The 111,942-nt window shown below is 71.5% G+C and carries 109 protein-coding genes, 1 tRNA gene and 2 pseudogenes (1 of these 112 only partly in view); 60 read left to right on the top strand and 52 right to left on the bottom strand.

Going from position 1 to position 111,942, the window contains the following annotated elements:
• From ACFZA0_RS06260 to ACFZA0_RS06200, 13 genes are all read left to right on the top strand, one after another.
• Positions 1-1,940: the 3' portion of a hypothetical protein gene (locus ACFZA0_RS06260; protein WP_391012201.1), read on the top strand. It extends 3,010 nt beyond the left edge of the window; only the last 1,940 of its 4,950 coding nucleotides appear in the window; its start codon lies beyond the left edge, outside the window; it ends in the stop codon at positions 1,938-1,940.
• Between the two features lie 10 nt (positions 1,941-1,950).
• Positions 1,951-4,179 carry a hypothetical protein gene (locus tag ACFZA0_RS06255; protein ID WP_391012198.1) on the top strand — a complete coding sequence of 743 codons (2,229 nt, stop codon included), beginning with the start codon at positions 1,951-1,953 and terminating at the stop codon, positions 4,177-4,179.
• Between the two features lie 2 nt (positions 4,180-4,181).
• Positions 4,182-5,279, top strand: coding sequence for a DUF5047 domain-containing protein (locus ACFZA0_RS06250; RefSeq protein WP_391012196.1), 1,098 nt, complete (start codon positions 4,182-4,184; stop codon positions 5,277-5,279).
• A complete protein-coding gene (locus ACFZA0_RS06245; RefSeq protein ID WP_391012194.1) occupies positions 5,276-5,941 on the top strand; it encodes a hypothetical protein in 666 nt (221 codons plus the stop codon). Before ACFZA0_RS06250 ends, ACFZA0_RS06245 begins: the two co-directional genes overlap by 4 nt.
• Before the next feature lie 10 nt (positions 5,942-5,951).
• Positions 5,952-6,236, top strand: coding sequence for a hypothetical protein (locus ACFZA0_RS06240; protein ID WP_391012190.1), 285 nt, complete (start codon positions 5,952-5,954; stop codon positions 6,234-6,236).
• Positions 6,237-6,406: 170 nt separating this feature from the next.
• Positions 6,407-6,823, top strand: a complete 417-nt coding sequence (locus tag ACFZA0_RS06235) for a hypothetical protein (RefSeq protein ID WP_391012187.1) — start codon at positions 6,407-6,409, stop codon at positions 6,821-6,823.
• Between the two features lie 65 nt (positions 6,824-6,888).
• The gene (locus ACFZA0_RS06230; RefSeq protein WP_391012185.1) at positions 6,889-7,767 is read left to right on the top strand and encodes a hypothetical protein; all 879 of its coding nucleotides are present in this window, start codon (positions 6,889-6,891) and stop codon (positions 7,765-7,767) included.
• 2 nt (positions 7,768-7,769) lie between these two features.
• Positions 7,770-8,036, top strand: coding sequence for a hypothetical protein (locus ACFZA0_RS06225; protein ID WP_391012183.1), 267 nt, complete (start codon positions 7,770-7,772; stop codon positions 8,034-8,036).
• Complete coding sequence (locus tag ACFZA0_RS06220; protein ID WP_391012180.1) at positions 8,037-8,459, top strand: hypothetical protein; 423 nt, start codon at positions 8,037-8,039, stop codon at positions 8,457-8,459.
• The gene (locus ACFZA0_RS06215; RefSeq protein ID WP_391012177.1) at positions 8,449-8,811 is read left to right on the top strand and encodes a hypothetical protein; all 363 of its coding nucleotides are present in this window, start codon (positions 8,449-8,451) and stop codon (positions 8,809-8,811) included. Before ACFZA0_RS06220 ends, ACFZA0_RS06215 begins: the two co-directional genes overlap by 11 nt.
• Positions 8,812-8,824: 13 nt before the next feature.
• Entirely contained in the window at positions 8,825-8,980 is a 156-nt protein-coding gene (locus ACFZA0_RS06210; protein WP_391012175.1) for a hypothetical protein, read from the top strand.
• Between the two features lie 200 nt (positions 8,981-9,180).
• Positions 9,181-9,259: transfer RNA gene (locus ACFZA0_RS06205), tRNA-Ser, on the top strand.
• 103 nt (positions 9,260-9,362) lie between these two features.
• Entirely contained in the window at positions 9,363-10,982 is a 1,620-nt protein-coding gene (locus ACFZA0_RS06200) for a TROVE domain-containing protein (RefSeq protein WP_391012172.1), read from the top strand.
• 184 nt (positions 10,983-11,166) lie between these two features.
• On the opposite strand, the gene ACFZA0_RS06195 is transcribed toward ACFZA0_RS06200, so the two are convergent.
• The 3 genes from ACFZA0_RS06195 to ACFZA0_RS06185 are packed head-to-tail and all read right to left on the bottom strand — an operon-like array spanning position 11,167 to position 12,022.
• A complete protein-coding gene (locus ACFZA0_RS06195) occupies positions 11,167-11,415 on the bottom strand; it encodes a hypothetical protein (RefSeq protein WP_391012169.1) in 249 nt (82 codons plus the stop codon).
• 2 nt (positions 11,416-11,417) lie between these two features.
• Positions 11,418-11,732, bottom strand: coding sequence for a hypothetical protein (locus tag ACFZA0_RS06190; RefSeq protein WP_391012166.1), 315 nt, complete (start codon positions 11,730-11,732; stop codon positions 11,418-11,420).
• On the bottom strand, positions 11,729-12,022 hold the full coding sequence (locus ACFZA0_RS06185) for a hypothetical protein (protein WP_391012163.1): 294 nt from the start codon (positions 12,020-12,022) through the stop codon (positions 11,729-11,731). Before ACFZA0_RS06185 ends, ACFZA0_RS06190 begins: the two co-directional genes overlap by 4 nt.
• Positions 12,023-12,179: 157 nt before the next feature.
• On the opposite strand from ACFZA0_RS06185, the gene ACFZA0_RS06180 reads away from it, so the two are divergent.
• The 4 genes and pseudogenes from ACFZA0_RS06180 (at position 12,180) to ACFZA0_RS06165 (ending at position 14,031) form a co-directional block, all read left to right on the top strand.
• Positions 12,180-13,259 carry a hypothetical protein gene (locus tag ACFZA0_RS06180; RefSeq protein WP_391012161.1) on the top strand — a complete coding sequence of 360 codons (1,080 nt, stop codon included), beginning with the start codon at positions 12,180-12,182 and terminating at the stop codon, positions 13,257-13,259.
• Positions 13,172-13,570, top strand: a pseudogene (locus ACFZA0_RS06175) (endonuclease domain-containing protein); the annotation flags it as partial. The gene ACFZA0_RS06180 and the pseudogene ACFZA0_RS06175, both read left to right, overlap by 88 nt.
• A 60-nt stretch (positions 13,571-13,630) precedes the next feature.
• Entirely contained in the window at positions 13,631-13,792 is a 162-nt protein-coding gene (locus tag ACFZA0_RS06170; RefSeq protein ID WP_391013573.1) for a hypothetical protein, read from the top strand.
• A complete protein-coding gene (locus ACFZA0_RS06165) occupies positions 13,789-14,031 on the top strand; it encodes a hypothetical protein (RefSeq protein WP_391012158.1) in 243 nt (80 codons plus the stop codon). Before ACFZA0_RS06170 ends, ACFZA0_RS06165 begins: the two co-directional genes overlap by 4 nt.
• Before the next feature lie 6 nt (positions 14,032-14,037).
• On the opposite strand, the gene ACFZA0_RS06160 is transcribed toward ACFZA0_RS06165, so the two are convergent.
• Together ACFZA0_RS06160 and ACFZA0_RS06155 are read right to left on the bottom strand one after the other, a co-directional pair.
• Positions 14,038-14,490: a hypothetical protein gene (locus ACFZA0_RS06160; protein WP_391012155.1), complete on the bottom strand. Its 453-nt coding sequence runs from the start codon at positions 14,488-14,490 to the stop codon at positions 14,038-14,040.
• 28 nt (positions 14,491-14,518) lie between these two features.
• Positions 14,519-14,704: a hypothetical protein gene (locus tag ACFZA0_RS06155; protein ID WP_391012152.1), complete on the bottom strand. Its 186-nt coding sequence runs from the start codon at positions 14,702-14,704 to the stop codon at positions 14,519-14,521.
• 122 nt (positions 14,705-14,826) lie between these two features.
• Between ACFZA0_RS06155 and ACFZA0_RS06150 the strand changes: the two genes are divergently transcribed.
• Positions 14,827-15,489, top strand: a complete 663-nt coding sequence (locus tag ACFZA0_RS06150; RefSeq protein WP_391012150.1) for a DUF1524 domain-containing protein — start codon at positions 14,827-14,829, stop codon at positions 15,487-15,489.
• Positions 15,490-15,511: 22 nt separating this feature from the next.
• Here ACFZA0_RS06150 and ACFZA0_RS06145 read toward each other — a convergent pair whose 3' ends face one another.
• Entirely contained in the window at positions 15,512-16,132 is a 621-nt protein-coding gene (locus ACFZA0_RS06145; RefSeq protein ID WP_391012146.1) for a hypothetical protein, read from the bottom strand.
• 163 nt (positions 16,133-16,295) lie between these two features.
• On the opposite strand from ACFZA0_RS06145, the gene ACFZA0_RS06140 reads away from it, so the two are divergent.
• From ACFZA0_RS06140 to ACFZA0_RS06130, 3 genes are all read left to right on the top strand, one after another.
• Positions 16,296-16,511: a hypothetical protein gene (locus ACFZA0_RS06140; RefSeq protein ID WP_391012143.1), complete on the top strand. Its 216-nt coding sequence runs from the start codon at positions 16,296-16,298 to the stop codon at positions 16,509-16,511.
• A 180-nt stretch (positions 16,512-16,691) separates the two neighbouring features.
• Positions 16,692-17,117 carry a DUF6221 family protein gene (locus ACFZA0_RS06135; RefSeq protein ID WP_391012140.1) on the top strand — a complete coding sequence of 142 codons (426 nt, stop codon included), beginning with the start codon at positions 16,692-16,694 and terminating at the stop codon, positions 17,115-17,117.
• Between the two features lie 73 nt (positions 17,118-17,190).
• The gene (locus ACFZA0_RS06130; protein WP_391012137.1) at positions 17,191-17,427 is read left to right on the top strand and encodes a hypothetical protein; all 237 of its coding nucleotides are present in this window, start codon (positions 17,191-17,193) and stop codon (positions 17,425-17,427) included.
• Between the two features lie 4 nt (positions 17,428-17,431).
• Here the strand turns inward: ACFZA0_RS06130 and ACFZA0_RS06125 are convergent, their stop codons facing one another.
• The 4 genes from ACFZA0_RS06125 to ACFZA0_RS06110 form a co-directional block, all read right to left on the bottom strand.
• Positions 17,432-17,614 carry a hypothetical protein gene (locus ACFZA0_RS06125; protein ID WP_391012134.1) on the bottom strand — a complete coding sequence of 61 codons (183 nt, stop codon included), beginning with the start codon at positions 17,612-17,614 and terminating at the stop codon, positions 17,432-17,434.
• A gap of 33 nt (positions 17,615-17,647) precedes the next feature.
• The gene (locus tag ACFZA0_RS06120; protein WP_391012131.1) at positions 17,648-17,896 is read right to left on the bottom strand and encodes a GntR family transcriptional regulator; all 249 of its coding nucleotides are present in this window, start codon (positions 17,894-17,896) and stop codon (positions 17,648-17,650) included.
• Positions 17,897-18,275: 379 nt separating this feature from the next.
• A complete protein-coding gene (locus ACFZA0_RS06115) occupies positions 18,276-18,419 on the bottom strand; it encodes a hypothetical protein (protein WP_391012128.1) in 144 nt (47 codons plus the stop codon).
• 102 nt (positions 18,420-18,521) lie between these two features.
• A complete protein-coding gene (locus tag ACFZA0_RS06110) occupies positions 18,522-18,767 on the bottom strand; it encodes a helix-turn-helix domain-containing protein (protein ID WP_391012125.1) in 246 nt (81 codons plus the stop codon).
• A 269-nt stretch (positions 18,768-19,036) separates the two neighbouring features.
• Here ACFZA0_RS06110 and ACFZA0_RS06105 point away from each other — a divergent pair, with 269 nt between their 5' ends.
• Together ACFZA0_RS06105 and ACFZA0_RS06100 are read left to right on the top strand one after the other, a co-directional pair.
• On the top strand, positions 19,037-19,273 hold the full coding sequence (locus ACFZA0_RS06105) for a hypothetical protein (protein WP_391012122.1): 237 nt from the start codon (positions 19,037-19,039) through the stop codon (positions 19,271-19,273).
• A 504-nt stretch (positions 19,274-19,777) separates the two neighbouring features.
• Complete coding sequence (locus ACFZA0_RS06100) at positions 19,778-20,659, top strand: oxidoreductase (RefSeq protein WP_391012119.1); 882 nt, start codon at positions 19,778-19,780, stop codon at positions 20,657-20,659.
• Positions 20,660-20,935: 276 nt separating this feature from the next.
• Here ACFZA0_RS06100 and ACFZA0_RS06095 read toward each other — a convergent pair whose 3' ends face one another.
• On the bottom strand, positions 20,936-21,694 hold the full coding sequence (locus ACFZA0_RS06095; RefSeq protein ID WP_391012116.1) for an FCD domain-containing protein: 759 nt from the start codon (positions 21,692-21,694) through the stop codon (positions 20,936-20,938).
• Between the two features lie 141 nt (positions 21,695-21,835).
• On the opposite strand from ACFZA0_RS06095, the gene ACFZA0_RS06090 reads away from it, so the two are divergent.
• The 6 genes from ACFZA0_RS06090 (at position 21,836) to ACFZA0_RS06065 (ending at position 27,569) form a co-directional block, all read left to right on the top strand.
• The gene (locus ACFZA0_RS06090; protein ID WP_391012113.1) at positions 21,836-23,281 is read left to right on the top strand and encodes a sialate:H+ symport family MFS transporter; all 1,446 of its coding nucleotides are present in this window, start codon (positions 21,836-21,838) and stop codon (positions 23,279-23,281) included.
• On the top strand, positions 23,281-24,201 hold the full coding sequence (locus tag ACFZA0_RS06085; RefSeq protein WP_391012110.1) for a dihydrodipicolinate synthase family protein: 921 nt from the start codon (positions 23,281-23,283) through the stop codon (positions 24,199-24,201). The genes ACFZA0_RS06090 and ACFZA0_RS06085 overlap by 1 nt, the downstream gene beginning before the upstream one ends.
• A 249-nt stretch (positions 24,202-24,450) precedes the next feature.
• Entirely contained in the window at positions 24,451-25,164 is a 714-nt protein-coding gene (locus ACFZA0_RS06080) for a GntR family transcriptional regulator (protein ID WP_391012107.1), read from the top strand.
• 1 nt (position 25,165) lies between these two features.
• Positions 25,166-25,999, top strand: a complete 834-nt coding sequence (locus tag ACFZA0_RS06075) for a sterol desaturase family protein (protein WP_391012104.1) — start codon at positions 25,166-25,168, stop codon at positions 25,997-25,999.
• Complete coding sequence (locus tag ACFZA0_RS06070) at positions 25,996-26,646, top strand: lysoplasmalogenase family protein (protein ID WP_391012101.1); 651 nt, start codon at positions 25,996-25,998, stop codon at positions 26,644-26,646. The genes ACFZA0_RS06075 and ACFZA0_RS06070 overlap by 4 nt, the downstream gene beginning before the upstream one ends.
• 122 nt (positions 26,647-26,768) lie before the next feature.
• Positions 26,769-27,569, top strand: coding sequence for an alpha/beta fold hydrolase (locus ACFZA0_RS06065; RefSeq protein ID WP_391012097.1), 801 nt, complete (start codon positions 26,769-26,771; stop codon positions 27,567-27,569).
• Positions 27,570-27,732: 163 nt separating this feature from the next.
• On the opposite strand, the gene ACFZA0_RS06060 is transcribed toward ACFZA0_RS06065, so the two are convergent.
• Positions 27,733-28,944 carry an MFS transporter gene (locus ACFZA0_RS06060; RefSeq protein WP_391012094.1) on the bottom strand — a complete coding sequence of 404 codons (1,212 nt, stop codon included), beginning with the start codon at positions 28,942-28,944 and terminating at the stop codon, positions 27,733-27,735.
• A gap of 209 nt (positions 28,945-29,153) precedes the next feature.
• Here ACFZA0_RS06060 and ACFZA0_RS06055 point away from each other — a divergent pair, with 209 nt between their 5' ends.
• The gene (locus ACFZA0_RS06055) at positions 29,154-29,723 is read left to right on the top strand and encodes a TetR/AcrR family transcriptional regulator C-terminal ligand-binding domain-containing protein (protein ID WP_391012091.1); all 570 of its coding nucleotides are present in this window, start codon (positions 29,154-29,156) and stop codon (positions 29,721-29,723) included.
• Between the two features lie 146 nt (positions 29,724-29,869).
• On the opposite strand, the gene ACFZA0_RS06050 is transcribed toward ACFZA0_RS06055, so the two are convergent.
• Positions 29,870-30,460, bottom strand: coding sequence for a TetR family transcriptional regulator C-terminal domain-containing protein (locus tag ACFZA0_RS06050; protein WP_391012088.1), 591 nt, complete (start codon positions 30,458-30,460; stop codon positions 29,870-29,872).
• Positions 30,461-30,526: 66 nt separating this feature from the next.
• Between ACFZA0_RS06050 and ACFZA0_RS06045 the strand changes: the two genes are divergently transcribed.
• The gene (locus ACFZA0_RS06045) at positions 30,527-31,582 is read left to right on the top strand and encodes an NAD(P)-binding domain-containing protein (RefSeq protein ID WP_391012085.1); all 1,056 of its coding nucleotides are present in this window, start codon (positions 30,527-30,529) and stop codon (positions 31,580-31,582) included.
• A gap of 54 nt (positions 31,583-31,636) precedes the next feature.
• Here the strand turns inward: ACFZA0_RS06045 and ACFZA0_RS06040 are convergent, their stop codons facing one another.
• On the bottom strand, positions 31,637-31,939 hold the full coding sequence (locus ACFZA0_RS06040) for a helix-turn-helix domain-containing protein (protein ID WP_391012082.1): 303 nt from the start codon (positions 31,937-31,939) through the stop codon (positions 31,637-31,639).
• Positions 31,940-32,005: 66 nt separating this feature from the next.
• On the opposite strand from ACFZA0_RS06040, the gene map reads away from it, so the two are divergent.
• From map to ACFZA0_RS06020, 4 genes and pseudogenes are all read left to right on the top strand, one after another.
• Positions 32,006-32,776 carry a type I methionyl aminopeptidase gene (gene map, locus ACFZA0_RS06035; RefSeq protein ID WP_391012079.1) on the top strand — a complete coding sequence of 257 codons (771 nt, stop codon included), beginning with the start codon at positions 32,006-32,008 and terminating at the stop codon, positions 32,774-32,776.
• Positions 32,777-33,059: 283 nt separating this feature from the next.
• Complete coding sequence (locus ACFZA0_RS06030; protein WP_391012076.1) at positions 33,060-33,368, top strand: hypothetical protein; 309 nt, start codon at positions 33,060-33,062, stop codon at positions 33,366-33,368.
• Between the two features lie 251 nt (positions 33,369-33,619).
• A pseudogene (locus tag ACFZA0_RS06025) lies at positions 33,620-35,060 on the top strand (SWIM zinc finger family protein).
• A complete protein-coding gene (locus tag ACFZA0_RS06020) occupies positions 35,057-37,693 on the top strand; it encodes a DUF6493 family protein (protein WP_391012074.1) in 2,637 nt (878 codons plus the stop codon). Before ACFZA0_RS06025 ends, ACFZA0_RS06020 begins: the two are co-directional and overlap by 4 nt.
• Before the next feature lie 72 nt (positions 37,694-37,765).
• On the opposite strand, the gene ACFZA0_RS06015 is transcribed toward ACFZA0_RS06020, so the two are convergent.
• The gene (locus tag ACFZA0_RS06015) at positions 37,766-38,866 is read right to left on the bottom strand and encodes a hypothetical protein (RefSeq protein WP_391012071.1); all 1,101 of its coding nucleotides are present in this window, start codon (positions 38,864-38,866) and stop codon (positions 37,766-37,768) included.
• 270 nt (positions 38,867-39,136) lie between these two features.
• Between ACFZA0_RS06015 and ACFZA0_RS06010 the strand changes: the two genes are divergently transcribed.
• On the top strand, positions 39,137-39,904 hold the full coding sequence (locus tag ACFZA0_RS06010) for a DUF1275 family protein (RefSeq protein WP_391012068.1): 768 nt from the start codon (positions 39,137-39,139) through the stop codon (positions 39,902-39,904).
• Positions 39,901-41,085: an alcohol dehydrogenase catalytic domain-containing protein gene (locus tag ACFZA0_RS06005; RefSeq protein WP_391012065.1), complete on the top strand. Its 1,185-nt coding sequence runs from the start codon at positions 39,901-39,903 to the stop codon at positions 41,083-41,085. The genes ACFZA0_RS06010 and ACFZA0_RS06005 overlap by 4 nt, the downstream gene beginning before the upstream one ends.
• 173 nt (positions 41,086-41,258) lie before the next feature.
• On the opposite strand, the gene ACFZA0_RS06000 is transcribed toward ACFZA0_RS06005, so the two are convergent.
• Positions 41,259-43,577, bottom strand: coding sequence for an MFS transporter (locus tag ACFZA0_RS06000; RefSeq protein ID WP_391012061.1), 2,319 nt, complete (start codon positions 43,575-43,577; stop codon positions 41,259-41,261).
• 169 nt (positions 43,578-43,746) lie between these two features.
• Positions 43,747-44,280 (bottom strand): ferritin-like domain-containing protein, encoded by a 534-nt coding sequence (locus ACFZA0_RS05995; RefSeq protein WP_391012058.1) that lies wholly within the window; start codon positions 44,278-44,280, stop codon positions 43,747-43,749.
• 229 nt (positions 44,281-44,509) lie between these two features.
• Here ACFZA0_RS05995 and ACFZA0_RS05990 point away from each other — a divergent pair, with 229 nt between their 5' ends.
• The 3 genes from ACFZA0_RS05990 to ACFZA0_RS05980 all read left to right on the top strand — a co-directional run bounded on the left by ACFZA0_RS05990 (position 44,510) and on the right by ACFZA0_RS05980 (position 46,177).
• Positions 44,510-44,770, top strand: a complete 261-nt coding sequence (locus tag ACFZA0_RS05990; RefSeq protein ID WP_391012055.1) for a hypothetical protein — start codon at positions 44,510-44,512, stop codon at positions 44,768-44,770.
• 85 nt (positions 44,771-44,855) lie between these two features.
• The gene (locus ACFZA0_RS05985; RefSeq protein WP_391012052.1) at positions 44,856-45,206 is read left to right on the top strand and encodes a hypothetical protein; all 351 of its coding nucleotides are present in this window, start codon (positions 44,856-44,858) and stop codon (positions 45,204-45,206) included.
• Positions 45,207-45,280: 74 nt separating this feature from the next.
• Entirely contained in the window at positions 45,281-46,177 is an 897-nt protein-coding gene (locus tag ACFZA0_RS05980) for a methyltransferase domain-containing protein (RefSeq protein WP_391012049.1), read from the top strand.
• Between the two features lie 41 nt (positions 46,178-46,218).
• Here ACFZA0_RS05980 and ACFZA0_RS05975 read toward each other — a convergent pair whose 3' ends face one another.
• Positions 46,219-47,070 (bottom strand): helix-turn-helix domain-containing protein, encoded by an 852-nt coding sequence (locus ACFZA0_RS05975; RefSeq protein WP_391012046.1) that lies wholly within the window; start codon positions 47,068-47,070, stop codon positions 46,219-46,221.
• A gap of 140 nt (positions 47,071-47,210) precedes the next feature.
• On the opposite strand from ACFZA0_RS05975, the gene ACFZA0_RS05970 reads away from it, so the two are divergent.
• The 3 genes from ACFZA0_RS05970 (at position 47,211) to ACFZA0_RS05960 (ending at position 51,119) form a co-directional block, all read left to right on the top strand.
• A complete protein-coding gene (locus ACFZA0_RS05970) occupies positions 47,211-47,990 on the top strand; it encodes an NAD(P)H-dependent oxidoreductase (protein WP_391012043.1) in 780 nt (259 codons plus the stop codon).
• Positions 47,991-48,228: 238 nt separating this feature from the next.
• Positions 48,229-49,701 carry a glycoside hydrolase family 47 protein gene (locus ACFZA0_RS05965; protein WP_391012041.1) on the top strand — a complete coding sequence of 491 codons (1,473 nt, stop codon included), beginning with the start codon at positions 48,229-48,231 and terminating at the stop codon, positions 49,699-49,701.
• A 440-nt stretch (positions 49,702-50,141) separates the two neighbouring features.
• Positions 50,142-51,119: an SMP-30/gluconolactonase/LRE family protein gene (locus tag ACFZA0_RS05960; RefSeq protein WP_391012038.1), complete on the top strand. Its 978-nt coding sequence runs from the start codon at positions 50,142-50,144 to the stop codon at positions 51,117-51,119.
• A 103-nt stretch (positions 51,120-51,222) separates the two neighbouring features.
• Here ACFZA0_RS05960 and ACFZA0_RS05955 read toward each other — a convergent pair whose 3' ends face one another.
• Positions 51,223-51,969: a methyltransferase gene (locus tag ACFZA0_RS05955; RefSeq protein ID WP_391012036.1), complete on the bottom strand. Its 747-nt coding sequence runs from the start codon at positions 51,967-51,969 to the stop codon at positions 51,223-51,225.
• A 146-nt stretch (positions 51,970-52,115) separates the two neighbouring features.
• On the opposite strand from ACFZA0_RS05955, the gene ACFZA0_RS05950 reads away from it, so the two are divergent.
• A complete protein-coding gene (locus tag ACFZA0_RS05950; protein WP_391012033.1) occupies positions 52,116-52,865 on the top strand; it encodes a VOC family protein in 750 nt (249 codons plus the stop codon).
• A gap of 224 nt (positions 52,866-53,089) precedes the next feature.
• Here ACFZA0_RS05950 and ACFZA0_RS05945 read toward each other — a convergent pair whose 3' ends face one another.
• The 7 genes from ACFZA0_RS05945 to ACFZA0_RS05915 form a co-directional block, all read right to left on the bottom strand.
• Positions 53,090-55,204, bottom strand: coding sequence for a molybdopterin cofactor-binding domain-containing protein (locus ACFZA0_RS05945; RefSeq protein WP_391012030.1), 2,115 nt, complete (start codon positions 55,202-55,204; stop codon positions 53,090-53,092).
• Positions 55,201-56,205: an FAD binding domain-containing protein gene (locus ACFZA0_RS05940; protein WP_391012027.1), complete on the bottom strand. Its 1,005-nt coding sequence runs from the start codon at positions 56,203-56,205 to the stop codon at positions 55,201-55,203. Before ACFZA0_RS05940 ends, ACFZA0_RS05945 begins: the two co-directional genes overlap by 4 nt.
• Positions 56,202-56,771: a 2Fe-2S iron-sulfur cluster-binding protein gene (locus tag ACFZA0_RS05935; protein WP_391012024.1), complete on the bottom strand. Its 570-nt coding sequence runs from the start codon at positions 56,769-56,771 to the stop codon at positions 56,202-56,204. The genes ACFZA0_RS05940 and ACFZA0_RS05935 overlap by 4 nt, the downstream gene beginning before the upstream one ends.
• Before the next feature lie 102 nt (positions 56,772-56,873).
• Positions 56,874-57,335, bottom strand: a complete 462-nt coding sequence (locus ACFZA0_RS05930) for a MaoC/PaaZ C-terminal domain-containing protein (protein WP_391012021.1) — start codon at positions 57,333-57,335, stop codon at positions 56,874-56,876.
• Between the two features lie 12 nt (positions 57,336-57,347).
• On the bottom strand, positions 57,348-58,832 hold the full coding sequence (locus tag ACFZA0_RS05925; protein WP_391012019.1) for a long-chain-fatty-acid--CoA ligase: 1,485 nt from the start codon (positions 58,830-58,832) through the stop codon (positions 57,348-57,350).
• Positions 58,833-58,927: 95 nt separating this feature from the next.
• Positions 58,928-59,833: an amidohydrolase family protein gene (locus ACFZA0_RS05920; protein WP_391012016.1), complete on the bottom strand. Its 906-nt coding sequence runs from the start codon at positions 59,831-59,833 to the stop codon at positions 58,928-58,930.
• 1 nt (position 59,834) lies between these two features.
• Positions 59,835-60,758 carry an SDR family NAD(P)-dependent oxidoreductase gene (locus ACFZA0_RS05915; protein ID WP_391012013.1) on the bottom strand — a complete coding sequence of 308 codons (924 nt, stop codon included), beginning with the start codon at positions 60,756-60,758 and terminating at the stop codon, positions 59,835-59,837.
• Positions 60,759-60,952: 194 nt separating this feature from the next.
• Between ACFZA0_RS05915 and ACFZA0_RS05910 the strand changes: the two genes are divergently transcribed.
• Complete coding sequence (locus ACFZA0_RS05910; RefSeq protein ID WP_391012010.1) at positions 60,953-61,408, top strand: MarR family transcriptional regulator; 456 nt, start codon at positions 60,953-60,955, stop codon at positions 61,406-61,408.
• Between the two features lie 53 nt (positions 61,409-61,461).
• Here the strand turns inward: ACFZA0_RS05910 and ACFZA0_RS05905 are convergent, their stop codons facing one another.
• From ACFZA0_RS05905 to ACFZA0_RS05875, 7 genes are all read right to left on the bottom strand, one after another.
• Positions 61,462-61,926: a DUF3237 family protein gene (locus tag ACFZA0_RS05905; protein ID WP_391012007.1), complete on the bottom strand. Its 465-nt coding sequence runs from the start codon at positions 61,924-61,926 to the stop codon at positions 61,462-61,464.
• Between the two features lie 64 nt (positions 61,927-61,990).
• A complete protein-coding gene (locus ACFZA0_RS05900; RefSeq protein ID WP_391012005.1) occupies positions 61,991-62,809 on the bottom strand; it encodes an ATP-binding cassette domain-containing protein in 819 nt (272 codons plus the stop codon).
• Positions 62,806-63,846, bottom strand: coding sequence for an oligopeptide/dipeptide ABC transporter ATP-binding protein (locus tag ACFZA0_RS05895; protein WP_391012002.1), 1,041 nt, complete (start codon positions 63,844-63,846; stop codon positions 62,806-62,808). Before ACFZA0_RS05895 ends, ACFZA0_RS05900 begins: the two co-directional genes overlap by 4 nt.
• Positions 63,843-64,718: an ABC transporter permease subunit gene (locus ACFZA0_RS05890; RefSeq protein ID WP_391011999.1), complete on the bottom strand. Its 876-nt coding sequence runs from the start codon at positions 64,716-64,718 to the stop codon at positions 63,843-63,845. The genes ACFZA0_RS05895 and ACFZA0_RS05890 overlap by 4 nt, the downstream gene beginning before the upstream one ends.
• Positions 64,715-65,704 (bottom strand): ABC transporter permease subunit, encoded by a 990-nt coding sequence (locus ACFZA0_RS05885; RefSeq protein WP_391011996.1) that lies wholly within the window; start codon positions 65,702-65,704, stop codon positions 64,715-64,717. The genes ACFZA0_RS05890 and ACFZA0_RS05885 overlap by 4 nt, the downstream gene beginning before the upstream one ends.
• On the bottom strand, positions 65,662-67,320 hold the full coding sequence (locus tag ACFZA0_RS05880; RefSeq protein WP_391011993.1) for an ABC transporter substrate-binding protein: 1,659 nt from the start codon (positions 67,318-67,320) through the stop codon (positions 65,662-65,664). The genes ACFZA0_RS05885 and ACFZA0_RS05880 overlap by 43 nt, the downstream gene beginning before the upstream one ends.
• Before the next feature lie 125 nt (positions 67,321-67,445).
• A complete protein-coding gene (locus tag ACFZA0_RS05875; protein WP_391011990.1) occupies positions 67,446-69,170 on the bottom strand; it encodes a CocE/NonD family hydrolase in 1,725 nt (574 codons plus the stop codon).
• Positions 69,171-69,277: 107 nt separating this feature from the next.
• On the opposite strand from ACFZA0_RS05875, the gene ACFZA0_RS05870 reads away from it, so the two are divergent.
• Positions 69,278-69,877 carry a TetR family transcriptional regulator gene (locus tag ACFZA0_RS05870; protein WP_391011987.1) on the top strand — a complete coding sequence of 200 codons (600 nt, stop codon included), beginning with the start codon at positions 69,278-69,280 and terminating at the stop codon, positions 69,875-69,877.
• 301 nt (positions 69,878-70,178) lie between these two features.
• Entirely contained in the window at positions 70,179-71,651 is a 1,473-nt protein-coding gene (locus tag ACFZA0_RS05865; protein WP_391011984.1) for an amidase, read from the top strand.
• Positions 71,652-71,751: 100 nt separating this feature from the next.
• Here ACFZA0_RS05865 and ACFZA0_RS05860 read toward each other — a convergent pair whose 3' ends face one another.
• From ACFZA0_RS05860 to ACFZA0_RS05850, 3 genes are all read right to left on the bottom strand, one after another.
• On the bottom strand, positions 71,752-72,309 hold the full coding sequence (locus ACFZA0_RS05860; protein WP_391011982.1) for a DUF3291 domain-containing protein: 558 nt from the start codon (positions 72,307-72,309) through the stop codon (positions 71,752-71,754).
• A gap of 296 nt (positions 72,310-72,605) precedes the next feature.
• Entirely contained in the window at positions 72,606-74,873 is a 2,268-nt protein-coding gene (locus tag ACFZA0_RS05855) for an N-acetylmuramoyl-L-alanine amidase (RefSeq protein ID WP_391011979.1), read from the bottom strand.
• Between the two features lie 292 nt (positions 74,874-75,165).
• Complete coding sequence (locus ACFZA0_RS05850) at positions 75,166-75,900, bottom strand: TetR/AcrR family transcriptional regulator C-terminal domain-containing protein (RefSeq protein ID WP_391011976.1); 735 nt, start codon at positions 75,898-75,900, stop codon at positions 75,166-75,168.
• Between the two features lie 359 nt (positions 75,901-76,259).
• On the opposite strand from ACFZA0_RS05850, the gene ACFZA0_RS05845 reads away from it, so the two are divergent.
• Together ACFZA0_RS05845 and ACFZA0_RS05840 are read left to right on the top strand one after the other, a co-directional pair.
• Complete coding sequence (locus ACFZA0_RS05845) at positions 76,260-77,774, top strand: amino acid permease (protein WP_391011973.1); 1,515 nt, start codon at positions 76,260-76,262, stop codon at positions 77,772-77,774.
• A gap of 191 nt (positions 77,775-77,965) precedes the next feature.
• Positions 77,966-79,612 (top strand): amidohydrolase family protein, encoded by a 1,647-nt coding sequence (locus ACFZA0_RS05840; protein ID WP_391011970.1) that lies wholly within the window; start codon positions 77,966-77,968, stop codon positions 79,610-79,612.
• A 109-nt stretch (positions 79,613-79,721) separates the two neighbouring features.
• Here ACFZA0_RS05840 and ACFZA0_RS05835 read toward each other — a convergent pair whose 3' ends face one another.
• A complete protein-coding gene (locus tag ACFZA0_RS05835; protein ID WP_391011968.1) occupies positions 79,722-80,603 on the bottom strand; it encodes an alpha/beta fold hydrolase in 882 nt (293 codons plus the stop codon).
• Positions 80,604-80,797: 194 nt separating this feature from the next.
• On the opposite strand from ACFZA0_RS05835, the gene ACFZA0_RS05830 reads away from it, so the two are divergent.
• Positions 80,798-82,849 (top strand): BTAD domain-containing putative transcriptional regulator, encoded by a 2,052-nt coding sequence (locus ACFZA0_RS05830; RefSeq protein WP_391011965.1) that lies wholly within the window; start codon positions 80,798-80,800, stop codon positions 82,847-82,849.
• 177 nt (positions 82,850-83,026) lie between these two features.
• Here the strand turns inward: ACFZA0_RS05830 and ACFZA0_RS05825 are convergent, their stop codons facing one another.
• Complete coding sequence (locus tag ACFZA0_RS05825) at positions 83,027-83,686, bottom strand: GPP34 family phosphoprotein (protein ID WP_391011963.1); 660 nt, start codon at positions 83,684-83,686, stop codon at positions 83,027-83,029.
• A 329-nt stretch (positions 83,687-84,015) separates the two neighbouring features.
• Between ACFZA0_RS05825 and ACFZA0_RS05820 the strand changes: the two genes are divergently transcribed.
• Complete coding sequence (locus tag ACFZA0_RS05820; protein WP_391011960.1) at positions 84,016-84,570, top strand: molybdenum cofactor biosysynthesis protein; 555 nt, start codon at positions 84,016-84,018, stop codon at positions 84,568-84,570.
• A gap of 219 nt (positions 84,571-84,789) precedes the next feature.
• Here the strand turns inward: ACFZA0_RS05820 and ACFZA0_RS05815 are convergent, their stop codons facing one another.
• Positions 84,790-86,976: an MMPL family transporter gene (locus ACFZA0_RS05815; RefSeq protein WP_391011958.1), complete on the bottom strand. Its 2,187-nt coding sequence runs from the start codon at positions 86,974-86,976 to the stop codon at positions 84,790-84,792.
• 131 nt (positions 86,977-87,107) lie between these two features.
• Here ACFZA0_RS05815 and ACFZA0_RS05810 point away from each other — a divergent pair, with 131 nt between their 5' ends.
• The 4 genes from ACFZA0_RS05810 to ACFZA0_RS05795 all read left to right on the top strand — a co-directional run bounded on the left by ACFZA0_RS05810 (position 87,108) and on the right by ACFZA0_RS05795 (position 91,843).
• Positions 87,108-87,698 (top strand): TetR family transcriptional regulator, encoded by a 591-nt coding sequence (locus ACFZA0_RS05810; RefSeq protein WP_391011955.1) that lies wholly within the window; start codon positions 87,108-87,110, stop codon positions 87,696-87,698.
• A 264-nt stretch (positions 87,699-87,962) separates the two neighbouring features.
• Entirely contained in the window at positions 87,963-88,916 is a 954-nt protein-coding gene (locus ACFZA0_RS05805; RefSeq protein ID WP_391013519.1) for a fatty acid desaturase, read from the top strand.
• A 203-nt stretch (positions 88,917-89,119) separates the two neighbouring features.
• Complete coding sequence (locus tag ACFZA0_RS05800) at positions 89,120-90,910, top strand: SpoIIE family protein phosphatase (RefSeq protein ID WP_391011952.1); 1,791 nt, start codon at positions 89,120-89,122, stop codon at positions 90,908-90,910.
• 246 nt (positions 90,911-91,156) lie between these two features.
• Complete coding sequence (locus ACFZA0_RS05795) at positions 91,157-91,843, top strand: SDR family oxidoreductase (RefSeq protein ID WP_391011949.1); 687 nt, start codon at positions 91,157-91,159, stop codon at positions 91,841-91,843.
• Positions 91,844-91,846: 3 nt separating this feature from the next.
• Here the strand turns inward: ACFZA0_RS05795 and ACFZA0_RS05790 are convergent, their stop codons facing one another.
• Both ACFZA0_RS05790 and asnB read right to left on the bottom strand, forming a co-directional pair.
• A complete protein-coding gene (locus ACFZA0_RS05790) occupies positions 91,847-92,752 on the bottom strand; it encodes a helix-turn-helix domain-containing protein (protein WP_391011947.1) in 906 nt (301 codons plus the stop codon).
• Between the two features lie 102 nt (positions 92,753-92,854).
• Complete coding sequence (asnB, locus tag ACFZA0_RS05785; protein WP_391011944.1) at positions 92,855-94,699, bottom strand: asparagine synthase (glutamine-hydrolyzing); 1,845 nt, start codon at positions 94,697-94,699, stop codon at positions 92,855-92,857.
• A 620-nt stretch (positions 94,700-95,319) separates the two neighbouring features.
• Between asnB and ACFZA0_RS05780 the strand changes: the two genes are divergently transcribed.
• Positions 95,320-95,859 carry a helix-turn-helix domain-containing protein gene (locus ACFZA0_RS05780; RefSeq protein ID WP_391011941.1) on the top strand — a complete coding sequence of 180 codons (540 nt, stop codon included), beginning with the start codon at positions 95,320-95,322 and terminating at the stop codon, positions 95,857-95,859.
• Positions 95,856-97,151 (top strand): MFS transporter, encoded by a 1,296-nt coding sequence (locus ACFZA0_RS05775; RefSeq protein WP_391011938.1) that lies wholly within the window; start codon positions 95,856-95,858, stop codon positions 97,149-97,151. The genes ACFZA0_RS05780 and ACFZA0_RS05775 overlap by 4 nt, the downstream gene beginning before the upstream one ends.
• A gap of 69 nt (positions 97,152-97,220) precedes the next feature.
• Here the strand turns inward: ACFZA0_RS05775 and ACFZA0_RS05770 are convergent, their stop codons facing one another.
• The 3 genes from ACFZA0_RS05770 to ACFZA0_RS05760 all read right to left on the bottom strand — a co-directional run bounded on the left by ACFZA0_RS05770 (position 97,221) and on the right by ACFZA0_RS05760 (position 98,998).
• The gene (locus tag ACFZA0_RS05770; protein ID WP_391011935.1) at positions 97,221-97,655 is read right to left on the bottom strand and encodes a hypothetical protein; all 435 of its coding nucleotides are present in this window, start codon (positions 97,653-97,655) and stop codon (positions 97,221-97,223) included.
• Between the two features lie 24 nt (positions 97,656-97,679).
• On the bottom strand, positions 97,680-98,336 hold the full coding sequence (locus ACFZA0_RS05765; RefSeq protein WP_391011932.1) for a methyltransferase domain-containing protein: 657 nt from the start codon (positions 98,334-98,336) through the stop codon (positions 97,680-97,682).
• 119 nt (positions 98,337-98,455) lie between these two features.
• Positions 98,456-98,998 carry a helix-turn-helix transcriptional regulator gene (locus tag ACFZA0_RS05760; protein WP_391011929.1) on the bottom strand — a complete coding sequence of 181 codons (543 nt, stop codon included), beginning with the start codon at positions 98,996-98,998 and terminating at the stop codon, positions 98,456-98,458.
• A 76-nt stretch (positions 98,999-99,074) separates the two neighbouring features.
• Here ACFZA0_RS05760 and ACFZA0_RS05755 point away from each other — a divergent pair, with 76 nt between their 5' ends.
• The gene (locus ACFZA0_RS05755) at positions 99,075-99,542 is read left to right on the top strand and encodes a hypothetical protein (RefSeq protein WP_391011927.1); all 468 of its coding nucleotides are present in this window, start codon (positions 99,075-99,077) and stop codon (positions 99,540-99,542) included.
• A 102-nt stretch (positions 99,543-99,644) separates the two neighbouring features.
• On the opposite strand, the gene ACFZA0_RS05750 is transcribed toward ACFZA0_RS05755, so the two are convergent.
• Positions 99,645-100,709: a flippase-like domain-containing protein gene (locus tag ACFZA0_RS05750; RefSeq protein WP_391011924.1), complete on the bottom strand. Its 1,065-nt coding sequence runs from the start codon at positions 100,707-100,709 to the stop codon at positions 99,645-99,647.
• Positions 100,710-101,473: 764 nt separating this feature from the next.
• Complete coding sequence (locus ACFZA0_RS05745; RefSeq protein ID WP_391011921.1) at positions 101,474-102,007, bottom strand: GNAT family N-acetyltransferase; 534 nt, start codon at positions 102,005-102,007, stop codon at positions 101,474-101,476.
• Between the two features lie 350 nt (positions 102,008-102,357).
• On the opposite strand from ACFZA0_RS05745, the gene ACFZA0_RS05740 reads away from it, so the two are divergent.
• Positions 102,358-103,056, top strand: coding sequence for an FCD domain-containing protein (locus ACFZA0_RS05740; protein ID WP_391011918.1), 699 nt, complete (start codon positions 102,358-102,360; stop codon positions 103,054-103,056).
• Positions 103,057-103,306: 250 nt separating this feature from the next.
• On the opposite strand, the gene ACFZA0_RS05735 is transcribed toward ACFZA0_RS05740, so the two are convergent.
• The 6 genes from ACFZA0_RS05735 to ACFZA0_RS05710 all read right to left on the bottom strand — a co-directional run bounded on the left by ACFZA0_RS05735 (position 103,307) and on the right by ACFZA0_RS05710 (position 109,946).
• Positions 103,307-104,461 (bottom strand): ATP-binding cassette domain-containing protein, encoded by a 1,155-nt coding sequence (locus tag ACFZA0_RS05735; protein WP_391011915.1) that lies wholly within the window; start codon positions 104,459-104,461, stop codon positions 103,307-103,309.
• Between the two features lie 6 nt (positions 104,462-104,467).
• Positions 104,468-106,246, bottom strand: a complete 1,779-nt coding sequence (locus tag ACFZA0_RS05730) for an ABC transporter permease subunit (RefSeq protein ID WP_391011912.1) — start codon at positions 106,244-106,246, stop codon at positions 104,468-104,470.
• 82 nt (positions 106,247-106,328) lie between these two features.
• Positions 106,329-107,417, bottom strand: a complete 1,089-nt coding sequence (locus tag ACFZA0_RS05725) for an extracellular solute-binding protein (RefSeq protein ID WP_391011909.1) — start codon at positions 107,415-107,417, stop codon at positions 106,329-106,331.
• 9 nt (positions 107,418-107,426) lie between these two features.
• Positions 107,427-108,308 (bottom strand): amidohydrolase family protein, encoded by an 882-nt coding sequence (locus ACFZA0_RS05720; protein ID WP_391011906.1) that lies wholly within the window; start codon positions 108,306-108,308, stop codon positions 107,427-107,429.
• Between the two features lie 188 nt (positions 108,309-108,496).
• Entirely contained in the window at positions 108,497-108,724 is a 228-nt protein-coding gene (locus tag ACFZA0_RS05715) for a hypothetical protein (protein WP_391011903.1), read from the bottom strand.
• A gap of 352 nt (positions 108,725-109,076) precedes the next feature.
• A complete protein-coding gene (locus tag ACFZA0_RS05710) occupies positions 109,077-109,946 on the bottom strand; it encodes a hypothetical protein (RefSeq protein ID WP_391011900.1) in 870 nt (289 codons plus the stop codon).
• A 1,235-nt stretch (positions 109,947-111,181) separates the two neighbouring features.
• Between ACFZA0_RS05710 and ACFZA0_RS05705 the strand changes: the two genes are divergently transcribed.
• The gene (locus tag ACFZA0_RS05705; protein ID WP_391011897.1) at positions 111,182-111,856 is read left to right on the top strand and encodes an SRPBCC domain-containing protein; all 675 of its coding nucleotides are present in this window, start codon (positions 111,182-111,184) and stop codon (positions 111,854-111,856) included.
• Positions 111,857-111,942: the final 86 nt, after the last annotated feature.

The following is a 111,942-nucleotide window of genomic DNA, read 5'->3' as shown; positions in this document are numbered from 1 at the left end:
TTCTGAAGCCTGTGTTCGCCGGGATCTGGACGGCTCTCAAGGGCGTTGGTGCGGCGGCGTTGTGGCTGTGGACGAATGCCGTCGGCCCGGCCTTCGGGTTCATCGTTGCCGCTTTCAGGGTCTGGTGGACGGCCGTCAAGGTGTACCTGACGGTTGCCGGTGTCCTCTTCTACGCCTTGGGTGCTGCAGCGTTGTGGCTGTGGGATCACGCGATCAGCCCGATGATCGGGTGGGTTATCGCCGGGTTCAAGCTGTGGTGGACTGCCATCAGGGTTCAGTTCAACCTCTTCACGGCTGGGTTGAAAGCGATTGGTGACGCCGCGAAGGGCTTGTGGACGAAGTACATCCACCCGGCGATCAGTTGGATCGCCGACGGGTTCAAAGCCCTCTACGCGGTCACGCTAAAGCCATTGTTCGGGCACATATCTGACGGCCTGAGGGTTGTCGGAGACTGGTTCAAAAAGCTGTGGAAGAGCTACGTCTCCCCGGCAATGTCCGGCATCAAGTCGGCGATGTCGACGGCCTACGACCACAGCATCAAGCCGCTGATCACGAACTTCAAGACGATTATCGGCAGCCTCGGGAAGTCGTTCGCTGACGCGGTCGCCGCCATCAAGCGCCAATGGGACAAGATAAAGGCAATCTCCAAGGCGCCCATCGCGTTCGTCGTCAACACCGTCTACAACAAGGGCCTTGTCGGCGTCTGGAACAAGATTGCCAGCGCATTTGGTGCACCGAAGCTGACGAAGTACTCGTTCGCTGAGGGCGGCGTCATGCCCGGGTACACGCCGGGCAAGGATGTGCACCAGTTCGTGTCCCCGACCGGGGGAGCACTGGAGCTGTCGGGCGGCGAGTCGTTCTTCCGGCCGGAGTTCACACGCGGTGTCGGTAGCGGCTTCGTCAGCACGATGAACTCGATCGCGAAGTCCAAGGGGGCGCAGGGCGTCAAGGCGGCCCTGGCGCCCGTCCTCGGCGGCAGCGCCCCGATGCCCACGGACCGCTCGCTGAGGTACGCCAATGGCGGTGTCTATCCGGTGCAGCGGTTCGCGGACGGCGGCATCTTCGGATGGATCAAGTCCGCCGGGTCGGCACTGAAGGGCGCCGGCTCGGCCGCCTGGACCAAGGTCAAGGAAGGGGCGTCGTGGCTGAAGGACAGCCTCGCCGCCTCCGCCAAGGCCGGTGTCAACGCAGTGGTCAAACCGCTGATGTCGCGATTCCCGGGCATGGACACCAAGCTCGGCCAGATGATCAGCAAGGTCCCTGACAAGATCATCGACACGTTGTTCAGCTACAGCAAGAAGGCCGACGACAAGGGAGCCGGCGGACTCGGCGGACCCCGCATCGCAGCAGGCCTCAAGTGGGCGAAGACCCAGGCCGGCAAGCCATACCAGTGGGCGGGCAACGGCAACCCCAGCTGGGACTGCAGCGGATTTATGTCCGCCATTGAGTCCGTCATCCGAGGTCAGAAGCCCCACCGTCGCTGGGCGACCGGCGCCTTCTCGGGGAAGACGGCGCCCCCGGGCTGGGTCTACCACGGCGACTCCGCATTCAAGATCGGCATCACCAACGCCGGTGTCGGGCACACCGCTGGCACGATCGCCAAGACGAACGTCGAGTCCCGCGGCGGCGACGGTCTCGTCGTCGGCCCACGTGCCCGCGGCTACAACAACCCGCTGTTCACGTCCTGGTACGGGTTCCAGCCCGGCAAGTACGACGACGGCGGTTGGCTCCAGCCCGGCCAACTCGGCATCAACCAGCTGTCGAAGCCCGAGGCCGTGCTCACCCCGTCGCAGTGGGATGCCCTGACTACCAGGGGCGGCGGCGACCCAACACCGGTCGTTGTCGAGGTCCACACCCGCGACCAGGCGCTCGCCGGCTTCATCGACGTCCGCGTCCAGGACAGCCAGCAACACCTGGTGCAGGTACTCACCGCCAGCTGAGGAGGTCATCTTGGCGATCCCGGGAAACCTCCTCAGCTCGGCCACCGAGTCCATGGACCCGAACGTCGCAGGCTGGACCGCGAAGACAAACTGCACGCTGACGAGGGGAGGCGGCGGCCGGAACGGGGACGGCTGCCTCAACGTCAAAGCCACGGCGGCGGGGGAGACACAGACCCGCACGGTCTCGTCCTACCCGGTCACCGCCGGCACCCTCTATCTGACCTTCGCAGACTCTTCATCGACGTCTGCCCCGGAACGCATCGGGATCCGCTGGCTCAACGCGGCAGGTACCGAGCTGTCCATCACCTGGTCGCTCACCACACTCTCAGCCCTGTCGAGCTGGCACCGTGTCAGCGTCGCCGGGACCGCACCCGCCGGGGCGACGCAGGCGCAGGTCATCCTCTCCTCGACAGAAGCGGCGGCAGCAAGCCACTTCTGGGAAAACGTCTACCTCGGCCTCCCGATCCGCACAGCGGGCAACCTTCTTCCGTACACGACGGAGAGCACGGAGGTCGACACCAGCGGCTGGACGGCAGGCGTCAACACAACGCTGTCCCGCACAGTTCCCGCACTGACCTGGACTGTCGACTGGTACCTCGGTGGCGGCCACATGCTCACCGCCACCGCTGCCGCGGCAGGCGCCCTGTCGGCGGTCACCGTCGAGCAGCCGACCGTCACACCAGGAACCGAGTACCTCGCGTTCGCCTACCTGCAGCCGCCCACCCTGTCAGCGACGACGTGGATTGAGCTGCGGTACTACGACGCCAACGGCAACCAGATCGCGTCGGCACGCGGGACGCTCGCGCAGCCGGCGACGGCCGTCTACCGGCAGCGCGTATCGGCTGTCGCCCCTGTGGGTGCGGCACGGTGCGCGGTTGCGGTCGGCGTCGACAACGCTGCGGCCGGGCAGGTGCTACGGGTCGAGACGGTCGTCGTCCTCGTCGCACCGAAACTCCAAACCGGGTCGGTCGTCACCTACACCGACAGCACGTTCGAGCAGGGAGTCGGCTCTTGGGTCGTCACCTCCGGTGTGGCGACCCTTGCCCGCACCACACCGTGGGGGGCCGCCGCCTACGACGGCTCCTACGCCCTCGCCGTCACCTCGCCGACCGCAACCGCATCCACACTGCGATCCGGGATCTATGCCACCCCCGGAGCGGTGGGGCAGAACTGGCGAGCACAGATCATCACCCGCTCGACGGCGGGAACATGGGCGACCGTCGCGGTGCGGATCCGCTGGTACAACGCGGCCGGAACGGACCTCGGCGCCAGCACGGCCACCCCCTACGCCCTCCCGGGCAGCGGCTGGTACGCACTCTCCACGGACGTGACCGCGCCCGCCGGGACAGCACAGGCAGCTGTCGAGATCGTGGCAACGGCCAGCGCCACCAGCAGCGTCCTCCAGGTCGATGCGGTGGCCCTGTGGCAGGTATTGCCGCGCACCCAGGTCGACGCCGAATCCGCAGGCGGCTACATCACCCTGACCCTGCGCGAGCTGCCACTCGACGATGCGCTGACGGTATACCGCGAAGCGCAGGACGGCAGCCGCAGCCTCGTCCGTGGCGAAGACGGACTGATCAGCGGGCAGACCACCGACACCGACACCATCACCATCGAGGATCACGAGGCGCCCCTCAACACCCCGGTTCGCTACTACGTAGAGATGCTCGCCCCGGGCGATACGGTGCCGGCCACCCGGTACAGCGCATACGTGACGGTCATCCTCGCGGACGTCAACTTGGCCTGGATCAAGGATCCCGGCAATCCGCAACGAAACATGCAGGTCATGGTGGCAAAAGCCCCTGACTGGACGCGACCGGTCGAGCAAACCGTCTACGTGGTCCGGGGGCGGCGTAACAAGGTCGTTCTCAGCGGCGTCCGGCAGGGACTGGAAGGCGACCTCACGCTGTGGACCCGCACCGACCAGGAGCGGGCCTCGCTGCACCTGCTGCTCGACTCGGGCAACACCCTGCTCTGGCAGGCAGCACCCGGCATGGGCGTCGACGACCTGTACGTCAACGTCGCCGACATCACCGAGGCCCGAACCGGAGGACCCGCCCAAGACCTGTGGCGGGTCTGGACGCTGCCGCTCGTGCAGGCGGACATGCCTGCCACTGTCGGCGTGAACGGCGCGGCCGGCCGAACCTGGCAGGACGTCATAACCGAGTTCGCGACCTGGGCAGACGTCATGGCCACCTACGCCACGAACGAGGATCTGCTGCTCGACCGGCGGAGGTGACCTTGTACCCCGTTTCCGACCGGTTCCTGGCACGCCTCGCCGAATCCCACCAGGTAGCAACGCAGGTGCAGTTGTTCCTGACGGACGGCCGCGTCGTCGATCTTGCGCACACTGGTGGGAATGTCACGGTAGACCGGGCGCAGGCGATCCGCCGTACCTGCAGCATTACCGGTGCGGACCCGACGCTCATCCCGCGCACTCCCGCAGACCAGCTCGCTACCTATGGGGCCCGCATGCGAGTGGCCCGCGGCGTCACCTACGGCGACGGCACCCAGGAACTCGTGCCGTGCGGCCTGTTCCGCCTCGACAGCGTCGACGGCGACATCTCCGAAGGCCCGGTCACCCTCGCTGGGAAGGCCCTGGAGGTGATCGTCCAGGACGACAAGCCGACGTCCGCATACACGGTGACGGGCACGGTCGTCTCCGCCATCACCGCGATCATCCAGAGGTCCATACCGGACGCTGCCGTCGTCTCGGCGATCGTCGACCAGGCGATAGGCCGCACCACCTACGACGTGGAAGCTGACCTGTGGGCCGGCTGCCAGGACATCGCCGCCGCGGCGGGCGCCGAGGTGTACACCACCGCGGACGGCACCTTCACCATTGCGACCCTCCCGGACCTGCTGACCACCGACCCCGTATGGGCCGTCGAAGCCGTCGAGGGCGGCGTCTACATCTCCGGGAACAGGGCGATGACCAGCGAATCCGTCTACAACGGGGTGCTGGCGCGTGGGGAGAACACCGCCGACAACATTCCGCCCGTCTCTTACCTGGCGACGGACAACGACGCGGGCTCGCCCACGTACTGGGGTGGCCCGTTCGGCAGACGGCCCATGTTCTACAGCAGCAGCACGCTGACGACGACGTCTGCGTGCATGCAGGCCGCGACTCTCAAGCTTGCCCAGGCGAAGGCTCCCAACGCATCCGGGGATTTCAGCGCCCTGCCGAACCCGGCGCTCGAACCAGGTGACGTCATTCGCGTCGCTCACCCGGACGGCACTCGCGAGTTGCACCAGGTCGCCAGTTTCAGCGTGCCGCTCGACGTGTCCGGCGGTGGCGAGTTCGCGATCACCACCATCGCCGCGAAGGAGGATTCGTGACCGCCCACGCCGTCCACCGCGATCTCGCCTGGGCCCTCAAGAAACAAGCCCAACGCGCTGGGGAGCAGGCGCCGTCCGTGCGAGGTGCGGACTGGCGCCTCGCCACCGTCACCACGGTCGGCACCGACGGCACGGTCACCGCAGACGGCATCATCGTCCGACGGCTGGAGACGTATCCGTTTCCGCTTGTCGGGGACGTCATCGTCATCTCTCAGTCGTCTGCCGGGAACTGGGTCACCCTGGGCCGACTGGCCGGCGGCAACGCGATTACGGACTTCACGCCGACGGTGGGGTCCGCGCCGGGAACCGTGTGGTCTGTGCGTACCGGCTGGTACTACCGGACCGGGCAGATGGTCCACGTCTGCATCTACCTCGGGATCACCTCCGTCGGCACCGGCGGCACCAACATCGTCACCGTCGACATGCCGACGGACGTGTACCGCGGCACCCGGCAAGTCCTCCCCATGCACACCGAGTCGACCGGCCCGAACGGCTCCCACGTCGGCGACGGACAGGCCGTCTTCTTCACCTCCGGCACCGGCCCGACCTGCGACCGGCTGCGCACCAGCAGCAACGACGCGACCAACCGCGACTCGAACATGACGGCCGCCGACTTGATCGGCGGCACGATCACCATCCAGGGCTGGTACCGCGCAGCCTGAAAGGAGCCCCATGGCCCTCACGCCACCGGCCGACGGTACGGCCACCTATGCGGCGCCGGTCACCGTCAACTGGTTCGCCTACGACCTGCTTTCGACGCAGCTCACGATTCCGTCGGACCTCGCTGACGCGCTGACCGACGACGCCTTTGCCGCCCTGATCAATGTCGTCGACCAGGCCCTCGTCGCGAAGTACCCCACCCTGCGGATCACCCGCTACACGTCGTGGACGCACGGCGCGCCGAACGACTTCGACAGCACGGTCATCCAGGAAGCGACCGAGGGGGCAAGCGGCTGATGCCCACCACCGACTCCTACGGGCAGGGTGTGAGCGTCGCGGCGACGACGGACGCCCCAGACCCGACGAAATTCGCCGGTGACCTTGCTACGGGGATCATCCCCCGTGTGGTGATGAGGTTCGCCTCGGCGTCGGCCCGCGGTGCGACGCTCACCTCGCCAGAGGAAGGCATGGCGAGCTATCTCCTCGACACGAACTCGCTGGAGATCTACGACGGGTCGGCGTGGGTCACCCCGCAGCCGTCTCTGTCGAGCACCACTACTGGCCTGAGCATGGCGTCCGGCTTCGCCTTGCTGGACTTCTACGGCTACCGGCAGGGCCGCATGACGGTCCTCGACATCTACATCACCCGCTCCGGCGCCACCATCCAGGCCACCAACGCGAACATCCTCGACACCGTGGCCTGCACCGTTCCGGCCGGCTGGCGACCGACCCACGACACGATCACCGGATGTTTCGACACCGGCACCGTCCACGGGGGTTTCGTGATCGGTGTTGACGGCATCTGCACGCTCCGCACCTGCTCGGCCGACCTCGCATCCGGCGCCAACCTGCGGCTCCACATCGGTTTCCTCAAGACCACCTGACCCCTGCACCGCCCGCGCCGCGCCCCTGGTGGGCGCCTTTTTCATGCCCCGGAAAGGGGGATCGCATGGCGCTCACCGGACCACAGAAGTACCCGGGCGCGTCCACCGCCTACTGGTACGGCACCAAGTACCCGGGCTCGGCGATGGACTCCAACGTGATCGTCTGGCACAGCACCGAAGGAACGTCCCTGCCCGCCTACTCCGGCGGCAGCGAGGCCCCCAACTTCACCGCGAAGCCGGACTTCGCGGTGAAGAAGCTGGTCTGGCACCAGCACTTCGACTTCGACGTCTCTTCCCGCGCACTCGTCAACGCGGCCGGCGGGGTGCAGACGAACACCTTGAACGTCTGCCAGGTCGAGATCGTCGGCACCTGCGACCCGACCACCCACAAGAAGTGGGGGACGACGCCGCACCTGTACATGCCGGAGCTTCCCGACTGGGCGATCCGAGACCTCGCAGCCTTCGCGAAGTGGGCGCACACCAACCACGGCGTTCCGCTGACCAGCGGGGTCATCTTCAAGGCATACCCGGGCAGCTACGGCGCCTCCAACGGTGTCCGCATGACCGGCACCAAGTGGCAGTCCTACACCGGGCACTGCGGTCACCAGCACGTTCCCGAGAACCTCCACGGCGACCCCGGATTGCTACCGATCACCGCGATCCTCACAGCCGCTCAGAGCGGCACCACCAGCACTCAGACCGTGAAGGAGACCAGCGTGGCTGGCTTCGACCTCGACGACCTCAAGTTCCTCGCGACCAAGGACGGCGTCTTCACCGCGCCGACCGACGCTGCGGACTACGACCCGGACCCGGCCAAGCCCGGCCACTACTGGTCGCTCGGCACACACATCGCCGGCCTCACCGCCAAGGTTCGCGCCATGGAGAAGCGGCTCGCCGCCATGGACGCCAAGCTCGACGCCATCCTCGCCGCGAAGGAGTCCTGACCATGTCCGATCTCAACCTGCCCGACGCGAACTCGGCCGTTCACACCGCCACCGCATACGCGAGAGACCTCGCCGAGCGCACCATCGCAACCTTCGTCATCGCCGCGTGCGGCGTCGGCATCGCCGCCGGCCCCGCCGACATGTTCCACGCCTCTTTCTGGGAGACCATGGGCACCGCCGGGATCGCCGCGGCCGGCTCCCTGCTGAAGGGCTTCATAGCCCGCGCGTTCGGCAACAAGGACAGCGCCAGCATCGCCCCGGGGGTGTAGATGCCGTGCCGCCTGGCCCAAATCCTCGGCAGGCGTGGCGCTTTCCTCCTCGCCTTCGGGGGCCTGTGGGCGCTGTACGGCTTCGGGCAGCTGATGGAACCGCTGCCTGACACGCACGGAATCCGCACCCTCCTGCACCTCATGCCGCTCGACGCCTGGGCCTGGTGCTGGATTGTCTGCGGTCTTGTTGCTGTCACGGCCGCACCACAACCTCAAGGCCGCGACTGGTACGGATTCCCGGCGCTGCTGCTGGTCGTGGCGCCGTGGATGACCTCCTACCTGGTCAGCTGGTGGCCGCTTGGAGACAACCCGAGAGGGTGGGTAACGGCACTGATCTGGGTCGTCGCAGCAGTGCCGGTGATCGTGGCCGCCGGCTGGCCTGAGCCGCCGCGGGCGAAGAGAGTGAGCGGCAATGAACGCTGAGACGTGGACCGCCGTGTCGGGAGGGGTGGTGGCGCTGGCCTCGGCAGGCGTCACTGCCTGGGGCGCCAGATCAGCACGCCGCACCAAGCGGCAAGAGAACCGGGATGACTTCACCATCATCGTGAAGGAGCTCCGCACCGACCTGAAGTCCGTGAAGGACGAACTGGCGGTGCAGAAGGAGGAATCCTCCCGACAGCACGACCGGATCAGCGACCAGGATCTAGCGATCGGTTGGCTCCTCACCCGCGTCCGCGGCCTGGTCTCGTACATCCGGCAGGCGGGCTTGGAGCCCCCAGCGCCGGAGCCGATGTCGGATCGGGCCCGTCAGTACATCCATCACATCGACGTGTGAGAACTGGAGTCTGATGCCTGATCCGATCCCGGTGCAGCCGCGCCGTAGTGGTGGTGACGCTGATGCCGGCACCCTCGTCCGGCTGGGCGAACTCGACCCGCAGCCCGTCCCGTCGACGGACCCGTTCCTGGAACCGGCCTGGCCTCCTGACGAGCCGGCCGATGAGTGACGAAGCGCCCCGCCCTCCACCCGGAGGGCGGGGCGCTTCGCCGTGCACGGCGGGGAGTTGCGCATTTTGCTGGACAAGCAACATGGGTTGCTGGTTACACTCGGGCCACAACTTCATGCACCTCCCGGTGCGCAGGCCCGCGGCTACTTCTTCTGGTGAAAGCGCCGCACGCCGACTTTGATCTCGGGAGGCACAGCATCGGGGGTGCCCGGTGCGCAGGCGACGGATACTTCTCCTGCTAAGAGAGAGACGCGGGTTCGAATCCCGTCCAACGCCCCGAGCGTTGGTAGCTCAGCGGCCTAGAGCGCTTTGTCTCCGTCACCGACTCGATCTCGGGCACCCCACTGCTGACCTCCCCTCCACGCGAGGGGCTTCTTCGTTCATGGCGCGCTTCAACACCCGCGGAACCCGTCCCGCCGTCCACTCGCCCGTGACCACCACCGGGGAGCGAACCGTCACCCACGAGGGCGGAGCCGGCTACCTCCGCGACACCAAGTCCGAGCTCTTCCTCCTCGCCGTCTCCAACTTCGTTGGCCAGGACGCCTTCTACGAGAACGGCGGCGACCGCGATGACCGGTACACGCAGCTCGTGCGCACCCTCGCCGTCACCGACCCGGACTGGTGCAGCGACTTCCTCCGCTGGCTCCGCGGCGAAGGCAACATGCGCACCGCGGCTCTTGTCGGAGCCGCCGAGTTCGCCAAGGCCCGCCTCGACGCGGGCGTACCCGGGTACTCCAGGCAGGCCATCGACACGGTCCTCCAGCGCGCGGACGAGCCGGGGGAGATGCTCGGCTACTGGACCAGCAAGTACGGGCGGAAACTGCCGAAGCCGGTGAAGCGCGGCATCGCCGACGCCGCCCAACGGCTGTACACGGAGCGGGCGCTCCTCAAGTACGACACCGACTCCAAGGGTTACCGGTTCGGCGACGTCCTCAACCTCGTCCACGCCGCACCCGGCGACGACAAGCCATGGCAGGGCTACCTCTTCCAGCACGCCCTCGACCGCCGCCACGGCAACGACGACGAAATCCCCGAGCCTCTGGCCATGCTCCGCAAGCACGCCAACCTGATGCGCATGCCAGTCGAGCATCGGCGACTCTTCGTCGAGGGCAACACGGAGCGGATCGCGCAGGCGGGCATGACGTGGGAGGCCCTCGCCGGCTGGCTCCAGGGCCCGATGGACAAGGCTGCCTGGGAGGCGATCATCCCCTCCATGGGCTACATGGCGCTGCTGCGGAACCTCCGCAACTTCGACGAGGCTGGCGTCTCCGACGAGGTCGCCGCACAGGTCGCAGCCAAGCTCGCCGACCCCGAGCAGGTCGCCCGCTCCCGGCAACTGCCGATGCGGTTCTACTCCGCGTTCAACGCTGCACCCTCGCTGCGCTGGGGCCACGCCCTGGAGAAGGCGCTCACCGCATCCCTCTCCAACATCCCGAAGCTCAACGGTCTGACCCTCATCCTCGTCGACACGTCGTCCTCGATGGAGGACGCGTTCTCCCGGGACGGCAGCCTCATGCGCTGGGACGCCGCCGCCCTGTTCGGCATCGCACTCGGACGTGCCTGTCACCAGGCGAACGTCGTGTCCTTCTCCTCGGCCCGCACGTACTGGAACCAGCCCCCCGGCGCCAAGACGAAGACGTTCCCCCTCATCCCCGGCGGTTCCGTCCTCGGCGACGTGAAGAAGTGGCGGGACGGCGGCTGGTTCCTCGGCGGCGGCACCGACACCGCGATGGCGCTCCGGCAGGAGTACCGCGGCCACGACCGGGTCGTCATCGTCACCGACGAGCAGGCCGGCCACGACCACGCCGAGGTCGACCAGTCGATCCCACGGTCGACGCCGCTGTACACGTGGAACCTCGCCGGCTACCAGGCCGGGCACGCCCCATCCGGGAACGGACAGCGCCACACGTTCGGTGGGCTCACTGACCAGGCGTTCCGCATGGTCCCGCTCCTGGAATCGGGGCGCGACGGCGCCTGGCCGTGGGTGAGGGCGGGCTCGTGATTCACCTACACCGGTGGTCGAAGTGGCAGGACGGCATCGCCACTTACAACTCTCCCCTTCTCCGCCGACTCGGCGTCTGGACAGGGTGGATACAACAGCGCCGTTGCGTGAAGTGCGGCAAGCTCAAGGTCCGGCAGGTCGACTAGCAGGTCGGGCAGTCACAGTTCGCCAGCGCTGGGCGTCCTCACTCCTCGCTCGCGACGTGGATGTTGAGGCTGATGGCGTACACGCGTTCCTCCGGCTCGTGCGCGCGGAAGGCGTCGCGGAGGAAGGCGGTCGCCTCTTCCTTGTGGTCGAAGACGCCGTGGTGGTCGTGCCCTCGGTTCTCGCCCTTGTCTTGCAGGTAGTTGAGGGCCATGTCGCCCGCGTGCTCGGCGCTGTCGGCGATGGCGTAGATGGTGCCGCTGATGCGGTCCGAGTGAAAGATCGGCACGGTCAGTCCTCCTTCGCGTGGTACTTGCGCTTGTGCTTGGCAACGCTGGCTGGAGCCCCTCGGTAGCCAGGCTGAGTGACGCACTCGCCGCACTGGATCCAGTCGGTCTTCTCCACGGCGTCCCCGGTGACGGAGTGCTGGGGCCCGTAGCCGTGCGCGTGGAGGAAGTGCGGCACGCTGGCTTCGTACTTGAGAGCGATCAGTGCGGACTCGGCGATCTTGTCGTGCCCCTGGGCGAAGAACTTCCCGAGGCCGACCTCACGCCCGCAACCGCACCAGCAGTTACCGGTCGGGATCAGGCGGGGCTTGTCGCTCACTTGGCAGCCTCCAGAAAGGCGCCAATCGCGGCCACGACGTCGGAAATGGCCCGGTTGTACGCCTCGTCCTCCGGCGTACCGGTCGCGTCCTCCAAGTACTCGCCGCGCGCGACCTCGATGGCCGCGTTGAGCACGTCACGGCGGTGCTGCGGCAAGAGGACGTCTGCCAAGTGATCGGCGACGGCCGTTCGGGTCAAGGGTGCCAAGTGGAAGCGACCCCCCTGCAATTCTTCCAACGCGTCGTAGACGCGCCTCTCCTGTGTGCCGGGCTCCGGCTCGAATCGCGTCATGGATTCAAGGTAGCAAGTCAAGACTTTAAGTCAAGAGTTGAGGTCAAGGCGTGGGCGTTGCTAGCGCATAACGTCGGCTGAAGCGCAGCACGTCCGCGGAGGGTTCGAGAATGCTCTAACCCCGGATAACCTTCCTTATCAGCGGTAAGATTTGAGGGTGACCGAGACCTCAGAGGAGCCGATCAAAGCCGAACTCGTCGAGGGGGAGCACCTGCCGGCCCCCACCGAGCGTTCGTCGGCAACAACTATCCACACTGCACGCGATCACGAACTCTCCGACGACGCCCGCCAGGCGATCGAAGACTCGATCCCCGTCAACACGCAACGCGCATACAGTCGCCAGTGGGAGACCTTCGTCGACTGGTGCACCACAGATGGTCGAGTGCCGCTGCCCGCGACGGCGAAGACGCTCGCGCAGTACGTCCGCCATCTCACCACCACACCCTCCGCGCGCACCGGGCGTACACCCGCACCCTCGAGCGTTGAGCAGGCGATCGCGGTCATTCGGGCCGCGCACAAGGCGGCCGGCCATCGCGACCAGCCCGAGACCGCTCCAGCACTCCGCGTCCTCAAGGGCTATAAGAAGCAACGCTCCGAGGCGGGCACACGGAAGCGTAAGGCGCCCGCCATCAACCTGGCGAAGCTCCGGCTGCTCATCGACGACTGCGACTCGACCACACTGGCAGGCTTGCGTGATCGAGTGATCTTCATCCTTGGCTTCACGATGATGGCCCGACGCTCTGAACTCGCCGGCCTCTACCTCGAGGACGTGCGCGAGGACGAGGAGGGCGACTTGACGATCGTCATCCGCTCGAGCAAGACCGATCAGGAGGGCGACGGGGTCGACGTCATCGTTCCTCGAGGGGTCCACAACGAGACCGACCCCGTGCGCGTCGTCCGCGCCTACAGGACCGCCCTCGCCGAGCGAGGCGTCACAAGCGGTCGCCTATTGCGCGCCATCAATCAATGGGACCAGATCACTCGAGAGTCGATGTCCGGGGACGCGATCAACGAGATGGTGCAGCGGCGCGCAGCGCGCGTCCTCCCTGACGACGAGCTCATCTACACAGCTCACGGCTTTCGGGCGGGCGGCGCCGGCGAAGCGTACAAGAACAAGGCGCCACTGTCCGCAATCAGGACCCAGGGGCGATGGGCCGACGGCTCGCCCCAAGTCCTCGAGTACATCCGCGTAGTGGACGCCCGCGAAGAGAACCCGATGAGGGGAATCGGTCTGTGAGCGACAACTACGCTCAAGCCGCCACTGAGGTCCGGAGGCGGCAAGCCCTCGAGCGGAAGTGGCTCGGCATAGCGCTCGAGGGGCGACCGTCCTTCGCTCAGACGGAACGACTCGAGCGTGAGGGCATTCCCGCGTGCCATCGCTGGGAAGTGCCCAGAGGGCCAGCCCCAGATCATCTGACCTGTACGTCCGCTCTTCGCAAGTGGCAGGCTGGCTCGTGTGCCGTATGCAGCGCGTCTCGAGGACGGCTCCTCGTAGACCACTGCCATGTGACCGGGCTCGTCCGCGGACTGTTGTGCTCGAGCTGCAACACAGCGGAAGGCGTAGGCATCGCTCGAGTCTTCAGTGCCTACCGGAGCCGACCGCCAGCCGTGATGCTCGGACTCGAGGAGCAATACGGTTCGGTCTGGGACGGGTTCGCTCTGGCGGCGGGCAATCAGGGCGAGCGCAACGCCGCCCACGTCGACGCAGCCGAAGCCCTCTTCGGCGGCATCACCGGGAGGTTCCTATCCGCACCCGAGGAGGGGCAGTGACCTACGAGTTCCCGTTCGACGCGCAGACCCTCCCCTACTCGCCACCGAAGCCCTACGACGACGGTATCTTCCGGAAGTACCGCGAGAGGCCACCGGCGCAGATCCTCGGCATCCAGTTGTGCTACTACAGCCCGTGGAGCGGATGGGCGCAGCCACGAGGCGATGCTCCGCGCCAGCTCGACAACCATCCCGCCTACCAGTTGGCCGCCAGGCTGGGGGAGCGACTGCGGGTTGAGTAGCCCAACTCAGGGCACGATGAGAACTTCCGTCTCTGCGTGACCGTCCCAGGTCACGTAGAGCTGGGACGGCGCGACAACCTCGTAGTCCCCGGCGATCACGAAGGTGTGCGCCTCGCCGGGCTTGAGCGTCAGACCGTCAGGCCACCTCTGCACCGCACTGTTCGGCTCAGCGTTGATGATGCCGGACGCTGTCGCAGTCCCGTAGTTGCGCAGCCGGTATGCCTCTTGGCTGAGCGGTTCAAGACGCAGCTCGGCTCTCGGTCGGGCAGCCTCAAGGGCGGCATCCCGGCGCTCCTGAGCTTCCTGGCGCTGATCGGCCAGGGTCTGCTCGGCCGCTGTAGCGGAACGATCAGCCGCGTCGGCGCTCCGCTGACCGTCCTTCCGGGCGCGACGACTGATCTCTACGGCAATCAGTGCCACGACAAGGGCGGCCCACCCTGGTGCATCTCCCCAGTTCATGAGCGAACCTTAGGGGTGCTCCCGGACGTCACGTGCGCGGATTCGGGAGTTCGCCGGGGCTGACGGACACCAACTCGACGTCGGTCGCGCCGGCCTTCTCCAGTTCCTGCTTGCGTTCTTCGCCGCTGGGCTTGTCGTAGCTGACGGCGGATGCCCGGGGTGCGCCGTCGGGGTCGGTCCAGGTGAGGCCGTAGCTGATCATCGTGGTTGCCATGGAGTCATCTTCGCTGGTGGCACTGGCAACGGCCTGCCCGACGGTATGAGGAGTGGGTGCGCCCGGGTGACGCTCGGACGCTTCTGTCCGGCAGGCGGGTGCGGTGCCGGTATCAACGACCCATGATCAAGCTTGCTTTGCGCGCCGTCACGGCCGCCGCCTTCCTCGTGCTCCCTCTCGCTGGCCCGGCCGCCGCCCAGTCGCCAGCACGCTTGGCCCCCCTGTCGATGGGCGATGCCGTCAACCTCCTTCCGGCGGCTGCCGAGTCCCGAGACGGCTACCAGCGCACCAGCTTCAAGCACTGGGTCGACGCCGACCGCGACGGCTGCTCCACCAGGGCGGAGGTACTGATCGCCGAGTCCCGCACCGCACCCACCGTCGAGCCGGGCTGCAAGGTGACAGCGGGGGAGTGGTACTCCTACTACGACGGGCAGACCGTCACCGCACCGGCCGGCCTCGACATCGACCACATGGTTCCCCTCGCTGAAGCGTGGGACTCCGGCGCCTCCGCCTGGACCGCGGCCCGCCGTGAGGCCTACGCCAACGATCTCGACGCGGACCGCAGCCTCGTCGCCGTGACAGCCCGCACCAACCGCAGCAAAGCTGACAAGGACCCGTCGGAGTGGCTGCCGCCTCTGGCCGACGCCCGTTGCACCTACGCCGCGGACTGGGTCGCCACCAAACTGCGGTGGAACCTCACCGTTGATGATCAGGAGCGCGTGGCCCTTGCCGGGCTGGCCGGCGAGTGCGGTGAGCAGCAGGTGGAGTTCGAGCCCGCCCCGTGACCGGTGCGGGCTCGCGGCCCCTCTAGCTGAATCCGCCGCTGAAGTCCGAGTTGAGCTGGGCGGAGCAGATGTTGTACCCGCCGGACGCCTGCCCGCTCTTCGTCTTCCCGTCGATGGTGACAGAGCAGTGGACGGTCCCGCCGCCCTGGAGCTGGGCGGTGACCTGGTAGTACATGGCGTCGTCCTTGACGGACAGAGTCTTCTCCATGGGGAGGCCGGAGCCTTGGAGGTTGGTGCCGTCGCTGCCGTAGGTGATGTCGACGCCGGCCGGGGCTGAGCCCCACACCTTGAACACGGCTTTGCCGGCGGGTGCTTCGGCTTCTTCGGCAGCCTTGGTGGCTTTGGGCTTGACGGTCTTCGTCTTGGTGACGGTGACGGTCGGCGCGGGTTCCGCGGCGGCCTGGTCGGTCTTCGCCTTGGGGGTGGCGGTGACGGTGATGGTGGCGGCTGGCTTGGCGCTCGTGTTCTTGCCGTCGTCGCTGCTGTTGCCGGAGGTGCCGATACCGATGCCGACGAAGAAGAGCAGGGCCCCGATGGGGAGGACGATCCGCTTGCGCGCCCACTTCGGGTGGCCTCCGGTGGGGGCGGGCGGGGGTACGGGCGGCCCGAAGGGCTGTGGCGGTTGCGGCTGGTACTGGCTCATGTGTCCCCCTGTGTTGTACGTGGACCGTGAACCTATCGGCGGGGCGGCCCGGTTGGACCTCCTGGTGCGTGGAAGGTGACCAAGTTGTGACGGAACTATGAAGGTGTCAACAAGGGGCGGACGTCGTGGTGTTGCCGGGGCTGCCACCAGGGAGGATCGGCCGGTGACCCCAGACCGCTACCACCTCACCCTGATCGTTGACGGCCGCGAGGTACAGCACGGCTGGTGGGGGAGCGAGGCCACGGCCCGCGGCAAGTTCGCCCGCTGGGTCGGCCGGCACAGCGACCAGAAGGGCGCCCGCATCCTGCTCGTCGACACGGCCACGGGCGACGAGATTGCGGTGTGGCCCGACGATGCGGGTGACCGGGTGTCAGACTGAGAATGCCCCTCGTTGTCTCCCCCGTCGACGAGGGGCATCCTCGTGCCGCCGGACTGTCAGCGGTACCTCGTATCCTGGGCGGATCCGATTGCAGGACAACTAGCTGAGTCGGGTGCGCTGTTGCTGAGGCCCCGTCCGAGAGTGGAACCCCGGACGGGGCCGCAACGTTGGAGGGCGACGGTGGATGATCTGGTGGCGTGGCTCAGCGCGCAGATCGACGAGGACGAGCGGATCGCGCGGGCGGCGACGCCTGGTCCGTGGGTGTGGAGTCGGGAGTTTGTGACGCCACCCGGCTACCACCACCGGACTGTCGGCCCGCTGGAGCCGGGTGACTCCGCGCACATCGCTGCGCATGATCCGGCGCGGGTGCTGCGGGAGATCGCCGCCAAGCGGGCCGTGCTCGCGAGATACGTCAAGTCCGTCGACTCGGTACGCGAGCTGGACGCCCTCCGTGATCACCTTAAAGCGAAGGGCATGGATCTCTTCATGACGGATACCGAGCTGGGGAGCGTCATTCAGCAGCGTGACGCGTTACTCGGGGTGCTGCGCCTGCTAGCTCTGCCCTACGCGGACCGTCCCGGCTACCGCGACGAGTGGCGCCCGTAGCCACCCCGCCCGCTGCGCCCCCCTGCCTGTCGGGTCGGGGGCGCCGTCACGTCCGCCCGTAAGATCATCCGTCGTGGACATCCCTGATGAGCTGATCGACCTGGAATACACCGCCGAGACCGAGCGGGCAAAGTTGGCCGGCCTGGATGGTGAGGCGTACCAGGCACAGTGGGTGGCCTGGCGAGACGCGGCGACAGCCGCACTCGGGACGATCTCGAAGCACGCAGCCTCGGCGGGCGAAGACCGCTACAAGCTGGAGATGGCCGTCAAGAGGGCGGTCCGACACCAAGAGCAGGACCCGGCCGAGTAGCCGCTTACGCAGCCTTGGTGATCTCCCCACGTTCGGCCGCCACAGCGACCGTCCACTCCGTCACCAGAAGCGCATACTCGGTCCGTTGCTCGCTCGTCAGCCGCATCGACGGATGCGGCCACAGGGCACGGATCAGCGCATTCAGCACGGCAGACGGCCGCGCCGAAGGCGACGAACTGGGAGGCATGACCCGAATTCTACGGGCCAGGTCTGACAGAGGTCAGCCCTCCGCCGGCGGCTGCGGGAGTTCCGTGACGAAGGTGCCGATGCCTGGCTGCATCTCCGCCAGGCCCGCCTTCCGAAGCTCCGTCAACACGCGCTTCGCTGTGACGGGGCTGATCCCGAACTCGTCGCAGATGGCCGTGCCGGAGGGGAGCCGGCCGCCGGGCTCGTAGGTGCCGTCGAGGATTCGCTCGGACAGCACGGCGTACACCTGCCGCCACCTCGGCACATTCGGCTCCCACTTCATGATCCAAACCGTAGGTGGGCCTACCCGGACACGCGAGTCCAGACGACCTATCCGACCTATACCACCTATCCCGCAGGAGTAGCCTGCAATTGCAGGACCCCCGCGACCGCGCGAACGGCCCGGGGGCATGGCCGACGAACGGAGCGCGTCGACGTGGACGAGCCTACGGAACCGCCACCCCCATGCCTATGCGGCAGCACCGATCACGACCCTGTCCGTATCGGAGACCTGCTGACCGCCGACGGCCGTGCCGTCTCCGGGCTGTACATCTGCCCGGCGCAGTCGCCCGCCGGACTGAGCGGTGCACTGTGAACGCCGGCCGCCCACCCGTAGATCGTGAGGACGGGATGGCCGCTGAGTGCAAGCTCGGCGAACACGGCTACTGCTCCGGCAATGTCCCCCTTGCGAGGGCCGGCGGGGCCGGGCCGCGGCTGATGCTGGCGACGTGCTCCTGCTCCTGCCACCGCCGGAAGTAGCGGGCGGTGGGCTTCGGCGTGCGCACGATCTTGGGCCACAGCTGCACGTCGGGTAAGAGATTCACACCCCGCGCACGGAACTCGCTCACCTATATGCATGCTGCACGGTTACATAGCGACAGACTCTGCGCTTGACTGTTGACCCACCGTCAACGCCCGTGGCCAAGGAGGCGCCAGATGGGCATACCGATCACTCGCGCGACGCGGAGCAGCATGTCCAGGGAGGGGTTCACGGCCCCGGCTTCGATCTTCTGGTAGTTGCTGCGAGTTGTGGGGACGGCTAGGTAGACCTGCTCCTGTGTGAGGTTGCGGTCTAAGCGAGCCTCGCGGATTGAGGCTCCGACGCGGCGGCGCTCTTCTGGGAGCCAGTCGTCGTCGGGCAGGTCGTGAGGCACTCGACAAACGTTCTGACCTGCGTGATCATAAGTCAGCCCTCCCCCAGAGGGCTCTTTTTGATCTTCACGCCAAGCCGGTACCCGCGACTTCGATCACCAAGCCCTGCGGAAGTCATGGCATATGCCGCAGGGCTAGAGGTAATGTCCGGGACTCGAACGTCTGTTCACTCGAAAGGGTGAACAACCCTCACCAAGTGCATCCAGTTGTACAGGGCGGGGATCAGCACACCACCCCCCACACGCCCTGAACGCGCCAGCCAGGAGACGGCATGGACCAGCAGCAGATCCTCGACCTCTACGAGTGGGAGCCGGGCGTCTGCTTCCGTCACCCTGGCGACGGCGAAGTGCCAACAACGCACGTCGAAACGATTCGCCCAGCCGCCGGCGGCATCCAGGACGTCCGTGCCTGCCGAGACTGCGTGCTCGCAATGGAGGCGACTCGGGCAACGGCGGCGCAGCGCGAAGGACTGACCTACGCCCCCGGTGAACTGCGCCGCCGCACCTGACAGAGGGGTGCCGAAGGGTCCATTTTTGGGGAGTGGATGGGGAGTAAGCGAGATGTGGGGGCCAACCGGGGAGATCCAGAATGCTTGACTGGGTCTCCCTGTCGTCGACAACGCGCGGCTATGCGGGACTAAGAACGCCAAGCTCAGCGCCACTTTTGCGCTCCCGCTCCGAAAGCGTGCAGGCTGACGCTTCCCTTGCGGACTGATGAACCGAATTTTCCCAAGGGCATACCGGCCGCGGTTCCCGGCGGCCCGGCAGCTCACCGGCCGGCCGCGAGCACCACGGGCCGCGTCGGCGGCCGGGAGCCGCCGGTCCCGCCTCGGTCGCCGCGGCCCGGTGCGAGGCCGGGGAAGGCCCAGGGGTTTTGACCTTGGCGTCCGGGTCAACCCTGCATCCTGGGGGCGTACGGGCGATGTCCGCCGGGACACCGGCCCGTCGCCCAGGGGATCGCGGGAATCCGACCCCCGATCCGAACACCCAGAACCCGAAGGGCGCACCATCACATGACCGCTTCACCGCAGACCGGCCGCCCCGCCGCGGCGTCCGGGACCTTCCGTCTCGGCGGCGACCTCGAGATCAACCGGCTCGGCTACGGCACCATGCAGCTGCCCGGCCCCGGCATCTGGGGCGAGCCGAAGGACCGTGGCGAGGCGGTGCGGGTGCTCCGGCGTGCCGTCGAGCTCGGCGTGAACTTCTTCGACACCGCCGACAGCTACGGGCCCGACGTCGCCGAGCCCCTGCTGCGCGAGGCACTGCATCCCTACGGCGACGACGTCGTCATCGCCACGAAGGCCGGGCTCACGCGCCAGGGCCCCGACAAGTGGACGCCGGTGGGACGCCCCGCCTACCTCCGCCAGCAGGCCGAACTGAGCCTTCGCCGGCTCGGGGTCGACCGGATCGACCTCTTCCAGCTCCACCGCATCGACCCCGACACCCCGATGGAGGACCAGGTCGGTGAGCTGAAGAAGCTCCAGGACGAGGGGAAGATCCGGCACATCGGCCTCAGCGAGGTCACCGTCGCGCAGGCCGAGGCCGCCCGGGAGATCGCGCCGATCGTCTCCGTCCAGAACCTCTACAACCTCACGGACCGCTCCGCCGAGGAACTGCTCGACTGGTCGACGGAACAGGGCATCGGGTTCATCCCGTGGTTCCCGCTGGCCACCGGCAAGCTCTCGGGCGGGGGCAGCCCGCTGTCCGAGCTGGCGAAGCAGCACGACGCCAGCCCCGCGCAGCTTGCCCTCGCGTGGCTCCTGAAGCGTTCGCCGGTCATGCTCCCGATCCCCGGAACGTCGAGCGTCGCGCACCTGGAGGACAACCTGGCGGGCGCGCTGATCGAGCTCACGGACGAGGAGTTCGACGTGCTCTCGGAGGCCGGCGCCGCGTAGTCGGTCGAACGCCGGCGGGGCGTACGGCCCGCGGTTCCCCCGGCCCGGCCGTCGCCGCGGGCCGGGGAGCCGGAGCCGCGGAATGCCCCAACCGGTGTGCGGGGGACGGGAGATGACGGCCCGGGGGCGTCGAGGAGCCGGCGGTGAAGCTTTGCCGCGCCGGCCGAACGCGCGCGCCGGCCGAACGCGCGCCGCTCACCTCCCCGGCGCTCGGGACCGCTCGCGGCGGGGCCGCCCTGCACGGTGGCGCGGCCCCGCCGCCCCGGCCCGCCCGGCTCAGCCCGTGCCTGTCGCCGTGTCCCGCATCTGCGCGCCCCAGCGGTCGATGCGGGCGGTCACGTCCGCGAAGTGCTCGGCGATGGACGCGGCCGCGCGGTCGGGGTCCTTCGCGCGCAGGGCCGCCAGTACCTGGCCGTGTTGACGGACCACGTGTTCGTGATCGGTGCGCGGCTTGCCCACCTCGCCCTCCAACTGCCGGTACACGTCCCAGAAGAGGGCGATGAGCTGGAGCACGAGGGCGTTGCCGAGGGGTTCGTAGAGCAGCTCGTGGAAGCGCCGGTCGTGTCCGGCGCGGCCCGCGTCCCCGTCGGCGGCCAGCGCGTCGAGCTCGGCCTGGAGCAGGTCGATGTCGGCGGGGGTCAGGGCCAGGGCGGACTGCCGGATGAGCCCGCTCTCCAGCAGCGCCCGCACCTCGACGATGTCGCGCAGCACCCGAGGGTTCTGGCGCCGGACCGCGAGCCGGGTGTGGAAGAGCAGGCCGGGTGCCATCGCGCGCAGCTGCCCGGTGCCGACGTACGTGCCGTAGCCGTGCCGCACGTCCACGATGCCGAACGCCTGAAGGCTCTTGAGCGCCTCCCGCACCGAGTTCCGGCTGACGCCGAGGGTGCGCATGAGTTCCGGCTCGGCCGGCAGCGCGTCGCCGGGGCCGAGGTCCAGTTCGACGATCAGGTCGATGATCCGGTCCTGCACGGTGGGCCGCCGGACCGCGCCCGACTCCGGGACCACGGACACGGGGGGCTTGCGCTGAGCTGGCATGACGCCTACTGTACCGGCTCGTGTAGGACGTTGGACATCCTACGTCCTACATCTAGTCCTACCTGCTGCAATCGATCGTCACCCCGACCGCACCCGGCACACCTGCTCCCACCACACCTGCTCCCAAGGATGCGAGCCCGTATGAGCACCCCCTCGCAGGCGCCGCCGCTCCGCTGGCGCGCCGAACTGTCCGGACAGAACTGGAAGGCGTTCTCCGCCGCGTGGCTCGGCTACGCCATGGACGGCTTCGACTTCGTCCTGATCACCCTCGTCCTGACCGAGATCGCCGCGGACTTCCACCTCTCCTCGCTGACGGCCGCGACCCTCGTCTCCGCGGCGTTCGTCTCGCGCTGGTTCGGCGGCCTCGCCATCGGCGCGCTGGGGGACCGCCTGGGCCGCCGGCCCGCCATGGTGCTGAGCATCGCGCTGTACGCGGTGGGCTCGGTGCTGTGCGGCTTCTCCTGGGACTACTGGTCCCTGTTCGCGTTCCGCATGGTGGTCGGCCTCGGGATGGCCGGCGAGTACAGCGCCAGCGCCACCTACGTCATCGAGAGCTGGCCGCAGCGGATGCGCAACACCGCCAGCGGCATGCTGCTGTCCGGGTACCCGGTGGGCAGCGTGGTCGCCGCGGAGGTGTACCGCTGGGTGGTTCCGCACAGCAGTTGGCGGGTGCTCTTCTGGCTCGGCATCATCCCGGTCGTGCTCGCCGTCTACCTGCGCAGGCGGCTGCCGGAGGCCGACGAATGGCAGCGGGAACACGACAGCGGCGCACGGCCGGCCAACGCCACCCAGCTGCTCTTCGGCGGGCGGCGCAAGACGTGGAACCTGCCGGTGTGCGTGGTGGCCGCCCTCTCGCTGCTGGTGGTGCTGCGCGGACAGTCGCTCGCCGTCACCCTGCTCCTGGTCGCGGTCCTCGTCGCCTGCTTCGTCGCGTTGTCGGTGCAGTTCGCCGGGAGGCTGTGGCCGGTGGTGGTCGCCCTCATGGTCACCGTCTTCAGCGCGTTCCTCTACTCCTGGCCCCTCCAGTCGCTGCTGCCCACCTACCTGAAGACCGAGCTGCACTACGACCCGGCCCAGGTCTCCAACGTCCTGCTGTACGGGGGACTCGGCTACGCGGTCGGCTCGGTCGTCACCGGTTATCTGGGCGACCGGTTCGGCACCCGGCAGGCCTACGTGGGCATGCTGATCGTGTCCCTGGCGTTCGTCTACCCGGTCTTCGCGCTCGGCGGCGGACACCCGGTCGCGCTGTGGATCCTGATGTTCCTGCTGCTCGCGACCAGCCAGGGAGCCTCCGGCATCCTGCCGAAATACGTGTCCGAGCACTACCCGGTACGCCTGCGGGCCGCCGGTCTCGGCTTCAGCTACAACGTCGGCGCGCTGGGCGGCGCGGCGGCCCCGGTGCTCGGGGCCAAACTCGCCGAGCCGCTGAGCCTGGGCACGTCCATCGCGGTACTCGGCCTCGCCCTGACCGCGGTCGTCGTGCTGCTGGTCGGCTTCGACGTGCCCAACCGGATCCAGGCGGCCGCCGACCGCCGCCACCCCGAACCCGCAACACCGCTCGTCCCACCCACAACTGAGAAGGTCTGATGTTCCACGGAGTAGTTCCGCCCCTGTGCACCCCGCTCACCGAGAACGGGGAGGTGGACACCGCCTCGCTGGAACGCCTCACCGCCTTCCAGCTCGACGCCGGAGTGCACGGCCTGTTCGTCGGCGGTTCCACCGGCGAGATCTCCCAACTCACCGACGCCGCACGGGACACCGCGCTGCGCACCGTCGTCGCCACCGCGGCCGGACAGGTACCGGTGCTGGCCGGCGTCATCGACACCGGCACGCAGCGGGTGCTGGAGCACGCCCGCCGTGCCCAGGCCCTCGGCGCCGCCGCCGCGGTGGTCACCGCGCCGTTCTACGTCGGCGTCGGCGAGGCGGAGATGCGCGCCCACTACGAGGTGCTGCACGCCGCGCTCGACCTGCCGCTGGTCGCGTACGACATCCCGTCCAACGTCGGGCGCAAGCTGCCCTCCGGACTGCTTTCCGCCCTCGCCCAGGAGAAGGTGATCGTCGCCGTCAAGGACTCGTCCGGCGACCTGGAGGGGTTCCAGCGCGTGGTGGACGGCGCGGCGGGCAGCGGCGCCGCCTGCCTCACCGGCTCCGAGACGCTGGCGGACCTGGCGATGATGCGCGGCGCCGACGGCATCGTGCCGGGCCTGGGCAACGTCGACCCGCACGGTTACGTACGGCTCTACGAGGCGGCGCGCGCCGGGGACTTCATTGCCGCACGGGCCGAACAGCGGCGCCTGGCCGACCTGTTCGCCGCCATCGTCTCGGTGGCGGACGGCCGACGGGTGGGTCCGATCTCCGCGGCGCTCGGCGCCTTCAAGGCCGGCCTCGTGGCGCGCGGTGTGATCCGGCACGCGCGGACGGCGGCGCCGCTGCTGCCGTTGACGGAGGCGGAGACGCGGAAGGTTGCGGAGCGGGTCGCGGAAGCGGGCCTCGGACCGGTCGCCTGATCTCTCGACGTCCGCCATGCACCAGGGGATTCACGTGCGCGTGCCCCGGCCGACCCGTTCGGCCGGGGCGCACGTGAACCCGCCGGTGCGACAGAGGTTATTGCTCCCGCAGGGCGCCAAACGGAGTGTTGCAGAGCCCCGTTGGGACCCCTCGGTCTCAACGTCCCTTCCGTCTCTTCGGTGTTCGCCCGCACCGAATCTGGTCCAACCAGTTGACCAGTCGCCGTGAGGCGGTCCACCCTGATCGCCATGACTCAGCAACCCATCCGGCGGGAAGCGGTCTCCGACCAGCTCTTCGCCGTGCTGCGCGACAGGATTCTCGGCGGTGAACTCCCGCCCGGCTCACCGCTCACCGCCGAACGGGACCTGGCCGCCGAGTTCCAGGTGAACCGGCACGCCGTCCGCGAGGCCGTCAAACGGCTCCAACAGGCGCGGCTCGTGGAGGTCACCCACGGCGGCCGGACCGCCGTGCTCGACTGGCGGCGAACAGCCGGTCTGGAACTGGCGGTCGGCATCGCCGCGGCCGGCCACGGGCCCTCGACGGGGGACCTCTCCCGCGACGCGCTGGAGATGCGGGCCTGCATAGGCGCCGACGCGGCGCGGCTGTGCGCGGTCCGCTGCTCCGACCGGGAGGCCCTGGCGATCGCCGAGGCCGCCGACCGGTTCGCCGTGAGCGGGCCCGATCTCGACGAACTGCACACCGCCGACATCGCCTGGTGGCGGCTGATCGTGGAGGGCTCGGGGAACCTCGCCTACCTGCTCGCGTTCAACAGCCTGGTCGGCGGCGCCCTGCCCGTCGCCGACGTGCCCGACGATCTGCGGGCGGCCGAACTCCTCGACGTGGAGGCCCATGTGAGGCTCGCGGCACACATCACGGCGCGTGACGACGGCGCCGCCGAGCGGCTGGCCCGCGACCTGCTGTCCCGCAGCGTGCCCGCGACGCCCCGGAAGGCGGTGCGCTGAAGTGATCCCCGCAGTGATCTACGCGATACCCGCGTTCGTGCTCCTGGTCGTCGTCGAGGCGCTGTCGTACCGGTTCCTCCCGGACGACGAGGAGCGCGGCTACGAGATCCGCGACACCGTCACCAGCATGTCCATGGGCGCCGGAAGCCAGGTCGTGGGTCTGCCCTGGAAGGCGGTGACGGTCGTCCTGTACGCGGCGCTGTTCACCGTGGCGCCGTGGCATCTGTCCCCCTCGTCGGGATGGACGTGGGTGGCGCTGTTCTTCGCGGACGACCTCGCCTACTACGTCTTCCACCGTTCCCACCACCGGGTACGGGTGCTGTGGGCGAGCCACGTGGTCCACCACTCCAGCGTCCGCTTCAACCTCTCCACCGCGCTGCGGCAGAGCTGGACGCCCATGACGACGCTGCCGTTCTGGCTGCCGCTCGCCCTGCTCGGCATCCCGCCGTGGATGATCCTGCTCCAGCAGTCGTTCAGCCTGATCTACCAGTTCTTCCTGCACACCGAGCGGGTGGACAAGCTGTGGCGGCCGGTGGAGTGGGTCTTCAACACGCCCTCCCACCACCGCGTCCACCACGGCTCCAACAACGTGTACCTGGACCGCAATTACGCCGGCATCCTCATCGTCTGGGACCGCCTCTTCGGCACGTTCGAACCCGAGGGGGAGCGGGTGGTGTACGGGCTGACGAAGAACATCGCGACCTACAACCCGCTGCGGGTCGCCTTCCACGAGTACGCGGCGGCCTGGCGGGACGTGCGCGCGGCGCGGCGCTGGCGCGACCGTGTCGGCTACGTCTTCGGCCCGCCCGGCTGGTCGCCCGCGGCGGACAGGTGAGACGCCGGCCGCTGCTCGTTGCGTTCGTCCTGCTGGCCGTCCTCGACGTCGTCGCCGTGACGGCGGGGTGGCCGGCCCTGGAGTGGCTGACCAAACCGCTGCTGGCGCCGGTGCTCGCCGTGCACCTGTGGCGGCGGACCGGCACCCGCCACCGGCCCGTGCTGGCCGGCCTCGTCCTCGCGACCGCGGGTGACGTGGCGCTGCTGCTGCCCGGTGACGCGGCGTTCGCCTGCGGACTCGCCTTCTTCCTGGGCGCCCAACTGTGCTGGACGGCAGCGTTCTTGGCGGCGGGCGCACTGCGGTATCTGCGAACTCGCCGACCGCTGTGCGCCGTTCACCTCGTCGTGTGGGCGGCAGCCGTGGCCGCGCTGGTCCCGGCACTCGGCCCGGCGCTGGGTGTCGCGGCGGCCGTGTACGCCCTGGCGCTGCTCACGATGGCGCTGACGGCACGGGTGCGGGGGAGCGGAGCCGCGTGGGGCGGCGTGGTGTTCGTCGCCTCCGACCTCCTCGTCGGGCTGGGCGCTGCGGACCACGACTTCCTCGGTCGCGGCGCGCTGGTCATGGTGACGTACACGGCGGCACTGGCCCTGCTCGTCACCGCGTTCACGGGAGGGGCGACGCGGACCCTCCGACCGGGAAGCGCCTGACCGCCGGCACGGTGCACCGGTACGGCAGCCGCCGGAGGACGCGTCCCACCCTGCGTCCTGCGGCGGCGGGCTCCGCCTAATCTGGCGACGACCCCCTTGAACAGCGACGAAAGGTGCGACCAGTGGGCGAGTACGTGGAACTGCCGGGCGTCAGAACGTGGTACGACACCGACGGCCCCGACGACGCGGCGGAGACGCTGGTCCTCCTGCACGGCGGGTTCTGCACCAACGAGACGTGGGACGGGCAGCGGCCCGACTTCGCGGCGAAGTACCGCCTGTTCCTTCCGGAACGCCGGGCGCACGGCCGGACGCCCGACGTCGCCGGTCCGCTGAACTACCAGGACATGGCGAACGACACCGTCGACTTCCTGGAGTCGGTCGTCCGGGGCCCCGCGCACCTCGTCGGCTGGAGCGACGGTGGCATCGTGGCGCTGCTCGTCGCGATGGCCCGGCCCGACCTCGTACGGAAGGTCGTCGCGATCGGCGTCAACTACCGCCCCCTGCCCGACGTCGAGGCCAAGCCTGACGATGCCGACGAGTCGGCGTCGTCCGACGACTCCGAGCTCGACTTCCTCCAGGAGATCTACGAGGCGGTGTCGCCCGACGGGCCGGAGCACTGGCCCGTGGTCGTCGACAAGGTGCTCCACATGTTCGGCACCCAGCCCGACATCGCCCGCGAGGACCTGGGCCGGATCACCGCGCCGACCCTGGTCATGGCATCCGACGACGACCTGATGTCGCTGGAGCACACGATCGACCTCTACCGGGCGCTCCCCGACTCCGAACTGGCCATCGTCCCGGGCACCTCGCACACCCTTCCGCTGGAGAAGCCGGCCGTCGTCAACCGCACGATCCTCGACTTCCTGGGCGGCGAGCCGGTGAAGACGATCATGCCCGTCCGCCGCGCCTGGCAGGGGAGTTGACGGGGCCCGGCCGTCAGGGCTGACGGCACGGGAAAGGACTCCCGCGCGACGCTTGCGCGGGAGCCCTCCCGATTCCCGGGTGGCGGCGACGGTCGTGGTGGCCCGCGGTTCGCGGGCGGACTCGCGGCCCGGTCGCGTCGCCCGCGCCGACCCCCGGCACCGGCTACGCCTGCGGGCAGGTCTTCGCGCGGTTCTCCGGGACGGACGTGCGGCGCGAGTGCAGCCACTGGGCGATCAGGGCGAGCGCGGCGAGGACGGCGACCGCCGCGGCGTAGACGACGGACGTCTCGTGCAGGCCCGCGTGGGTGGCGGCGATCCCGGCGATGACGGCGGGCACGCTGAAGGAGACGTAGGAGATCACGAAGGCGACGGAGAACAGCTCGCCGCGTTCGGACGGTGCGGCTATCCGGGCCAGGGTGCCGAAGCTGGCGAGGGCGGAGGAGCCGAAGCCCACCCCCGCGACGACGGTTCCGAGAGCCGCCGTGAGCAGGGAGTCCTCCTCGACGCCGATCAGGGCGACGACGGTGCCGGCGAGCAGCAGGCTCGCACCGAGCGTGAGGGTGCGCGGGACCGGCCAGCCGCGCAGGGCGAGCGCGGTCAGGGAGGCCGGAGCGGTCAGCAGGGTGACCACCAGGCCGCCGACGACGTGACTGGACAGGCCGAACAGGCCGACGGCGACGGACGGTCCGAGCGAGAGGTAGAGGCCGCCGAGCGCCCAGCTCGCGACGAGGATCGGAACCAGCCGCAGCAGGTCCGCCCGCAGGTGCGGCGCGATCCGGAGGCGGGGCTGGAGCGAGCGGACGGCGCCGGGCCGCCGCAGCGACGTCTCGGGCAGCGCCAGGAGCACGGCCCCCGCCACGATCAGCACGGCGAGCAGCAGCACGTACACGAGCCGGGTCGGGTGCGGCCCGTACTGGACGAGGAAGCCGCAGCCCAGCGCGCCCAGACCCAGTCCGAACGTGGGCGCGGCGCCCGTGACGACGCCGGCGCGGTGCGGTGCGTGGGCGGGGTTCAGGTCGGCGAGGGCCGCGCCGAGGGCGGTCATCGCGGCGCCGGTGGCGACGCCCTGGACCAACCGCGCGGTCAGCAGCAGCGGGACGTTCCCGGCGGCGAGGAACAGCACCATCGACGCCGCTTCGAGGGCTATCGCGGACAGCAGCACGGGGCGGCGGCCGAGGTGGTCGGACAGGGCGCCGATGACCAGCAGGGCCGCGAGCATTCCGAGCACGTAGACGGCGAACACCGTGGTGAGGGTGGTCGCGGAGAAGTGCCACTGCTGCTGGTAGACGACGTAGAGGGGCGAGGGGGCGCTCGACGCCGCCATGAAGAGCACGAAGACGACCGCGAGGGCGGCGAAGGCCGTCGAGCGGCTCATCTCGCGTCGTCGTCCACCCCCGGACGAGGGGACGTCGGAGGGCGGAGAAGGGGGCGAGGTCCGGTTCGCGGACGGGCCGTTCTGAGGTCGCACGCTTTCGGGCCGGGCGTTTCTGGGCAGGGCGGAGGCGGACACGATCTCTCCAAACGCAGTAATCGATGCGTTAAGGACGCTACCACTAACGCAGCGATCGGTGCGATAATTTCCCCATGGTTGACGCTTCAGCTCAGGTACGTCCCGGTGGCCGCTCCGCGAAGGTGCGGGCGGCCGTGCATCACGCCGTCGCGGAACTCCTCGCCGAGGAACCCGCGGAGGCGCTGACGATCCCCTCCGTCGCCGCCCGCGCGGGAGTGCACGCCACCACCGTGTACCGCCGCTGGGGGTCGGTCGCCCAGCTCCTGAACGACGTCGCGACCAGCAGGTTCAGCGGCGACGTCGTCGTCCCCGACACGGGCACGCTGACCGGCGACCTGGAGCGGTGGCTCGCGGACGTCGCCACCGACCTGGCCGACCCCGACACCCTCGCCCTCATGCGCGCCACGATCGGCTCCGGCCCGGAGGGCGGCTGCGCCTGCATCGGCGACCGTCACGAGCAGCTCAGCGCCATCGTCGACCGCGAACGCTCCCGGGGCGGCCCGGCCCCCGAGGTCGAGAGCGCCGTCGACTTCCTGCTGGGCCCGCTGTACTACCGCGCGATCTTCAGTGCCGAGCCGGCGTCCAGCGACTGGGCCAGGGACCTGGTGGCCACGTTCCTGGCGGCGTCGCGGGCGTTGGCCTGAGCGACCGGTCGGCCGACGCGGGGCGGGGCCGCCGGCCGGCCGCCGCCACCGGTCGGGAGTCGCCACCGGTCGGGGGTCGTTGGCGGTCGGCGGTGTCACCGTGGGGGCGGGCGGCGCGGGCTGCGGCAGTGCCGCCGTACCGCGGTTCAGTGGGTGACCGCGGAATCGAGGAGGGGGCCGAGTTCCCGGACGACGGACTCCAGTGCGCGGACGTCGAGTTCGGCGCGGGCGGTCAGGATCGCCCCCTCCAGGGCGCTGACCATGAGGGTGGCGAGTCCGCGGGCGCGGTCCTCCGGCACGCCCATGTCCGTGAGGGCGCCGGACACCGCCGCGGTCCAGGCGGCGAGCGCGGACTTCGCCGCCTCGCGGGTCGAGGGCGTGGTGCCGGCGCAGTCCGCGGTGGCCGCGGCCACGGGGCAGCCGCCCGCGAATCCCACCGTGCGGTACTCGTCGGTCCACTGGCCCGCCATCGCGGCGAACAGGCCCGAGGGCGTCGGTACGGGCATCCCGTCGACGAAACGGGTGATGCGCCGGGCCGCGTAGTCGCCCGCCCAGGCCACCGCCTCGTTGACCAACTGCTCCTTGCCGCCCGGGAAGTAGTGCTGGAGCGAACCGCGCGGCGCACCCGCGAGGGCGGCCACCTCACGCATGCCGGCCGAGGTCACGCCCTCGCGCCGGATCAGCTGGGCCGCGCTGAAGACCATCCGCTCGCGGGGCCCTCGCCGGGACTCTGCCATGGCCGCTCTCCTTCCTCGTGTCGTCGCGCCGATCACTCTATGACCGCTGTCATAACGCTCGCTACTATGACGACCGTCATAGTCGATGGTGAGGGTCGGTGCGGCATGGGCAGGGGCAAGGGCGCGGGAGCGGAAACGGGCATGGCTGCCGGCGGCGCCGACGACGGCGATGGTGCCGTCGGTGCGGAGCGCGGCTCGGGGGCCGGCGGTGTCGGTTTCATCGGTCTGGGCGTCATGGGGCAGCCCATGGCGCTCAACCTCGTCCGGGCGGGAACGCCTCTGGTCGTGTTCAACCGGACCGCGGAGCGGTGCGCACCGCTGCGTGCCGCCGGGGCGGTGGTGGCGGAAAGCGCCGCGGACGTCTTCGCGCGCTCGGGGACCGTGTTCCTCATGCTGGCCGACGAGGCCGCGGTCGACGAGGTCCTGGGACGGGGGAGCCCGGACTTCGGTGCACGCGTCGCCGGGCGCACCGTCGTCCACATGGGCACGACCTCCCCCGAGTTCTCGGCGGGGCTGGGCGACGAGATCCGGGCGGCCGGGGGCGAGTATGTCGAGGCGCCCGTCTCGGGCTCCCGAGTCCCCGCGGAACAAGGGCAGTTGGTGGCCATGCTGGCCGGGGACGAGGCCGTGACGGCAGGGGTGCGTCCGCTGCTCGATCCGATGTGCGGCGCCACGTTCGCGTGCGGAGCGGTCCCGGGGGCGCTGCTGATGAAACTGGCGGTGAACCTGTTCCTGATCACCATGGTCACCGGTCTGACCGAGGCGTTCCACTTCGCCGACCGGCACGGACTCGACCACGACCTGCTGCACGAGGTGCTGGACGCCGGCCCGATGGCGAGCGCCGTCTCCAGGGTGAAGGCGCCGAAGCTCCGCTCCCGGGACTTCACCGCGCAGGCCAGCGCGACCGACGTCCTGAAGAACAACCGCCTGATCGCGGAGGCCGCGCGCTCGGCGGCGCTGGCGTCCCCGCTCCTCGACGTCTGCCACGCCCTCTACGGCGAGACGGTCGCCCAGGGGCACGGCGCCGAGGACATGGTCGCGGTGGTCCACGCCCTCGAATCCCGGACGGCGGCCGCTCGCGCCGACCGCGCCCCCGGGGCGGCGTGGGCGGTCACGGAGTAGGGGTTCGGCGGCTCGTGGCGGCCCGCTGCGCCCTGCCCGCTCCCGCGCGGACCGCTACGAGGCCAATTGCTCAAGTGCGTTGGAAACAGGGCTGGTTGGTCCTGTGGTGCGTTCGGGCCCGCTGATCTCGGCCCATACCGCGTCGAGCGAGAGGCCCAGAACGTCGGCGATCGCCGCGATGGTCGGGAAGGCGGGGGTGGCGACCCGGCCCGACTCGATCTTCCGGAGCGTCTCCGGTGAGACCTCCGCGGCGAGCGCGGTCTCAAGAATCGAGCGCGCCCCTCTGGCCCGGCGCAGGAGCGCGCCGAGGCGCTGTCCACGTTCGATGTCTGCGGGGGTGAGCGGCAACCTGACCATGCCCGGCATTCTAGTACCGGTATAGTTAGGCCGGTATAGTTATTGGTTGCGCGAGAAGGACGCCACATGATCGAGATCCTGAACCCCACCCTGCTGACCCGAGCGAAGGACACGGGCGCGCTGGTCGCCGAGATCCTCCAGGCGATGAAGGGCCGCAGCGCGGTCGGGACGAACCTTCTGGACATCGACCGGTGGACCAAGAACATGATCGTCGAGGCGGGCGCGACATCCTGCTACGTCGACTACGAACCCTCCTTCGGACGCGGCCCGTTCGGCCACTACATCTGCACGGCCGTCAACGACGCCGTGCTCCACGGGCGCCCGCACGACTACACGCTCGCCGACGGCGATCTGCTGACGCTCGACCTCGCCGTCTCCCGGGGCGGTGTCGCCGCCGACGCCGCCATCAGCTTCGTCGTGGGCGACACGAGGCCGCCGGAGAGCGTCGCGCTGATCAGTGCGACCGAGCGCGCGCTGGCCGCGGGAATCGCCGTGGCCGGGCCGGGGGCCCGCATCGGTGACATCTCGCACGCCATCGGCACGGTCCTCGGCGAGGCGGGATACCGGATCAACACGGAGTTCGGGGGACACGGCATCGGATCCACGATGCACCAGGACCCGCACGTCCCGAACACCGGTCGGCCGGGCCGCGGTTACAAGCTGCGCCCCGGGCTGCTGCTGGCGCTGGAGCCGTGGGTCATGGCGGACACCGCCGAACTGGTCACCGACACCGACGGGTGGACGCTCCGCAGCGCGACGGGCTGCCGGACCGCACACACCGAGCACACGATCGCCATCACCGACGACGGAGCCGAGATCCTGACTCTGGCGAGGTAGCCGAGGCGGCACCCCCGCCGGTCGGCGCGGCCGTGTCCGCCGGTGCGGCCGTGGGCGCCCGCGTGCGGACGGGCCGGCCGCGGCGCGCACGACGTGCGGGACGCGCGGCGGACCGCTCGTACCTGCGCCCCTCGACGGGTGAGCGCCGTGATCGGCAGTGGGCGGCCAACAAGTAGAGTGCCGTGTCGGTCATGGGGCCACGCCCGCCCACGCCCGTTGCCGGCGTGGGGAGTTGTGCGTCCGTCGCGATGCGGCGGCGGGCGGTCCGAGGGGGAGGGACAGGATGCATCCAGCAGTTGTCGAAAGCCGGTTCCGTGAACGCGCGGAGCGGCAACGCGCCTGGGGAGCAGGGCTGTTGACGGTCGCGGTGTTGTTGTGGGTCTACGCCGTCTGGCAGTTCTTCACCCCGCCGCACACCTACTACTGCAGTTCCACCTGTTCGGTGTCGTTCCCCCGCGACTGGCTCAAGCCCGTGGCGGCCCTCGCCGTCTCGACGCCCGTCGCCCTGGTCGGACTCGCGCTGTTCTCCCACGCCCGCCTCGTCCTCCAAGTGCTCGGCATGCGCAGGGAACTGGAGGAGGCCGGCGCCTGACCGCTCCCCGGCCTCGCCGCTCCGCCTCCGACTCCGCCTCGGTGGCCGTGGCTGTCGTGGAGGCTCGGGAGGGCGGCGGCCTGCGCGCGTTCCGGCGACCCCGAAGGGCCTCCCCGGTTGACGTCCGTCGCCGGAGAGGAACAGGCCGGTCGCCCTCCCGCGATGGCCGAAGTCCGTCGTCGGCGCCTCGCCGACTCGAACTCCGCGCCGTGCGAACGCCGTTGTCAGTGGCCCCTCGTAGCGTCTGCGCCATGACGCGAACCGCACACACCTTCGCCTACGCGGGGGCCTCGGCAATCACGGGCTCCGGCGCCGGACGCAGCCTCGGACTGGAGACCGCGGGTGGCCTGACCCCGGTCGGCGCCGAGGCGCATCCGCGCTTCTTCACCGGCTTCCTGAGCGAGCCGCAGGCAGCCGCCCGCGGCCTGCTCGCCGTAGCCGACGTGGCCGCCGCACGGTACTTCCTGCGGACCCGAGGGGCGTCCCTCGACCCGGTGGTCACGGCGAACGGCGACCGGTTGCGCTTCGAGTCGTTCTCCGGCTGCTGCGGGGTCTACGCCCGCCTCGACGTGCTGCCCGAAGGGCTCCAGGGGGCGGACACCGGCCACGGCACCACCAACGTCGACGTCAACAACCCGCTGCGCGAGGCGCTTTCGCGGCTTCCCGGCGGCGATCCGCTGCATCTGCGGGTGGGCCCCGACGAACTCGCGGTGACCACCCTCGACGGGCCGGTGGTCGAGAAGAAGGTGCCGCTGCCGGACCGCTGGCTGCGCGGCTTCGCCGAGTCCCAGGCCATCACCGCCGGCTTCGACCTCCGCGCGGAACTGACCGCCGCCGAAGCCGTCCGGTTCCTGCGCTCCCTCCCGCGCAGCCCCGCCGCCGGAGGCCGGGCCGGCGGCCCGCTGTGGCTGGTTCCGGCGGGGCGGACCCTGCGCCCCACCACCCGCCCTGCACCCGGAGCGATCTGCCTGCCCGGACCGGAGCGGCTCTCCGCCCTCCAGCGCGTCCTGCGCCGGGCCACCGCCCTGCGCGTCTACGGACCCGTGCACGACGGCGCCGCACCCACCGCCTCCGCCTGGGAGATCGCCCTGCCCGGCCTGCGGCTCACCCTGACCCTGTCCCCGGAGGCCGACCGCGGGTTCTCCGGCGAGGGCAGCGTGCTGGAGGCCCTCGCCACCGGTACGGCGGCCGACGACGCCGATCTGGTGTCCGTCCTGCTCGCCTGGGAACCGCGCATCGATCCCCGCCGACCTCGCCGAGCAGTCGGGTCTGTCCACCGAGCGGGTCCGGGCCGCCCTCACCCGTCTGGGCACCGCCGGCAAGGTCGGTTACGACCTCGCCGAGGCCGCCTACTTCCACCGCGAACTCCCTTACGACGCCCGGCGTGCCGAGCGTCACAACCCACGGCTGGTGGCAGCCCGCGCCCTGCTGGCGGAGGACGCCGTCACCTTCGACGGCCCGGCCGTCACCCACGTCGTCTCCGGCGAACGCCGCTACGTGGTCCGGGAGTCCGGGGGTGCCGTCAGCTGTACCTGCCAGTGGTGGGCCGACTACCGCGGCCGTCGCGGCCCCTGCAAGCACGCCCTCGCCACCCGCATGGCACGGCGCGGCACCTCGCCCGCCGCCGGCGCCCCGGCCGGGACACGCACCGCCCCGGCCGCCACCGCTGCCACCAACGGAGACGCACGATGACCAGCACGCCCGACATCCTCACCGCCGTCCGCGCCGGGCTCACCTCCCGGCTGCCCGCCCTGCTCGCGCCACTGGACCGGGCCCAACGGCGCGACCTGCTGGTCGAGTTGAAGGAACTGCGTGCCGAACTGCGAGGCTTCGGCTGGGACCGCCGGCAGGAACGCGAGCGGGTGAGCCCCGCCCTGCTCGTCGCGGGTGCCGCCTGCCAGACCGGTGCCGCCGCCGCTGCCTCCTGGATCGGCGGCCGTGACATGCGCCGCGGCCTGCGCACTCCCGAGCACGAACTGATGGGCGTGCTCGCGGACCGCGAGCCGCAATGGCTCGGCGACCTCGCCCACCGACTCGCGGCCCGCTCCTCCACCGCGCGGGAGGACTACCCGCTCATCCTCGAACTCGTCCGGTGGGCCGGCTGTCCCGTGCCGACCGATGACGGCTGCGTCGAAGGCTGGGCGGCGGCCGCGTGGTCCGCGAACGGCGAGCTCGCCGACGTGTTGCGCGGCGATCCGCACCTCGCGGCGTTCGCTCCGCGACTGTTCGAGACGCCGGAGCCGGTCGCGAGCCTCGTGTGGGCCAACATGAAGCACGAACGGCGCAGTTGGGCCGCCGCGCTCGCGGACCTCGCGGCCGAGGGGCGCCTCGACCGCGCCGTACTCCTGGACGCCTGCACGGCCCGTCTGCTGCGCGGCGGCACGGCCCCCCATCTGAAGCCGTACCTGGGTGTACTGGAAGCGCTGGCTCCCACGGCCGAGGAGGAGCGGGCGCGCGTCGCGGACTGGATCGCGCTCACCGCCGACGCCCCGTCCGCCGTCGCCGGTCACGCGCAGCAGGTCCTCGGCCGCCTGGCCGTCGCAGGACACGTCGCCCCCGCCCGGCTGGCGGAGATGTCCGCCGCGGTGTTCTTCCGTCCCGAGAAGAAACTCGTACGGGCCCAACTGGTGCTGCTCGGCAAGGTACTTGCCCGCGACCCCGCCGCTGCGTCCGAACTGCTCCCGGTGATCGGCGAGGCCTTCGGCCACACGGACACCGACATCCAGGAACGGGCCCTGAAACTGGCCGCCGCGCATCTCGGGGACGACGCCGTCCTCTGCGCCGAACTCGCCGACCACGCACACCTGTTGAGCCCGGTGCACCGGGCGCGTGCCGTGGCACTCCTCGGCGCCGACGCCGCGCCCGTGGAGGACACCGGCCCGTACGAGGAACTGCTGCCCCCGCCCGTGCCGCCCGTGCGGCTCGCCCCGGCCCCGGAGACGGTCGAGGAGACCGTGGAACTCGTCGCCGCGGTCGTCAACTCCCGCACCGAGTCCGTCGAGGAGTTCGAACGCGCCCTCGACGCGCTGGTCCGCCACGCCCACCGCGACCGCGCGGCCCTGGCCGCGGCCCTGCGCCCCGCCCTGGCGGACCGCTTCTGGCTCGACCCGGAACGCCGGCACTTCTACACCCACGAACTGTCGAACCTGGAACGCGTGGCAGCGGCCGTCCTGGACGTCCGGCCGTCCGGTCCGGAGCCGCGCCCGCTGCTGACCTGGCGCAGCGACTGCCACCACAGCGACGCCTTCGCCGCCCGACACGCCCGGCTGGCCGAGGCCGCCCGCGGCATCACGACCGAGCCGCTGCCCTTCCTGCTCGCCACCCCCACGTGGACCAACGGCACCCTGGAGCCGCACGACCTCGTCCTCCGTCTCGCCGAGTACGCCCGTCTCGGTGCCACCCCCGGCCCCGTCGACTTCGCGCAGGCCCTGCTGCGGGTGCGCCGCGACGCCTCCGTACGGCCGCGGGCCACCGAGCTGGGCACGCCCGAGGGGCGGCGCCTCGCGAGCTGGCTCGGCGAGGCAGGCCGGCCCGCGACCGTCACCCGCCATGTCGCCCCGGCCGACCACCACCGGTACGTCGGCACCCCCGACCGGCACCTTCTGGACACGGGTGAGCGGTCCGTCCTCGTGACGGAGTTCCCCGCCGGGTTTCGCGAGCTCGGGAAGGCGCGGAGCGTGACCCGCCGCTGCTGGGACGGAGGGTCCCCCGAGACCTTGATCGCGCTGCTGCCCGAGGACCGCGACACCCTGGCCGCCTGGTCGCTGCCCGGCGTCACCGCCTGCGCCCTCGACGACGAGCGCGGCGGTACCGACATCCTGCCCGGACTCGCCGCCGCCGGATCGCGGGGCCCTGCCGGACCCGCGCTCCACCTCGCGATCGCCACGGGCCTCGGCGCCCGGCACGCCGAGGACCGGCTGCCTTCGGTCGACGCGCTCCTCACCCTCGCGGGCCGCGGCGAGCTGGACACCGCACGCCTCGGCGTGGACCTCACCGAGCTGCTGGCACTGGAGACGGTCAAGCCCGTCCGGCTCGCCGACGCCCTGCGCACCGCCGCCGCGACCGGTGCGCACGCCACCACGTGGGCCGTCCTCGCCGGAGTCCTGCCCGCCCTGCTCACCGGCGCCACGGATCCGCGCGGCACGGGGGAGTTGCTGGAGATCGCCGCCGAGTGCGCCGAGCAGTCCCGGGCCGTCGCCGAGCCCCCCGCGGGTCTCGACGCGACGGCGGCCCGTCCGGGCCGCTCCCGGTTGGCCACCCAGGCGGCCCGGCTGCGCGACGCCCTGCACCGGAACCGGGAGGAGACGGCCGTACCCGTTGGGTGAGGCTCCCACCGGGACCGTACGAGGCGGCCGTGACCACGGCCGCCTCGCACGTCTCGTACGCCTCCCCGCCTGTCAGGCCGTCGGCGCGTACGCCTGCTTCACCGCGCAGGTCCATACCACCGGACGCGCGTCTCCGGCGGCGTCCACGGCGTTCCCGCCGACCGAACCGTTGTCCGAGGCCGCGTAGGCGTGCGACGCGCCGTCCGGTGTCAGGCGGGGCAGGGCGAGAGCCGCGCCCGTGCCGGGCCAGACCTCTGCCTGGTCGGCGGGGAGGGGCCCACCGTCCAGGAACTGCGCGTAGCCGACGGCCAGTTGCGTGTGCGGACTGGTCGCCGTGAAACGGCCCGCGTTGAATCCCGCCAGGCTCGCCACCTGCGCCGGGTCCCCGTACTCCGGCGGATCCCAGTGGACGGCGTCGTTCTCCACGCTGCTGAGCAGGGCACCGACGACGCGCCCGTGGTCGTCGAGCACCGGCCGGTCCCATGCCTGGAGCCACGGCCCGACGGACGGCCCGAGGACCTTCGGGGGAGCGTCCACCGACTCCCACAGGAGCACGACCTCGAGGTAGTCCTCCAGACCGTCGCTCCAGATCCTGCCGTTCGCCACGACGGAACCCGCGTCGTTGACGGACGTGGCGTCCAGGACGGACAGGCCGTCGGCGACCGGCAAGGTGGTGACGAGGCGGCCCTTGCGCCAGACCGCGCCACCCTGCCCACCTGTGATCGTGCCCACGATCCGTCCGTGATCGTTGACGTCGTTGGCCTTGCCGGACACCCCGCCCGTCGGGAGGAGCGTGGCGGCGGACGCTCCGGCCCGGTAGCTGAACGGCGTGCTGTTCAGCGCACTTCCGCCCGAGGTGAACCAACCCACCATCAGGCCATGGCGGTTGACCGCCGCCACCTGTCCACCGTCGAACCCGGCCGGCACCGGCACCTTGTGCACCCGTTTCCCGGTCCAGTACACCGGCCGTTGCCCGGAGACGCCCACGGCGAGACCACTCGCGTTGATGTCCTCGACGGTGCCGGTGCTGTCCTGCGCCGCCGTCCGCAGGGTCAGCACGCGCGGGTTGTCGCAGCCGCCGTCGCCGGCGGCGGCACTCGCGGTGCCGGCGGTCGACGTCAGCGCCATCATCGGTATCACCAAGGCCAGTGCGGCCCGTCCCCAGTGCTTCACTTCGGTTCCCCCACCTGTCGATCCGGCGTCACGGCCCCCTGCCGTCACGGGGGCTATGACCGCCCGCCGGTCCGGCACGTTGTGCGAAGCGCCGCGTTCTTCACCGCAACCCCACTAGTCGGAGACGGTGCTCCGGTTGGACGCCGGCCGGAGAGCCGGGTGCGGCGTCCGAAGGCAGGATCGTTCGTGAACAGGACGGCGGAGCCGGCACACGCCCGGCCTCGCACACCGGCCGGCGCCTCGGCGCGCACAGGGGAGTGGTGGACGACCGTGCCAGTTGCCCGCGACCGTCGCAGGCGGGGGGAGTGGATCGCGCTGATCCTGCTCGCCGGGGCCTCCGGCGCGGCCGACGGGCTGACCTTCCTGACCCTCGGGCACGTCTTCGCCGGGGTGATGACGGGCAACCTCGTCCTGCTCGGCCTCGCGTTCGCGGGGACCGCGGACGCGGTGCGGCCGCTGATCGCACTGGGCGCGTACGCGGGCGGCGCGGCCGTGGCGGCCCTGTACGCGCGGACCGGGGGGCGGGGCGTCCCCGCGCCGGACGGCGGGCACGACGCCCCCGGCGCCCCCGCCCCGTACTGGCCGCTCCGGCTGCGCCGGGTACTCGCCGCCGAGGCCGTGGTCCTCGGCCTGGTGGGCGTCACCTGGGCTCTCCACGGTCCTGACTCCGCCCCCTGGTGGAGCTGCGTGCTGCTGGCCGCGCTCGCGGCGGCGATGGGGGCGCAGTCCGGGGCACTTGCCGTGAGCGGCGCGCCGACGGCCGGGCCCGGCACGTACTTCACCGGAACCCTCACCCAATTGGCCGTACGCGCGGCAGGTGCTCGCCGCAGCGGCGCCGACCTCGCGCATCTGGTGCGGCTGGCCGCCGTCGCCGGCGGGGCGGCCGCAGCGGCCGGCCTGCTGACGGGTGGCCTGGCACGCCCCGCCCCGATCGTGCCGTGCGTCCTGGTCCTCGCGGCCGTCGCGATCGTCACCGTCACCGCCCGCGGGATCCGGCGTCCTGACGCGGAACACCCTCCTGGAAGGACATCACCGTGAAAGCAGTGGTCTACGACGGCCCGCGCACCGTCTCCGTGCACGACGTCCCCGACCCGGAGATCGAACACCCCACGGACGTCGTCGTACGGGTGACGTCCAGCGCGCTGTGCGGCACCGACCTGCACATGTACGACGGGCGCACGGGGGCGGAGCCCGGACTCGTGCTCGGCCACGAACCGCTCGGTGTCGTCGAACGGGCCGGCAACGCCGTCACGGCCGTGTCCGAGGGCGACCGCGTGGTGCTGCCCACCCACCTCTACTGCGGCACGTGTCCCCAGTGCGCCCGCGGGCTGACCGCCGCGTGCAGCCGCATCCGCCCGGGTGCCTTCGGCGCGGCGTACGGATACGCGGGCATGGGGCCCTTCCGCGGTGCGCAGGCCGAACTGCTGCGTGTCCCGTTCGCCGACGCCAACTGCGTTCCGCTGCCCGGCACCCCGGGCGACCGCCACGAGGACGCGTTCGTGCTGCTCGCGGACGCGTTCGTGACGGGATGGCACGCCACCGAGCTGGCCGGGGTCGGGCCGGGCGACAGCGTCGCGGTCTTCGGGGCGGGCACTGTCGGACTGCTGGCGGCGCACGCGGCGCTGATCCGCGGCGCGGGCCAGGTCTACGTGGTGGACCACGTGCCCCGGCGCCTCGCGGTGGCCGCCGAGTTCGGCGCCGTGCCGGTCGACTTCTCGGATGGCGACCCGGTCGAGCAGATCCGTTCCCACCGGGCGGACCTCGGCCTGCCGCCGGGCGAGAGGGGCACGGACGGAGTGGACCGCGCCATCGACGCCGTGGGCTTCCAGTGCCTGGACCGCGCTTCCGCACGGGGCGGGGAACCGCGGGAGAACCCGCGCCAGGTCATCAGCGACATCGCCCGGCTCGTCAACCCGGCCGGCGGGGTCGGTGTCGCCGGTGTGTACGCGGCGAAGGACCTGGACCCGGCCCCGGAGGGGCACGCCGACGGATCGCTGCGCGTTCCCTGGGCGACCTTGTTCGACAAGGGTGTTCGGGTCGGTTTCGGCCGCACCCACGACCGTCGGTACACCCGTCTCCTGCGGGACCTGATCCTGGACGGCAGGGCCTGCCCGGAGAAGGTGATCACCCATCACGGCTCCCTCGCGGACGCCCCGCGTCTGTACCGGGCGTTCGACCGGCGGGCGGAGGGGGTGGTGAAGGCGGCCCTGCGGCCCTGAGCCGCCGGCCGGAGGGAGCGCCCCGGTCCTGACGGCCGGTGTGGTGGTCAAAACGGCTACAGAGCACGGGAGTTGATGCCTCGTCAGCCACGCCCTTGTGCGCCCGGCCCGAGCGTTCGGCCGTCCGCGTCCGCGTCCGCGTGACCGTGACCGTGACCGTGACCGCGTCCGTGTCAGGGCGTGGCGTCCGTGGCCCCGGAACCCGGGGGTTCCGCCTCGGCCAGCGCGACGAGGGCGACGTCGTCGGTGAGATGGTGCGACCACTGCCCGAGGTCGTCCCCCAGGCGGGTCACGAGGTCGCGCAGGGAGCCCGGCGGCAGGGCGGCGAGACGTTCGGTGAGCGGGTAGAAGACGCCGGAGGCGTTGCGGGCCTCGCTGAGGCCGTCGGTGTACAGGAGCAGTACGGTTCCGCGCGGCAGGTGCACGGGGGTGGGGCGCGGCGCGGTCGTGCCGAGGAGGCCGAGTCCCATGGGGAGATGGGCCGGCAGCGGCACCTCCTCGACGCGGCGGCCGGGGCCGATGGCGACCGGGGGCAGGTGGCCGCAGTTCAGGGCGTTGAGTCCCTGGCTGCCGTCGGGACGCTCCAGGAGCAGGGCGGTGGCGAAGAGTTCACCGTCGCCCTGGCCGGCGGCCGTCCGTGCGATGTGACGGTCGAGGCGGGCGGCGAGTTCGGCGAGGTCGGCGGTCTCGTGGGCCTGGCTGCGGAAGCAGCCCAGCACGTCGGCGACGGTCCGCACCGCCTGGAGTCCCTTGCCCCGGACGTCCCCGATCAGGACGCGGGTGCCGTGGGAGGTGCTGGCGACGTCGTAGAAGTCCCCGCCGATGCCGAAGTCGGCGGTGGCCGGGCGGTAGAAGCCGGAGAGTTCCAGGTCGCCCGCGCGGGCGGGCAGCGGTCGCAGTACGGCCTGTTGGAGGGCGGTGGTGCCCGCGAGGGCGCGGGCCAGGCGTTCGGTCTGCCGCCCGCGGGTCCAGACGGCCAGGCCGACGATGGCGCCGCTGACGACGAACGCCGCGAGGGAGAGCGGGCGCCGCGCGTAGGTGTCGTCGCTGAGCACGGTGACGAGGAGGTACTGCGCCGCCGCGGCGGCGGCGACCGCGATGGCGACCGCGGAGCGGCCCAGCACGACGGCGGCGAGGGCGAGAACGGTGACGGTGATCCACAGCAGGCCGTCGGTGGTCTCGGTGCGGGTCGCCTGCGAGATCACCGAGTCGTAGGGGATGCCGGTGACGGCGGCACCCCCCAGCACGACCGCCGCGGGGTACGCGGTCGCCGCCGCCCCGCGGGCCTCGGCGGGCAGCCCGGCCAGGAACCTGGCGGCCCAGGGGATCTGGGCGAGTACGACGCCGAAGCCGACGGCCACCGCGAGAAGCGAGGCGATCACGGTCGCGGCCGTGTGGTGGTCGTGCGGCAGGACCGGGAGCAGGGCGATGCTGACGGCGGCGAGGGTGAGGCCGATGGCCGACGAGGGGCGGGGCTCCAGGGCGCGTCGGGCGCCGTACAGGCCCGCCGCGGCGAACCCGGCACCGAACCCCGCCCACGCCACGAGGCTTTGGGCCTGCTCCCCGCCGCCTTCGGTCAGCAGCACCAGGAGAACGGTCGCCAGTGCCGACATCGCCAGCCCCCAGACGCCTCCCGCCACGACGGCCGCGCCGGTCGCGTCGCCCGCGACACGGCGGCCGTTCCCGCCGGTGCCCGACGGCCGCCGGCGGCGGCGCGGCCGGCCGCGCAGGGAGGGCAGCACGGGGAGACAGCACATCGTCAGCGTGCCCAGGGCGACGGCCAGCAGGGCGATCACCTCGGCGTCCAGCCAGTCCCGCAGCGGCGCCGCCTGCAACAGGGCGCCCAACAGGACGACGGCGATCGTGCCGGCCCTGTACGCGGGGAGCGGCGGAGGAACGCGGGCCGGCGGGGACGTCATGGGCAGCAGCCGGAACACCGTGGGGAGCAGGGCCGCCGAGACCAGGGGCGGCACCGCCTCCACCGCCCGCCAGCCCCCGATCCGGTCGGCGGCCAGCGCCAGGGCCGCACCCGCGACGAGTGCCACCGCGAGCACGGCGAACGCGGAGGCGACGGCCCTGCTGAGACGCCCGCTCCAGTGCACCAGGGGTGCGGCCACCACCATCCCGACCACCACCCCCATCACCGAGGCGCTCTCGATCACGAGCCCGGCCCCGTACTGCCACGGCCCCGCCGCCGACGCCAGCACGACGCCGCCCGCGCACGCCCCGGTCAGCGACCAGGGCAGCACGCGCCGTGTGCCGTGCACGTCGACGGCGCGTCCCCCGACGAACAGTCCGGCCAGGGACGCGCCGACCACCAGTCCCTGGGACATCGACTGCGCGCGGCCGTCCATGCCCAGTTCGGCACCGGCCCGTACCAGCGTGGAGTTGTGCAGGGTCGGGGCGAGCACCCCCAGGGCCACGCCGGTCATCAGCGCCAACCGCCCCAGGGGGTGCAGCCCGCCCGTGGCCGCGGGTTCCGTACCGCTCACGACGGATTCCGTTTCGCGCACTTCATCCGGCGATCATTTCCCACGGCCTGAGGGTCCCGGCGGCACGGCACACCGGCGGTGTCACGGCCGGAAGGACGCCTCGCCCCTCGGCCCTGACGGCGCGCGGCGGGGCCCCGGTGGGCGACGGCGGGCCCGCTCCGCCCGCTCCTCACACGCCCAGCAGATCGGTGAGGTCGTCCGCGTGCTCCTCTTCCTCCTCCAGGATCGACTCGATCAGGCGCCGCGTGGTCGGGTCGCTCTCACCGATCCACCGGACGATCTCCTGGTAGGTGGTGATGACGATGCGCTCGGCCACCAGGTTCTCCTGGAGCATGCGCGTGAGGTCGTTCTCGGCGGTGGTCACGTACTCGGTGTGCGAGCGCTCCTTGAGCGTCGCGGGGTCGAAGTCCGGCTGCCCGCCGAGCTGGCTGATCCGCTCGGCCGCGCGCAGGCCGTGCTGCAACTCCTCCTGTGCGTGCTCGGTGAACTCCGCCGCGACCTGCGCGCGGTCGATACCCGTCGCGGCGATCGCGTGCTGGGAGTAGCGCAGGTAGCAGACCACCTCGGTGGCCACGACCTCGTTGAGCACCTGGATGAGACGGTCCCGGTCGGCCCCGTAGGTCTTGGTCACCGGGCCCTTGTCCATGTGGGCGCGCGCGTCCGCGCGGATCTTCTTGACGTCGATCTCGAACTGGTTCTCCATCGATGCGACCTCTCCCGTTTTATGGCGTTTTGCCCACAGATTAGGCACTGGTCGGCAGTGGATCGGTGGTGCCTCGCCGCGAGGGCGCGAGGGCGCGAGGGCGCGAGGGCGGGGGAGCGGCGACGGTGTGCCGGGAAGAGCGACGGCGGCAGTGGCGAAGACGCCCGCCCGTCCGAAGGACCGGCGTGTTCGCCGTGCGTCAGGTCTCGACGACGGGTCATCATCGTCCATGGCCAACACGTCGCAGAAGCTGAAGATCTTCGTGGTTCCCGAGCATGTGCGCAGCACCGGCCTCTCGGTGGAGGAGGCGGCCGTCCGCACGGCGGTGGTCGAGCCCACGGGGGAGACCGGGGCGTCCGGCTACCCCCGCTACGCCGGAGACGGACTGGTCGCCGACATCGACACCCGCGGCCCGACGGTCGAGGCGCTGCTGGTCGACGGCGCGGAACTGGACTACGGGCTGACCGCGGTGGCGGCCGCCCAGGACTGACGACGCGGGGGGAACCGCCTCAACAGCAGGACCCGTTCGCCCGTGCTTCTCACCGCGAGCCGGTCCGCCCCGATGGGAGCCTGCCGTGCCGACGTCCGAATCCTCCGCCGAACTCCCCGACGCCGAGGGCGTGTTCACCGCCGTCTGCGCCCACACCCATCTGTTCCCCGGCAGCCGCTGCCAGGTGCTCGGCCTGCCCGACCCCGCCGGTTTCGCCGCCGCGCCGGCACCGGTCGGTCTGCTGCTCCGGTTCTCCGACGACGTGGAGGCGGAGGCGGAACTGCTCGTCTCCCCGGACTCGGGTGCGGTCCTCGTGGTGTCGGCCCACACCACCCGCGCGGGCACCCGCATCGGCGAACACAGCTGGCTCGTGAGGAGTTTGAGCGCAACGGGTGACGCGGTGGAGATGCTGGTCGGCAGCCGGGCCGACAGATGACCCCCGCCGCGCAGCGCGGCTCGGGGTGTTCCGGCGCGCCGGCTCGTCCCGGCGCGTGAGGAGGGGATGCCGACATGCACGAACAGGGACCGAGCCGTGAACCGCGACGGGAGCCGGGGAACGGAGACGACGGCGGCGGGAGCCGCGGCGGGCACGAATGCGGCGGCTACGACGCGGAGTTGCGCGGCCATCAGGAGGTGCTGCGACGCGCGAGCACCGTCCGTCCCGACGACCGGGTCCTCGACATCGGGTGCGGGACCGGGCAGACGACGCGGGAGGCCGCGCGCACCGCGCTGCGGGGCGCCGCGCTCGGCGTCGACGTCTCCGCACCCGCGATCGCCGCAGCGCGTGAACTGGCCCGCGCCGAAGGGCTGTTCAACGTCGAGTACGAGCAGGCGGACGCGCGGACGTACCCGTTCCCGTCCGGGCACTTCGACCTGGCGATCAGCAGGTTCGGCACGATGTTCTTCGCCGAACCGGTCGCGGCGTTCACCAACATCGGCCAGGCGCTGCGTCCTTCGGGGCGGCTCGTGATGATGGTGTGGCAGTCCCGGGAGTCCAACGAATGGGACCGTGCCCTTCGCCGCGGCCTCGCCGGACTTCCCGGACCGGAGCCGGAGCCGTCCGCCTTCCCGGACCCGTTCTCGTTGGCCCGGCCCTCCTCGGTGCGGCGGATCCTGGAAGGCGCCGGGTTCGCCGACATCGCCTTCACCGACGTCAGGGAGCCCGTGCACTACGGCGCCGACACCGCCGCGGCTCTCGACTGGGCCAGCGGATTCGTCTGGGTGCGGGAGCGGCTGCGGACCCTGCCCCCGGCCGCCTCCGCGGACGCGCTGGCACGCCTGCGCGCGACCCTCGCCGAGCACGTGACCGACGCCGGAGTGTGCTTCGACTCCCGCGCCTGGCTGATCACCGCTCGCCGGACCGGTCGGCACGGGTCCGGCCCCGGGCGCTCACCGTCGCCCGCCTGACCGGCGGCCGCGGAGTCCGGCACGAGGTCGTCGCCGACGACTCATTCGCCGACGGCGGTGTTCGTCTCCGTGAGGGTGCGGCCGCCGCAGTCCGCGTCCAGCCCCGCGAGCAGACGCAGCCCGTCCCCGGCGGGGCTGTCGGCGGCGGCGGACAGCACGACCAGCTCCATTCCCGACTCGTCCGGCAGCGCGAAGTTCTCCTGGTGCAGCTCCAGCAGTCCGACCAACGGATGCCGGTACGCCTTGCGGCCATGGGTGCGGGCGCGCACGTCCGCACGGGCCCAGAGGCGTCGGAAGCGCTCGCTGCTCATTGACAACTCGCCGATGAGAGACGTGAGTTGGGGGTCGTCGGGATACTGGCCGGCGGCCAGGCGCAGGTGCCCGACCACGTCGAGGGTGCACGTCTCCCAGTCCGCGTACAGGCCGCGCCCGGCCTCCTCCAGGAAGATGTGCCGGGCGGTGTTCAGGGTCGGTACGGGCCTGCCGAAGAGGAGCCCGGCGAGGCGGTTCCCGGCGAGTACGTCCATACGATGGTTCATGATCATGGCGGGGGCGTCGGTCATCAGGTCGAGCACGCGCAGCAACTCCGGCCGCACCCGCCCGCCGGGCGTCTTCGCGCGTCGACGGCGCTGCCGGGAAAGCCGGCAGAGGTGTTCGCGTTCGGTCTCGTCCAGGCCGAGGACGCGGGCGATCGCGTCCAGGATCTGTTCGGAGGGCTGGGTCGCCCGGCCCTGCTCCAGGCGTACGTAGTAGTCGACACTGACGCCGGCGAGGTGTGCGACCTCCTCGCGGCGCAGCCCTTCGACCCGGCGACGGCTGTCGACGGGGATGCCGACGGCCTCGGGGGAGACCCGGGAGCGTCGGGTCCGCAGAAAACCGGCGAGATCGTCCATGTGCCCGAGTATGCCTTCCGCCGCGGCCGCGAAGGTGGCCCTGCCGTTACCAGGAAGTCCGGACCGACGGAAGAGGAGCCTCTGTACGGGCCGGCGTCGCGACGCCCAGGATCGAGGCAATCCGACCCGAGGGAGTTCCCGTGAAGATCCTGATCGTCCATGCCCACCCCGAGCCGAAGTCGCTCAACGGTTCACTGAAGGACCTGGCGGTGGTCACGCTGGAGGGCGCCGGACACGAGGTACGGGTGAGCGACCTGTACGCGATGAACTGGAAGGCGGTCGTGGACGCGGCGGACTACGGCCCCGACGCGTCGAGTCCGTTGAAGGTCGTCCTGGACTCGGGCCGGGCCTTCGAGCGGGGGACGCTCGGCGCGGACGTGGTCGCCGAGCAGGAGAAACTGCTGTGGGCCGACACGGTCATCTTCCAGTTCCCGCTGTGGTGGTACACGATGCCCGCGATCCTCAAGGGCTGGGTGGACCGGGTGTTCACCTACCGCTTCGCGTACGGCGTCGGCGAGCACAGCGACACCAAGTACGGCGAGCGTTTCGGCGAGGGGACCCTCGCGGGCAGGAGGGCGCTGCTCTCGGTGACCGTCGGCGGCCCGGAGGCGCACTACGCCCCGCGCGGCATCAACGGCCCGATCGCCGATCTGCTCTTCCCGTTCCACCACGGCATCCTCTACTACCCCGGCCTCGATGTGCTGCCGCCGTTCGTGGTGTACGGCACCGACCGGGTGACCGCCGATACGTACCCGGAGGTCGCCAAGGCATGGGAGGAGCGCCTGCTCACCCTGGAGTCGACCGAGCCGATCGCGTTCCGGCGGCAGAACTTCGGTGACTACGAGATCCCGTCACTGCACCTCAAGGAGGGTCTTGAGGCCGAGGGCCGCACGGGCTTCGGGCTGCACGTGCGCGGCTGAGCAGCCACGAGGGGGCTCCCGCTTGCGAGGTGATGGGTGCGTACGCCCGACTCGGTGCGGACTTGAAACGTGTGTCACCGAAAGGACGGTTCGACCTGACGGTGTGTCAGAAAGTGCGGCGTGATGCAACGTTGTAGGTGGTGCGGAGGACGGCTAGCGTGACGTTCGCACGGTTCTAGACAACGTTGTCAAACGGACCGGTCCCGCGACCGGTCGGCACCGTCCTGGAGGCAGGCTCATGCACGGCACTTCCGCAGCACTTCCCCGCCGCACTCTTCTGACCGCGCTCGCGGTGGCCGGCGCGGCCGGAACCACGTTGATGGCCGGGGGACCCCGGGCGGTCGCCGCCACCGGTGGAAAGACCGGCACCGGTGGCGGCGCGAGCACCGGTGGCGGCGGATCGATGCCGAGCCCCGGGAAGATCGCCGCCGAGATCCGCGACGAGTTCCTGCACGGCTGGAACGGCTACAAGCAGTACGCCTGGGGGCACGACCAGGTGCTCCCGGTGTCCGGGGGCTCCAACGAGTTCTTCGCCGACGGGCACCCGGTGGGGCTGTCCATCATCGAGGCGCTGGACACCCTCTATCTGCTGGGCCTGGACCACGAGTTGGCGATCGCCAAGAAGTGGGTCACCACCCAGCTCGACCTGAACATCGACGCCGACTTCCACGTCTTCGAGGCCATCATCCGGGTCGTCGGCGGCCTGATCTCCGGTTACCTCACGACCAGGGACAGGAAGCTCCTCGAACTCGCCGTGGACGCCGCCGACCGTTTGATGCCGGCCTTCACCAAGTCGCCCACCGGTATGCCCTACACGCAGTGCAACATGGCCACCGGAGCGGTCAGCGGCAGCACTCCGCCGCTGGCCGAGATCGGCACCAACATCCTTGAGTTCGGCATCCTGTCCAAGCTGACCGGCGACGGGAAGTACTACGCGGCGGCCAAGAAGGCGTTCCGTGCCGCACTCGCGCAGCGCAGCGAGATCGGCCTGCTGCCCACCTACTTCGACGTGGAGACGGGCAGGCCGACCGACGGCAGCAGCCAGGCTCCCAACCCGCCGGTGGACTCCTTCTACGAGTACCTGTGGGGCGGTTGGGTCCTGTTCGGCGACCGCGACCTGCTCAAGTGGTGGAACGAGACGACCAAGGCGATCCTGAAGTACCAGGCGGTCAAGGTCGGCGGGGACCTGTGGTTCCGCCAGGTCGACTACGCGACCGGCGCCGAGACCGGCACCTCCGCCTCCGAACTGGGCTCCTTCTACGCCGGGTTGCTCGGCAAGGCCGGCGACCTCACCGCCGCGAGGGGCTATTACGACGGCTGGACCGGCGTTCTCGACCGCTACCCGGTGCTCCCCGAGGAGATCGACTACTCCACCGGCAAGGTCACCTCGGCCAGCAACAACCTGCGCCCGGAGTACGTCAATTCCTCCTTCGACCTCTACCAGACGACCCGTGACCCCCGCTATCGCGCCACGGCCTACCAGTACTTCGTCGGCATGCGAGACAACCTCCGCGTCCCGGGCGGCTACACGATCGCCAACGACGTCACGACCTCCCCGATGCGGCTCGGTGACCTCACCCAGGCCTACTGGTTCTCCGAGAACATGAAGTACCTGTACCTGACCTTCGCCGACACCCCCCGCTACGACTACCGCACGGGCTACCTCTCCACCGAGGGCAACATCTTCCGCGGGGTCCGCCGCACCGGCTGAGAAGAGCGACGCCCGGTACGACGCCCGGTGCCCCGCACCGGGCGTCGCGCTGCCCGGCCGTCCCCCCCGTCCGACTGCGTCCTCGGGTGCACGGCAACGGGCGGTCGGTACGTGGTCGGCGGCGCGCCCGCTCGCCGGCCGGGCGGGCGGGCCGCGAGGACCGAATACCGGGTTCCACCACGAGCGAGCCCTCTGTCCAACTCGCCTCGCTGTCGCGGCAGATGGAGCGTCCGGGGCACCCCCGGTACTCTGCGGTCCGCACGCCGACCCCGGACCCGAAGGATCGCGATGGCCATGCGTACCTCGAACCGCGCCCCTTCCGCACGGCATCGGCGTCCGGACGACGGCGTGACGTCGGCGTCGCCACGGGCCGACGCGGGTGCGGTATCGCCCCGCGGCGGCAGACCGGGCCCTCGGGGCAGCGCCCACCGGGCCGCCGTATGAGGCGCGCGCACGGCGACAGCCCGCGGCCCCTGGTCATGGTCCGGCGGATACCGGTGGGCCGAGGGCCCGAGCACGTCGTCGCGGACGGACCCGGGCACGTGCTGACCGGCCTCCAGGACGGCCGTGTGCTGCGGGTGGCGACAGCCGCGCCGTACGCGGCGCAGCTGGTGGGGAGCACGGGCGCACGCCCGTTGGGGCTGGCTCCGCTGCCGGACGGGCGCGTCCTGGTGTGCGACGCCGAACGCGGACTGCTGCGCCTGTCCCGCGCGGGAGCGGTGGAGGTGCTGGTCGACCGGGTCGGGGGCGAGCCGCTGCGGCTGTGCAGCAACGTGGACGTCGGCGGGGACGGCACCGTCTACTTCACGTCGTCCAGCACGCGTTACCGGCTGGCCCACTGGCGCAGCGACCTCGTCGAGCACACGGCGTCCGGGCGGCTGATGAGGCTGGCGCCCGGGTCGTCGGAGCCCGAAGTCCTGTCCGACGGGCTGGAGTTCGCCAACGGCGTGGTGGTCGCGGCCGACGGGGCGTGGCTTCTGGTCGCCGAGACCGGGGCCCGCAGACTCGTGCGCCACTGGCTCTCCGGCCCGTCGGCGGGGACCACGGACGTGCTCCTCGACGACCTCCCCGGCTACCCCGACAACCTCACGCGCGGCCCCGGCGGCACCCTGTGGGTCGCGCTGGCGGCCCCGGCGAACCCGCTGGTGGAGGTGACCCGGCGCGCGCCCCTCGGCGTGCGGCGGGCGGCCGGGGCTGCGGCGCTGGCGGTACGCGTCCGGCCGCCCCGTACGGTACGTCTGCTGGGGCTTGGCCCCGACGGAGGCGTCCGGCACGACCTGCGGCGCACCGGCCCGGGATGCCGGATGATCACCAGCGCCGCCGAGACGGGGGAATGCCTCGTGCTCGGGAGTCTCACGGCGAGCCACCTCACCGTGTGCGAACTCCCGGACCACGGTGGAGGCGGACACGCCGGCTGACGCGGGCGGCACGGAACGTCAGCAGGGGACCGGCGAGGCCACCCGGCAGGGCCCGTGGGCGAGTTGGGCGTTGTCGGCGCCCGGGAGCGTCACACGGTCGGGTTCAGCGCAGGTGCTCCGGTGTCCGCCGCAGAACCAGGCTCACGAAGCCCCAGTTGTCGCGGTAGACGCGCAGCCACTCGGTGCGCCGGGACGAGGCGGTCGCGAGCACCTCGGGGCTTTCCGGGGCGTCGGGGTTGTCCAGGGCCCAGGAGGCGAGCGATCCCCAGCAGGCCCATTCGTAGTCGTCCAGCTCGCGACGGGTGCTGACGTGTCCGTGGACGGGGGTCCAGCCGTCCGCGGTGACGCGGTCCAGCGTGGTCGCCAGGTCGGAGAAGTCACCGAGCATCTCGACCGCCTCGGGTGACGGCTCGCGCTCCCAGAAGCCGTCCCCGACCAGGACGCGGCCGCCCGGCGCCAGATGCTCCCGGGCCGCCGCGAGAGTGGGGAGCAGACCGCCGAAGGCGTGCGCCGCTCCGACGCTCAGGACGAGGTCGAAGGAGTGGGAGGCGGGGAAGTCGGCGGCTGCCCGACGATGCAGGACGAGGCGCTCCTCGACGCCGAGTCCGCGGGCGGCCTGCGCCGCCCGGTGGACGGCGTCCTCCGACAGGTCGACGCCCTCGGCGTGCAGCCCGGGGTGGGTCGTCAGGGCGCGCAGCAGCCACTCCCCGCTGCCGCATCCCAGGTCGAGCACCCGCTCGGTGCCCGTCGGGGCGCCGTGTCGCAGCAGCCGGCGTACCGAGTCGTCGTCGAGCGGGGACCTGATGGGGCGGTGGGTGTGGGCCAAATTGGAGATCGTCTCGCGGTTCACCGGCCGGAGCCTCTCACCGTCGGAGGCCGCCCGCACCCGTATTACCGGTCAGCGCCGGAGACTGCCGCGTGACGATGCCCGCGCCCCGGCCTCCGCGAGGTCCGCCCGCCGGATCGCCGCCCGCGCGTGCGCCTAGGATCGGCGCCATGGCACTGCGACCTGTTCAGGCGAACTTCAAGGCCCTCGACGACGACGCGTTGGGCAGATTCTGGGCGGCGGCCCTCGGCTGGGGTGTCTCCCACGAGGCGCCCGGCGTCACCAACGTCGAACCCCTCGGCGGGTTCGTCTGGCCCGACCCCACGGCACTGTGCATCGACGTCGTCGCCGTTCCGGAGCCGAAGCCCCCTACGAAGAACCGTGTCCACCTCGACCTCGCTTCCCAATCCGCTGCACACCAGGCGGAGTTGGTGTCACGGCTGCGTGAACTCGGCGCCGTGCCGGTGGACATCGGCCAGGCCGACGTACCGTGGACCGTCCTCGCGGACGTCGAGGGAAACGAGTTCTGCGTGCTGGAGCCCCGTGACCACTACCGGGACACCGGGCCGGTCGCGGCCGTGGTGGTGGACTGTGAGGACCCACGGGCGATGGCTCGTTTCTGGGGCGCGGCCGTGGACTGGAAGGTGCTCGAAGTGGCCGACGACCACGCGTCGTTGAGGTCGGCCGAGGGCGTCGGACCGTACCTGGAGTTCCTCCGCGTGCCCGGGGGGAAGACCGTGCCGGACCGTGTTCACCTCGACCTGCTGCCGTACCCCGGCGACGACACGGAGACCGAGGTGGCCCGACTGCGGGCCCTCGGCGCCGTCGGTCTGGATCTGGGCCAGGGCGACGTTTCGTGGACGTGTCTGGTGGACCCCGACGGACACGAGTTCTGTGTCCTGGGGGCGCCCGCGTCCTGACGGCCGGTCCTCGCCCCGGGGCGTCGCCTCTTCGGGCCGTACGGTCGGTCCGGTCGGGGCGGCGCGCGGCGCGGGGGCGACCCCGACGTGCGCCCCGGCGGCGGCAACTCGTGCTGCGTGCAAGGGAGTCCGCCGCCGTGGACGCGTGAAGGTGTGCATCCGCGGGGAGCGGCGGTGCCGCGCCGTCCTCCGACGGCGCGGCGTCCCCGAGGCGTCCCCGAGGGTCAACGTCCGGTCGAGGGGCGGTCCTCCAGCCCGCCGATCACCTTGTCCAAGGTGATCGGCAGGTCCCGCACCCGGACACCGCAGGCGTGCCGGACGGCGTTCGAGACCGCGGCGGCCGTGCCCACGATGCCGATCTCCCCGATGCCCTTCGACCCCATGGCGTTGACGTGCGGGTCGTGCTCGGGCAGCCAGTACGCCTCGATCTCGTGCACGTCCGCGTTGGCCGCGATGTGGTAGCCGGCGAAGTCGTGGTTGACCACATGGCCCGTGCGGGGATCCAGGACGCTGCTCTCGTGCAGGGCCATCGAGAGCCCCATCGTCATTCCGCCGATGAACTGCGACCGGGCCGTGCGCGGGTTGATGATCCGGCCCGCCGCGAACACACCGAGCAGGCGGGACACGCGCACCTCGCCCGTGTCGGCGTGGACGCGTGCCTCGGCGAACTGCGCGCCGAAGGCGTGCATCGCGAAACGGTCGTCGGCCTGCCCCACCGAGCCGGACGCCTCGGCCCCGTCCGGCGGTTCGGTCCCGTACGCGTCACGCAGCGCCCGTGCCGCCTCGACCACGGCCGAGCCCCACGTCGTCATGCCCGACGAACCGCCCGCCACCGACGCCGTCGGGTAGTCGGTGTCGCCGATGCGCACCTCCACACCGGAGACCGGCACCCCGAGGGCGTCCGCGGCGATCTGGGCCAGAGTGGTCCACGTGCCCGTGCCGAGGTCGGCCGCGCCGATCTCGGCGACGTAGCGGTCCCGTTCCCGCCGGATCGTCGCCGTCGACTTCGGCATCCGGTTCACCGGATAGGTGGAGGCCGCGACGCCCGTACCGACCAGCCAGTCGCCCTCGCGGCGTGTGCCGGGCCGCGGATCGCGCCGCGACCAGCCGAACCGCTCCGCGCCCTCCCGCAGACAGCCGACGAGGTTCCGGCTGGAGAACGGCTTGCCCGTGTCCGGGTCGACCGCGGGTTCGTTGCGGATGCGTAGCTCGACCGGGTCCATGCCCAGCAGTTCGGCCAGTTCGTCCATGGCCACCTCGGGGCCGAACATGCCGGGGCACTCGCCCGGGGCGCGCATCCAGGACGGCACGGGGACGTCGAGAGCGGCGAGCCGGTGCGTGGTGCGCCGGTTCGGGGTGGCGTACATCATCCGCGCGGGTACGCCCGTCTGCTCCGCGAACTCCTTGATGCGCGAGGTCTGTTCGACGACCTCGACGGAGAGGGCGGTGAGCGTGCCGGTGCTGTCCGCCCCGAGTCTGCACCGCTGGATCGTCGGGGTGCGGTAGCCGACCAGCGTGAACATCTGACGACGCGTCAGGGCGAGTCGAACGGGCCGGCCGGGGACCGCCCGCGCGGCGAGCGTCGCGAGCACCACGTTGACGTGCGGCTCTCCCTTCGACCCGAACCCCCCGCCGACGTACGGGCAGACGACCCGGACCCGTTCCTCGTCGAGGCCGAACAGGGAGGCCAGCACGGAACGTGTCGGGTGGACGCCCTGGGTGGAGTCCCACAGGGTGAGCGAGCCGCCGTCGGTTGGGTCCCACAGGGCTGTCGTGGCGTGCGGTTCCATCGGATTGTTGTGGTTCGTCGCGGTGGTGTAGGTCTGCTCCACGGTCACGTCGGCGGTTGCCAGTGCGGCCTCGACGTCGCCTTCGGCGGTGTCCGTGGCAAAGCTGGGGTTCACCTGCTCGGGGGCGTACAAGTCGTCCCGGTCGGCGCGGAGTTCGGCATCGTGTGCCGCCGCCGCGTAGGTCACCCGGACGAGGCCGGCGGCGTGCCGCGCGACCTCGGAGGTCTCGGCGACGACCGCCGCGACGACCTGCCCCCGGAAGGCCACCTCGTCGTTCTGCAGTGCCGCCAGTTCCCTGTCCTCGACGGAGGCGAGGCGTTCGGCGCCGGCGGGTGTGAGCACCGCGAGGACGCCGTCCAGGGCCTCGGCGGCGGTGGTGTCCACCTCCGTGACGCGGCCCCGGGCGATCGTCGCCTGGACGGGATGCGCGTAGGCGGGGTTCTCGTACGGAGCCTCGGCGGCGAACGTCGCGGTGCCCAGGACCTTGGCGGCTCCGTCCCGTCGGGGCAGGTCGCTGCCGATGGCGTTCGGCTCGCTCAGGAAGGTCATCGGGCGTCCTCTCGGGCCAGGTCGCGCAGGGTCGCGGTGAGGGTGCCGCGCAGCAGGGGGACCTTGAACGCGTTGCCGCCGTCCAGCCCCTCGGCCGGCCGGGCGTCCGCGAGTTCGGCGTCCGCCGCGGCGCGGTAGCTGGTGTCCGAGGCCGGGGCGCCGCGCAGTGCCTCCTCGGCCCGGTACGCGCGCCACGGCACGTGTGCCACGCCGCCGAACGCGATGCGCGCGTCGACGATCGCCCCGTCCTCGACCTGCACCGCCGCGGCCACGCTGACCAGGGCGAACGCGTACGAGGCGCGGTCGCGCACCTTCCGGTAGGCCGACCGGCGGGCGATGTCCAGGGCCGGCAGGTCGAACGCGGTGATCAGCTCGCCGTGTCGCAGGACCGTGTCCCGCTCCGGGGCGTCGCCCGGCAGCCGGTGCAGGTCGGTGAAGGGGACGGTGCGTTCACCGTCCGGCCCGAGGACCAGTACCCGGGCGTCGAGCGCCGCCATCGCGACGGCCATGTCGGAGGGGTGGACCGCGATGCAGTGCTCCGAGGCCCCGAGGACGGCGTGGTTGCGGGTCCAGCCCCCGACGGCCGAGCAACCCGAGTTCGGCTCCCGCTTGTTGCACGGTGTCGTGACGTCGTGGAAGTAGACGCAGCGGGTCCGTTGCAGGGGATTGCCGCCCGCCGTGGCCATGTTGCGGAGCTGGCCCGACGCGCCGGACAGCAACGCCTGGGAGAGGACGGGGAATTGCTCGCGCACCCGGGGGTCCGCGGCGAGCTCGCTGTTGCTGATGCCCGCGCCGATCCGGAGGGTGCCGCCGTCGAGTTCCTCGATGCCCGCGGGCAGCAGGCGCGAGACGTCGACGACCAGGTCCGGCCGGGCGACACCGAGCTTGAGATGGTCGACCAGGTTCGTACCGCCGCCGAGGAACACCGCGGCGGGGTCGCCCGCGACGGTGCGCACCGCGTCGGCCGCGTCGGCGGGGCTCCGGTAGGTGAACGGCTTCATCCCGCGACCTCCGCACTGTCGGGCCGCCCGGCCGGGGAGACCGCCGCCGCCTGCTGGATCGCGGGCACGATGTTGGCGTAGGCCCCGCAGCGGCACAGGTTGCCGCTCATCCGTTCGGCCACCTCGGCGTGGTCCAGGCGGGGCGGCCCGGCGTCGCCGGTGACGGCGCTGGGCCAGCCCCGCGCGTATTCGTCCAGCATGCCGACGGCGGAGACGACCTGCCCCGGTGTGCAGTAGCCGCACTGGAAGGCGTCGCAGTCGACGAAGGCGCGCTGGACGGGGTGCAGACCGTCGGCGGACGAGGCGTCGGCGGCGGGAGCCTCCGCGGCGAGCCCCTCGGCGGTGACGACGCGGGCGCCGTCCTGGGTGACCGCGAGGACGAGGCAGCTCAGCACGCGCCGGCCGCCGGACAGGACCGTGCACGCCCCGCACTGTCCGTGGTCGCAGCCCTTCTTGGCGCTTGTCACCCCCAGCCGCTCGCGCAGGGCGTCGAGCAGCGTCGTGCGCGTGTCGACGGTCAGCCGACGGGGTCTTCCGTCGACGTTCACGGTGATCTCTGCATCCATTCCAGGAAGGTTCCACGCGGCCCTCCCGGCTCACACGGTGCGCGCGGCGGACTCACGCGGGTGGCGGCAGTACGGGAAGGCCGAACGGCCGCGTCACCGGCGTCAGGCGTAGTGACGGTAGATGGCCCGCGCCGCGCAGGCCGGCTTGTCGGAGTCCTCGATCTCCACGGTGAAGGCGAGCCGCATCTCGACGCCGCCCCGGACGTCCTCGACGGAGTCCACCGTGCCGTGCAGCCTGATCCTGGCGCCGACCTTCACGGGATGCGGGAAACGCACCTTGTCCAGGCCGTAGTTGACGCTCATGGAGATGCCCTCCACGGCGAGCAACTGGTTGAAGAGGGGGATGATCAGGGAGAGGGTGAGGTAGCCGTGGGCGATCGTGCCGCCGAAGGGGCCGGTGGCGGCGCGCTCGGGGTCGGTGTGGATCCACTGGTGGTCGCCCGTCGCCTCGGCGAAGGTGTCGACCCGATCCTGGGTGATCTCCAGCCAGTCGGTGCGGCCGAGGTCGGTGCCGGCGAGTGCCGTGATCTCGTCGAGGCCGGTGGCGGTGCGGGATGCGGTCATGGCGGGACTCCTTCAGGAAGTGGTGCCGAACGTCCGGCGGATGCGGGGCTTGAGCAGCTTTCCGGTGCCGCTGCGGGGCAGTTCGTCGGTGACGACGAGCGACTTGGGGATCTTGTAGCGGGCCAGGCGTCCGTCGAGGGAGGCGAGGATCTCCTCGGGACTCGCCCCGGCTCCCGGCGCGAGCACGACGACGGCGCGGGCCACTTCGCCCCACTTCTCGTCCGGTACCCCGATCACGGCGCAGTCCAGGACGGCGGGGTGCTCGTGGAGGATCTTCTCGACCTCGGCCGGGTACACGTTCTCCCCACCGGAGATGATCATGTCCTTGGCCCGGTCGACGATCGTCACGTAACCGTCCTCGTCGGCGACCGCGATGTCCCCGGAACGGAACCAGCCGTCCCGTACGGCCTCGGCCGTCTCGGCGGGCAGGTTCCAGTAGCCGCTCATGACGTTCGGCCCCTCCACCAGCAGCTCGCCGCGCGGTGCGTCCTCGCCGGCCGGGTCGACGATGCGCACGTCGCTGAAGAAGTGCGGGAGCCCGGCGCTCCCGGCCTTGTCGAGGGCGTGCTCCGCGTCGAGGAGGCACACACCGGGGGACGCCTCGGTCATGCCGTACCCCTGGATGAAGGCCGCCCCGCGCCGCTGGAACGTCCGGATCAGCGCGGCGGGCACGGGAGCGCCGCCGCACAGCAGCATCCGCAGCGACGACAGGTCCGCCGCGTCGAACCCGGGGTCCGCGGCGATCTGCCGGAACATGGCCGGCACGCCGAACATGACGGTGACACCGAGGTGTTGGACCAGGTCGAGGGTGCGGGCGGGGGAGAAGGACTCCTCCAGGACGAGGGTGCCGCCCTTGAGGACGGTGGGCAGGCAGGTCATGTTCAGCGCCGCGGTGTGGAACAGCGGGGCCGACAGCAGGGTCACGTCGCCGGCGGCGAACTCCCCGTCCACCAGGGTGTTGACGCTGTTCCAGACGAGGTTGCCGTGGGTGAGCACGGCGCCCTTGGCGCGTCCGGTCGTGCCGGAGGTGTACATGATGGCCGCGGTGTCGGCGTGGGTCACACGTATGTCGAGCGGAACCGGTGAGCAGGCCGCGAGGTCCTGCTCCAGGGCGGCGTCCACGGAGACGCGACGCGGTGTGCCGCACGCGAGGGCGAACTCCTCGAAGGCCGGGGTGTGCACGAGGACGCCGGCCCCCGAGTCCGTGAGGCAGTGCCGCAGTTCGGGCTCGGCGAGGCGGGTGTTGAGGGGGACGAAGACGGCTCCGAGCTGGCCGGCCGCGAACAGCGTCTCCAGGAAGGCGGGGTGGTTGGGGCCGAGGAAGGCGACCCGGTCTCCGGGCCGCACGCCGAGACGGCGCAGGTGGTGGGCCAGGCGGGTCGAGCGGTCGTGCAGCTGGGCGTAGGTGACCCGCGTCTGCCCGTGGACGAGGGCGCTGCGGTGGGGCGAGGTGCGGGCGCGGCGCGCGGTCCAGGATCCGATGCCGTGGTTGCGCATGCGGGGCCCTGCCTTTCTGATCGGTCGGCCGGGCCGTCCGGGCGGCGCCGGCCGGGCTCGTCGTGCGGGCGGGAGGAGCGTGGGGGCGGAGCCGGTCAGTCCGCGGTGAGGCCGAGCAGGCGCGCCGCGTTGTCCTTGAGGATGCGGGGACGGACCTCGGGTCTGATGTCCAGCTTCGCGAAGTCGGCGAGCCACCGGTCGGGGGTGATGACCGGGTAGTCGGAGCCGAAGAGCACCTTGTCCTTGAGCAGCGTGTTCGCGTACCGGACGAGCTGCGGCGGGAAGTACTTCGGGGACCAGCCGGACAGGTCGATGTGGACGTTCGGCTTGTGGGTGGCCACCGCCAGCGCCTCGTCCTGCCAGGGGAAGGACGGGTGGGCGAGGATGATCGGCAGGTGGGGGAAGTCCACGGCGACGTCGTCCACGAGCAGGGGGTTGGAGTACTTCAGACGGATGCCCCCGCCGCCGGGCACGCCCGCGCCGATGCCGGTCTGGCCGGTGTGGAAGAGGGCGGGGACGCCGAGCTCCTCGATGACCTCGTAGAGGGGGTAGGCCATGCGGTCGTCCGGGGAGAAGCCCTGGAGACTGGGGTGGAACTTGAAGCCGCGCACGCCGTACTCCTCCACCAGCCTGCGCGCCTCGCGTACCGCCGCGCGTCCTCGCCAGGGGTCGAGGGAGGCGAAGGGGATGAGGACGTCCGCGTGGGCCGCGCAGTCCTCGGCCACCTCCTCGTTCGGGATGGGCGGGTGGCCCAGGGCGTGTTCGGCGTCGACGGTGAAGACGACGGCGGCCATGTTCCGCTGCCGGTAGTGGTCGGCTGTCTCCGCGATGGTGGGCTGCCGGTGTCCGTGCGCGGCGAAGTACTTCTCGGAGGCGGCCATCAACTCGGGCCCCAGCGAGGGGTGTCCGGTACGGGACACCTCGGCGTGGGTGTGGACGTCGATCGCGGTCAGCCGGGCCGGGTCGATGCGGGGGGCCGTGACGGGCGGGGAGGCGGTCATGTCAGGCTCCCGCCGGCGGACGGGGCGCCGGGATGCCGAAGGTCTCGGGCTCGGCGCCGACACCGCCGTGCCAGGCGGCGGCGATCTCGTCGGCGCTCCACCCGCCGTCGCGGAAGTCGGTCGTCTTCTCCCGGGGGTGCGTCCAGAGCGCGAGGCGGTCCCCGCCGACGCCGATCGCCTGGCCGGTGACATCGGCGGAGGCGTCCGAGGCGAGGAAGGTGATCAGGCCGGTGACGTCGTCGACGCTGCCGAGCCCCTCGTCCTTGCGCATCCACTCCGGCAGCGGCAGGCCGGTGCGTTCGGCCTCCTCGATCGCGGGGGCGAACGCCGGGACGGTTCTGGTCATCTCGGTGGCGGCCACCGGGACGACGGCGTTCACGGTGATCCGGGCACGGGCCAGTTCCATCGCCCAGGTGCGGGCCATGGCCGCGATGCCGGCCTTGGCGGCCGCGTAGTTGGTCTGCCCGAAGTTCCCGCGCTGCCCGGCCGGGGAGCCGATCAGGACGATCCGTCCGCCCTCGTCCTGCTCGCGCATCCGGACGGCCGCGGCGCGGGCGCAGGTGAACGTGCCGCGCAGATGGACGCGGACGACGTCGTCGAAGTCGTCGTCGGTCATCTTCCACAGCACCCTGTCCCGCAGGATTCCGGCGTTGGTCACCAGGACGTCGAGGCGCCCGAAGTGTTCCACGGCCGCCGAGACCAGTTCCTCGGCGGCCGCGGTGGTGCCCACCGCGGCGGTCACTCCGCACGCCTTGCCGCCGGCGGACTCGACGCTCGCGACCGCGGCCTCCACCGCCGCCGGATCCACGTCGTTGACCACGACGGACGCTCCGGCCGCGGCGAGCGCGCGGGCGTAGGCGAGTCCCAGACCGCGTCCGCTGCCGGTGACGACGGCCACCTTTCCTGTCAGGTCCACGAGTTCCACCTTTCCTTGGTTCCTTGCCGCATCGGGGAGTTGAGCCCATTGACAGGAATCCTGTCTATGGAGGAGCAGTGTTGTGTCCAACAGGAAACCTGTCAATGGCCTAGGGTTGCCCGCACCGGAAGCGTTCCGGCGGCAGGCGGGCGGCCGGACGGCCGCACCGGTGGGCCGGCCGGGACGGCGAGTGAGGAGATGTCGTGACGGAAGCCGCCGCACAGCGGGCCGGCCGGGACGCCGAGGCGGCGCCCTCGCTGCTCTACCTGGTCAAGCGCACGGAGCAGGCCGTCCGGGCGCGGCTCGACGAGGTGCTCAAGCCGGCCGGGGTCACCGCCCTCCAGTACACGGCGCTGACGGTGCTGGAGCGCCACGACGGCCTCACCGCCGCCCAGTTGGCCCGGGACTCCTTCGTCACCGCCCAGTCCATGGCCGACATGGTCCGCACCCTTGAGGCGCGCGGCCATGTCGTCCGCAGCCCCAACCCCGTCAACCGGCGCGAGCTCCTCATCGCCCTGACCGAGTTGGGGCACCGGCTGCTGGACGACTACCGCCGCCCCGTCCGCGAGTTGGAACGCCGCATGACCGGCGGCCTGAGCGCGCCCGAGGTCGACCAGCTGCGCGCCGCCCTGGACAGCGCCTGGCGCCAACTCAACTGAATTGCATCGGCGTTGGGTGACGCGGCAGGCCGGCTCCGGCCCCGTCCGCCGGGTCAGTCGACCGAGTACATCCGGATGACCACGACGTCGTCCTCGGGTCGCGCGAGCCCCACGAAGACCGTTCCGGCGAGCCAGCGGTGGGCGGGGGCGTCGGTGCGGAAGACGGGGGAGGTCCGGTAGTAGTGGCCGGCGTGGGCGGTCTGGAGGCCGCCGTCGAACTGATCGGGGCTGTCGGGGGCGGGCCGGTAGAAACCGCGGTTCGCGATGTCGACGACCGCGCCGTCCTCGGCCCGGATCAGATAGCGCGCGTCGAGTTCGCACACCTCCCCGCGGGTGCTGCTCCAGTCGCCGCCGCCCGCCAGGACCGTGCCGCGCAGCCGGGGCCCGTCCACGGTGCCGCCGGTGATGGGCGTGAACTCGGTGACCTCGCCGTCGCCGTGGCCGATGTGCAGGGTCTCGCCCACCTGCGCCCGGATCTCGAAGGCGAAGGTGAGGCCGGGTGTGCCGGACGTGGACATGGGGATGACTCCGTTCGCGAGTGCCGCCCCGGGGGCGGTTGTTGGGAAGGTGGGAGGGGACGACTCACGCCGCGTCGGTGTCGGCCGTGCGGCGGCGGGGCTTCCAGCCGCGCCGGGGCACGGAGTCCAGCAGCGTGCGCGTGTAGGGGTCCTGCGGGCTGTCGAGAACGGCGCCGGTGGAGCCGCGTTCGACGATCCTGCCGCGGTGCATGACCACGATGTCGTCGCACACGTGCCGCACGATGCCGAGGTCGTGCGTGATGAACAGGTAGGCCACACCGCTCTGTTCACGGATGTCCCGCAAAAGGGTGACGATCTGCGCCTGCACGGAGACGTCGAGCGCGGCCACCGCCTCGTCGAGGACCAGGACGCGCGGTCTCACCGCCAACGCGCGTGCGATGGCGACGCGTTGGCGCTGTCCTCCGGACAGGGCGCGCGGCAGGGACCGGGCCTGCCGGGTGTCGAGCCCGACCTGGTCGAGCAGTTCGGCCACCCGCGCGCCGAGGGCCTCGCCCCGCAGACCGGTGTGGAGCGACACGACCTCGCCGAGGCAGTCCCCGACCCGCTGCCGCCGGTCGAGCGAGGCGTACGGGTCCTGGAAGACCATCTGCACGTCCCGTGCCGTGCGGGCGCGCTCGGCGGCGCGGGGCCGGCGCCGTCCCGCCTCCAGTCCGCCGCGCCGGACCGTGCCGCCCGTGGGCCGTTCCAGACCGGCCAGCATGAGCGCGGTGGTGGTCTTGCCCGAGCCGGACTCGCCGACCACGGCGAGTGAACCGCCGGGCGCCAGGGAGAGGTTGACGTCGTCCACCGCGACGAAGTCGCCGAACGTCTTCCGCAGCCCGACCGCCTCCAGGACGGGCGGCGCGGTGCTCTCGGAGGTCATGAGCACTCCTGTCGGTGCGGTTCGCCGAGCGCCGCCCCCGGGCGGGGGACGGGGTCCGGGGGCAGGTACGGGTAGTGGCAGGCGGCGAGGCCGTCGCCCGCCGGTGACAGCTCCGGGCGTTCGGTCAGACAGCGGTCCCGGACGGCCGCGCACCGGGGTGCGAAGGCACAGCCGGGGCCGGCCTCGAACGCCGACAGCGGCCTGCCGGCGATGGCCCGCAGCCGTTGGGCCGCGGCGCCCGGGTCCGGCCGGGAGGCCAGCAGGGCCCGCGTGTAGGGGTGCCGGGCGTCGTCGTGCAGCCGGGCGGCGGGCAGTTCCTCGACCGTCGAGCCCGCGTACATGACCGCGATGCGGTCGCAGACCGCCGAGGCCAGGGCCAGGTCGTGGGTGATGAACAGCATCGCCAGGCCGCGTCGTGCGCGGGCCTCCTCGACGATGGCCATGACCTCGGCCTGCGTGGTCACGTCGAGGGCGGTGGTGGGCTCGTCGGCGAGCAGCAGCCGGGGTTCTCCCAGCAGCGCCGCCGCGATCATCACCCGTTGCAGCAGGCCGCCGGAGAGTTCCGACGGGCGCTGCCGCAGCCGTCGTGACGCGTCCGCGATGCCGACCTCGCGCAGCAGGGCGGTCGCCCTGGCGGCGGCCTCCCCGCGTGACGTCCCGCGGGTGGTGACGAGTCCTTCGGTGAGGAAGTCCCCCACGGTGCGCAGGGGGTTGATGTGGGCGCGCGGGTCCTGGAAGACCATGGCCGCCCCGTGCGTGCGCAGCGCGCGCAGTGCCGCAGGGGCCATGGCGGTGACGTCGGCCCCGTCGAAGCGGACCTCGCCGCCGACCCGGGCGCCGTCCGGCAGCAGCCGCAGCACCGACCGGGCGGTGAGCGACTTGCCGGAGCCGGACTCGCCCACCAGACCCACCGCCCCGCCGGCCGGGACGGTCAGGTCCACGCGGTGGACGACGGTACGGTGCCCGCCCGCGGCGGGCAGCGTGATGCGCAGGGCGTCGAACTCCAGCAGGGGAGCGGCGGGCGACTCGGCGTTCATCGGTCCTCCCCCCGCAGCCGACGGGACAGCTCGCCGCCGAGCAGGTTGCAGGCGACCACGAAGACGACGATCACCAGGCCCGCGAAGAGGGCCTGTTCGGGCCGCCCGGCGAGGATGCCCGGGGAGCCGTTGGCCACCATCAGGCCCCACTCGGCGGTGGGCGGCTGGGTGCCGAGCCCGATGAACGAGAAGGCGGCCACGTCGAGCATCGTGTAGCCGAAGGAGGTGGTCGCCTGGACGAGGACCAGCGGCAGCAGGTTCGGCACCAGGTGGCGCAGGCAGATCCGCCGCCCGGACATGCCGAGCATGCCCAGCGCCGAGACGTACGGCAGGGAGCGTTCGCGCAGGGCCGCGCCGCGCACGACGCGGGCGATGTAGGGCAGGTAGGCGATGGACAGGGTGGCGACCGCGATGTCGAGTCCGGCGCCGAAGACGGCCGCGCCGACCACCGCGAGGACGAGCCCGGGGAAACCGAAGACGACGTCGAGCGCGCCGGAGACGACGCGGTCGTACCAGCCGCCGAGCCAGGCCGCGCTCACCGCGAGCGCGGTGCCCGCGGTCCCGGCGATCACGGTGATGAGGGCGGGCGCCAGCAGGCTGGGCCGGGCCCCGTACAGCAGCCGGGACAGGATGTCGCGGCCGGTGTCGTCGGTGCCGAGCCAGTGCGCCGCCGAGCCGGGTCGGGAGACCGCCAGCGAATCGACGGCACCGGGGTCGTAGGGCGCGAGCAGCGGGGCGAGGACGGCGGCGGCGACCACCAGGGCGACGACCGCGCCGGCGGCGATCAGCACGCCCCGGCCGCGCGCGAGGCGCGCGACGCGGCCGAGCCGCAGGCGTCCGCCCGCCAGGGCGGCGACTTGGTAGGTGCTCACGTGGTTCCTCCCAGCGGGACGCGGTGGTCCAGCGCGGCGGTGGCCAGGTCCACCGCGGTGTTGATCACGGTGAAGGCGACCACGGTCAGCAGCGCCAGCGCCTGGACCACGGCCAGGTCCTGCTTGGCGGCGCTCTGGATCAGCAGCGCGCCGACGCCGTTGACCCCGAACGCCTGCTCCACGATCGAGCAGCTCGCGATGAGGCCCGCGACCGCGACGCCCGAGACGGAGGTGATGGGCCCGGAGGCGTTGCGCAGGATGTGCTTGCGGATGACGAAGCGCTCCCCGACGCCCCTGCTGCGGGCCGTCTGCACGTGCTCGGAGCCCCGTTCGGTACGGACCGCCGCCCGCGTCACCTGGGCGACGTAGGCGAGCCAGGACGCGGCGAGCGCGAGTGCGGGCAGGGTGAGGTGTTCGAGGCGGTCGGCGAATCCGGTGCCGGCGCCGTAGGCAGGGAACCAGGGCAGACGCACCGCCAGGAACCAGATCAGCAGCACCGACATGACGAACGTGGGGACCGCCATGAGGGTGGTGGACACGGCGGTGACGGCGGTCTCCGCCCAGCCGCCGCGCAGCCCGGCGACGGTGCCCAGGACCACGCCCGGGACGACGATCAGGACGGCGGCGTAGGCGATGAGGAACAGGGTGTTCCCGGCGCGGGCCGCCAGCAGGTGGGCGACGGAGTCCTTGTAGCTGAGCGACTGCCCGGCGTCGCCGTGCAGCATGCCGGTGAGCCAGCGCCAGTAGCTCTGCAGGAACGGGTCGTCCAGGTGGTACTGGCGGTGGATGTCGGCCAGCAGCTTGGCACTTGGCGGTTTGCCGCCGCCGACCAGCAGGGTCGCGGGGTCGCCGGGCGAGAGGAACAGGGCGCCGTAGATGACGACGCTGGCGACGAGGAGGGTCACCACCAGCGTCGCGGCGCGGCGGGCGACGAAGCGGGCGATCACGAGGTCGCCCCGCCGGTGGCGCCGAGGTAGGCCGCCCACGGCATGTTGATGTAGGCGAAGGACGCGGGGGCGCCGCTGATCCGCTTGTTGAGGAACATCCGCTCGTACGGGGAGGCGATCGGCACCAGGGGGAGGTCCTTGGTGTACAGCGCCTGCGCCCGCGTGAACAGGTCGGCCCGCTTCGTGGCGTCCAGGGTGCTCTGGGCCTCGCCGAGCAGGGCGGTGACCTTGTCGTTGTGGTACTTCGTCCAGTTGAACAGCGAGTCGGACGCGGTCAGCAACTGCGCGTAGGAGAGCGCCTCGGGGATCTCGACGTAACCCATGACCATGGTGGCGTCCAGGCCCTTGCGCAGGGACGCGTCGTAGAAGAGGCCGGACATCTGGGTCGGCTGGAGCTGCTTGATGACGACCTTCAGGCCGATCTTCTTGGCGCCGGCCTGGAGGAAGGTGAGGGTCTGAAGGGACTGCTGGTCGCCCGCGGGGATGGCCACGGAGAGGGTGCGCTTCTTCGAAGTGGCCTGTCCGAGCAGCTTCTTGGCCTTGTCCACGTCGACGGCCGGGACGGCGGGCAGGGCGTCGTAGCCCTTGGAGTAGACCGAGGACCCCTCGGCCTTCTGCCATACGAACGGCGGGACGAACGTCTTCAGCTTCTGCGCCGCGCCGTCGTAGACGTTCTTGACCAGGGCGTCACGGTCCAGGACGAGGGAGAGCGCCCGCACGATCTTCGGGTCCGCCAGTGGCGAGTCGGGGCTCGTGGCGGTGAGGTAGTTGGTCTGGGCGGACGGCCCGTAGTAGACCGTGCCGGCGCTGGAGGAGCGCAGGGTCTTGGCGGCGGCGGAGCTGATCTCGTAGCTGCCGTCGATCTGGCCGGACAGCAGGGCGCCCGCCAGGGTGGAGCCGTCGGTGACGAACTTGAACGTCACCTGCTTGGCCTTCGGCTTCAGGGCGGTGTCCCAGTAGGCGTCGTTGCGCCGGACGGTGATGGACTCGCCCGGTTTCCACGAGGCGAGTTCGAAGGGGCCCGTGCACATCAGGCCGCCCTTCGCCGTGCCGTAGGAGGCGCCCGCCTTCTTGACGTACGACGCCTCACCGACCGCTCCGAAGCCGTTGGCGAGGGCCTTGAGGAACAGCACGTCGGGCTTGGTGAAGCGCACGGTCACCTGGTGCGCCCCGGTCGCCGCGATCGACTTGACGCTCGCGAAGAGGGTGATGTTGACGCTCTGGGTCCTGGGGTCGCGCTGGCGCTGGAGACTGGCGACCACGTCCTGCGGGGTCATGGTGCGGCCGTCCCAGAACTTCACGCCGGAACGGAGGTTGAGCACCAGGGTGGTCGCGTCCGGCTGGTCCCAGGAGGAGGCCAGGCCCGGGGCGACGGAGTAGTCCGCCTTGAGCCGCAGCAGGGGGTCGCAGAGGTTGGACTCGACGGTGCTGGGCGAGTAGTCGCCGACCCGGGCCGGGTCGAGCGTCGTCGGCTCGCCCATGGGCAGGTTCCAGTTGACGTTGTCGAGGGCGCCCGTGGCGGCGGGCGTGGTGGTCGTGAGTTTCGGGGCGGCCGGCGCGTCGCTGGTGCCGGAGGAGCCCGACGTACATCCGGTCGCCGTCAGCAGGACGGACGCGGCGAGGGCGACGGACGCGGTGGTTCTGAGAGCCTGCATGGGGAGTCCTCAGGGGATGAAGTACTGCGGAGAAGGTCCTTGGGCCGGTGTCGACGCGTGCGGGCGCGGGCCGGTCGGAGCCCGAACTGCCCCGGTCCGGGCGGCAGTCGGCTGAGAACGCAGCCTCAGAGGGTCGTCTGCTCGGCTGCGACCGTGACGGTCAGGCGGGACGGATGCGTGCCGCCGGTGCGCAGGGTCTGCGTGCTGGGCTTCGCCGTGAGCGCGGTCCAGGGGTTCTCCCCGGTGCCGGTGGCGGGCAGGAACAGCGGGTGGTCGCTGCCGGCCAGCAGCAGGGCGAGCCGGTGGCCGCGCCGCAGTCGGTAGCCGGTGTGGCCAAGGTCCAGGTGGACGGTGCCGGACGCGGCGGCGGTGTCGACCGAGCGCTGGCCGCGGGCGATCTGCGTCGCCCGGCCGTCCGGTGCCAGGTCGAGGAGCTTGGCGAACACGTCGAACAGCGGTGCGCTGCTGGTGACATGAAGGTCCAGGCCCAGTGGTCCGGCCAGGTCGAGCGGCGTTTCCCGTACCGGCCCGCAGTACGCCAGCGTGCCGTCGTGCTCGGCGAGAGGGGCCAGGTCGGGGTGGGCCTGAAGGTGGGCGAAGGAGTTGTCCAGCAGGGAGGGCACGGGGGCGTCGGGGTCGTGGACCCACTGCGCGTGCCCCTCGTCCTCGGCGGGGGACCCGGTCAGCAGACCACCCGGCAGCGGACCGGGGGACGCGTCGTCGCGTTCGCGGAGCCAGAAGGTGCGCTCGACGGCGCCGGCCGGCGGCCAGGCCGGTGACGTCCGCCATTCCGCGTGGCCGAGTTCCCAGGTCACCTTGGAGAGCGAGGTGACCGGGCGGACGCCCATGAGGAAGACGTCGAAGAAGTCGAGCGCCGGGCCCACGTACCCGGGCAGCATGCGGTCCAGGGCCTCCTCGCTGGTGTTGTGGTCGTCCTCCTCCCGCACCGGGGCGTTGCCGAGCCGGTAGTTCTCGTGGTCGACCGCCCCGGCCCACAGATACTGGACCGCGTCCCAGCCGGGGCGGGAGGCCAGTTCGAGGTAGTCGCGCATGTGGGCGCCGAGGATGTTGTCGAACCAGCCGACGCAGTGCAGGACGGGCACCGGCCGTGCGTCGAAGGGATGCAGCCCGCTCTGCGTCGGCAGCGGCGCCTGCCGGGGAGCCAGCAGGTCGAACCAGAGGGAGCGCGCGCCGACGGCGGCGAAGGCCTGCTCGTACTGGGCGATGACGGGGCGCAGGGAGCGGTCCGGCTCGTACTCGTAGGTGTCGTTGTCCACCCAGTGGTGCGCGAAGTACTCGATGCCCTCCAGCCAGACCGGCTGCGGCTGGCCGTCGGGGCGCCAGATCGCGGCGAAGTCCGCGGCGGTCACCCGCGGGACGATCGCCCGCAGCGCCGGATGCTGGGCGGCGACGGCCGACCACTGGGTGAAGCCGTAGTAGGAGTCGCCGAACATCCCGACACGGCCGTCCGACCAGGACTGGTTGACGACCCATTCGATGGTGTCGTAGCCGTCCTCCCGTTCGCGCAGGAAGGGGACGGTGGCGCCCTCGGAGCGGAACTTGCCGCGCACGTCCTGCACGACGACGGCGTAGCCGCGGTCGGTGAACAGACGGGCGATGCGGTCGGCGTAGACGTAGCGGCTGTTCTTGTCGTAGGGCAGGCGGACCAGCACCGCCGGGAACGCCGCGTCTCGCTCGGTGCGGTCGGGGTGCTCGGCGTCCGTGCGTCGGTCCGGGAGGTAGACGTCGGTGGCCAGTCGCACGCCGTCGCGCATCCGGGCCATGTACTGACGGGCGTTCGCGGCGACGGGCGCGGGCGTGATCCGCTCGAAGGCGAAGGGCATGGGCATGGGAGAACTCCAGCCAAATGAAATACAACGACGTTGTGCAACGGCGTTGTATGACAACATTGCACCTGTTCTCCACCCGGTCAACACTTCACCTGAAGGTCGATGACATGCCGATCGAAGTAGACGAGGCGCAGCGGCTCGACGAGATCGCCGCCGCCACCATCCAGGTCGCCCGCGAGCGCGGCATGCGGGCGGTGACCATCCGCGCGGTCGCGGAGCAGCTCGGCGGTTCCACGGCCGTCATCACCAACTACGTCCCGAGCCGCGCCGGACTCATGGTCAACGCGCTGCGGCACGCGGAGGAGGAGTGGAACCGCGAGGTCGAGGAGGAACTGCGCGGCCTCGACGGCCCGGAGCGGCTGTCGGCCCTGGCCCGCTGGATGTGCACCACGAGGGGGGACGACGAGGTGCTGCGGCGGCTGCTGATGGAGACCATCAGCGCGGGACCGGCCGCGGGCAGGGAGGTCGAGCGGGCGCGCTCCGACACCGCGCGCGCCCACCTGGAGTCGCTGGAGACCGTCGTCGCCGAGGCGGGCCCGGAGTTCCCGCCCGAGGCCGCCGACATCCTCCACCTGCTGTTCCGGGGATTCTGGCTCGCCGCGCTTGAGGACTCCGAGGCGTGGCCGGCCGAGCGGGGGACGCGGGCCGCGCTGGCCGTCCTCGAACTGCTGGGCGCCGGGGCGGCACCGGCCGCCGCGGCCGAGTGACATCCTCCCGGTCGCACCGGCGAACTCACGGAGGGGCCTTGACAAGGCGAGAGGGCGCGCCGGAAGGTGAGCCCCGAGGAGATGCAACAGCGTTGGACAACGACCGTGTTGGGCGACGCGACCGCATGTCCGTCACGTCCCGCCGAGCCCCGCCGTGCCCAGCGCCGGACCTCGCGGGGCCGCACCGCCGTTCTCCGGCCACCCGCCCCGTCCCCGCTGTCGTGACGCCGGGGCGGCAGTCCCTCGTCCCGCCGCCCTGCCGGGCAGTCGTCCCGGCCGCCGGCCTCCCGCAAAGGCGATCATGGAATCTCAGAACCAGGCCGCGCACCTCTGGCAGCGCTCCGCCACGGACCTGGCCGCCGCCGTCCGTGCCCGCGAGGTTTCCTCCGTCGACGTCGTGCGGTCGTTCCTCGACCGCATCGAGGAGACCAACCCGCACCTCGCGGCGCTCGTGGACGTCCGCCCCGACGAGGCGCTCGCCGACGCCCGGCGGGCCGACGAGGCGGTCGCCGCCGGAGCCGAACTCGGGCCCCTGCACGGGATACCGGTGTCCACCAAGATCAACACGGATCAGCGGGGCCGTGTCACCAGCCACGGCGTGCCCGCCCTGGCAGGGGCTCCCGCCGAGGACGACGCGGCCTGCGTGGCGGCGCTGCGGGACGCCGGTGCCGTACTCGTCGGGCGCAGCAACGCCCCCGCGTTCTCCTACCGTTGGTTCTCCACCAACGACCTGCACGGCCGCACCCTCAACCCCTGGGACCCGGCCCGCACCCCCGGCGGATCGAGCGGCGGCGCCTCCAGCAGCCTCGCCGCCGGCATGACCCCCGTCGCGCAGGGCAACGACATCGGCGGCTCGATCCGCTACCCGGCGGCATGCTGCGGCGTGGTCGGCATCCGCCCCACCGTCGGACTGGTCTCCGGCTGGATGCCGCCCGCCTACGCCGACACACCCGCCGGCCGGACGCAGATCGACTTCCCGCCCACGGTGCACGCCTGCGCCGTGGAAGGACCGCTTGCCCGAACGGTGGCCGACGCCCGGCTCGCCCTGCGCGCCATGACCGGCCCGGACCTGCGTGACCCGGTCGGCGTCCCGGCCGCACCCCGCGCACTGCCGGACGTCCGGCGGATCACGGTCAGCGTCGTCCGCGGCATCGGCACGGTCAAGAACCACCCCGCCGTCGACCGGGCGCTCGACGAGGCGGTCGCCCACCTGACCGACGCCGGGTACGAGGTCGAGGAACTCGACGGCCTGCCCCTGCTCGCCGAGGCCGCGCGCCTGTGGTCACTGCTCATCTACGAGGACTTCCGCCCGATGCTGCCGCTGGTGGAGCAGGTCGGCGGCGAGGACATCCGCACCTCCCTGAAGTACTCCTTCGCCGCGGCCGCGTCCGTGTGGGGCGAGCGGCCCTCGCTGGAGACGTACATCAACGGCTGGGCGCGCAGGTCCACGCTCATCACGCGGCTCCAGGAAATGCTGGGCGCCGACCGGATGCTGCTCACCCCGGTCTCCGCCGAGCTGCCGTTCGAACAGGACGCCGACCTGGCCGGCCCCGAACGGGCGGTCGAAATGGTCGACGCCATGTGGCCGATGACCGCCGTGCCCGCTCTCGGCTTCCCCGCCGTGACGGTACCGGCGGCCCTCGTCGACGGACTGCCGGTCAGCGTGCAGCTCATCGGCGGCCGGTTCACGGAGGAGCGCGTCCTGGACGCGGCGCAGGCCGTCGAGGACCGCACACCGCGCCTGGTGCCCGCCTCCCTGGGCACGTCCGCCTGACCGGCGCGGGCGGTTGGGCGGCGGGGCGGGGTCGGCGGGGCGGGGGTTGGCGGGGCGGGGGCGGCGGGGCGGACCGATCCCCTCCGGGTGGTCCTCCGTGTCAGTGGACCCGGTCACCCTTCGGCCCGACGTCCCCGATTCCGGCGGGAGTTCCGTCCGGGTCGAACGACTGGCGGAAAGTGAAGGCGTGCGGCGCCGAACCGTGGTCGTGGAGGTGCTCCAGCCGGGAAACCCCGTCCCGCCAGGTGGGTGTCACGTCGTCGGAGACCCACCAGAACACGTAGTTCGGTCGCCCCGTCCTCTCGAACCAGTCGTAACGCCTGTTCAGTGCCTCACGGTGCAGACCGGTGTAGACGGCGTCGAAGGCGGGGCGCGGGCCGGTCCAGAGCGAGAGGGTCGCGGCCAGGGCGGCGGTTTCCGCCGTGCGGCCCTTGTCGTACCAGGCCGGTACGGCGAACTCCCCCCACGCACCCCAGTTCGCCCCGAAGAGCATCCCCCGGTCGCTGTCCGCCGGTTCGGCATGGGCGAGGTACCCGGGTTGCCGGACGAACCTTTGGTAGACCGCCGCGCCGATGTCGTAGAACTCCTGTGTGAGGGGGGCGGGTTCGGCGAGAGGTGCTTTCAGGACGCCGAAGGTGTACAGCGCGAGATGGGGCATGCGTCTCTCCCTGGTCGGGGTGCGTCGGGGTGCCCGGTGCGGGTTCGTTCGACGGCCTGTCGATGGGCGAGGGCGCGCGGGAGCGGCCGGTTCGTTCCCTCGCGGACGGTTCCGCCGAGGTAACTCCCGTGCGTTCGTGGGTGGTTGCCGAGGACCAGGTGAAGGTAGCCGCCTTCGCGCGCCCTGTCGACGTTGCGTTTTCCCTCTCGGCGTGGCTTCCCGGAGGACTGGACGGAGAAGGGGGGTGGGGGAACGCGCTGCGGCGCGCGGTTCCCCCACCCCCCGTCGGTTTCCCGCTACTTGACGTAGACGAGGCCGTCCGTGGTGACCGTGGGGCGACCGGAGGTGGCCGCCACCACGATCTTGACCGTGTGCGTGCCGGAGGCGGACCAGGTCTTGGTCCACTGCACGTCGCGGTACTTGGTGGTGGTCGACTTCAGGTCGACGGTCGCGGTCTTGACGCCGTCGACGTAGACGTACGCCTGTCCGGAACCGGTGGCGCGGGAGACCACCCAGGCCGCGGAGCGTCCGGTGAACTTCCAGCTCAGCGAGGCGTTCTTCGCGGTGCTGCTGTACGACTTCCCGCCGAGGTAACTGCTGGAACTCTTGGCGGTCCAGGTGCCGGTGCGGGTGGCGGAGGTCTCCTGGAGGCTCACCGGAGTGGCGGCGACGGAGGCGGTGGTGGTGTTGCCGGCCTGGTCGTAGGCGGTCATCGACCAGGTGGTGGCGGTGCCGGAAGCCGACGTCAGGGACGCGCCGGTGACGGTCGGCCCGTAGGTGTGCGCGGACGGCTTCGTCAGGCGCACCTCCTTGAGCGCGGCCGTGTCCGAGGCCTTCCAGCCCAGTGTGACGGGGACGGCGGTGGTGTTGACCGTGCCGGTGCGCAGCTTGACCGAGGGCTTGGTGCTGAAGGCAGGTGCCGTGGTGTCGGCGACCACGGTGACGTTCGGCGTGACCGACGTCCTGCCCGACACGTGGACGGCGCGCACCGCCACGGTGTGGCTCCCCGGGGTGAGGGTGAGCGGCGCGGACACGGCGGTCGGGCCGCCGGTCGCGGCGACCTTGCCGTCCACGAGTACCTCGAAGCGGTTGACGAACGCCGTCGGGGAGGTCACCGACCAGTTCACCGCGGTGGTGGCCCTGGTGTACGTGGTGGAGCCCGAAGTCCCGGCTCCGGTGAACGACTTGAGGGTCAGACCCTGTACGGGGCCGCCCGCCATGGTGCGGATGCCGGCGAGGGAGGCGTAGAGCTTGTCGCCGGGGCACTCGGTGGCGTAGCCGTCACGGTGGCCGGAGATCCGGTAGAAGGAAGCCGTCTGCCCCAGCTTGAACTTGCCATTGTCCAGGCCCGCCGTCAGGTCGACCTTGCCCGCGGGGTCGTTGTGGTACTGGCCGAGTTTCCACGCGGCGATGCGGGCCACCGAGGTCTTGGCCGCGGTGGAGGCGTCGATGGAGGTGTACTCGCCGAGCACCGCGATGCCCGTGGAGTTGGTGTTGAAGCCGGGGGTGTGGGCCCCGACGACCGGCAGGTCCGCGCCTCCCTTGCGCCCCTCGAAGATCGTGCCGCACTTGTCCACGAGGAAGTTGTAGCCGATGTCCTTCCAGCCGTTGCCCTGAATGTGGTAGGCGCGGATGGCACGGACCATGGCGGGGGACTGCGAACAGTCGTAGGTGTTGGCGTCCACGGTGTGGTGGACGAAGACCGCCTTGATCTCCGTCCCGTACTCCGGCGACTCGCTGTTGAGCGACTCGTCCGCGCCCCACTGGGCACGGGACACGATCGCCGGGCGCGGCGCGCTGGACGCGGGGGCGGTCGGGACGGTGCTGGTGGGGGAGGGGCTCGCGGACGGCGACGAGCCGGTCGGTGTCGGTGTCGCCGACGTGGGCGTCGCCGTCGGCGTGGCGGGCTGCGTGCCGCCGGACTGCGCGGGGTCCGTTTCCGAGGGCGCGGTGGTGGTGGCACCGGTCGCCTCGTCGGTGCCACCGGCGCTGCCGGTGGGTGCCGGTGCCGTGTCCGTGGTGGCGGCCTCGCCGGTGGGTTCGTCGGCGGCGAAGGCCACGGGGTCGGCGTCGGAGCCGGCGGAGCCCCGGCCGGGGTCGACCATCTCCAGGCGCAACCCTGCGGGCAGCGCGGACCCCTTCCCGTCGACGCTCACCTGCACGGCGTCGGACGGGCCGACCCAGGCGGGCTCGGTGGCGCCGCGGCGGCTCTCGGGTTCGGCGGCGCCGTGGCCGTCGGCCGTCAGGCCGGTCCACGAACCCCACCGCCCGCTGTCGGTGCTCCGTGCGCGGACCTCCACCGTCCCGGGCAGCTCCACCCCGGGTTTCGTCCACGACAGGCCGACGAGGCTGAACGGGGCGGTGTCCTGCTCGGGCACGTCCGCCCGGTCGCCGTGCACCTTCAGTGCCGCGGTGTGCACCCGCGTGTGCACCGGTCCCGCGGCGGCCTTCGCCCCGGCGTCCGCGCCTTCCCCCGAACCGCCGGACACGCCTTGCACCACGGCGACTCCGGTGATCCCCGCCGCCACCGCGACAGCGATGATCCACAGTCTTCTTCTCTTCATGGCGCTGGACGCCCCTCCCCGTGTTCCGGCATCGCACACCGGGAGTTCCCCTCGACCGGCGTGTGCCGGAATCATTGTGACGTCAGCGGTGACCCCGAAGCCATGAGCCTCCTGTGACCTGCGCCACGCGGGCGGCGTCCGGCGCTGCCCCGGTGGGCTCTCGGGCCGTTCCGTCGTCCGAACCGTGGCCGGAACAAACACACTTGCCGGTCCTGGCGGCCGAAGGGGGAACTCCTTCGGCCGCCAGGACCGGCGGCGCACGGCGGTCGGCCCCCGCCCCGTCGCCCTGTCCTCACCCCGGCCCGACGGCGGGCAGTGCGGCGGCCAGCCCGTCCAGGAAGAGTCGCAGTGCCCGGGGGTACGCGCTGTCGCTCATGGTGAGCGCCAACTCGTCGACCGACGCGGCGATGTGGGGGAACTCGTCCGCCGGCAGGCGTGCGTAGGTGGCTTCCCAGGCGGCGCGGTCGGCCGCGGCCACCGCGGGAGGCAGGGCCGCCGCGGCGGCGTCGATGGCTGCGAAGCCGAGCGTGAAGTCGATGAACGCGTGGTAGTGGCGCGCCGCGTCGGCGGCGGCGAATCCCGCACCGCGCAGGACACGGAGTCCGGCCTCGACGCCCTTCATCTCGTTGGGGCGGCGCGTGACCCGGGAGGCCGCCAGGACCGCGGCCTGCGGGTGGGCGACGTACGTGCGGTGCAGTTCGAGGCCGATGTTCTCGATGTCCGTGCGCCACCGGCCGGTCAGCGCCAGACCTCGCAGGCTCATGCCGATCAGTTCGTCCGCGACCGCGAGGACCAGGTCGTCCGCGTTGCGGAAGTAGCGGTAGATCGCCGACGGGTCGGCGCCCAGGGCGGTCCCCAGGCGCCGGACGGTGAGTGCCTCGTTTCCGTGCTGACCGAGGAGACGGATCGCGGTCCGCACGATCAGCTCCTGGCTGAGGGTCGTCCCCGACTTGGTGGTGCGGCGCCGCTTTCCCGCGGAGAGCCGGTCGTCGGGAACCGGCCGGTGTGTGCCGTCGGTGCTGCTCATCCTGCCTCCGGTGACGTCGTCCTCGGCCGTGCTGCCGGCCTGCGCCTCCTTATGACAACGGCATTGACGTCAAAAGTCCATAGCTGTTTGATGTGGCTCCACGGGCCGGGATCCGGGCCCTGGGCGTCCGTCACCCGTGCTCACCGCACGGCGCGGAGAAGTGCCCGCACCGGGGCCCGGCACCGCCGTGCCCCGGGTTCCCTCCCGGCTTCCGCACCACGGAAGTCGGGCCGGCGGCCACCGTCCACCGCGCGACCCGTCGCCTCCGCTCCGCCCGACTCCGCCCGCCGCCCCCACCGGCATCACGCCTCTCCAGCCGCCCGGACGCACAGCGCCCGCTCACCCAGGACCGGTTGCCCATGAAAGACGTCATCGCCGCCACCACACCCTCCGCCGAGTTGAAGAAGTCGCTCGGTGTCTTCGACGGGGTCGTGCTCGCGGCCTCCAGCACCGCGGCCACCACCAGCATCGGCATCGGACTCGGGGTGCTCTCGTCCATCGTGGGGCGGCAGACCCCCCTGATCCTGCTGCTCGCGTTCCTGCCGATGCTCGGCATCGCCACCGCCTACGCCCGGCTGAACAAGGTGGAGCCCAACTGCGGTGCCAGTTACGCCTGGGTGGGCCGGAGCATGGGTCCCTGGCTCGGCTTCGTCGCCGGCTGGGTGCCACTGGCCGCGGGCGTCGTCTTCCTCGCCTACACGACCTCGGTCACAGGGTCGATCACGCTGCAGTTCGCCCACAAGGCCGGGCTCACCGGCGTCATGGGCCATCGGCTCGACGCCAACTCCACCTTCCAGTCGACGATGGTCGGCCTCGTCGTGCTCGCCGCCGTGACCTGGACCGCGGTGACCGGCGTGAAGAAGGCCACCCGCTTCCAGACGTACCTGCTGTGCTTCGAGTACGCGGTTCTGCTCCTCTTCTGCGGCTGGGGGATCCTCGCCGGACACCAGGACTTCTCGCTCTCCTGGTTCGATCCCTTCGCCCTCGGCTCGCTGTCGACCCTGGCCCAGGGGCTGGTCCTCGCCGTCTTCTTCTACTGGGGCTGGGAGTCCGCCTTCAGCGTCACCGAGGAGACACGACGGCCCGAGGACTCCGCGCGCGGCAGCTTCATCGCCCTGTTCACGATGCTCGGCCTGTTCCTGCTGGGCGCCGTGGCCTTCCAACGGGTGATGAGCGAGCGGGAGTTGAGCGGCTCGGGCACCGAGGGGCTCTCGACCTTCGCCGCCCACCTCTCGGGCGAACCGTGGGCCACCCTGCCCCTCGTCGCGATCATGCTCTCCGCCGTGGCGTCCCTGCAGGCCGGCATCATCCCCACCGCGCGCCTGACCCTCGCCATGAGCCGCGAGCGCACGCTCGGCCCGCTGTGGTCGCGCATCAGCGCCAAGCACGGAGGCCCCACGGCGGGCACCGTCGTGATCACCTCCCTGTCCGCCCTCGTCGCGGTGCTGACCATGGTGATCCCCAAGCTCAACGAGGCCATCCTGGCCGCCGTGAACGCCATCGGCATCCTCGTCGCCCTCTACTACGGACTCACGGCGCTGGCCTGTGCCCTGCGCTTCCGCCACCTCGTCCGGGCCGGCCTGCGGGAGGTGCTGGGAGGCATCGTCCTGCCCGCCGTGTGCGGGCTGGTCCTCCTCGGGCTCGGCGCCTATCTCGCCTACTACTACGCCACGTTGAGCACCACCTTCGCCCTCAGCGCGGACAACGGGTGGTTCAACCTGCTGTGTCCGACCATGCTGCTCGTCGTCGGCCTGATCGTGGCGGCCGTGGCGAAGTGGTACCGGCGCGCCCCGTACTTCTCGCCCGCGTCCGCGAAGCCCGCCGGGCCCGTCGAGCCCGCCGAGCCGGACGCGTTGCGGAGCCGACCCGCCTGACGGGCAGTCAACTCCCGTCGGGAGGAGGAGGGTCGGCGCACGCGAGACCGTCAGGGACCCACCGCCCCACGCACACGCACCGCGGCGCGCCCGGCGCGCTCTCCGTTCCACATCCCGTCCGGCGGGCGCGTCCGCCGGACCCTGCCCGCCGTACCGATTCCACCGCAGCCCCACCGATTGGACGTCGCACCATGTCGCAGTCAGCCGCCGACCTCGTCTTCACCAACGGCACGATCCTCACCATGGATTCGGCCCGAAGCCGCGCCACGTCGCTGGCCGTCACCGGCGGACGCGTCACCGCCGTCGGCCACGACGAGGTCCGCCAACTCGTGGGGCCGCAAACCGAGTTGGTCGACCTGCGCGGCCGACTGCTGCTGCCCGGGTTCCAGGACGCACACGTCCACGCCGTCATGGGCGGCGTGGAACTGGGCGAGTGCGACCTGACCGGGACGGTCGATCCGCAGGAGTACCGGCGCCGGATCCGCGCCTACTCCGACGCCCACCCGGAGAAGGAGTGGATCACCGGCGGCGGATGGTCCATGGAGAGCTTCGCGGGCGGCCTCCCCACCCGTCAGGCGCTCGACGCGGTGGTCCCCGACCGGCCCGTCTTCCTGTTCAACCGTGACCACCACGGCGCCTGGGTCAACACCCGGGCGCTCGAAGTCGCCGGGATCACCGCCGCCACCCCCGACCCGCGCGACGGACGCGTCGAACGGGAGCCGGACGGCACACCCACCGGCGCGTTGCAGGAGGGCGCGCTCGCACTGGTCGCCCGGCACCTGCCCGCGCTGACGGCCGCCGACCGGCTGGCCGGGCTGCTGCGCGCCCAGGAACTCCTGCACAGTCTGGGCATCACCGCCTGGCAGGACGCCCTGCTGTGCGGTGCCGACGGCTACCCCGACCCGTCGGACGCCTACCTCACGGCCGCCCGCGACCACACGCTGACGGCGTCGGTCGTCGGTTCCCTGTGGTGGCGTCGCGACGCGGGCGAGGAACAGATCGCCGACCTGCTGGACAAGCGCGAACGCCTCACCCACGGCAGGCTCCGCTGCTCCACCGTGAAGATCATGCAGGACGGGGTCGCCGAGAACCACACCGCGGCGATGACCGCCCCGTACCTGGACGGCTGCGGCTGCGCCACCGGCAACAGCGGCATCAGTTTCATCGCACCCGACGCGCTCAAGCGCTACGTCACGGCACTGGACGCGGAGGACTTCCAGGTCCACTTCCACGCACTGGGCGACCGCGCGGTGCGCGAGGCACTCGACGCCGTCGCCGCCGCCCGCGCGGCCAACGGGCGGCGCGACACCCGGCCGCACCTCGCCCATCTCCAACTGGTCCACCCCGACGACCTCGGACGGTTCAGGGAACTCGGCGCCACCGCCAACCTCCAGGCCCTGTGGGCGGCCCACGAACCGCAGATGGACGAGCTGACCATCCCCTTCCTCGGCCCCGAACGCACCGCCTGGCAGTACCCCTTCGGGGACCTGCTCCGCGCGGGCGCCACCCTCGCGGCGGGCAGCGACTGGCCGGTGTCCAGCCCCGATCCCCTCGCCGCGGTCCACGTGGCCGTCAACCGGGTACTGCCCGACTCCGACGCCGGGCCCTTCCTCCCCGAGCAGTCCCTCGACCTGACCACCGCCCTGGCCGCGTACACGGCGGGCAGCGCGTACGTGAACCACCTCGACGACACCGGCAGCCTGCGGCCCGGCAACCGTGCCGACCTCGTCGTCCTGGACCGGGACCCGTTCGCCGCCCCGGCCGGGGAGATCGGCTCGGCACGCGTGCACCTCACCTACGTCGACGGCCACCGGGTGCACGCGTCACCGGACGCGTAGCCGCGTGCTCCCGCGACCGCCCTCGCCACGGCCCCCACCGGCCCGTGGCGACGAACCGGGGCGGGCACGTCGTACGGCGCGCCCGCCCCCGGAAGCGTCCGGCTCGGGCTCAGCGGTCGGCGAGTGCCCGGATCTCGGCCGCGATCAGCCGCGGGTCCTCCTCGGCCATGAAGTGGCCGCAGGACACCGTGCGGTGACGCAGGTCGTCGGCCCAGGCGGACCAGAGCCCCTGCGCGTGGTAGCCGAGAGCGGCGCCCCAGTCCTGCTGGAGCACGGTCACCGGCATGGCCAGGCGGTTGCCGGCGTCGCGGTCGGCGGTGTCGTGGTCCACGTCCACCCCGGCCGAGGCCCGGTAGTCGGCGACGATGGAGGGAACGGCCGCCGCGGACGCCGCGAGGTAGTGGGCGCGGACGTCCGCGGGGACGGCCCGGGGGTCGTTGGTCCAGGCGTCGAGGAAGTGGGCGAAGAAGGCGTCGGCGCTCCTCTGGATCATCAGCTCCGGGAGGCCCGGGGGCTGGGCCGTCAGATACAGGTGGAAGGCCACCGCGGCGGAGACGCCGTGCAGGGCGTCCCACATGTCGAGCGTCGGCAGTACGTCGAGGAAGAGGGCCCGGGTGACGGCGTCCGGGTGGTCCATCGCCGCGCGGAAGGCGACCAACGCTCCGCGGTCGTGCCCGGCCAGGGCGAACCGGTCGTGCCCCAGTTCGGCGGCCAGACGGACGACGTCCCGGGCCATGGTGCGCTTGGAGTAGACGTCGGGGCCGCTCTCCGCGGGCTTGTCGCTCGCACCGTATCCGCGCAGGTCGGGGCAGATGACCGTGTGGTCGGCGGCCAGGTCCGCGGCGACGTGCCGCCACATCAGGTGGGTCTGCGGAAAGCCGTGCAGAAGGACGAGGGGCGAACCGGTGCCGCCGACGGCGGCGTGCAAGGCGACGTCGCCGTCGACCGCGACGCGGTGCTCGGCGAATCCGGGGATGCTCAGGGATGTCACGGTTACTCCTGCATTGGTGTGTCTTGGGTGCCGCGTGTTGCCGGTGTGCTTCGTGGCAAGGTGACCTTCCGGGCCCCTTCGGCCCGGGGGCGCCTTTCGGCGACGTCACCCAGGCTGCTGGGTGCGGATCAGCGATCGATGAGTGAACACGCGGGACGCCGCCCGGGGAGGGCGCGTCCGCGAAGGGACCGTGCGTGGACGTGGAGTTCGGACTGCTGGGGCCGGTGGCCGCGTGGGGTGCCGACGGGCCGGACCTCCCGCTCGGCGCGCCCCGCCACCGGGAGGTGCTGGGAAGGCTGCTGGTCGCCCACGGCCGGGTGGTGGCGGTCGACCGGCTCGTGGCGGACCTGTGGGAGGACGGGGCTCCGGCGGGCGCGGTGGGGGCGGTTCGCACCTTCGTGGCGGCACTGCGCCGTGCTCTGGAACCCGGCCGCGCGCCCCGGCGGCCCTCCCGCCTGCTGGTCACCGACGGTCCCGGCTACGCCCTGCGCACCGAGCGCGGGGCGGTGGACGCGTGGCGGTTCGAGGACATCGCGGCGCGCGCCGCCGACGCGCCGCCCCGCGCGGCCGTGGCCCTGTGGGACGAGGCGCTCGCGTGCTGGCGCGGACCCGTGCTGGCCGACTTCCCCGGTGCCGCGTGGGCCGGCGCCGAACGGGCCCGTCTGGAGGCACTCCGTCTCGACGCCGTCGAGCGGCACGCCGACGCGCTGCTGGCCACCGGCGCGGCACGCGCGGCGGTCGCCGCACTGCGGGCCCACGTCGCCGCCCACCCCGGCCGTGAGGACGGCTGGGTACTGCTGGCCACCGCCCTCGACCGCGCCGGACGGCACGGTGAGGCACTGACGACCCTGAACCGTGCCCGCGCCGCTCTCGCGGAGGCGGAACCCGGCACGAACGCGGGCACGGGGACGGCGGCCGCGGGCCGGGGCGCGCTCGCGCGGGCCGAGGCCCGCCTCACCGGCGGCGCGGGCGACCGCGCGATCGAGCCGGCCGGCATCGCCGACGGCGTCTGGGACCGGGCCACGGCCGCGTGGGGCCGCTCGGTGCCCGCCCGCTCGCAGGCCCGGCTGCACGCCACCGCCGGACTGCTGCGCGACCTCGCCGTGACCGGCGCCGACGGACTGCGCGAGGCGCACCGGCACCGGCGGGACCTGGTCGCGGCGGCCGAATCGACCGGCGACACGGAACTCGCCGCGCGGATCATCGGCTCCTACGACGTGCCCGCCGTGTGGACCCGCGCCGACGACCCCGACGACGCCGGTGAACTGGTCCGCGCGGCGGCCCGCGCCGCCGCCCGCCTCGGTCCCGACGGGCCGCCCGCGCTGCGCACCCGGCTGCTGTCCGTCGTCGCCGTCGAGTCACGGGGCGACGCGGCCGCCGACACGGCACCCGCCGGGGCCGCCGGTCCCCCTGTCGTCGAGCCGTGGCGGCAGCGTGCCGAACGCGCCGCGGAGGAGTCCGTCCGCCTCGCCCGCCGACTGGGCGACCCCGGGCTCCTGGCCTTCGCCCTCAACGGCGCCTACATGCAGTCGTTCGGGCGCTGCGGATCGGCCGGCCGCAGGGACGGGATCGGCGGCGAACTGACCCGCCTGGCCGTCGACCATCAATTGCCTGGGCACGAGGTGCTGGGCCGGATCGTCCGCCTCCAGGCACTCGCCGGCCTGGGCGAACTCACCGCGGCAGACGCCGAGGCCGAGGAGATCGACCGCCTCGCACACCGCAACGAACGGCCGCTCGCGGGCGTTTTCACCACCTGGTACCGGGCCTTGCGTACCTGCGAGACAGACGGCTGGCGGGCCGCCCGCCCTCTGTACGCCAACGCCCTCGCGGAGACCGCCGATTGCGGAATGCCCGGCCTCGCACAAGGAGCCGCCGTGCTGGTGGCGCTGGTCCCGGTGATGCGTGGGGACGCCAACACCCCTGTCGATCCCGATGAGTTCGGCCACCTGGACGCCGGTCCCTACCGGCCCTGGCTCGACCCGCTGCTGCTGGCCGCGTCGGGAGCGGTCGGACAGGCCCGCGAGGCACTGGCAACGGTTCCCCGGCCACCGCACGACCTCCTCCAGGAGGCACTGTGGTGCGTACTCGCCCGCACCGCGGCCTCCGTCGGACATCTGCCGGTGCTGCGCCGCGCCCGAGGCGAACTGGCCGCCGCCCGAGGCGAGTTCGTCGCCGGAAGCGGCCTGGTCTCCTTCGGTCCGGTGGCCCGTCACCTGTCGGAGGCCGAGGCGGCTCTCGGGGCATAGGCCCTCCTGCCGGGCGGGCCGCCCCGCGGGGCGGCCGGGCCGCGACCCGTTGCCGCGCATGTCGGCTGCCCCGTCCGGCAGTTGGGCTCGTGCCGCCCGTCACCGCCCCTCGCGGACCCCGGCGGCCGTACGCAAAAGAAGGGCGGTCGACGTGCGGTCCCGCTGCCTCCCTCGCCCCTACGGCGCGCGCCAGATGTTCGCGTAGGCCGCGTTCTCTATGGACCGCCTCTGGCGGACCGCCTCCAGCTCGACGATCGCCCCGCGGACGGCGGCGAGAACGGCGACCGCGGTCTCGTCGCCGTTGCCGAGTTCGTGCTCGGTGGACCCCAACTCGTCATCCCCGTCCCGCAGTTCGCCTCCGTTTCGGACGGCCGACGCGAGAGCCGCGAGGACGGGCTCCCCGTCCTGCCAACGAGCGGCCGCCTGACGGCGCGCGGGTGTGTCGGCCTGCACGAGGCGGTTCGACGCGAACGAAAGCACGCCGTTCCGCTTCCGGGTCAGCTCGCCGTCCTTCTCGAAAGCCTCCTGGTACGCGGCGGACAGGTCCCGGCCGCGGCGCCACAGCCAGTCCTCGACCTCCTCGAAGGGGGGCCCGGGGACCACTCCCGCCCAGGCGGCCGCCAGGAGCCGGTCGTCCGGTGCGCGCGACGGGTCGTCCGCCGTCCGGGCCCGGTCGCCGTCCGGCACCACCCGGTCCTCGGCCACCGTGAGCAGCCCCGCCTCGACGAGGTCCAGCAGCTCGGCCCCTGCCAGGGCCAGCGACAGATCGCCCTGGCCCACGGTGTCCTTGGAGGCAGGGTCCGTGACGATGATGAACAGGTCTCTTGCCGTGGTCATGAACGGCTCCCTCCGACGGCTTTCACGGAACGCGAACTCCTCGCCCTGCCAGGTCCGGCACCGGCGCCGACGGTCGGCAGGGCGTCCGGCACCACCAGTATCCTCCGCCGCCCCCCACCGAAGAGGGGCGGTCCGGTGGCCCGGGTGGCACGCGCACCCGGCCGCGCGTGCGCCCGGTCCCCGCCGGCCGCGCGAAGGGGAGCCGGCCCCACCCGGCGACTCGTGGGGGAGGCCCGGTGACCTGGCGGTCCACGTGTTGGTGACACCGCCCGGCCCTGGTCGGCAGCACCGCGCGCGGTGTCCCGGGCCCGGCGGTTACCGTGGTGGCCATGATCGGGCAGACGGGTGCGGGCGGCGCCGGGGCGACCGCGCAGGTGGAGGTCCTGGAGCTGCTGGTGTCCGCGCACCACCGACTCTCCGGGCGTCCCTCCGACGGACCGGCGTCCGGCCCGGACGACGAACGCGTCGGGCGTGTGACGGTGCGGGCCGGCCTCGGGCTGGTGGGCGACCGGTATTTCGGCCGGCCGGCGCATCGCGACGCGTCGGTCACGATCATGGCCGCCGAGAACCTGCCCTCCGACCTGGCGCCCGGAGTCGGCCTGCGCCACACCCGCCGCAACGTCCTGCTGCGCGGCGTCGACGTGGACGCCCTGGTCGGTGCGGTCCTCAGCCTCGACACGGGCGACGGCCCCGTCTCCTTCCGCCTCAACCGCCCCGCCCGCCCCTGCGCGTGGATGGACGTCACGGTGGCCCCGGGGGCCTGGCGTGCGATGCGCCGCACCGGCGGCGTCCGCTGCACACCCCTCACGGACGGCACCCTCGCCGTGGGCCCGGCGGAACTGCGGATACTCCAGCCGCCGCCCGGAGCGCCCGGAACCTCGTGACAGGGCGGGGAGAGCAGGGCACCGGATGCTCCTGGGCGTGCCTGTCGGCCCGACCGAACTTTGTTCACGGCAGCGGGAGTTGACCGGACCGTGGCAACGCGTGCCGCGCGTGCCCGGCCGCGTCACGGCCGGGCGACCCGTCGTGACCGGCCGGGCGACGGGCCGTGACGGGCAGGGCGACGGGTCGCCCGTTCTCTACAGGCGGCCCGTCGCCGTCGGTCAGACGGTGGTCAGTTCCCGTGCGTCCCGGGCGGTGAGTTCCTCCTCCAGGCGTTCCCCCTCGATGTCCGGGTCGGGGACGACCCGGGCGAACCAGCGGGGGTGGTACCAGATCTTCGAACCCGCGATCGCCATCAGCGCGGGGACCAGGGCCAGGCGCACGACGAAGGCGTCGATGAGGACTCCGACGGCGAAGCTGAAGCCGATGGACTTGATCATCGGGTCGTTGGCGAAGAGGAACGACGCGAAGATCGAGGCCATGATCAGGGCGGCGCTGGTGACGACGCGCGCGGACTGCCCGGTGCCCTGGACGGCCGCCGCCCTGGCGTCGCCGGTGCGGGTGTAGTGCTCCTTGATACGGGAGACGACGAAGATCTCGTAGTCGCTGGAGAGCCCGAACATGATCGCCAGGAGGATGACCGGGAGGAAGCTCAGCGTCTGGGTGGGCGCGATGCCGAGCAGGTGCTGGCCCCAGCCCCACTGGAAGACGGCGACCTGGGCGCCGAGGGCGGCACCGGCGGAGAGCAGGAAGCCGAGGATGGACTTCAGCGGGACGAGGATCGTGCGGAACGCGAAGGTGAGCAGCAGGAACGCGAGCACGACCACGGTGGCCAGGAACACCGGCAGCGCGTCGGAGAGTTTCGCCGAGACGTCGATGTCGGTGGCGGTCTGTCCGCCGACCAGGATGTGCGCGCCGGTGTCGGCGGCGATCCGTGAGGAGTCGTCGCGGATGGTGTGCACGAGGTCGGCGGTCTTGGGGTCGTTGGGCCCGGTGGACGGCACCACGGAGACGACCGCGATGCCGTTGGTCACCGCCGCGACGTTGGAGGAGACCACGCCGTCGACCTTTCCGAGGGCGGCGGCCACCTGCTGTGCCTGCGCGGGGCGGTCGACGTCCTGGGCGACGACGGTGAGCGTGCCGTTGTAGCCCGCGCCGAAGTGGTCGCTGGTCAGGTCGTAGGCGACCCGTGAGGTGTCGGAGGTCGGGCGGGCGTTGGCCCCCGGGAGACCGAGGTCCATCTTGGAGAAGGGCAGGGCGATCACGGCGAGCCCGACGACTCCCAGCACCAGGACCTTGACGCGGTTGCGCACGACCCAGGAGGCCCAGCGGGTGCCGGCCAGCTTCTCGGGGTCGCGGGCCGCGTTCTCGGTGGCCGCGCGGGCACGCCGCAACCCGGGGAGGCGGGAGTAGCGGAAGCCGCGGGAGCCGACGACGCCCACGAGCGCGGGGAGCAGGGTGAGCGCGACGAGCAGGGCGAGTCCCACGGTCGCGGCGGCGGTCAGTCCCATGACGGTGAGGAAGGGGATGCCGACGACGGACATGCCGCACAGCGCGATCATCACACTGAGGCCGGCGAACACCACGGAACTGCCCGCGGTTCCGGCGGCCCGGCTCACGGCCTCCTCCGGCGAGTGGCCGGCCGCCGCGTTGGTGCGGGCCCGGGAGAGGATGAACAGGGCGTAGTCGATGGCGCAGGACAGACCCAGCATGGTCGCCACCGACGTTGAGGCGGAGGCGATGTCGGTGAACGCCGAAAGGATCGTGACGCCCATCATCGAGATCACGACGCCGAACACGGCGGTCACCAGCGGCATGCCGCCGGCCACCAGGGAGCCGAAGGTCAGGACGAGCACGATCAGCGCGACCATCATGCCGACGGCCTCACTGTTGACCTCGGCGGCCTGCGGGTAGACCGCGCCGCTGAACTCGACCTGGACACCCGCGTGCCGGGCGTCGCTCGCGGCCGGCTTCAGCCCGTCGACCGTGGCGTCCTTCACGTTGCCGGCCGCCGGGGTGTTGTAGGTGACGGTGGCGAGGGCGACCTGCTTGTCCGGGGAGACGCTGCCCGCGGTGAACGGGTCGGAGACCGCCACGACCTGCGGCAGGGCCTTGAGCTCCTTGAGCGTCTTCTCGACGCCGGCCTTGTGCGCGGCGGAGGTGACGTTGCCGTCCTCGTCCGCGAAGACCACCTGGGTGGTCGCGCCCGACGCGGCGGGAAGCTTCGCCTTGAGCACGGAGACCGCGTGCTGGGCCTCGGTGCCGGGGATGCTGATCGCGTCGGTGGTCTTTCCGCCGCTCGCACCCGCCAGCGCGACGGCCGCGACCACGATCACGATCCAGCCGGCGAGGGTGGCCCAGCGGTGCCGGTACGACCAGCGTGCCAGGCGGTAGAGGTATCGGGACATGGGATCCCCACAGGTAGGAGCGTGCGGCGGGACGAACGCGAGAGAACCGGTCGCAGCTGGAGGTCAATTATGCTCACCATAGCTTTTATGCAGTCCATGGCAAAATTGCTGACCGTGCTAACATTTTCCTTATGGGAGCACCCGAGACAACGACGTCCCTGCGGGCCCGTTCCAAGGCGCGGCGACGGGAACTGATCCGCCGTACGGCCATGCGGCTGTTCGCCGAGCGCGGCTACGACAGCACGACCATCGCCGACATCGCGGCCGAGGCCGAGGTGGCCCCCCGCACCGTCACCATGTACTTCGCCTCCAAGCAGGACATCGCCATGTCCGTCCAGGACGAACTCGCCGGCCGGCTGTCCGCGGTCTTCAGGGAGACGCCGGACATGGGCTTCCTGGAGGCCGTGGACCGCTGGCTCCTCGCCGAGGTGGAACACCTCGACCCCGAGCTCACGGCTCTGGCCGCGGACATGTTCGAGACGAACCCGCCGCTGCGTTCGAGCAGCGCGGCCGTCTTCGCCGAGGTCAGCGCCCTGGCGGGCCCCGCCTTCCGCAAGGACGTGAACCTCCCCTCCGGCCACCCGCTGGCCAGGGTGATCGGTGCCGCCACGGGCGCCGCCATCTCGCAGTACCTGATCACGAGCCTGCACTCGCCCGACCAGCCGGCCCTCCACGGCGCTTTCATGCACACCCTGGAAGTCCTGATCCGCTCCGGGAGTTGAGCGCCCGCCGCCGATCGTGTGCGGTGTGCTTTCCGGGGTAGTCGGGAGGAGTCGACATTTCTGGCAATCTTCAACAGCCGCCTTCCTGTGAGGCGACACGGCCCTGACCCCGCCGACGGCTGCGTGGAGTCACCCCCGGGCCCTGCCCCGGGCGCCACTCACCGAAAGGGCCCCCTCGTGCTCGCGGAAACATCCGCACAACCCGTGCGGAACACCGGCAGTGACTTCGCGGTGCTGTCGAAAGAAATCGCCGACAGCGGCCTCATGGCCCGTCGGCCCGGCTACTACACGGCCCGCATCGCCGCGGTCGCCGCCCTGTACGGCGGCGCCTGGGCCGCGTTCGTCCTGGTCGGCGCGAGCTGGTGGACGCTCGCCGTCGCCGCGGTGCTCGCCGTCGCCTTCGGCCAGGTCGCGCTGGTGGCCCACGACATCGCCCACCGGCAGGTGTTCCGGCTCCGCAGGGCGAGTGAGACGTCCGGGCGCATCGCCGGCAACGTCGGCATCGGCATGGGCTACGGCTGGTGGCAGGACAAGCACACCCGCCACCACGCCAACCCCAACCACGACCAGCTCGACCCCGACATCGCCCCCGACCTGCTCGTCTGGACGCAGGAACAGGCCGGCGCCGCGCGGGGAGTCTCCCGGTGGATCGGCCGCTCGCAGGCGTTCCTGTTCTTCCCCCTCCTCACGCTGGAGGGCTTCAACCTGCACGTGGCCGGTGCCAGGTCCCTGGCGAACCGCTCGCTCAAGCACCGGGTCCTCGAAGGAACCCTGCTCATCGGGCACTTCGCCGTCTACCTCACCGCGCTCTTCCTGGTACTGCCGCCCGGCATGGCCTTCGTCTTCCTCGTCGTGCACCAGGGCCTCTTCGGGGTCTACCTCGGCTCGATCTTCGCCCCGAACCACAAGGGCATGCCCATCCTGAGCGGCGACGACCGCCCGGACTTCCTGCGCCGCCAGGTGCTCACCTCCCGCAACGTCCACGGAGGATGGTTCACGGACATCGCTCTGGGAGGACTCAACTACCAGATCGAGCACCACCTCTTCCCGAGCATGCCCAGCCCCAACCTGCGCAGGGCACAGGTCATCGTCCGCCGCTACTGCGAGGACCTGGCGGTTCCGTACCTGGAGACGGGACTCGTCACCTCCTACCGGCAGGCACTGCGCAGCCTGCACCAGGCCGGCGCCCCGCTGCGCGGGGCGGGCACCGCGGCGTAGGACGCCCGCACGCCGGCGACGACGGCGCCGGACGGGCGGCCCTCACGAGCCCGGCGATGGCGGAACCGCTGCCCCGGCATCCCGGGCGGCTCCCCTCCAGGGCGCGGCGTGCGGCTGCCGCAACAAGCGCGCTCGGGCGACCGGCCGGATCATGGACGGGAGAGCGGAGGCCTGTCCGTGCGACGAACGGAAGCAGCGGAGACGTGGGCGGTGACGATGCGGAGCGCGAGGCCCGGGAACACATCACGGAAGTCCGGCAGGTCGAGGCGCTCAACCGTATGGCCGGTCCCGTCCGGCGCGACACGGGACCTGTGGAGCCCTCGCGCCGCAGGGAGCAGGACCTGCTCGTCACCGGCCACGCACTGGCCCGAGCCGAATCCCTCGCGCACACGCTGGCGCTGGTGTCCGGTCTCGCCGACCCGTCCCTGACGCTGACGGGGCAGGCCATCCTGCGGATGGACCACGAGTCCCTGTTCTGTGTCGAGCAGATCGGCTTCGAAGACGTCGGAGGAGGGGGCGCCGGGACCGTCGGCCACCGCGTGGCACTCGCCGCCGACGAGCCGAGCGCCCAGGCGGCCCGCACCGGGCTGCCGGTCTTCCTCTCCTCCCTGGAGGAGGCGGCCCGCCGGTTCCCGCGCATCCGTACGACCCTGCTCGGCGCGGGATTCCGGGCCGGGGCCTACCTGCCGCTGACGACGTACGGCCAGGTCAACGGGGTCTGGATGGCCGCGTTCAAGGAACCGACGGACATGACGGAGGGCCTGCGCGGCCTGCTGACCAGCCTGGCCCGCCTGATCGCGCAGAACATGGAACGCGCCTACGCGGACGAGGCCGACGTCGCGCTCTCCCAGCGCATCCGCAGCGGCATGGGCGGCAGCGGACGCAGCCCGGCGGGCCTCACGGTGGCCGCCCGCTACGTACCCTCCGGCGGAGGCATGACGGTCGGCGGCGACTGGGTCGACAGCATCGACCTTCCGGGCGGGCGGCTGGGGCTGGTCATCGGTGACGTCCAGGGCCACGACCTGCACGCGGCCGGCCTGATGTCCCAGCTGCGCACCGCGATCCACGCCTACGCGGTCGAAGGGCACAGCCCGGACGCGGTCCTGACCCGGGCCTCGCAGTTCCTCGCCTCGCTGGACGACGACCGGTTCGCCACCTGCATCTACATGGAGGCGGACCCGGCCACCGGGAACGTGCGCGTCGCGCGGGCCGGACACCCCCACCCCGTTCTCCGTCTCCCCGACGGAACGTCCCTGCTCAGGCACCTGGCCGGCGGTATGCCCCTGGGCGTGATGCTGGGCCGCGACGACTACCCGGTCAGCACGTTCACGTTGGCGAACGGCGAGATCCTGATGCTGTGCACGGACGGCCTGATCGAGAACGGCGGCCACGACATGTACTCCGGATGGCTGCGCGTCCGTGACGCCATGGCCTGGGGGACCGTGGAGGACATCGAGGGCCTCGCCGACCATCTCCTGGACGCCGTCGCCCTCTGGGACCCGACCGGCAACGAGACGTCCTTCCGCACGGACGACGACATCGCGCTGCTCCTCCTGCGCCGCGACGACCACGGCGCCTCGCGGCCCGAGCCCGAGCGCCGTCTCCAGATCGCCGTCGCGCAGGACCAGGCCCGCGACCTCTCCGAGGCACGTGCCGAACTGCAAGGACTCCTGTTCGACTGGGCGCACGCGGACGACGTCCACACCGTGCTCCTGCTCGCCTCCGAGATGCTCGGCAACGTGCTGGTCCACACCGACCAGGCGGCGGTCATGCTCGCCACCGTGACGGGCCCGCCGGGCGGCCGCGGCCTGCGCCTCGAAGTGACCGACCGCAGCAACGACACGCCTCACCTCAGGTCCCCCGGAGAGCTGTCCTCCTCCGGGCGGGGGCTGCTCCTGCTGGACGCCCTCTCGCACCGGTGGGGCGTACGGCCGGAACCGCAGGGCAAGACGGTCTGGTTCGAGCTCGACGAGGGCGGCGCGCCGGAGGACTGACCGAGGCTGTCCTTGTCGCCGCCGTGCCGAGAACACCCGGCCCGGGGCCGACCGGTCGAACCGCGAGCCGTAAGCCGCAAGCCGCGAAGTCTCCGCGGAACGCCGCCAGTTGGCCACCGCCGGCATCGCCGACCACCTGGGGGGTGCCCGGACCACCAGCATCGGGCGTATCTGGATGACCGGCCGCCGAATCCGGAGGCTGATGGGCAGAGGCAACACAGCCCTACGGAATCGGAGAAGCACGCGATGCGCGTTGTGATCATGGGTGGGACGTCCGGGATCGGTCTGGCGGCTGCCGAGAGGCTCACGGCAGCCGGCGCCGAGGTCGTCGTGACGGGGCGGGACCCCGGCAGGCTGGCCGCCGTCAAGGACCGCGTGGCCGGTGCCGAACAGGTCGACGGTGCCTCGGAGGAGGACGTGACGGCATTCCTCGGGCGGACGGGTGCCATCGACCATCTCGTCCTGGCGTTCAGCCCCGGCGCGGTCGGGTTCGGCCCGCTCTCCGACGCGAGCCCGGCCGACATCAGGGCCGCCTTCGCGGGCAAGCTGTTCCCGTACCTGCACGCGATCCAGCGGGCCGACGTCACCGGCTCGATCACGATGATCTCTGCCGCCAGCGCGCGGGCCGCCCTGCCGGGCAGCGCGGTGCTCGCCGCGGTCAACGGCGCGATCGAGCGGATCGTGTCCCCGCTCGCGGCCGAACTGACCCCGGTCCGGGTGAACGCCGTGGCTCCCGGGGCCGTCGACACCCCCTGGTGGTCGTTCCTGCCCGAGGAACAGCGGGCGGCCCAGTTCGCCGCCGTGGCCGCGGAGCTCCCGGTGCGGCGGATCGGACGACCCGACGACGTCGCGGACGCCATCGCGTACCTCATCGGGGCCGACTACGTGACGGGCACGGTCCTGCCGGTCGACGGCGGGTTCACCGTCGCCTGATGTTCACGCCCCGGGATCCCCGACAAGTTTCGTGAAGCGGCTCTCCACCTCCGAGCCCGGCGGCAGGAGATAGGAGACCAGCGTCTTGTCGTCGTTCGACAGATGCAGCTTCACGTAGTCGAGGGTGACCTCGCCCAGCAGCGGATGGTCGATCGTACGGGCCTGGGGCACGAACGGCGCCAGGTCCTTGCGTTCCCACAGGCGGGCGAAGTCGGGGCTGGCGGCGGCCAGTTCCGCGACGAGGCCGGTGATCCCGGGGGCAAGGACGGCGTCGCTCGCCTGGGTGCGGAACAGCGCGACGGTGAGCGCGGCCTCCGCCTCCCAGTCCCGGACCATCTCCCGCACCTCGGGCGCGGTGAACGTGAGCCACAAAACGTTGCGCCGCTCCTTCGGCAGGGCGCCCAGGTCGCCGTAGAGGAGTTCGCAGCCGCGGTTCCAGGCCAGGATGTCGAACCGCGGGTTCACGACGAAGGCCGGGTTCGGATCGAGGTGGGCGAGCAACACCTGGTACTGGGACGGCAGTTCGGTGGCCGAGGGCACTCTGTCCGGAGGCGGTTCGTCGGCGAGCCGGAACAGGTGGGCGCGCTCGATGTCGTCAAGTCCCAGCGCCCCGGCCAGACTTCCGAGAATCTGGCGCGAGACGCGGATACGGCGCGCCTGCTCCAGCCACGTGTACCAGGTGACGCTCACCCCCGCCAGCGTCGCGACCTCCTCGCGCCGCAGGCCCGGAGTGCGCCGTCGCCCGAACGTCGGCAGCCCCGCCTCCGCGGGGGTACGCCTCGCCCGTCGGCCACGCAGGAACTCGGCGAGTTCCTGCCGCCGGTCCTGCGCCGTCACCTGCCCGCCCGCGGGGTCCGGCCCCAACGGGCGTCCGACCGTTCCCGCTTGTGCCTTCGTCTGCTCGGACATGGCGCCTCCGGCCGCTCGGTCACCAGGACTCTAGCGTCGCCCTCGACACACCCCGGTGCCCGGCCGGGCGGGCAGCCGGACCGCCCGCCCGGCGGGACACGCTCAGCCGGTCAGGACCTCCGGCCGGTAGAGGTCGAGCCACAGGGCGAGGTCGAGGGTGCGCTCCAGGCCCCTGCGCGCCGCCTGCGTGCTGACCGGGCCCTCGTCCTGGGAGACGACCTGCCGGACCCGTCCGCGGTCGACGAGGTCGAAGACCGGGTGGGACGGCCGGGCCAGCAGGTCCTCCACGTTGTCGCGCAGGGCGGCGGCGTACTTCGGATCCTGGGTCGACGGGTAGGGGCTCTTGACCCTGTCGTACACCGAGCGGGGGAGGACGTCGGCGGTGGCCTCGCGCAGCAGGCTCTTCTCCCGGCCGTCGAACGACTTCAGCGCCCAGGGCGTGTTGTAGACGTACTCGACCAGCCGGTGGTCGCAGAACGGCACGCGCACCTCCAGGCCGACGGCCATGCTGGCCCGGTCCTTGCGGTCGAGCAGGATGCGGACGAAGCGGGTCAGGTGGAGGTGGCAGATGCGCCGCATGCGGTACTCGAAGTCGCTCTCGCCGTCGAGGCGTTGGATGCCCCGGACGGCCGTGCGGTAGCTGTCGTCGACGTACGTTTCGAGGTCCAGGGCCCCCAGCAGGTCGGGGCGCAGCACCTCGGCGTCGTTGCCGAAGTGCCTGCCGAACTGCACCAGCCAGGGGAAGGCGTCGGCGCGGCGGGCCTCCTCGTCGAAGAACTGGAGGTAGCCGCCGAAGACCTCGTCGGCCGACTCGCCGGACAGGGCGACCGTGGATTGTTCGCGGACGGCCCTGAACAGCAGGTAGAGCGACGCGTCCATGTCCCCGAAGCCGGCGGGCAGATCCCGCGCGCGGATCACCTTCTCCCGTACGGCGGGGTCGGCGAGTTCCTGCGAGTCCAGCACGATGTCGCGGTGGTCGGTGCGCGAGTTGCGGGCGACGTCGTGGACGAACGGTGTGTCGGGTGTGCCGCGCAGTTCGTCGGCCACGAAGCGGTCGGTCTGGCCGGCGAAGTCGACGGCGAAACTGCGCACCCGTTCGCCGTGCGGGGCGAGTTGGCGCGACGCGAGCGCGGTCAGCGCGGAGGAGTCGAGGCCGCCGGACAGCAGGGTGCAGCGAGGGACGTCGGCGACGAGCTGGCGGCGCACGATGTCGTCGAGGAGGGAGCGGACGGTGGCGACGGTGGTGTCGCGGTCGTCGGTGTGGGGGCGGGTCTCCAGTTCCCAGTACGCGCGGCGGCGCAGGCCGGCGCGGTCGACGGTGACGACCGTGCCGGGTTCGACCTCGTGCATGCCCTTCCAGACCGCGTGCCCGGGGGTCTTGACCATGGTGAAGAGTTCGCGCAGGCCGTCCCGGTCGACCTGGGCGGGCGCCAGCGGGTTGGCGAGGATCGCCTTGGGCTCGGAGCCGAACAGGACGCCGTCCGGTGTGGGGTAGTAGTAGAAGGGCTTGATGCCCATCCGGTCGCGGATCATCACCAGCCGCTCTTTGCGGCCGTCCCACACGGCGAACGCGTACATGCCGTTGAGACGTTCGGCGACGCTCTCGCCCCATTCCAGGTAACCGCGCAGGACGGTCTCCGTGTCCGAGTCGGTCGTGAACCGGTGCCCCCGCGCGGTCAGTTCGTGGCGGAGTTCGGTGAAGTTGTAGGTCTCGCCGGAGTAGACGAGGGCCACGGTGCCGTGCGGGGTGTCGACGGTCATGGGCTGGCTGCCGCCGGGCAGGTCGATGATCGCCAACCGGCGGTGGCCGAGGGCCGCGGGGCCCTGCACCCAGGTACCGCGGTCGTCCGGGCCGCGGCAGGCCATGGTCTCCGTCATTGTGTGCAATGTCGCCGACTCGGCGCGAAGGTCACGGTCGAAGGAGATCCAGCCGGTGATGCCGCACATGTGCGTCCTCCTGCCCTCCGGTTCGCCGGATTCCCCTTCTCACCTGCGATGTTCGGATGGCAGGGCGAGGGTCCCGCGAACTAGTTGTATCAAGCACTCACCTTCGAAGCGTGCACCGCGCGATCGGGCCGGTCAACACGGCCGTAACCTGAACGACCGGACCTGCACCGGGTTTTCGGCCGCCCTTTGCACCGCCCACACCCGGTCGGCGCGGCCTGATCGGGGGGCGTCGTCGGAAACCGGCCAAGGGTAAAGACCTTCCCAGTTCCGGGTCGGAGCGCGGCGGATCCGACGGCCGGCCCGCGCGGGCGCTCGTGAAGTGTCCGGGAACCGGGGCGTGTTGCGGGTGACGGGGCCCGTGGGCCCGGTGATGCGGCCTGTGGCTGTCGTGGTCGCGGGGCGGGCGGGCGGAGGCCGCGGCGGGCGAGCGGATCGCCGGGCGTCGAACACTGGCCGCCGAGCAAACTCTCCGTCAACTGACGCGTGCCGCGCGGGCGTTGGCCGCCCGGTGCGGTCGTGGTGGCCGTGCTGCGGCGGATGCCGCCCCGCCGCACCGCAATTTTCGGTCGGTGTGGGAAATCCTCTTGCTCAATGGTCAAGAATCGTTGACCATTGTGGACATGCCAACCGACGACGTCCCCGAGGCGTTCCACGTCACCACTGACGAGCAGTTGCGTGCCGTCTCCAATCTCACCCGACACCGGATCATGGCCGTACTTCGCTTCGAGCCCGCGACGATCACGCAGATCGCCGACCGGGTGGGCCTGGCGAAGGGGAGCTCCAGCTATCACGTACGGCTTCTGGAGCGAGCCGGTCTGGTGAAGGTGGTCCGGACCCGGAAGGTCCGGGGGGTCACCGAGCGGTACTACGCGATGGCCGCGCGGGGGATCGTGCTGCCGGACCCGGGCGAGGGCGGGCCGGACGTGCTGATGCGGCATGCGGTTGCCGACCTGGAGGCAGCGCCGACGGACGCCGAGCGATACGTGCGGATGGCGCATCTGCGGCTTACGGAGGAGCAGTTCGCGGAGCTGGGGGAGCGGCTGGAGGCGTTGGCGGACGAGTACCGGAAACTGTCCGACCCGTCGATGCCGGACGTCTCCCTCGTCTTCGCGCTGTTCCGTCCGGCTCAGGGTGAACGGATCGAGGGGGACGTCAAGTGACCACGGAAACACGGAAGTTGCCCACCGGCTTCGGGCGGCTGTGGACGGCGCAGACGGTGTCCTCGCTGGGGGACGGGGTGACCCACGCCGCATTGCCGCTGCTCGCCCTGGCGCTGACGCGCGATCCGATGGCGCTCGCCGTCGTCACTGCCGCCGGAACGCTGCCGTGGCTGCTCTTCGGGGTGCTCGGCGGCGCGCTCGTGGACCGCTGGGACCGTCGGCGCACGATGTGGATCACGGACACGGCGCGTGCGGTGCTGCTCGCGATCCCGGCGGCAGCGGCCGCGCTGGACGTGCTGAGCATCCCGCTGCTCGCGACCGTCGCCTTCCTGCTCGGCCTGGGCGGCCTCTTCTTCGACACGGCGGCCACGGCCTACCTGCCCGACCTGCTCGGCCGGGACCCGGCGCTCCTGGAGAGCGCCAACTCCCGTATGCGCGGCTCCCAGACCGCCGCGTCCGGCTTCGCCGGGCCGCCCTTGGGCAGTGCGCTGCTCGCGATCGGTCGGGCGGTTCCGCTGCTCGCGGACGCGGTGTCCTTCGCGCTCTCCGCACTGCTCGTACGGTCGCTGCCCGTCACGCCGCGACCGATACCGCAGGTCCGTGAGTCGCTGCTGCGGCAGGCGCGGGCGGGGGCCGCGTACGTCTTCCGGGACCGGTTGCTGCTCGGGCTCGCACTGCGTCCGGCGGTCGGGAACGTCGCCTTCCTCGCCGTCGAGACCGTACTCGCCCTCTTCGCGCACGACCGCCTCGGCATCGCCACCTTCGGCTTCGGCCTGCTTCTCACGGCCGAGGCAACCGGCGGTCTGCTCGGCGCGGCCGTGGCCTCCCTCCTCGGCCGACGGCTCGGCACCGGCACCGCGCTGACCTGTACGGCCGCGATCGAGGGGCTTGCCGTCCTGGGCCTTGCCGCTGCCCCGAACCCCTACGTCGCCGGCCTCGCGCTCGCCGTCTGCGGAGCGGGCATGGGCGCCACGATGGTGCTCGGCCCCTCCCTGCGGCAGGCGATCGTGCCCGCGCACCTGATGGGCAGGGTCGCCTCCACCTCCCGCATGCTTGCCATGTGCGCCGCCCCGTTCGGCGCCTTCCTCGGCGGCTGGCTCGCCACCACCTACGACATCCGCACCCCGCTCTACGCGGCGGCCGGCCTCCTCCTCGCCATGACGGCCGTCACGGCGAGCATGACCAGCAACCGCCGGGTCGACGCGGCGTTGCGCGACGCCGCCCCGACGATGGGTTCTGGTCACCAGACGCTGGAGGAACCCGTCCGGGAGGACGCACCCGAGTTGCTGTGACCTGCGCGGGACCGAGACCGCGAAGGCACATCGACGGGCTGCCGTCGTCCGGACCGCGTGAGACGACGCCTACGTGGAGCGGGGTCCCGCGCCGCTGATGCCGCGAGTCCCGGTTCCCTCCGGCCAGGGGCGTGGGCGTGCCGTTGCCCGTGCCTCAGCGAGGGGTTCGGTGCCGGTGCCCGACAGGGCCAGCAGTTCCGTCACCCGTGCCGCGAGGATCTCCGCGGCGCCCTTGCCGTAGGGGGAGTTCATCGACGCGTAGGTGACACGGTCGTAACTCCCGCTGTCCGCCATGTACTTGGCGGCCCCGTTGACCATCGTGACCAGACAGGTGTGCGGCAGGGGAGAGGCCGCCTTCAGGGCGAGCCCCGTGCGGGCGGCGGAGTCGGGGCCCCGGCCGCCGGGCGGTCGCGGTCCGGGGCCGCGAGGATCGGTGAGACCCCGGACGCGGGCGGCCGGCTCGGGGTGGACGTGCTGTCGTCCGGCGGGGGCGGCCGGCGGCACATCGGGCCCGGCCGGCGCGGGAGTTCAGCGCGCGGCGCGACGAGCCCAGAACAGGACGTGGCCGCCGCCCTCGCCCTCGGGCACGAACTCCTCGTGCTCGACAGCCAGGTCCACCCGCGCCAGCCACGAGCGTGTCGTGGAAGCGTCCGGGTGGCTCCACCACATGGGAGTCCCGCCCCCGAGCCAGTTCTCGTCCGTACCGGTCCAGGCTCCGCTGCCCGTGGCGCACAGGAACCAGCCGCCCGGCCGGAGCCAGCCGGAGATCCTCTCCAGCAGCACACGCTGCTCCTCGATCGGGATGTGGATGAGCGTGTACAACGCGACGACCGCGTCGAACGTCTCCGGCGGGAACGTCACCGTCGTGGCATCGGCGCGAACGAACTCGGCCCGCGGCACCAGTTCCCGGGCCCTGGCGATCTGGACCTCGCTGATGTCGACGCCCACGACCCGATGGCCGGCCTCGGTCAGCGCGCGGGCCACCGGAACCCCGGTTCCGCAACCCACGTCGAGGACCGTGCTCGGAGCGGGCGCCAAGCGGGCCAGCAACTCCGCTGTCCAGGGTGCGTACTTCGTCTCGCTCCCGAACGCACGCTCGTAGTGAACCGAGAGTGCGTCGTACCCGCGTCGGACCAGATCCTTCGGGTCCTCGTCCGCCGTGTTCGTGTCCGTGTCGGCATGCACGCCCCGGAAGGTAGTGCGGTCCGGCGTGGCCGCGCGACACCTTTTCGGGAGGCCCGGAAGCCGCCGACCTCTCTGTGCGGTACTGCTCGCCGCCCCCCGGTGGAACAGCGGCGGCCGCCCTACCGAGGGTCCGCCGCTTCGGTGGTGCCGGTCAGGATGGCGGGCAGTTCGTCCATCCATGCCAGCGCCGCCCGCTCGTAGTGGATGCCGAAGCGGAGCGTGGCGCGCTGGTACGCGTCCAGCCCTCCCCGCGACTCCAGGCCGAGGTATCCGGCGAGCCTCTCCTCGTGCGTGAGGCGGTGCCGCTCGACGTGTTCGAGGAGCCTGCCGGTGTCGAGGTGCGCGCCGAAGGCGAGTGTCAGCAGCAGCGGGTAGCGGATCTGTTCGGTGTCCGGGGGCTGCGCGACCCACGAGGCGAAGGCCTCTCGCCCGGCGTCCGTGAGGGCGTACGGCCGGCGCGAACGCGCCCCCGTGTCGCCGGCGACGACGAGGCCCCGCTGCTCCAGCGCTGTGAGCTCGCGATAGACCTGGCTGCGCGTCAGGCTCCAGAAGTCACCGATGAACGCCTCGGCGCAGCCGAGCAGTTCGTAGCCGCTTGCCTCGCCGGCGTGCAGAAAGCCGAGGAGCGAGGCGGCCGTCGGATTGATGGGGGACCGCGTCACGTACATCTCCTTGACAGTCCACTGTGGACGGTGCTTGCCTGTGGGCACCGTCCACAGTGGCATATGGGGGAGCGTCATGCATGCTGTCGTGCTCGTGATCCACGTCGTGGCAGGCAGCCTCGGGCTGTTGGTGGGACCCGCCGCGATGCTCGTCGCCAAACGCCCGGGGCGCCATCCCGTCCTCGGCCGGACGTATCAGGTCCTGACCGGCTTACTGTGCCTGAGCTCGTTCGGGCTCGTCGCCTACCGGCCCTCGCTGTGGTGGCTCGGCGTGATCGGCGCGGCGACGTGGGCCTCGGCGCTGGCCGGCTGGTGGGTGCGCCGCGCCGCGTTCCGGGGCTGGCTCGTCTGGCACATCAACCTGATGTGCAGTTCCTATCTCTCGTTCGTCACGGCGTTCCTGGTCGTCAATCTGGGGCTCACGTCACTCGTCGCCTGGATCCTGCCCACCGTCGTGGGCGCGCCGCTGATCGCGCGGGCCACGGTCCGCTCGTTGCGTCCGCGCGTGGTGGAACCGTCCTCCGCGCAGGCGTCGGCCCGCTGAGCACGTTCCGACGCTCCCGTGGCCGCAGGGCCGACGCGGCCTCTCGGCCGGCCGCCGTGGGCGCCGCAGGCCGGGTGCACCCGCGGAGCCGTGCCGCCCGCCTCACGGTGATTCCGGCTCGACGGACGGCTGTCGGCGCCGGATGACGAACCAGAGGATCCAGCCGGCGCCGGTGACGACACCGAGATTGATGAGCCGGTACAGGACGACGGCGGCGATGGCGGTCGAGGTGCCGATCCCGCCCGCGAGCAGGCCGAGGACCAGCGCGTTGTCGATGACCCCGAGGCCGCCGGGAACGATGGTGACTGTTCCGGCGGCCATCCCGGCGCAGAAGGCGAGCAGGAGCTGGAATCCGCTGATCTCCCGGTCGGTGACGGCGTGCAGGCACAACCACAGGCACGCCGCGTCGAGCAGCCAGTTGAGCAGGGCGAACACGGCGGCGGCGGTGCCGTGCCCGGCGCTGAGCCGGGCGCCGCGCAGTTGCCGGAGAAAGGCGCGGACGTGGTCGAGCCCGTCGTCGGCGTCCCTGCGGCGCAGGCGGTTGAGCCGTCGCAGGGCAGGACGTGCGACGCCGAGCAGCATGTCCGGCCGGCGGACGACGCGGCGCAGCCCGAACGTGATGGCGACCGCCCCGACCGCCGTGCCGATCAGCGTCAGCCACGGCGGGGTTCCGTGTGCCGCGAGCGCCGCGACAGCGGTGATGACGGCGAGGGCGGCGGTGGACAGAATGCCGGACAGGGCGATGCACCAGGAGGCCAGGGCCGGAGTGGCGCCGAAGCGGCGCATCTGCTGGTAGTTGAGCCGCGTCGAGAACGCGGGGCCGCCGGGCAGGGTCTCGTTGAGCGAGTGGGCGGCGTACGTGAGGGCGAGTTCGCGGCGCAGGGGCACGCGCAGGCCCCCGGAGAGCAGGAGACGGCGCTGCATCCGGGCGTAGGCGGCCATGGCGGCGAGCTCGGCGACGAGCGCGGCCACGAACCAGCCGGGGCGGGGAGCCCTCAACTCCGACAGCGCCGAGGAGAGGGCCGGCCAGCCCAGCACCAGTTCCACCGCGAACAGGGCGAGGAAGCCGACGACGAGGCCCCGCCGCAGCCAGGAACGGACGGGGCGCCGGGCGCTGCCGTCCTGGCTCCGGCCGGTGGTGGGCCCGCTGTCCTGTGTCGTGCTCATCTCGGTTCCGTTCTGGTGGTGGACAGGCAACGCCGGCGGCGGTGCCCCTCCGCGCATGCTCGCCCCTGTATTCGGCGGGGCGTCGCACGCGGGCGCGGACGGCTTGCTGCTTCCGCAACAGGTCCGACGGCTGCCAGGACGCGGTCGGGAACCCTGCCGTCTCGGCCGCGCCCGCCGCACTGCCGGAGGGCGCTGCACGGCCGGGTACCCCGACAGGGCATGTGTACGGCAGGCCGGTTGAGCGCTCGCACACCTGGCCAGGAATGCCCGCGGTCGCCGTCGCTTTCGGCGGCGTGCACTTCATGTCGCACACGGTGTTCGCGTACTGCGGACGCTACGTGATCCCCTGCTGGCCGACCGGGCGGCGCGGCGGTGCGGCCCCGTGCGGCCTGGCTCCTGCGCGAACTCCCGTACACGGACGACCCGGCGGCCTGAAACGGGCGCCGCTGCACCGGAGTTGGCAGACAGTCCTGCGTGGCTGCTTCCCGCGGCTCGACCACGGGAACGCCCATGTCCGGCCGGCGGCCGACACGGCGGTGCTGATGACGGGCGTCCGCACGGCGGTGGCGGAGACCGGTCGTGTTGCGGGCCGGGCGGCACTCGGCTCGATCGGCTCCCCCGCGGTTGCGGCGTTACCCGTCCTGCGCCCGGTGACGGTCTCGCCCCGCCGATACACCTGACGTCAATGAGGCCGTGGCAGAGGTGAGTTGTAGACCCGCGAACGCACCGAACATCCGGGCGTTGCGCCCCGACCGCCGAGAGTGTCAGAGGCGGCGCGTGGTCATCAGGGTGGTCCCGCGCTCCGCGTCCACTTCCGTCCGCCCGGTCTCGGCGAACCCGACCTTGGCCAGCACACGTCGAGAGGCGGTGTTCCAGTCCCAGACCGTGGCCCACAGCCGCTCGTACCCGGACGCCCTCGCCCAGTCGAGAACCGCCGCCGACGCCTCGGTCGCGTATCCCCGGCGCCAGACGCGGCGCAGCAACTCGAAGGCCAACTCCGGTTCCCCCGCGGCCACTCGACCGTCATCGACCAGTCCGCAGTAGCCGACGACGTCACGGGACACCTTGCGCTCGACCGCCAGCAGCCCGTTCGACCACACCTCGTCGGTGCGGATCGCATCCTCCAGGTCCGCGACCGTCGGGTGTCCTTCCGCGTCGATCCGGCGGTGCGGCGGCACCCGTGGATCGCGTTCGGTCCACAGTTCGCGCTGCACGACGGCCTCGGCCACCCGCCACGGCCTGAGCAGCAGACGGTCCGTCTCCAGCACAACTTCGCCGCCCGGCGCGCCAACTGTCATGCCGGCGAGCCTATGGGTCGGCCCCGCGGCCGTGCGGGAGCGTGGTGCCGGGCGGCCCGCGCCTCCTGGGCGGCCACCCGCGCCGCGTCCGCGGCAGCGTCGCTTCCCGGCTGTCCGCCGCCCGGAGAGCGGAAGTGAAATTGTGCAACGATCATCGCGCCGGACAAGCCAAATGTGACGCGTGAGGGTCCACAGTCGTCCGCACTGTCCGGTTGGCAGCTAAAGTTGTTGTACAGGTCTGTGTTTCGTGGCGTGACTTCGGTGTCGTGCCGACGCCACGGGCAGACCGGGATCACGTCGGGGACAACGCAGGCCTTGCTGTTGTCCGGGACACGTTGGAGGACTGCATCATGGCACTTGTTTCGGACGCCACCTCGGGCGAGGGGAGTGGTGCGGACGCCGGCGCCAACCGCACGGTGCAGGCGTACAACGACCTCCGCGCGCTGCTCCTGTCGGGCCACTACGAACCGGACTCACGTCTCACCGAGTCGGACCTCACCACGCGTCTGGGAGTCTCGCGCGGCACGCTGCGCTCGGTGCTCGCGCGGCTCGCGCAGGAAGGGTACGTCACCGCCGAGGCGCACCGCAGCGCCCGCACCCGCTCGTTCTCGGTGGACGAGGCATTGGAGATCCTGGAGACCCGCGAGGTGCTGGAGTCCGCGCTGGCGGCCAGCGCGGCCCGGCGGGCGACCGATGCCGACGTCGAGGCGATGACCAGGACCTGCGAGCGGATGTGGGAGTGCCAGGTACCCGGCGGGCGGGACGAGTACCAGATGCTGAACCGCAGGTTCCACGAGCAGATCCGTGAGACGGCCCGGCACGCCACGCTCTCCCGGTTCGTCGACAGCCTGCTCTACCCCCTCGTCATGCAGCAGTACCGGCACGTCGGCCGGGCGTACCCGCGGACCGACTCCGTGAAGGAGCACGAGGCGATCCTCGCCACCATCGCGACCCGGAACCCGGAGGCCGCGTCGGCGGCGATGAAGCACCATCTGTCGGCGGCCCGGCGAGATCTGGAGCTGCAGTTCGCCGAGCCCGCGGACCTGTAGTCCGCCGCGGCCCGCGGGCCCGCCGCTCCTCCGCGCGTCAACCCGGGTATGCGGTGGGGGGGGGGGGGGGGGGCGCGCGGGGGGGGGGGGCCCCCCCCGCCCCCCCCCGCCCCCGGGGGGGGGGGCCCGGGGGGGGGGGGCCCGGGGGGGGGCGCGCCGCCCCCCCCCCCCCCCCACCGCATACCCGGGTTGGGAACGTCCGCTCCTGGTGCCGGTCCGCGAACGGGGGTGCCCTTCGGGCGGGCGGCCGTCAGGACCACAGGGCGATGGTCCACGCGGGGTCCAGGACCGCGCTGACCTCGTCGCCCGGCCGGGCGTCCAGATGCGCGTCCGCGTGTGCGCGCAACTCGATGTCGCCCACGGTGACGACCACCTCCTGGCGGTCTCCGAGGTACTCGCTGGACAGGATGCGCGCGGCGAACCGGTTGGCGTCCTCAGGGCCGGGCGTCCCGGTGGTGACCCGGATGTTCTCGGGCCGCACGCACACGAACATCTCCTGGCCGGCGGTCGGCGGTACCGCGGGCGTGGTGAAGCGCTCGCACCGCACGACCCCCACGGAGGTCTTGGCATCGACCGCGCTGTCCCCGGAGCCGAGCGCCGCTTCCGTGACCCCGGGGATCAGGTTGGCGCTGCCGACGAAGTCGGCGACGAAGCGCGACGCGGGGGAGTCGTAGATGTCGTTGGGCGAACCGATCTGCTCTATGCGGCCCTTGTTCATCACGACGATCGTGTCGGACATGGCGAGGGCCTCGCCCTGGTCGTGGGTCACGTAAATGGTGGTGACCCCGAACTTCTGCTGGAACGACCGCAGTTCGGTGCGCAACTGGGAACGCAGCTTGGCGTCCAGGTTGGACAGCGGCTCGTCCAGCAGCAGCACCTCCGGCTCGCAGAGCAGCGCTCTGGCCAGCGCCAGCCGCTGCTGCTGGCCGCCGCTGAGCTGGGTCGCCCACCGGTCGGCGTACTCCGTCAGCCCGACCTGCTCCAGCATGGTGAGGACACGCTGCCGGGTTTCGGCCTTGGGGTAGGTGGTGCGGCCGTAACGGAGCGGGAACGCCGCGTTGTCGAAGACCTTCATGTGCGGCCAGATGCCGTAGGACTGCGGCACCATCGCGATCGGCCGGTCGTCGGGCGACACGTCGCGGCTGTCGGCGGCGGAGAAGACGGGGCGGCCGTTCATGGAGATGGTGCCCCGGTCTGCCGTCTCCAGCCCGGCGAGGCACCGCAGGGTGGTCGTCTTGCCGCAGCCGCTGGGCCCCAGCAGCGTGAAGAACTTGCCGTGCGGCACGGTGAAGCTGACGTCTTCGATGCCGCGGCCTCCTTCGCCGCCGCGCTGCGGGGTGTACCGCTTCTCCAGGCCGGAGATCTCGACGGAGTGGTCGGATGAAGCGAGATTCTGCACGGTCACGACACCTCACATGTGTTGTTGGACGCCACGTCGGTTGACCCACCAGACGGAGACGGAGGAGAGGGCGAGCAGCAGGACGGCGAGGGCACTGGCCTCGGGGTAGTCCGCGCTCTCACCGATCATGTCCCACAGCAGCACGACGACCGTGCGGTTGTCGGAGCTGGACAGCAGCAGGGCGATGGGGAGTTCGCCGAGCGCGTTGGCGAACACCCACAGCCAGGTCCGTGACACGGAGGGCGCGATGAGGGGAAACACCACACGGCGCATCACGGTGGTGCTGCTTGCCCCGGAGACCCGGCCCACCTCCTCCAGGCCCGGGTCCAGTTGCAGGAGAGCCGTCTGGATCATGCGGGAGCCACGCGGGATGTAGCGGGTGGTGAGCGCGATGACGATGATCCACACGGTGCCGTAGACCGGGAACGGGAAGTACAGGTAGAGGAAGAGCACCGCCATGCCCAGGACGACGCTCGGGATGGCGAAGACCAGGAAGGACAGGTCGAACAGCATCCGTCCGAGGAACCCGCCGCGCGTCGAGGCCAGCGCCAGCCAGGAGCCGAAGGCCGCCGTCAGGGTCGCCGTGAGCAGGCTGATGACGAGGGTGTTGAGCAGCGCGTGGCTCAGACTCGGGTCGGTGAAGATCGACGCGTAGTTGGCGAAGCTCAGTCCGTCCAGGCTGCTGAGGCTGATCGGCTGGAGGAACGGCGTCAGGCTCGTCCACACGAGGGTCAGGATGGGTACGAGGATCGCGACGATCACGTAGAGGGACACCACGGCGGCGACGGGGACCCGCCACCGGCCCAGCCGCACCGGTGTGGCCCGGTAGCCCTTGCCGGCGACCACCCGGAAGCGGTGTGACTCGCGGGTCTGGCGCCGGTAGACGGCGATCATCACGAGGGAGAGCAGGACCAGCAGGATGCCGTACGCGCTGGCCCGGCCGTAGTTGGCCAGGCCGCCCGGCGGCTGTAGCGCCGCCTGCACGTAACTGCTGAACACGTAGATCTGGTTGGGCATCCCGAGCATTGCCGGGATGGCGAACTCCTCCAGGGCGATGACGACCAGCAGCATGCTCGCCGCGGTGATGGCCGGCAGCGTGAGCGGCAGGACCACCTTGCGCGTCCGTGTCCACCAGCCGGCTCCCGAGGTGGCCGCGGCCTCCTCGAACTCCAGGTTCAGCCGGGCGAAGGCCGGCGCGAGCATGATGTACATGCCGGGTACGCCGAAGATGCCGGCCACCAGGATCATGCCGGGGAGCGAGTAGATGTTGACGGTGAAGCCGAGGGTCCGCTCGATGGCGAGGGCGATGGGACCGTTGGCCGGGTTGGCCGCGAGGACCCACGCGACCGCCAAGACGGTGGCCGGGACGGCCATGGGGGCGAGCGTGCTCGGGGCCAGGACGCGACGGCCGGGGATGTCCGTTCTTTCGAACAGGTAGGCGAGGCTGACGCTGATGACGACGGAGAGCACCACGGTGCCGGCCACGAAGACCAGGGAGTTGAGCGCGACTTCCGCCAGCCGCTCGGACGCGAAGATCTGGGTGAAGTTGGACAGCGAGAACCCGGATATCTGAAACGGGAGTTTGAACTCACTGTCCTTGAGACTGCTGTAGACCAGCATGCCCAGCGGAAAGAGGACGAGGTAGGCGAGGACGGCGCCGATGGCGATGTTGACGCCGCCCAGGAAGCGGTCCCGGCGTTTTCCGGCAGGGCGCGGGCCGGCCGTGCCGGCCTGGACGGGGTCCCGGCGCTCAGGGCGTACACCGGCGGAGGGCTTGGTGTCAGACTGCATCGCTGGAGTCTCCAAGGGTGAGCGGACGGGTTCTCTGCCGGCGGTGGCCACCGGCCGCGGACAGGTGTGTCGGCGGCGGCCGTCAGTCGACGTCGGTTCCCAGGGCGTCTTCGACCTTGGGGAAGAAGGCTGAGAACTTCTCGTACTGCTTGACATCGGTTTCGCTGTACCACTTCACGCCGGCCTGGCAGAGAGCGCCGATGACCTTGTTGGTGGCGGCGTCCGTGCAGTCGGTGTTGCTGGGGATGACCGAGTTGTAGGTGTCGACCAGCGCGGCCTGGCCCTCGGCGGAGGCGAGGAAGGCGGTGAGGAGGCGGCCCGCCGCCGGGTGGGGAGAACCCTTGGGCACGAACAAGTAGGACTTGTTGGCGTTGGTGGGGCCGACGGGAGCGACCGCGATCGGTGCGCCCTTGGACTGGTCGTCCAGCACCAGGTTGATCAGGTCGGTGCCCACCGGCGTCTGACCGGACACGATGTTGGCGTGCGCCTGGGTGGTGTTCTCGGTGTAGTGCGGGTTCAGCGTGGCGAGCCGTGCGGCGTAGTCCAGGCCGGCGCCGGTACCGAGGGCCGAGTCCTGGGCCCAGACGGTCATGAACGACCCGCGCGACTCGATGGTCAGCCTGCCGGACTTCCAGCGGGAGTCGAGCACGTCGTCCCAACTGCTGGGCACGTCTTTCCGGGGCACGACCTTGGTGTTGTAGGCCCAGACCTTCGGCACGGCCCACACGTAGACGAAGTTGCTGTCGAAGACCTGGTCCGAGGGCACCTTGAAGTCGGACCAGTCCACCTTCGCCGCCATGTCCAGCGACGGCAGCACGGTGAGTCCGCCCGCGTTCGAGACGTCGAAACTCACCCGGTTCGCGGCCTGTTCGACGTTGAGCTGGGTGACGAGGTCCGGGGCCTTCTTGTTCGTGTACTTGACCTTGATGCCGGGATACTTCTTCTGGAAGGCGTCGATCGCCGGGCGCATCTGCGACTCCGGTTTCGGGGCGAACCAGATGACCGATCCCTCGGCCCTGGCCTCCTGGTACAGCGCGTCCAGGTCCTTGGCCTTCGGGTCGGGCGGAGGCCCGCCGCCGCATGCCGTCGCCACCAGGGCGACCACCGTGCCGAGGGCGGTCAGGGCAGCGGCGCGGCGCCGGCGTCCGGCGGGCAGTCGTACGCGGTCCATGGCCACCGCCTACACCCGGGACGCGGAGTCGGCGGCGCCCGCGAGCCCGTAAACCCGGGCGGCGGTACCGCCCGCGATCTGGGCCAGGTCCGTGTCGTCGAGCTGCGGAAGCTGGTCCCTGACCAGGCCGAACAGCTCGGACAACTTCCCTTCCGACGCCGGGTAGTTGGAACCCCACATCACGTGCGCCGCGCCGAACTCCTCGATCAGCGCCCGGAACAGCGGCGCGGCCGATCCGGCCTCGCGCTGCGCGCGCAGGACGGCGGGCGGGGTGAGCTTGAGGAAGACCCGGCCGGTGTCGCCGAGCGAGGGAAGCCCGGGGGCGTCGGGGTACGGCGTCGTGCCGTCACCCAGCCGCGGTCGGCCCCCGTGGTCGAGCACCGCGACGAGCCCCGGGTACTGCTGGAGGAGACCGGCGAGGATCGGCGCGTGCTGGGCGTGCATCTGGATGCAGACCGGCACCCGGCGGTCGGAGAGGAACTGCCAGACCGGCGCCATCCGTTCGTCGTCGAGGCCGCGGCCCGGCGTCGGAACGGCGGTCGTCCCGTCGGCGGCACGAATGCGGACCCCGGAGAAGCCCCGCTCGTCGATCCAGTGATGGAGGTCGTCGACCGCGGTCGGGGAGAGGAAGTCGACGGAGCAGACACCGCTGATGCGGTCGGCGTGCCGGACGAGCTGGTCGGCCACGTAGGTGTTGTCGAAGCCGTAGACCGTGGAGGCCTGGACGACGACGAGGTGCTCGACGGAGGCGGCGTCCGCCTGGCGCAGAAGGCCGTCGATGTCGTTGGGGCGTTCCTGGGACCAGCCGGAACGGTGCCCGCCGAGCGGCGCCGCGGGATAGGCGCCTGTGTCGGCCGAGATGATGTGGGTGTGCGTGTCGACGTGGAACATGAGCACCTCTGTACTGGTGGTTGGTACGGCGGGCGAGTGCGGTGGGGTGCCGTTGCCGGTGCGCCGCGCGAGATCGCCGAGCAGGTCGGCCGTGGGCGGGGACAGGCAAATGACGTTCTGCTGCGGCGTGTTGTCGCGGGGTTCTTCCGGGCCATCCCGGGCCGGGCGGGCGGCGGGCAGCAGGCCGGCTACCGGCCGGTCGCGCGTCCCGGGGCCGGGGTGCGGGGCGTGTGCGTGGGGGAGTGGTGCCCGACGCGACCGCCGAGCACGGCCGGCAGCAGTGCGCCCGGCAGGCCGGCTTCTTGGGCCCGGAGGGCGGACCCGGGTGTCATCTCGCCCATGTGGCAACGGAGTTCACGTGTGCGGCGGGCCGGGTGCGGACAGGAGCTCACCGCTACGGACGTGGTGCTGGGCATGAAACAACTCCTTCGTTGTGTCCCAACCCGGGAGTGCGCTGTGTGCCGGCTCTGGGCGCTGCGACTCGACCGGGGGAGCAGCGCGAAGTGTCCAACAGGTTTCGTCACCGTACGCCCGCATATAGGGAATCAACAAGGCCTGTAGGACTGGATCGTCAAACAATCCTGCCGACTGCGAGGAACGCGGATCCTTGAACGCCCTTGCTCGGCCGTGCCCGTGCCCGGTGGCGCACGAACCTGGCCGGCGGTCCGCCCTTGTTGTCCGACAAGGCGGAGGCGGGTGCGCGGCGTCCTGGCACTGTGCGGATGGCCGCGGATATGAGATCCCGGGTGTGCGGTCGGGAGTGTGCGGTCAGGAGGCGATGTACTTCGTGTAGTCGGCGAACAGCGTCTCGGGTGTCACCTCGGACCGGATGACCTGCTGCTCGCGGGCGTACTGGATCGCGAGTCGCACCCCCGCGACGAGGGTGTCGTTGAGGCCGTGGGTGACGGCGCGTTCGCGTACCGACCGGGGAGCCTGCGACCTGGTGTCGTCGATGCTCGACGTGAAGGCCTCGTAGATCGTGCGGACCGCCTCGGGGTCGCTCCTCAGCAGGTCGGTTCGAACGGTGAGCATGTGGTTGATCGGTACGGTGGCGTGCCGGTCGAACCAGGCCCGCTCGGCCTCCTGCCAGTCCTGGACGACCGGGACGAGCCCGCTCCCGCCGATCATGGCGGCGATGTCGCCGTCGTGCAGCAGGTCCTTAAGAGTGCTCGAAGTCCGCTCCACGTTCGGGGGCTCGACGTACTCCTCCACGTGCGGCCCCTCGGTGGTGACCCAGGTGATCCGGTCGGCGTCGACCCCGTAGTCCTCCTTGAGGATGCCGCGTACCCACAGTCCTGTCGTCTGGCTGTACGCCCGCACACCCACACGTCGGCCCACCAGCTCGGAGGGGTGGCCGATCCGGCCGTCCGGCAACTGCGCCAGGGTGTTGTGGTGCAGACGGCCGCTCATGACGATCGGCAGGAGGGAGATCTCCTTGCCCTGCTCCCACGCCTGGAGGTAGGTGGCGATCGCCATCTCGGCGACGTCGAACCGCAGTTCGCGGACCATGGGCCCGAAAGCCCGGTGAATGGGCTCGATCTCCGGAAAGTCGACGCTGAGGTCGCCCACGGCACGCTGCCCCGTCTTCAGCGGAATCGTGTGCGCGTAGTCCCGTACGGCAATGGTGTGAGTGCTCAAGGTTCCTCACCTTTCAGTGGCATGCGTACCTGGGCCGGTGATGTCTTCGCGGGCGGGAGATCATCGCCGGGGTGAAGTCGTGCTCGGTCGCCGGCGGCGCGGAGGTGCGGCACTCCGCGGGCGGCAGAATCCTCGGCCAGGACGGGTCGTCCTGCTGGACGACCGCTGGATGACTCCATATGTGCCCGCCGATGCCGCAGTTGACTGGTTGGGCCGGTCAGCCGCGTCGAGTTCCGGCGATGCGTCAACGATGACCGTCCGCCGTCAGGCTGGGGCGCCGGGTCCGGGCTTGTCAACCCGTCGGAGCGATATTGATGGCCCAGATTGTTCAACAGATTTCCCGGCGAGGTTCTTTCATTGCGGGCATCAGGAGCCACTGTTACCGTCCCCATCTCATGGATTGTTTTACAACTGGCCGAGCGCGGGGAGGGGTTGGTCGTCGGCGGCGAGCCCGTGGGTCGGGACACCGCCGCGTCACGCCGACGAGCCGACGGGTGGACCTGTTGTCGGAGCCTTCGTGCACGCTGCGTGATTCTCAACAGCGAAGCAGGCGCTCGGCGGAGCGGTCCGGGCGATCACGGGAGGCGAGGAAGTCTTGAGCGTGACGACCAAGATGCGCGAAGTCCTGGCGTACGTGGGTCTGGTGGGCTGCGAGCGGTGCGGTCCCGGGCGGTGCGGTCCTGGGCTGCCGTCCGCGCCGCCGGCCGTGAAGTTGACCCCCGTGCTCGCGGTGGACCCCGAGGCGGCCCTGATGGACAACCCGTTCGCGGTCCTCGATTCCGCGCAGAGTCAACTCCGGGCGGCTGGTGGGCTTCAGGCTCACCTCTCCGGCTTCCGGGTTGGGCAACTTGTAGAACAAGAACTTCCGGAGAGCTGGAGGCCACTTGAGATCTAGCCACCTATTGTCCCGTTTGATTGGCATGCGGTCGCAGACCTCTTGTGGCCCGAAGGCTCACGGTGCTACGTTCTCCTCGGAAGTTGTAGAACAATACTGACGCTGTCGCGCAGCCACCGCACACGTCAGCGGGCGGGGCCGACCGGCTCGGTCGGCCCTGGCGTCGCGATCCGCTTCGAGCGCCTGCGCACCGTGAACTCCGCATCGGCAGCCACGAGTTCGCGGACCTCTCCCGCATTGCCGCCGGATCGCCCGGCACCGGTCCGGCTTCAACAGGACCGAGCTGCCGCCCTCTTCCCCCTCCAAGCCGTCACGTCTGCCGCCGAGTGAGGTCACCGATTTGATATCGATCAAGGACGAGATCGCCGTAGCGAGTCCGCCCCGCCGCGTCTGGGAGGTCATCTCCAACCCCTCGAACGTCGTGTCCTGCATCGGCGGCGCGGAGCTGGGAGCGTCGCACGAGGACGGTTCCTTCGACGGCACGTTGGCCATCCGGTTCGGCGGTCTGCGGGTCAGGTTCGCCGCCCGGATCACCCTGGACCTGGACGAGTCCGCCCGCGAAGGGCGCCTCTCGGCGCGCGGCGCCGACGGGCAGGGGGCGACCCGCTTCAACGCCGGCGCCACCTTCCGGGTCACCGAGGGGGAGACCCCCGACAGTTCCCGGATCCACGTCGACGGCGAGATCAAACTCAACGGCAAGCTCGCCAAGTTGATCGAGTCGGGTGCGGGGGTGGTCGTCACACGGATGACCAAGGAGTTCTCGGAGCAACTGGTCAAGCGGTGCGCCGGGCCCGCCGAAACGGCCACGGCGGCAGCCACCGAAACGGCCACGGCCACGGTCGCGGAGCCCATCCCGACCACAGCGGTGGCCCCTGCGAGGACATCCCGTCCGGCCAGCCTGCTGGCCCGCCTGCGTACTTGGTGGTCCGGCCTGCGCTCGGGGCGCCGGGGACCGGTGGCGCCGCGATCGACGAACAACTCGGGTGAAGCACTTGGTCAGGGAGGCCGACGATGACAACGGGCAGGTTGAACAGGGTGGTTGGTGCTCTCGCCGCGGGTGAGCATGTGTTCGCGACGTTCTCGGCGGCGGATGCGGTGTCG

The organism is Streptomyces sp. NPDC008150 (assembly GCF_042956945.1).
Taxonomy (GTDB): Bacteria; Actinomycetota; Actinomycetes; order Streptomycetales; family Streptomycetaceae; genus Streptomyces.
The sequence above is the reverse complement of the archived record's forward strand: the minus strand, read 5'-3'. Positions and strand labels throughout refer to the sequence as shown.

Coding starts and splice junctions, on each gene's coding strand:
- ACFZA0_RS06240 (WP_391012190.1), top strand. CDS start 5,952: ATGGCCCTCACGCCACCGGCCGACGGTACGGCCACCTATGCGGCGCCG.
- ACFZA0_RS06235 (WP_391012187.1), top strand. CDS start 6,407: ATGGCGAGCTATCTCCTCGACACGAACTCGCTGGAGATCTACGACGGG.
- ACFZA0_RS06230 (WP_391012185.1), top strand. CDS start 6,889: ATGGCGCTCACCGGACCACAGAAGTACCCGGGCGCGTCCACCGCCTAC.
- ACFZA0_RS06225 (WP_391012183.1), top strand. CDS start 7,770: ATGTCCGATCTCAACCTGCCCGACGCGAACTCGGCCGTTCACACCGCC.
- ACFZA0_RS06220 (WP_391012180.1), top strand. CDS start 8,037: ATGCCGTGCCGCCTGGCCCAAATCCTCGGCAGGCGTGGCGCTTTCCTC.
- ACFZA0_RS06215 (WP_391012177.1), top strand. CDS start 8,449: ATGAACGCTGAGACGTGGACCGCCGTGTCGGGAGGGGTGGTGGCGCTG.
- ACFZA0_RS06210 (WP_391012175.1), top strand. CDS start 8,825: ATGCCTGATCCGATCCCGGTGCAGCCGCGCCGTAGTGGTGGTGACGCT.
- ACFZA0_RS06200 (WP_391012172.1), top strand. CDS start 9,363: ATGGCGCGCTTCAACACCCGCGGAACCCGTCCCGCCGTCCACTCGCCC.
- ACFZA0_RS06185 (WP_391012163.1), bottom strand. CDS start 12,022: ATGACGCGATTCGAGCCGGAGCCCGGCACACAGGAGAGGCGCGTCTAC.
- ACFZA0_RS06160 (WP_391012155.1), bottom strand. CDS start 14,490: ATGAACTGGGGAGATGCACCAGGGTGGGCCGCCCTTGTCGTGGCACTG.
- ACFZA0_RS06155 (WP_391012152.1), bottom strand. CDS start 14,704: ATGGCAACCACGATGATCAGCTACGGCCTCACCTGGACCGACCCCGAC.
- ACFZA0_RS06150 (WP_391012150.1), top strand. CDS start 14,827: ATGATCAAGCTTGCTTTGCGCGCCGTCACGGCCGCCGCCTTCCTCGTG.
- ACFZA0_RS06145 (WP_391012146.1), bottom strand. CDS start 16,132: ATGAGCCAGTACCAGCCGCAACCGCCACAGCCCTTCGGGCCGCCCGTA.
- ACFZA0_RS06125 (WP_391012134.1), bottom strand. CDS start 17,614: ATGCCTCCCAGTTCGTCGCCTTCGGCGCGGCCGTCTGCCGTGCTGAAT.
- ACFZA0_RS06120 (WP_391012131.1), bottom strand. CDS start 17,896: ATGAAGTGGGAGCCGAATGTGCCGAGGTGGCGGCAGGTGTACGCCGTG.
- ACFZA0_RS06105 (WP_391012122.1), top strand. CDS start 19,037: ATGGACCAGCAGCAGATCCTCGACCTCTACGAGTGGGAGCCGGGCGTC.
- ACFZA0_RS06100 (WP_391012119.1), top strand. CDS start 19,778: ATGACCGCTTCACCGCAGACCGGCCGCCCCGCCGCGGCGTCCGGGACC.
- ACFZA0_RS06095 (WP_391012116.1), bottom strand. CDS start 21,694: ATGCCAGCTCAGCGCAAGCCCCCCGTGTCCGTGGTCCCGGAGTCGGGC.
- ACFZA0_RS06090 (WP_391012113.1), top strand. CDS start 21,836: ATGAGCACCCCCTCGCAGGCGCCGCCGCTCCGCTGGCGCGCCGAACTG.
- ACFZA0_RS06085 (WP_391012110.1), top strand. CDS start 23,281: ATGTTCCACGGAGTAGTTCCGCCCCTGTGCACCCCGCTCACCGAGAAC.
- ACFZA0_RS06080 (WP_391012107.1), top strand. CDS start 24,451: ATGACTCAGCAACCCATCCGGCGGGAAGCGGTCTCCGACCAGCTCTTC.
- ACFZA0_RS06060 (WP_391012094.1), bottom strand. CDS start 28,944: ATGAGCCGCTCGACGGCCTTCGCCGCCCTCGCGGTCGTCTTCGTGCTC.
- ACFZA0_RS06055 (WP_391012091.1), top strand. CDS start 29,154: ATGGTTGACGCTTCAGCTCAGGTACGTCCCGGTGGCCGCTCCGCGAAG.
- ACFZA0_RS06050 (WP_391012088.1), bottom strand. CDS start 30,460: ATGGCAGAGTCCCGGCGAGGGCCCCGCGAGCGGATGGTCTTCAGCGCG.
- ACFZA0_RS06045 (WP_391012085.1), top strand. CDS start 30,527: ATGACGACCGTCATAGTCGATGGTGAGGGTCGGTGCGGCATGGGCAGG.
- ACFZA0_RS06040 (WP_391012082.1), bottom strand. CDS start 31,939: ATGGTCAGGTTGCCGCTCACCCCCGCAGACATCGAACGTGGACAGCGC.
- map (WP_391012079.1), top strand. CDS start 32,006: ATGATCGAGATCCTGAACCCCACCCTGCTGACCCGAGCGAAGGACACG.
- ACFZA0_RS06030 (WP_391012076.1), top strand. CDS start 33,060: ATGCATCCAGCAGTTGTCGAAAGCCGGTTCCGTGAACGCGCGGAGCGG.
- ACFZA0_RS06020 (WP_391012074.1), top strand. CDS start 35,057: ATGACCAGCACGCCCGACATCCTCACCGCCGTCCGCGCCGGGCTCACC.
- ACFZA0_RS05995 (WP_391012058.1), bottom strand. CDS start 44,280: ATGGAGAACCAGTTCGAGATCGACGTCAAGAAGATCCGCGCGGACGCG.
- ACFZA0_RS05990 (WP_391012055.1), top strand. CDS start 44,510: ATGGCCAACACGTCGCAGAAGCTGAAGATCTTCGTGGTTCCCGAGCAT.
- ACFZA0_RS05980 (WP_391012049.1), top strand. CDS start 45,281: ATGCACGAACAGGGACCGAGCCGTGAACCGCGACGGGAGCCGGGGAAC.
- ACFZA0_RS05975 (WP_391012046.1), bottom strand. CDS start 47,070: ATGGACGATCTCGCCGGTTTTCTGCGGACCCGACGCTCCCGGGTCTCC.
- ACFZA0_RS05965 (WP_391012041.1), top strand. CDS start 48,229: ATGCACGGCACTTCCGCAGCACTTCCCCGCCGCACTCTTCTGACCGCG.
- ACFZA0_RS05960 (WP_391012038.1), top strand. CDS start 50,142: ATGAGGCGCGCGCACGGCGACAGCCCGCGGCCCCTGGTCATGGTCCGG.
- ACFZA0_RS05950 (WP_391012033.1), top strand. CDS start 52,116: ATGGCACTGCGACCTGTTCAGGCGAACTTCAAGGCCCTCGACGACGAC.
- ACFZA0_RS05945 (WP_391012030.1), bottom strand. CDS start 55,204: ATGACCTTCCTGAGCGAGCCGAACGCCATCGGCAGCGACCTGCCCCGA.
- ACFZA0_RS05940 (WP_391012027.1), bottom strand. CDS start 56,205: ATGAAGCCGTTCACCTACCGGAGCCCCGCCGACGCGGCCGACGCGGTG.
- ACFZA0_RS05935 (WP_391012024.1), bottom strand. CDS start 56,771: ATGGATGCAGAGATCACCGTGAACGTCGACGGAAGACCCCGTCGGCTG.
- ACFZA0_RS05930 (WP_391012021.1), bottom strand. CDS start 57,335: ATGACCGCATCCCGCACCGCCACCGGCCTCGACGAGATCACGGCACTC.
- ACFZA0_RS05925 (WP_391012019.1), bottom strand. CDS start 58,832: ATGCGCAACCACGGCATCGGATCCTGGACCGCGCGCCGCGCCCGCACC.
- ACFZA0_RS05920 (WP_391012016.1), bottom strand. CDS start 59,833: ATGACCGCCTCCCCGCCCGTCACGGCCCCCCGCATCGACCCGGCCCGG.
- ACFZA0_RS05905 (WP_391012007.1), bottom strand. CDS start 61,926: ATGTCCACGTCCGGCACACCCGGCCTCACCTTCGCCTTCGAGATCCGG.
- ACFZA0_RS05900 (WP_391012005.1), bottom strand. CDS start 62,809: ATGACCTCCGAGAGCACCGCGCCGCCCGTCCTGGAGGCGGTCGGGCTG.
- ACFZA0_RS05895 (WP_391012002.1), bottom strand. CDS start 63,846: ATGAACGCCGAGTCGCCCGCCGCTCCCCTGCTGGAGTTCGACGCCCTG.
- ACFZA0_RS05880 (WP_391011993.1), bottom strand. CDS start 67,320: ATGCAGGCTCTCAGAACCACCGCGTCCGTCGCCCTCGCCGCGTCCGTC.
- ACFZA0_RS05875 (WP_391011990.1), bottom strand. CDS start 69,170: ATGCCCATGCCCTTCGCCTTCGAGCGGATCACGCCCGCGCCCGTCGCC.
- ACFZA0_RS05870 (WP_391011987.1), top strand. CDS start 69,278: ATGCCGATCGAAGTAGACGAGGCGCAGCGGCTCGACGAGATCGCCGCC.
- ACFZA0_RS05865 (WP_391011984.1), top strand. CDS start 70,179: ATGGAATCTCAGAACCAGGCCGCGCACCTCTGGCAGCGCTCCGCCACG.
- ACFZA0_RS05860 (WP_391011982.1), bottom strand. CDS start 72,309: ATGCCCCATCTCGCGCTGTACACCTTCGGCGTCCTGAAAGCACCTCTC.
- ACFZA0_RS05855 (WP_391011979.1), bottom strand. CDS start 74,873: ATGAAGAGAAGAAGACTGTGGATCATCGCTGTCGCGGTGGCGGCGGGG.
- ACFZA0_RS05850 (WP_391011976.1), bottom strand. CDS start 75,900: ATGAGCAGCACCGACGGCACACACCGGCCGGTTCCCGACGACCGGCTC.
- ACFZA0_RS05845 (WP_391011973.1), top strand. CDS start 76,260: ATGAAAGACGTCATCGCCGCCACCACACCCTCCGCCGAGTTGAAGAAG.
- ACFZA0_RS05840 (WP_391011970.1), top strand. CDS start 77,966: ATGTCGCAGTCAGCCGCCGACCTCGTCTTCACCAACGGCACGATCCTC.
- ACFZA0_RS05825 (WP_391011963.1), bottom strand. CDS start 83,686: ATGACCACGGCAAGAGACCTGTTCATCATCGTCACGGACCCTGCCTCC.
- ACFZA0_RS05820 (WP_391011960.1), top strand. CDS start 84,016: ATGATCGGGCAGACGGGTGCGGGCGGCGCCGGGGCGACCGCGCAGGTG.
- ACFZA0_RS05815 (WP_391011958.1), bottom strand. CDS start 86,976: ATGTCCCGATACCTCTACCGCCTGGCACGCTGGTCGTACCGGCACCGC.
- ACFZA0_RS05810 (WP_391011955.1), top strand. CDS start 87,108: ATGGGAGCACCCGAGACAACGACGTCCCTGCGGGCCCGTTCCAAGGCG.
- ACFZA0_RS05805 (WP_391013519.1), top strand. CDS start 87,963: ATGGCCCGTCGGCCCGGCTACTACACGGCCCGCATCGCCGCGGTCGCC.
- ACFZA0_RS05795 (WP_391011949.1), top strand. CDS start 91,157: ATGCGCGTTGTGATCATGGGTGGGACGTCCGGGATCGGTCTGGCGGCT.
- ACFZA0_RS05790 (WP_391011947.1), bottom strand. CDS start 92,752: ATGTCCGAGCAGACGAAGGCACAAGCGGGAACGGTCGGACGCCCGTTG.
- asnB (WP_391011944.1), bottom strand. CDS start 94,699: ATGTGCGGCATCACCGGCTGGATCTCCTTCGACCGTGACCTTCGCGCC.
- ACFZA0_RS05780 (WP_391011941.1), top strand. CDS start 95,320: ATGCCAACCGACGACGTCCCCGAGGCGTTCCACGTCACCACTGACGAG.
- ACFZA0_RS05755 (WP_391011927.1), top strand. CDS start 99,075: ATGCATGCTGTCGTGCTCGTGATCCACGTCGTGGCAGGCAGCCTCGGG.
- ACFZA0_RS05750 (WP_391011924.1), bottom strand. CDS start 100,709: ATGAGCACGACACAGGACAGCGGGCCCACCACCGGCCGGAGCCAGGAC.
- ACFZA0_RS05745 (WP_391011921.1), bottom strand. CDS start 102,007: ATGACAGTTGGCGCGCCGGGCGGCGAAGTTGTGCTGGAGACGGACCGT.
- ACFZA0_RS05740 (WP_391011918.1), top strand. CDS start 102,358: ATGGCACTTGTTTCGGACGCCACCTCGGGCGAGGGGAGTGGTGCGGAC.
- ACFZA0_RS05730 (WP_391011912.1), bottom strand. CDS start 106,246: ATGCAGTCTGACACCAAGCCCTCCGCCGGTGTACGCCCTGAGCGCCGG.
- ACFZA0_RS05725 (WP_391011909.1), bottom strand. CDS start 107,417: ATGGACCGCGTACGACTGCCCGCCGGACGCCGGCGCCGCGCCGCTGCC.
- ACFZA0_RS05720 (WP_391011906.1), bottom strand. CDS start 108,308: ATGTTCCACGTCGACACGCACACCCACATCATCTCGGCCGACACAGGC.
- ACFZA0_RS05715 (WP_391011903.1), bottom strand. CDS start 108,724: ATGCCCAGCACCACGTCCGTAGCGGTGAGCTCCTGTCCGCACCCGGCC.